This window comes from Bariatricus sp. HCP28S3_A7 (assembly GCF_052066375.1).
Lineage (GTDB): Bacteria > Bacillota > Clostridia > Lachnospirales > Lachnospiraceae > Allocoprococcus.
The window spans coordinates 57,672-173,014 of sequence record NZ_JBQHSG010000005.1; the positions used below are offsets into that span (position 1 = coordinate 57,672).

A 115,343-nucleotide genomic window follows, 5' to 3' on the forward strand; every position below is an offset into this window, starting at 1 on the left:
TTGACGAATTTACAAATGCATGATAAAGTAGTATAGAATATATACACTTTGGTAACGGTTGATGCTCGTTATCCACAAATCTATAATGGAGGTAGTACCGATGAACAAGGGCACCGTAAAATGGTTTAACAACCAAAAAGGCTATGGATTCATCTCTGACGAAGCCGGTAATGATATTTTCGTTCATTACAGCGGACTGAACATGGAAGGATACAAGAGCCTTGAAGAAGGTCAGGAAGTAGAATTTGAGATTTTCCAGGGCGAAAAGGGACCTCAGGCAGTGAACGTAACAAAGCTGTAATCAAAATTTGGTGTACCTTTTATATATGTAAATCGCAATTTTATTTAAATATTTAAAAGACATACATGAATTTAGATGAGGGAAAAAAGGAATCGTAAAATATACGATTCCTTTTTTATTTCGGGACAAGACAAGTACTCCAATATAGCTTATGTAAAGTCAAAAAGTGAAAGCTGATTGGTTTCCGGAAGATCTCCGAGAAGCCCCATCTCATCCATCAGATCAATGACTGTTTTGCTGACTTTCGTGCGCTGTCTGAAATCGTCTTTTGATAGATATGGGCCATTCTTGGAAGCAATCTCCACAGCTTCTGCAGCTTTATCCCCCATTCCTTCAATGGTGTTTAAAGGAGGCAGGAGCTTTCCGTCCACGATCTTGAATTTTGTTGCTGCTGATTCATAGATATCGATTGGCAAAAATTCGAAACCTCTCGCGTACATTTCCAATACATTTTTCATATCCTTCAGTGTATCCTGATCTTTTTTACTGAGCTGATTTAATTCCGCCCGGCGCTTATACTCTTTCATGTGATATAAAAGCTTATCTTTTCCCTGCCCCATCAGTTCATAAGAGAACGCAGACGCACGGATACCAAAATAAGCCGCATAATAGGCAAGCGGGTAATTCAATTTACAGTAGGCGATTCGGTACGCCATCATGACGTATGCCGCCGCATGTGCCTTCGGGAACATGTATTTGATTTTCTCACAGGACCAGATATACCATTCCGGCACATCATGCTCCAGCATATCTTTTTTAAACTCCGGCCATTCTTTACATTTTCCTTTCGCCACAGTCCCCTTACGCACACGTTCCATGATCGTAAAGGATTCCTCACTGTCCAGTCCTTTATTGATCAGGTAGGTCATAATGTCGTCTCGGGTACAGATTGCCGTAGAAATCGTTGCTTTTCCTTCTTCGATCAGAGTCTGCGCGTTATTCAGCCACACGTCGGTTCCGTGTGAAAGTCCGGAAATACGGATCAGATCGGATAAGGTCTTGGGTTTGGTGTCCACGACCATCTGAATAACGAAATCCGTTCCGAACTCCGGAATTCCAAGGCATCCCACCGGACACCCGTCGATATCCTCCGGTTTGATTCCCAGTGCCTCAGTTCCCGCAAAAAGGGACATAACTCCCGGATCATCAAGCGGGATATCCGTCGCCTTAAAAATACGGTTCACTCCATCATAACCGGTGTCCATGGAATCGGAATTGATCAGCTCCTCCAGGGTCTTGATCATCGTCGGATCATCGTGTCCGAGAATATCTAATTTCAGCAGGTTGTGGTCAATGGAATGGTAATCAAAATGCGTCGTAATAATGTCCGTCGTCATATCATTTGCCGGATGCTGAATCGGGGTAAAAGAGTTGATATCCTCGCCGTGCGGAAGGACAACAATTCCTCCCGGATGCTGCCCGGTACTTCGCCGGATCCCCGTGCATCCCTGTACAATTCGGTCAATCTCACAATTCCGTTTGCGGTCGCCCCGCTCTTCATAATAATTTTTTACATACCCGTACGCCGTCTTATCAGCCAGGGCCGCGATCGTTCCTGCACGGAAGGTCTGACCTTGACCAAAAATAACTTCCGTGTATTTATGCGCTTTACTCTGATAATCCCCGGAGAAGTTCAAGTCGATATCCGGCTCTTTGTTTCCCTTAAATCCGAGGAAAGTCTCAAATGGAATGTCAAATCCGTCTTTGATCAGCTTTTCCCCACAGACCGGGCACAGCTTGTCCGGCATATCGTGCCCGCATCCTCCGGCATATTTTCGCACCTCATCCGAAGTGAAATCACTGTAATGACATTTCTGGCAATAGTAATGCGGGGACAGCGGATTCACCTCCGTAATTCCGGACATGGTCGCCACAAAAGAGGACCCTACGGAACCACGGGAACCAACCAGATATCCGTCTTCGTTTGATTTCCATACCAGTTTCTGTGCAATGATATACATAACGGCAAATCCATTGGAAATAATGGAATGCAGCTCCCTTTTCAATCGTTCTTCTACGATTTCCGGGAGCGGATTGCCATACATGGAGTACGCCTTAGTATAACAGATGTCCGTCAGAAGCTGATCGGAATTCTCAATGACCGGCGGGCATTTGTCCGGCCTCACCGGTGAGATCTTCTCAATCATATTGGCAATTTTATTCGTATTTGCAATTACCACTTCATATGCCTTCTCGGAGCCCAGATAGGCAAATTCTTCCAGCATTTCTTCCGTCGTCCGAAGATAGAGAGGTGCCTGCTGGTCCGCGTCTGAGAAACCTTTTCCCGCCATAATGATACGGCGGTAAACTTCATCGTCCGGATCCATGAAATGCACATCACAGGTTGCCACGACCGGCTTATGGAACTGTTCTCCCAGCCGAACGATCTTCCGGTTCATGTCCTTGACATCCTCCATGGAATTGATCGCACTGACCTTATCGCTATCGATCATAAATGCATTATTTCCCAACGGCTGAATCTCCAAATAATCATAGAAATCCACGATCTTCGCAATGGTCTCATCGGATTTTCCATTCAGGAGTGCCTGATAAAGCTCCCCGGCCTCGCAGGCACTGCCCACGATCAATCCTTCCCGGTATTGGTTTAGTACACTTTTGGGAATTCTCGGCCGTCTTCCGTAATAAGTCAGGTGGGACAGCGAAACAAGCGTGTATAAATTCACTCTTCCAAGATCGTTTTTGGCAAGAATGATGACATGATACGTCGGAAGCTTCCGGATCGCATCCGGATTCAGATTTCCAAAACGGTTCACACCTTTCAGTGTTGTGATGTCACGTTCTTTTAACATTTCAATAAATTTTACAAAGATCTCCGCCGTCGCACCTGCATCATCCACCGCACGATGATGATTTTCCAGAGAAATATCCAGCGCTTTTGCCACCACGTCCAGCTTATATTTGGACAGGGACGGCAAAAGGACACGCGCCAGTGCTACGGTATCGACCGACACAAAATGCGGTTCAATATCCTGATAACGACAGTTCTGTTCGATAAATCCCACATCGAATCCGGCATTATGCGCCACCAGAGGCGCGTCGCCCACGAATTCCAGGAACTGCGGAAGGATCACCTCAATGCCCGGATAATCCATGACCATCTCGTCCGTGATGCTGGTCAGCTCGGTAATCTTAAACGGAATCGGCCTTCCGGGATTGACAAAGGTACTGAATTTGTCCGTGATGACTCCGTGTTCCACCTTCACCGCCCCGATTTCGATAATCCGGTCCGAGATTGCGGAGAAACCGGTCGTCTCAATATCAAACACGACATAGGTATCATCCAGGCTCTGACTTCCGGCTCCTTTGGCAATCTCGGTCAGATCATCCACCAGATATCCCTCCACACCGTAGATGACTTTGAAGGGATCGTCTTTATCCAGCCCCTCGATGAAATGGTTCGCATCCGGAAATGCCTGTACGACTCCGTGATCGGTGATTGCAATGGCCGGGTGTCCCCAGGAATGTGCTCTTTTCACCAGCGCTGTTGCCTCGGATACTCCATCCATATCACTCATTTTGGTATGGCAGTGCAGCTCCACCCGCTTCTCCGGGTATTTATCCTTTCTTCCAACACGGATGTCTGTTGCCTTACGGATTCCTGTTACAGAGCCAATCGTCAGTTCCCCGTCAAATTTATCAATCGTAGTAACCCCTTTTACCTTCAGGAACACACCCGTTTTGATCTCTGCAAGAAGCTCCGGAAGCTGATCGTTCCGGGTGAACATTTTGACCATGATCGTATCGGTAAAATCCGTCACCGCAAACATGATGATCGTCTTTTCATTCCGGATCTCGCGGGTATCAAAACTGATGACCTGTCCGCGAATTGTAATCTCTCCCATTTCCGATACGACCTGTTTTAATTCAATCGGCGTATCATCAAAATCACGCCCGTAGATCACATTCGGATCGTCTGAACGTTTCAGCGGATAATCCCGCTTCTGGAATGTTCCGCCGCCTTTGCTGCCTTTGAATCCACCGGTCTTTCCGGCAAAATCCTGTTTTGGCTCCGGAGATTTTGCCTCGGTCTTTTCCTGCTTCTTCGTATCCTGCTTGCCTGCCTCGTTCTCTTTCTTCTTCCCGGTCTGCTGCTTCTTCTCGGACGAGCCGCCTCCGGATGCGTCTCCTGCATGTTCCTCCTTGCCGGCTGCGTGCTGTGCCTGAAGGGTGTGGTTCCGTTCCAGGATCGCATCCACTTCCTGCTGAAGCTGCATCTCATTGAACTTGCGGTATTTGCTCTCTTTGACTTTCTCATAATCCACCCGGATTTCCACCGGAACGTGAAATCTTTCTTCAAAAAGAGCTTTTAGATAAGCGGAGAGTGCATCTGTCCTTCCCTCGGCCACGATCGTATCCGCCAGCGTAAGGAGAATCACATTCTCACCTTCATATCCTATTTTCGCTTTCTGAAACATGTTTTTTTCCAGAACACTCCGCTGTTCCAGTTCAAAGAGAATGCTGTCCCGATACGCTTCCATCAGATTCTCCGGCGTATAAAGTCCCGACAGGCGATACTCTTCCAGAATCGTCACCGGAATCCCCATTCCCGAGAAGAGCTGCATCTCAATCTGACGCTCGATGTCATACACCGTTTTCTTCGGAATCAGATGCGTACTGAAAATATGTACCTTAATATGGTCTTTCGCAGAAGTAGAGGTGATTTTCGTCACCTCTACCTCCCGAAACAGCGCCTGGCTGTCACTATCCAGTTTTAATGTTGGAAATACATCAAAAAATAATTTCGTCATTCTCTATTCGCCCCAATGTACCAATTCGTCTCTAAGTGCATCCAGAAGCTCTTCTTCTTTCACCTTTCTGATGATCTCGCCTTTTTTGATCAGAAGACCTTCTCCGATCCCCCCTGCAATTCCGATATCTGCTTCTTTTGCCTCACCCGGGCCATTTACTACACAGCCCATAACCGCAACCTTGATATCCAGCGGAAATTCCGCCACCATCGTCTCTACCTGATTCGCCAGAGAGATCAGATCAATCCGGGTCCTTCCGCAGGTCGGGCAAGACACCACTTCGATCCCGCCAGTACGAAGACCGAGTGTCTTAAGGATCAGCTTCGCACTCTTGATCTCTTCCAGCGGATCTCCGGTCAGAGATACCCGGATCGTGTCCCCGATTCCCTCATGGAGAATAATTCCAAGTCCGACTGAGGATTTGATATTGCCGGACATCAGCGTTCCGGATTCGGTAATCCCCACATGCAGCGGGTACGGACATTCCTTCGCAATCAGTTCATGTGCTTTCACACACATCATGACATCAGAAGATTTGATGCTGACCACCAGATTCTCATATCCCATCCGCTCAATCATATGAACTTTGTCCAATGCGCTTTCCACGATTCCTTCCGCAGTCACGCCTCCGTATTTTTCAACCAGCTCTTTTTCCAGAGAGCCGCTGTTTACGCCCACACGAATCGGCACATTGTATTCTTTGGCCTTTTCAACTACGGCTCTTACCCGGTCCTCGCTTCCAATATTTCCCGGATTGATCCGGATCTTATCTGCACCGTTCTCGATCGCCGCGATTGCAAGTCTGTAATCAAAATGAATATCCGCAACCAGCGGGATATGGATCTGTTTCTTGATCTCTTTTAAAGCCTCTGCCGCCTCCATTGTCGGAACCGCACAGCGTATAATATCACATCCTGCCCGTTCCAGTGCCAGAATCTGGCTCACTGTGGCATCCACATCCTCCGTCTTTGTATTCGTCATAGACTGAATCGCAACCGGATTCCCGCCTCCGATCCGGCAGTTGCCGATCCGGATTACTTTTGTATCGTTTCTCGTCATCTTCCGTCTTCCTTTCTCAAATCTATATACTCAAATCTTACGTTCAAACGTTCCAGATGCCGGTTATTTTCCTTTTGTAAAGAACATCTGATCCCCATAATCCCATTCTGTCAATGTCAGTTCCCTTCCGTCCACACTGTAATGGAATTTGGTCTGCATGGAACTGACGGCAGATTCAATGTCCTCGGCCGAGGCACCGCCATCCAGCTTCTTCGCAGCCGCTTCCAGAGCGTCCTGATGGATCTGGAAGGTGATCTCTTTGTTAGATTTATCCAGTGAATACTCCATATCCACAGTCAGTGTCTGATTCTCGATCAGATTATCCCATACAAGATTTGCCTGATTCTTTCCCCTGATTTCCAGAATCATATCACTGTCCTCCTGATTCCAGGTTCCTTCCAGCGGATTGCCAAAGAATCCTTTATATAAGAAAAACACTGCCACGATGAGTATCAGTATCGTCGCTCCCCTCATGGCATAATTCCATAATCTGTTTCTCTTTTCTTCGTCATTTCCTGCAATAAGCATAGAATTATCATCCTCCTGTATATGACTTTCTTTGTTATCAATTATACGGGGTTTCAACTTTCATGTCAACGGTGCCGAAAAATCAAAAAAAGGTCCAGTGGACCTTTTTATAAATTATTCCGAAATATCACGAAAAAGTTCTTTGACTGCCGGATAAATTTTGCGGAATTTCTGATATTGTACTTCATATTTTCTGACCAGTTCTCTTTCCGGTTCAATAATCTTTTTCACTTTCACCAATTTCTTTGCGGCCGTCTCCACATCCGGATATTCGCCGCAGCCAACCGCGGCAAGGATCGCTCCTCCAAGTGCAGGACCTTCTTCGCTTTCGATCACTTCCACCGTCAGGTTCATAATATTGGCAATCATCGCTCTCCACAGCGGACTTTTGGCTCCCCCACCGCAGATTCTGGTGCATTCCGGGCGGATGCCGAGACTTCTCGCCACTTCGAGGGAATCTCTGAGTGCAAATGCCACGCCCTCCAGAACGGCCTGTGTCATATCCGATCTGGAGGTATCCATCGTCATTCCGATGAAGGTCGCTCTTGCAAACGGATCGTTATGCGGAGAACGCTCTCCCATCAGATACGGAAGATAATATACATGATTCTCTCCCAGCTTCGTGATCTGTTTCTGTTCCGCCGCATAATCCGTCGTCCCCAGGATCTCTTCGGACCACCATTTATTGCAGGACGCAGCGCTGAGCATACATCCCATCAGATGATAGTGTCCGTCTGCATGAGCAAAGGAATGCAATGCATTGTGTTTGTCTACGCCGAATCTTCCGCTGGAAATGAAGATCGTTCCGGAAGTCCCGAGGGAAATATTACATTTCTCATTGCCTACGGTTCCCGTTCCGACTGCCGCCGCCGCATTGTCTCCGGCTCCTGCGATCACCTTCACCTGCTCGTGCAGTCCCAGTTCCCGGGCTGCTTCTGGTGTCAGATTTCCAACCACTTCATAACTCTCATAAAGCTTCGGGAGCTGTTCTTCTGTAATACCACAGATCTTCAACATTTCCTTAGACCAGCACTTGTTCTTCACATCCATGAGAAGCATTCCGGACGCATCGGAATAATCCGTGCAGAAGCTTCCGGAAAGCCGGTAAGCGAGATAATCCTTCGGAAGCATGATCTTCTTTATTCTTGCGAAATTCTCCGGCTCCTTTTCTTTTACCCAGAGTATCTTCGGGGCAGTGAATCCGGTAAATGCAATATTGGCCGTGTATTCCGATAACTTGTCTTTTCCGATTACCTGGTTCAGATAATCTGTCTCTTTTGTCGTTCTTCCGTCATTCCACAAAATGGCAGGGCGGATGACCTCATCGTTCTCGTCCAGAATGACGAGACCATGCATCTGACCTCCAAAGCTGATGCCTGCAACCTGCTCTTTATCGAACCCGTCCACAAGTTCCCGGATTCCTTCCGCAGATCTCTCATACCAGTCCTCAGGATGCTGCTCAGACCATCCCGGATGCGGAAATTCCAGAGGATATTCCTTCGATACAATTCTTTTTATCTTACCTTTTTCGTCCATGAGCAGCAGCTTCACCGCTGACGTTCCCAAATCTACTCCAATATACAGCATGTTTTTTCCTCCATTTACCTGCAGATCCGAATAATTCTTACGCCCATGGATTCTCAGTAGGGTATCTTACACCCTTCGGCTGATTATAACCGATTTCCTCGACCGGCACACCGATGTATTTGAACACTTCGAACAGTGCTTTTCCATAATGTCCGAACGCAACCGCTCCATGGTGCGGGAAATTCTTCTCGATCAGTACATGACGGTAGAAACGTCCCATCTCCGGGATCGCGAAGATGCCGATGGAACCAAAGGAACGGGTCGCTACCGGAAGTACTTCGCCCTGTGCAATGTATGCGCGAAGAATGTTGTCGGCAGTGCTCTGCAGTCTGAAGAATGTAATGTCACCAGGCACGATATCGCCTTCCAGCGTTCCCTGTGTCACTTCTTCCGGAAGTGCTCTTGCCATGATCATCTGGTATTTCATTTCGCAGAAAGAAAGCTTGGAAGATGCGGTGTTGCCGCAGTGGAATCCCATAAATGTATCTTTCTGTGTATAGTCGTATTTTCCTTTGATATCTTCTTCATAAAGATCAGCCGGTACGGAATTGTTGATATCAAGCAGGGTAACCGCATCCTGACTGATGACCGTTCCGATAAATTCGCTGAGCGCTCCGTAAATATCCACTTCACAGGATACCGGAATTCCCTGCGCCGTCAGACGGCTGTTCACATAGCATGGAACAAATCCGAACTGCGTCTGGAAAGCAGGCCAGCATTTTCCTGCGATCGCAACGTATTTTCTGTATCCTCTGTGTGCTTCCACCCAGTCCTTCAATGTCAGTTCATACTGTGCAAGTTTCTGCAGGATTTCCGGTTTTTTATTGCCGGTGCCGAGTTCTTCTTCCATCTCTTTCACAACAGCAGGGATCCTCTCATCACCTGCATGCTTGTTATATGCTTCAAATAAATCCAGTTCGGAGTTCTCTTCAATCTCAACTCCGATATTATAAAGCTGCTTGATCGGAGCATTGCAGGCCAGGAAATTAAGCGGTCTCGGTCCGAAGCTGATGATCTTCAGATCATTCAGGCCGATGATTGCACGTGCGATCGGTACAAACTCATGGATCATATCCGCACATTCCCCGGCAGTTCCCACCGGATATTCCGGGATATATGCCTTGATGTTACGGAGCTTCAGGTTGTAGCTTGCATTCAGCATACCGCAGTATGCGTCCCCGCGTCCCTGAATCAGATTATTACCTGTCTCTTCTGCCGCTGCCACGAACATCTTCGGTCCGTCAAAATGTTTTGCAAGGAGCGTCTCTGAGATCTCCGGTCCGAAATTTCCAAGATAAACGACCAGCGCATTACATCCGGCCTTTTTGATGTCTTCCAGCGCCTGTACCATGTGAATCTCACTCTCTACGATACAGACCGGACATTCGTAAATATCGTTATCCCCGTATTTTGCTTTGTATGCATTTACAAGGGCTTCTCTTCTTGTTACGGAAAGGCTCTCCGGAAAACAGTCACGGCTGACTGCAACGATTCCGATTTTCACTTCTGGCATGTTGTTCATGATTCATTCCTCCTGTTCATTCATTCAAATCAGTTCCCAATCACGTGTCTTTACTTCCTATTTGGAAAGATCAATATTCTCTCCGGTAAGTCCGATAAATCCTCCTTCGATTCCGGCCTCTTCATGAGCCAGAAGCCATTTATTCTTTGCGAAAAGGAGCTTGTCATCATAGGACTTGGTGTGGCAGATCATAAGATCTGTGTTAGTTCCTTCCGGCAGTACAACGACGCATTTGAACCCATTCTCGTCCGTGCTGCACGGTGCATAGTGGAGCGTTGTCGCATAAAGTTCCACTCCGGTTCCTGCCGGCACAAAGAACGCTTCCACATTTGCTGTGTCATATGTAACCATATTCTGAATATCCTGCTGTCTTCCCAAAAGCAGGATCATATCAGTGACCGCGATATCGACTTCTGAACTTCTGTGATACTCCAACGCATTCAATTTGGTATTCTTACCGATGCAGTACCCGATCTGAATCGGGAGTTCACCGAACATGCGCATTCTGAGGTTAATGGCCGTCCTTCCGGTTTCAAGCTGTTCCACAGAAGGCACATAGACTACATCGTCCGGAACCGGATACTGTTCCATCATTTCCATAATTCCTCCGAATTCATAGTAGTCATTGAGAATACGTCCATACTGTGCAAATTCTTTGTCTGTTACATTTTTAATTTTCATAATCCTCTCTCCTTTTGTCTGAATACCTGTAAAACAAAGGTTTCACATTCCATTTTTTATCCCCGAATAGTTTACAGATTGACGCTGTCCAGAATTCTTATCGTTAGGTATAATATAGCATTTCCAGCGTTTTCTCCGCTACCGAAAACTTGTCCATTTAACTGCATTTTTTTGTCTTTTTATAATCACTTGGCAGCATTCCGTATTTCGTTTTAAAAGCTCTTGTAAATGCTCTTGCGTCCGTAAATCCATGGTGCTCTGCTATTTCTCCTATGCTGTTTGAAGTATTCATCAGCTCTCTGTATGCGTACTCCAGCCGGACGCTCTGCAGATAGGATTTATAATTCATATGTGCATATTTCCGGAACATCCGGGACAGATACGTCGGTGAATATCCAAACACCTCCGAAAGCTTTTCCAGTGAAATCTCAGAGGTATAATTCTCCTTAATATAACTGATGATCTCTGACAGACGCCCCAGATTTCTGCGGGATCTGACGATCTCCTCACTCACCTCAAGTTTACGGTAACGGGTGACCATAAGATAGATCAGCATATAATATAAGCTCTGCACTTTCAGTTCATAGCCCGTCTTTTTTTCCTGATATGTAACGAACATATCGCGGACAAGCTGCATGACAAATGCATCCTGGCCCCGGTCACTATGTGTAAAACAGATAAACTGCTCATCCGTATAATAGGCTTCGAATGTGCCAAGCGGCATCTGCAGTACCACAGTCTGATTCGGCTCTCTGGCCACGATAGAATGAATCTCATTGGAATTCACGATCACAAATTCTCCGGCGGCAAGAACCGTCTTTTTTTCATCAATATAGAATTCCAGATTTCCGTCAAACACCGCAAAGATCTCAACCGACCGGTGCCAGTGTTTATCCCGGAAATAATTCCCGTTTTTGCCCTCAAATAAAAACATTTTAAAGGGCAGGTCCTCATTCGGCACGATCAGTTCATGTGTCACTTCCATTTCTTCACCCCACACATTCTTCCAGCAGCTTCATCGCCGCATGGTATTTATCCACCGGCACACCTGCACAATTCATCATGATCGTACATTTTGACTCCCTGTTATCAGCAGGCACCGGTGAAAGAAGCAGCCCTTTCTCCTTCGCCTTTTCCGCAATTTCCCCGGCGGGTAATTTCGTATCAAGCTCCACATAGACATGGAAACCCGAGTCGCCGATCCTGACTTTTGCCTTCCTTCCGAGAACCTGTTCCACCGTAGCTGCCAGTTGTCCTGCCTTTGCCATATGTATTTTCCGGGATTTCCGGATCTGCCCGGCAAGATGCCCGTCGCGGATAAACTGTGTCAGTGCGATCTGTTCTGCCTTGGATGCCGTCTGGTTATAACGGTCCTTTCGTGCATCATAGCTTTCCAGAAGTTCCGGCGGAAGCACCATGAAACTCATTCGAATGGACGGAAGCAGCATTTTGGAAAAGGTCCCCAGATACACCACACCTCTTCCGCCTGCCAGTCCCTGAAGGGACGGAGTCGGCCTCTGGAAATAGCGGAACTCACTGTTATAATCATCTTCTATGATCAGCAGATCCCTCTCCTCAGCTTCCCCGATCAGCGCAAGTCGTTCGGAAACCGTCATCATACCTCCCCACTTCGTCATCTGTGACGGCGAAAGATAATATACTTTGCAGCCCTCTTCCTTGTAGTTTTCTGCAAATGTAAATCCGTAATCTTCAAAGATCGCGCGTCCCTGCACAAACTCCGGATTATAAAATGCAGCCGTCTTCCGCTCCCAGATCATCGGACAGAGAATATGCAAAAGGCTCTGCACACCTGCCCCGATCACAATCTGTTCCGGCGAACAGATCACTCCCCGCACCTTGTGAAGGTAAGAACTGAGCACTTCCCGGAATTCCTGCTCTCCCTGCGGTTCGCCATAAGTCAGAAGTTTTGTATCCTGACGCAGCGCGCTCTTCATATAACGTCTCCAGAGTTCAAACCGGAAACTCTCCCGATCCACGTTCGAGGTCACGAAATCGTACTGTATTTCCTGTTTCTTCCTGCTTTTTCGCACCTCTCCGATGTCCGACGGCTTTTTCTTCTGCACCGCAATGTCTGTGACATAATACCCACTCTGCGGTTTGGAGAGAATGTATCCCTCGGCGGCAAGGAGCAGATAAGCGTTCTCCAGCGTCGTGCGGCTGATCTGAAGCTGGATCGCCCCCTTCCGGATCGACGGAAGCTTCGTATCCGGTGCCAGCTTTCCGCTCAGGATCAGTTCTTTATAATAATGATACACGCGCAGATACCGCGGAATATCCTGGTTTTCCAGTGCTGTAGACATCTCTGCCACCTCCCGTGCTTTTATCAGAAATATATATAGCTGAAACAAAGAGGACTGCACCTGCAATCCTCTTTTTATCATACCATATCCTGACCAGGCGCTCAACGCCCGATTTAATACCGTTTAATTTTCTTAGAAGGCGTTTTCTCAAACTCCCGCTCTCTGACCTTCAGTTTGTACACTCTTTTATACGCCGGTGCTTCCTGATTATAAGCATCGATCACTTTCTGAAGTTCTTCTTCCACATTTTTGATCCGTTTCTTTTTCACATAATCCAGATCCGGGAATATCTCCGTCTCGATCACGCCTTCTTTTTCACGAACCAGATTTTCCTGTACAAGGCGGGCCTCACCAATCTTGTTCTCCAGTTCTTCCGGAGACACATTCTCTCCGTTTTTCGTAATGATCAGATTCTTCTTCCGACCGGTCAGATAGACAAAGCCGTCTTCATCTACATATCCCAGATCTCCGGTTCTGAGCCAGCCGTCCACCAGCGTCTCCTTTGTTTCTTCCGGCATATGATAGTATCCCTGCATCACACTGCTGCCGCGGACCCAGAGTTCTTTGTCTACCACCTTCGCCTCACAGTTCGGCAGAAGCTTTCCAACCGAATTTTTCCGGATATCCCAGCTCACATTCGTGCTGATGACCGGTGCACACTCCGTCATACCATATCCCTGCAGGATCGTGATCCCATAGGATTCAAACAGATCGATCATATCCGGCTGGAACAGACGGATATTCTTTGCCACACGAAGCAGCGAGTCATTGATACAAATGATACTGCCCAGTGAAATACCTTTGAGAATGTCCATACTGAGGCAATACGCATGATGAATCGGCAGAACAGAAAGGATCGTTATACGGGGCGGGATCTTCATATCCAGGCAAGTCGCATTCTCCGCCAGATTCCGGTGGGTCAGCATGACACCTTTACTTTTTCCGGTCGTACCGGAGGTAAACATAATCGTACAAAGCTGATCCGGTTCCGGTTCATACGAATATCCAGCCTCCTGCTTTTCAAGAAGCTGCCAGAACGAATATGCCTGTTCATCCTGTTCCGTTTTCTGCATGGAAATCAGGGTTTTCAACTTCGGACATCTATCTTTTACAATTGCCGCCACATCTGCGCGGATCTCATTCCGCCCATGGAAATACCGTGGAGCAGAATTTCCACATCTTCGCCGCAGATTTCGATCACCTTTCTGATCCAGCCCATCGCATCGTGCCGGTCCAGACACCCAAATCCGATCTGTTCCCCTTCACTCATACCATGTGCTCTCTCATCAACCAGAAGCATTGCGAAACCATTTCTCAGATAATAATCCGACAGCCCGACGAAATCGTTCATCCCCTGACTGGTATATCCGTGGAAACAGATGACAATTTTCTTCGCATCCTGATTGGGAAACCAGGTGCCATGAAGTTTCAATCCGTCGTCAGATGTCAGATACAGATCCTGATGCGGATTCGCAACAAGTTTCTCTTTCCTGTCCTGAATGATATCCATGTACTGATTCCAGTCCGTGCCTGCCATCTTCATGGTTCTCTTCATGTCTGCATTATTTCTTATCATTGTTCTTCTGTAGAAATAGGCCGTTCCTCCTGCTTCTGCCAAAGTAAGTGTTCCTGTCAGAAGCGCAGCTGCTTTCCAAAATCTCATACTGTTCTTCTCCTTATTCAAATCCCAGAGCTTCCTTCTATTTTCTGCTGTCAATCAGCTGTTTGAAACAAAGCGCCTTGTCAATATTTCCTTCTACCTTCATTTTCTGAAGCGTCACGGCCATGATCGGATCCATCTTTCCGTCTGCAATCTTCATCAAAGTCTCTCCGCTGCAGGTAAACATGGCATCTCTGTCATAATATTCATATGGTTCTACAGACAGTTTCCCCTCTTTCACTTCCACATAAAATATACCGGATCCTTCACCAATGATATTAAACTGATAAGCCAGATGTTCCTGAATATCACTCACATCCGCTTCCATAAATCTTCTTTTTAATTCTGAAAAAATATCTGCATAAGTCATTTCCATATTCTCCCTCTGGGTTGATTTTCGACCATGAGTCGATTTATTTTTCATTCATCATACTATGCTTTCGACCATGGGTCAATTCATGAATTGTCACAAAAAATCTGTCCTTCTTCCCGATTTCTGTGTGTTTTTTCGGTTGTAACCGGGACTTTATAATGTTATACTGAATAAAATTACTGTTCGCTATCGACAAAAAATCACAATTTTCGGAGGGAAACATGCGTAATTCCACAAAATATGACAAAATATTAGATGCTCTGCAGTCCCTTCTAGAGCACAAAACACTTCAGAACATATCTGTTAGTGAAATTGCACAGACGGCCGGAATCGGAAAAGGAAGCATCTACTATTATTTTCCATCCAAAGATGCCATACTGGACGCCCTCGTAAAACGCAATTACGAATCACCGATCCAGACTGCAAAGACACTCTCGCGCCAGACCGATATTTCTTCATTCACGCGTATGGCCATGATCTTCCAGGCATGCAGGAATTCTTCCTCAGCATTTCGCTACCATCCGTCCGGCACATTGGAGACGGATGCGAAGGGAGAATCCTTTCTCCATCAGAAATATATGAAACACCTGATTTCCGAACTCAAACCGGAACTGACCGAGATCATCCGGCAGGGAATCGAAAACGGTGATATTCACTTTGACCAGCCGGCAGCTCTTGCAGAGATCGCCCTCATTGTTCTCACCGTCAAGTTGGATAATACGCTGATCCCGTCCACTGAGGAGGAAATCGAGGATACCATCCGCGGGCTCATTTCCCTTCTTGAAAAAGGGACGGAGAACCCGCCCGGTTCCCTGAATTTTCTTACTGTTTTCTAGAGATACTGTTTCAGGAAGGAATGTTTGAGATATGGTTAAAAAAGTGGCAGTCATCCAGGATCTGTCCGGTCTTGGTAAATGTTCTCTGACCGCGGCGATTCCGGTCATCTCGGTGATGGGCGTACAGGCATGCCCGGTACCCACCGCTGTTCTGACGAATCAGACCGGATACGAAAGCTATTATTATGATGACTTTACGGACAAAATTGATTTTTTCACAGAAGAATGGCAGAAACGGGGCCTCACACTGGACGGAATTTATACCGGTTTTCTCGGAAGTGAAGCTCAGGTTGAGAAGATCCTGCATTTCAACGAAGTATTCCGCAAAGAGAATACCTTGCTTTTTGTGGACCCCGTCATGGGAGATATGGGAAAGGTTTTTGATATGTACACACCTGCACTCCGTGAACAGATGCGCAGGCTGGCACTCCATGCTGATGTCATTACTCCGAATCTGACTGAATGCTGTCTTCTTGCCGATGCCGATTATGATGCAATTTTCTCTCATACAGGGGAACCTGATTACCTGAGACGCATCGAAATGATGGCAAAACCGCTTTTAAAATCCCGGATAAGCACTGTAATCATCACTGGGATCATTCACAAAGCAGCAGAAGATTCTGCTCCGAAATACTACAACTTGATTGTCTCCTCCGACGGCTGCCAAAGTGTCTCCTCTGAGATTCACGGCGGAAGCTACTCTGGAACCGGCGATCTCCTTGCCTCCGTCGTCTGCGCCGATATGGTGCGCGGAAGCAGCGCATACTGCGGGGTATCACGGGCCGTTCGTTTTCTGGAGGAAGCACTGACCGAGACGGCTGCGGAAGGCGTTCCGCGAAATGACGGAATCAATTTCGAACCATTTCTTCCGCTTTTGCTGGATCAATAGAACTTAAAAAGATGGCAGAGTCCCATTAACTTCAGGCTCTGCCATCTTATTTAATTATATTATATTCTATTCCATTTCTGTCAGAAATTCCGCGATCAGTTCGATGCATCCTTCTACATCTTTTTCATCCGCTACTTCCGCCGGTGTATGCATGTAACGCAGCGGGATCGATACAAGGACCATCGGCACGCCCTCATTTGAGAAATGAATCTTGTCCCCGTCTGTACAGGTAAGACGGCTCGCTGCTTCTCTCTGAACCGGAATCCCCGCCTTTTGGGCACACGCTTCCATTTTCTGATTCAGTTTTTTCACAACAATCGGGCTGTTGCAGAGTACCGGTCCTTTTCCCAGTTCCACTGTCCCCGTCTCGGCCGGATTCATTCCACTGTAATCACTGCAGTAAGTCACATCCACCACAATGGCCAAATGCGGCTTGATACGTGCGCTTGTCCAATATGCGCCGCTTTTCGTCGTTTCCTCTCCGACCGTCGATGCCGCATAGACACCTGCTTTGCACCCTTTTTCTTTCGCCCGTTTCAATGCTTCCATAATAATGAACACCCCAAGGCGGTCATCCAGCGCACGCGCCGTGAATCTTCCATTCATCATGGAACGGATATGGGTATCCGGCACGACCGGTGCGCCGAGCGCAACCTTCTTAAGCGCCTCCTCCTTTGAATCGGCCCCGATATCAATCAGAAAATCTGTCGCTTTCAGATCACTGTTTCTGAAAAGCTCTCTTCGTCCCTCCACAACTCCGTATACATCTTGGTCCGGCATATGGACCTTGATCTGCTGCCCCGGATAGGTTCCGGCGATGATTCCCCCACGGTCAACCACCTGCAGCCGTCCATTCTCTGTGATATTGGAAACCATCACGCCGATTTCGTCCGCATGGGCAGAAAGCATGATCCGTCTCTCACTTTCCGGATTCAGAATACAGATCAGATTCCCCATTTCATCCTCACGGATCTCGTCTGCCGTATGTTCCATATAGGTTTTCACAACCTCCTGCACCGGTTCCTCATAGCCGGATACAGAAACCTGGTTCAGTATCTCATTTAAAAATTGCTCATTCATTTTCCTTTGCTCCTAACTAGTTTGTGTATATAACCGATTCCATGCCAGAACGTTCTTACTTTTCTGAATCAGGCTCTCATTCTCTGCAGCCTGAAACGTCAGTTTCATAGAATAATCATTCAGCCGGGTTTTATTTGCATAAGTCTGTTCCTCTCCGCAGGAATTGCTGCCCACGCCCGAGTGTTTCGCATCCAGATGTACAATGATCTCATCGCAGCGCCGGATTTCTCGGACATGCCTTGCTTTTTCAAGCGCCTCAATGGTATAATCGTGGACATCCATTCCCACCTCATTTCGGGAACTGATCAGAAGACTTTTCCTCTCATTTCCGACCGCAAGCCATCTCACACGTTCCCGATGGCCGTTCTCCTGGGGCATCGCATATTCGACATGCATCTCATCCACTGTGCTTCTGTATACACCCATTATAGACGCAGCTTTCATGTCACTGTAATTTTCATCCGGCCCCAGCCCATACCATTCCACTCTCTTCATTTCCTGTGGCATCTTCATCTCAATTCCAATCCGCGGAATAAAATTCGGAACAAATTTGCTGTATTTGAACCCTTTGATGTCCAGTTCCAGTTCCATTTTTCCGTCGGCATAGATCCGGTAAATATAGTGTCCCTTAAAGCCAAACGCCATACTAAGCGGTGAGAAATGCGTACGTACCCGCACTTCCACATAATCTGACTTTTTATGGATTTCAAATTCTTCCAGCTGTTCCTGCTGTTTGTGCAGAAAATACTTATTTTGCCAGTCTTCAACTTTATACATATCATTATCGATCGTTGCACGATTAAGATTCAGAGACGGACCTTCCGTAATCCAGCATTTTCCGTCCATTTCATAGGTTAGAAGCCTGCCGTTTACCTTATCAAATACAACTCTGACATGCCTTCCCGAAATCTCTGCCCTCACATCATTTTCCAGTACCTGCAGTTCTTTCGTCTCCGCGTCTATTTGAGCCACCATTCCATAAGTCTTGTAAATCGGAAGCCGGAACTGCGCCTTTGCCACTTCGTCCCCTTCTTTTCCAAAAAGCGTATCCTGATTATAGAGAAACGAGATATTCAGATAGTAATCCGTCTCCGGAATCATATTATCAACATGAACCGGAATTTCATAAATCTCAGATTTCTGCGCTTCTACCTCAATCTTATGAACGATCCCCGTCTGAATCACCTGATCATCACAGGCAAGTTCATACTTCATGGACAGATGCTCCAGCGTGCGGAAATAATATAGATTGGAAATCCGTATTCTTCCCTTTTCAAGATCCACTTCCTCCGCTTTTACCGGGGCAATCACCTGTTTATAATGAATCAGTCCCGTGGAAGGTACTCTGTCCGGTCTTAACAGACCGTCCATACAGAAATTCGAGTTGTTCGGTTCATCGCCGAAATCGCCTCCATAGTAATACGTCATATTTCCTTCATCGTCTTTATGCTCGATTCCATGATCGTACCACTCCCAGATAAATCCACCCTGAAGCCGCTTGTATGTATGGAATAATTCCTGATATTCTTCCAGATTCCCCGGCCCATTTCCCATTGCGTGTCCATATTCGCAAAGAATATGCGGTTTTCCATGTCCGTCATTGTTCTCACCGATCCGCTTCATTCCATCCAGTCTGGTATACATGGTCGAATAAACATCTGTAATGTCCGCCTCGTAATCCCCCTCATAATGAATCAGCCTCGAACAGTCCAATTCCCGGATCGCCTCTGCTACAGCAGTAAAATTATCTCCTGTCGATGATTCATTTCCCAAAGACCACATGATAATGCAGGGATGATTACGGTGTTCTTTCACCATCCTCACACTGCGGTCACAATAAGCATCTTTCCAGCTCGGCAGATTATTCAGCCATTCATATCTCTGAATCCACTCAAATCCATGGGTCTCCATATCTGCTTCATCAATCACATAAAATCCGTACCGGTCACACAAATCATAGAAATACGGCATTTTAGGATAATGCGAGCAGCGGATCGCATTGATATTATGCTGTTTCATCATTCTGAGATCCTGTTCCACGATATCCGGATCCACGGTAGCTCCGCCGGAAGGGCTGAAATCATGCAGGTTGACACCGTTTAGAAGAATCGGCTGTCCATTTACGGTAAAATTCTCACCCTTCACTTCTATTCTTCTGAACCCTGTCTGCACAGTAATCTCATCCATCATTTCGCCCTGCTTCCACAGTTTCATAATGACCGTATAAAGCTCCGGCAATTCCGCACTCCATGGATTCACCTTTCCGATTTCCGTTTTTGCCGTAGCACTGCCATTTTCTAACCGGATTTTTCCGGAAGAAACCTGATTTCCACACGAATCCCGAAGTTCCCATTCCACCTGATCCGCATCAGCAGATGCCTGGATCGTCTGGATCAGAATCCCATTTCTGTACGAATCATCCAACGTTGCTTCCACAACATAATCCAGCACGGAACACTCCGGTTCATTCCTTAATGAGACACTGCGGAATATTCCACTGAACCACCACATATCCTGACATTCCAGATACGTTCCGTCCGACCACTGATATACGCGTACCGTAATCTGATTTTCTCCCAACTGAAGACATCCGGTGACATCAAATTCCGACGCCAGATGACTGACTTTACTGTATCCAACATGAGTTCCGTTTATCCATACATCGAACGCACTTCCGACTCCTTCAAAACGAAGGATCTTTCTCCCACTTTTCCATTCATCCGGTATTTCAATCGTCTTTCTATAAATACCTGTTGGATTTTCGGACGCTACAAACGGAGGGTTGATCGGAAAGAGATACCATACATCTGTATAATGAGGCTGCCCGAACCCTTGCATCTGCCAGCATGAAGGAACTGGTATGTCCTCCCATGCCGCGTCGTCAAAGTATTTATCGCAGAACCCTTCCGGGGAATACTCCGGCGCTTTCAGATAAAGAAATTTCCATTCACCGTCTAAAGAGAATCTGGGGGAAATCCGGTCGCTCCTGTGAAAATCCGAATGGCTCTCCCGTCTTCCAATATGAAGAAGTTCCTCATTCTCCCAACGTTTCTTTTTCCTTGACACTTTTCTTTTCCTCCTGTTAACTGTTATAAGTTCAGATTACCATTTTACCAGGCACTTATCAATATTCTTCTGAGAATCTGGCCCACTGGATCAGTTTCTCATATGCATGGCTACATAAAAGGAGACAGTCCTTACGGATTGTCTCCCTTCACTAACTTCTATTCTTCCTTACCCAAATATTCCGCCAATCACCACATAGGACAGAAAATACATGATCACAGTCGCCATGCACACTCCGATCACCACAGCCAGAAATGCTTTCTTCCAGTCGATTCCCAAAAGCGAAGCAATCAGAGATCCCGTCCACGCTCCGGTTCCCGGAAGCGGAATTCCCACAAAGAGCACAAGCCCCCAGAATTCATACTTTTCGATCTGACTGCTTTTACTCATCGCTTTTGCTTCCAGCTTCTCGACCAACGGCCGAAACAGTTTTGTCCGGCGCAGCCACGCAAAGATCGGCCTGATCAAAAGCAGGATAAAAGGTATCGGTATCAGATTTCCAATGATACAGATCGGAATCGCCCTCCAGGTCGGGATATCCAGAAATGCCGGTCCCGCTGCCAGAAGACCACCCCTGAGTTCCAGAATCGGCACCATGGAAATAATAAATACAATCAGTTCCTTTGCCGCCTTGCCCCCCAGCTTCGTCACAAACCACTGTACTAAAGATTCTACCATATATTCTCTCCTAACACTTCTTCATATATTTTTTCAGGAAAGCGAATAATGCCTCCATCTCTTCCCTTGTTCCTATCGTTACACGCAGATACTGTTCAATCCTTTCGCTTCCCCAGTAACGCACATAAATATCATTTGCCTTGAGCGCCTCAAAAAGTTCCTTTGCATCATAATCCGGATGAGAAACAAAAATAAAGTTTGCAGCCGGTTCCGGGAACACGAATCCCAATTTACGAAACTCCTCTGCCGCCCATGTTCTTGTCGCCACGATTTTCTGTATCGTCTCTTCAAAATACACTTTGTCTTTGACAGCCTCCACGCCATATACAAGCGATGTTTTATTCATCGTATAGGAATTAAAGGAGTACTTCGCATCGTTCAGATATTTGATCAGAAGCGGACTTCCGATGGCATATCCGATTCGCATGCCCGCCATGGAGCGCGCCTTGGAAAATGTCTGTACAATGAGCAGATTCTCATATTTATCAAGCAGCTTCAGCGCGGACTCTCCTGCAAAATCAATATATGCTTCATCCACAATCACAATGACATCCTGATTGTGTTTGAGGATATCTTCCACAAAATCCAGATTCTCGTAGAGCGAGGTCGGCGCATTCGGATTCGGGAAGATCACACCGCCGTTCTCTTCGTAATAATCTTCTTTCACAATCCGGAACGCTTCATCGAGCGGCTTGCATTCATACGGAATCCGGTACAGATCCGCCCATACTTTATAGAAAGAGTATGTAATATCCGGGAAAAAGATCGGTTTCTCCGAATTGAAAAATGTCAGAAAACACATGGCAAGTACATCATCCGATCCGACTCCCACAAAAACCTGATCTTTTCCCACATGATAATAATCAGCCAGTGCGCTTACCAAGAGATCCGCTGTCGGATCCGGGTAAAGGCGAAGCGTCTCCATATTCTGTTCCAGTTCCTTCATCGCCGCAAGCACTCCCGGCGAAGGCGGATATGGATTCTCATTGGTATTTAATTTGATCACCTTTCTCTGCGGCTGCTCACCGGGCACATAAGGTTCTACTTTTCTGATATTTTTTTCAAATGCTTTCATCATTCATGCCTTTCTGTATTTTGTTCGTTCGCAAGTGTCACATATCCTTTTTCTACCAGAAAGACCGGCTTATAAGAAAGCTTTGCCTTTCTGAGTCCCTCAAGACCGACATCATCTTCCCTGTTGACATATCGATATTTCCCCAACAGCTCGTGCTCCACAAACTGCTGATTGATCATCGTGTACGAACCTTCCACTTCTGCATATGCCTTCTCGATGTGAACAACAAAGGTATCATCATTCACTGCTTCTCCGATCGTAAAAGCAACGATCTCACCGTCCACTCTTAATACTCCGCCTGTCAGGCCAAGTTCTTCAAACAACCTGAGGGAGTTGAGCGTCACGCACATCTCTGCATTCTTCTCTTCATCTTCTTCACAGCCATTCTCATTTCGCCATCTGAGAGCCATCTGGAAACACTCCTCCAGATTTTTTCCGGACAGTGTCTCATAACTCCAGTTGCCCGCATGGACTTGACGGAATTTATTGATATGATTCCTCTTACTGTGAAGCTTCTTTCCGGAAAGAGTCGCCAGTTTTTCCGTCTCATAGACGTAATCCGCTTCGTCCCGGTTGTATTCACATACAAATTCTTTCGGAAACCACATTTCCAGCTTTTCCATATGTTCTTTTGTAATACCGTAAAGACAGAATCTTTCTCCATCCTCTTTTGCCTGGTTTACCAGCTCCGGTATCACATTTCTCACATCTTCATCCACGCCTGCCGGAAAAGCGAATCCATACCCCGCACTGTTGTCCCTGAACAAAAGGGTGCGCTTATACTCTGCAAACTCCACATTATAATGTTTTGCCCACAAAAACACATTTGCAAACGTCCGGTCACAACTTCTGCTCGGATACTGACGAAAATACCAGGAAATCAACTCCTGATCCCTTAATTCCGGTCTTCTGAATTCTGCTTCTATCATAAAATCACTTCAAATACTCCTTTTTTTTCAATAACTCCGTACCAGTATAACACAAAATCTGTCTTTTTTTGACATGAAATTGCAATTTAAAATAAATAAAACCGTTACTGTATCGTTTATCTATTTTAACCGGATCACAAATACCGGCAGAGGCGGATCATTTTTCCGGTTATAATAACTGTTCACAAGTACGAGCCACTTTTTCGAATCCAGTTCTTTCAAATACGAAAGCAGCGCTTCCTTTTCCTCATACCCGGTGTCTCCCCCGCTGTAAATACAGAGGCTCATCACACCGCCTTTTTTCAAAAGCCCAAGTCCCTGCTCCACTGCGATCAGACTGGTCTCCGGTCTCGTTGCCACCTTGTGATCTCCTCCTGGAAGATACCCGAAATTAAACACCACCGCAGAGGCCTCTTCCTGAACATACTTCGCCATGTTCTCGTGACCATCCAGTATCAGACTCGCACGCGCGGTCAATCCGGCGTTCTCAAGACGCAGCCGGGTCTGGCGGATAGCCTCTTCCTGCACGTCGAATGCATAGACCTTTCCGCCTTCCCCGACCATCCGGCATAAAAACTCGGTATCATTCCCATTTCCCGCTGTCGCATCGATACAACAGTCATTTTCCCTCACATATTCTTCCAGAAAATGATGGCAATATTCTGTAATCTGAAATCTGCCCGGCATCGTTTCACCTTCTCTTATCCTGTCAGCCTTGTTCTGACATATTTTCTGTCATAGTTTTCCCATGTTAACTCTGAAAATGCATATGATACAAGGATTCATATACACCCTTCTTTGCCAGAAGTTCCTCATGCGTTCCCTGTTCTGCGATTCCGTTCTCCGTAAGCACCAGAATCCTCTGGGCATTGCGGATCGTCGTAAGTCTGTGCGCGATCACAAACGTGGTCCGGTTCTTCGCAAGCTCTTCGAGGGATTGCTGAACCACTTTCTCACTCTCATTATCCAGTGCCGATGTCGCCTCATCGAAGATCAGAATCGGCGGGTTCTTTAAGAAAACTCTGGCGATGGATAATCTCTGCTTCTGCCCTCCGGAAAGCTTCACTCCCCGCTGTCCGATATCCGTATCATATCCGTCCGGGAATGCCATGATAAATTCATGCGCATTTGCACGCTTCGCCGCAAGTATGACCTCTGCGTCCGTCGCCCCCGGTTTTCCATAACGGATATTGTCCATGATCGTACCCGCAAACAGGTAGACATCCTGCTGAACAATACCGATATTATTTCTCAGATTGGCAAGCTTCATATCTCGAACGTCCATACCATCAATCTGAATAGCTCCCTCCGACACTTCATAGAATCGTGGAATCAGACTGCAAAGTGTTGTCTTACCCACACCGGAAGGGCCGACAAGCGCCATATACTCTCCGGCATGCACCTTCAGATTAATATGGTTCAGCACCTTCTCCTTATTATCCTCATAATGGAACGAAACATTCTTGAATTCGATGTCGCCCTGCAAATTCCCCACCTCGACTGCGTCCGGCTTATCTGTAATATCCGGCGCGATTGAAAGGATCTCCAGAAAACGCTCAAACCCGGTATATCCATTCTGGAACTGTTCCGCTGAATTCACCAGCTTCTTCACCGGCTCCGTAAAATTACTGATATAGAGAAGAAACGTAATCAGATCCGTCACCTCTACCGTACCGGTCGTCAGGAAGCTTCCTCCTGCCACCAGAACACCGACCGTCACCAGTGTCGTCATCGCATTCAGACCGGAATGGTAAATCCCCATATACTTGTAGCTTGTCCGCTTTGATTCCACAAATCGGTCATTTCCCACATTGAATTTTTTCAACTCTTCGCCTTCATTTGCGAACGATTTTACCACACGGATTCCCGACAGACTGTCCTCGATCTGACTGTTGATATCCGCAATCCTCGCCCTGTTCTGAGAAAATGCCCGCTTCATTTTCTTATTATAATGTACAGCAAACACCACCATAAACGGAAGAAACGCAAACGCAACCAGTGTCAGCTTCGCATTGATTTGCAGCAGGATTACAAAAGAACCTACGATCTTGATCACCGAAATCAGCACATCCTCAGGCCCATGATGCAAAAGCTCACTGATATCGAACAAGTCACTTGTAATTCTCGAAAGCAGATGTCCCACCTTCTGATTATCATAAAACGCAAATGTCAGCTTCTGATAATGACCAAAAATATCACTTCTCATATCCGCTTCCATCCGGGCCCCCATCATATGTCCCAGGAATGCTATATAATAATTGCAGCCATACTCGATCAGCACCAGAATCACCAGGAAAATCCCCAGCCGCAGAATCGCACTATTTGCTTCATTCGGGCTGAAATATACAACCTCACTTGTAATGTATCGCACGATGAGCGGAATTGCGAGCGTTACCATGGCCCCTACTACCGCAAAAAACAAATCACTGAACAGCAAAAATTTGTACGGTCCATAGTAGGCTAATAACTTTTTTATTTTTTCCCACATAGTTCAAAACCCCCATTTCACAGACTCTTTCCAAATTATACTACACCTTCGGAAGGCTTTCAATCGTTTATGATCATGTTTGTTTTTATTAATCCTGATGGGGAACCCTTTTCCCCCGGCTTCCATACTATAATATTGTAAATACTATGGAAGGAGCTTACTACTCATGCAGAATTATCGGAATGATACAAACGATTATATGAGGCGTGGGAACTGCGGTCACGGCTATCGAATGAACAATGGCATGGCTCCGGGATCTGCACCTTCTCCGTATTCCGGAAACAGAAATATGAATTCCTGCTGCGACCGGGATGACGCACTGGAAGGAATGCCACTCGCGATGGCTTATGTTCCGTGGCAGAACTGGAGAAAAATCTATGAACCTGAGAAAGCATTCTGCCGTGGTACGATTTTCGAAGAACTGGATAAACCATTTCATGGAACAGGAGGATGCCAGTCATGAATGAAATGAATCAGGGAAAACCTTGCCGCCGGGAACTGCTTTGCACGATCAACCAGGCGAGCTTTATGGTGGATGATGTCAAATTATATCTGGACACCCACCCATGTGACAACGCCGCACTGCAGTTATTTCACGAATACAGTAAAATGCGGAATCAGGCATTGAAAGAATACGCGAAATATTATGGTCCGCTTACCATCGATACAACGGTTGCTTCGTGCACCGACAGATGGAACTGGATCCATGAGCCATGGCCATGGCAGGAAGGATGGTGTTAGAGTATGTGGAATTATGAAAAACGTTTACAGTATCCGGTCAAAATCAGCCAGACCAATCCGAAAATAGCTCAGGTTATCATTAGTCAATTTGGCGGCCCGGACGGGGAGCTTGCTGCTTCAATGCGATATCTCTCCCAACGATATACCATGCCGTACAAAGAAGTAACCGGTATACTGACTGACATCGGCACAGAGGAACTTGCTCACCTTGAGATCGTCTGCGCAATCATTTACCAGCTCACCAGAGACCTTTCCCTTGATGAAATAAAGGCCTCCGGCTTCGACAAATATTTTGTAGACCACACCCTCGCTCTCTGGCCCCAGTCAGCCGGAGGTACACCATGGACTGCAACATATTTTCAATCGAAAGGGGATCCGATCACAGATCTTCATGAAGATATGGCAGCAGAGCAAAAAGCCCGCACAACATACGACAACATTCTCCGCCTTGTGAAAGATCCGGAAGTATGCGATCCGATCCGTTTTCTCCGGAAAAGAGAAATTGTTCATTACCAAAGATTCGGCGAAAGTCTGCGAATCGTTCAGGAGAATCTGGATAGCCGAAACTTCTATGCCATCAACCCGGAATTCGACAAGAAAGAAATGTGCGGGTGCAAGCAGAAATGAACCAGGTCCTGAATGATACAATCCGGATCCTTCTGTCCCAGAAACCGGATGCACAGGCAGAAGTTCGCGGCAGCAAAGAATTCTCCGATATTATGGGCGAAGTGATGTTTTATCCTCTCTGGCGCGGAACCCTTGTCGTTGCAAGTATCTCCGGTCTTCCCCAAAGTGCTGAGCATTGCAGGGGCGGCTTTTATGGATTCCACATTCATTCCGGAAACCGCTGTACAGGAAATCAGGAAGATCCTTTTGCTGATACAGGCATGCACTGGAACACAACGCATTGTGATCATCCGGGGCATTCGGGTGATTTTCCTGTGCTGATGGGGAATGACGGTTATGCAATGGAAGCCTTCTATACCGATCGCTTCTATCCGGAAGAAGTCATTGGGAAAACGGTGATCATTCATGAAATGCCGGATGATTACAGGGCACAGCCATCCGGGAACAGTGGACGCAAAATCGCATGTGGGCAGATTATAAGCGGAAAATGAAGAAGAATAAGTATGAAAAAAGCGGACTACAATAATCCGCTTTTTTCATGTACAACTCTAAATCAATATAGGAGGTCTTACGATGCTTTACCCAGTTTTACAGTAACTTCCTGCTCCGTGTATTCACCATTTTTTTCCGGAACCTGAACCTTCACTGAAACTTCCTCACCTACTTTATAATATTCCAGCAAGCCTTTCAGAGTTTCCATATCGTCAACAGAACTTCCGTCAAACTCTGTGATGATCATGCCTTTTGTCAGACCTGCGTCTTTTGCACCGCCGCCATCAATGACTTCCGCAATGAAAACGCCGGTCGGCATATTATACATCTGTGCGCCTTCTTCTGTTACATCATATCCCTTAATACCCAGATATCCACGTTCTGCTTCGCTGACTTTGCTTCTCGTTTCTTTATTCATCAAATTCTCGATAATATCGGTTGTATCGGAAATCGGAATCGCAAATCCCATTCCTTCGACTTCAGATGCATTGATCTTTGCAGAGTTAATACCAATCACTTCTCCATTGATGTTCAGCAGTGCTCCGCCGCTGTTTCCGGGGTTGATTGCTGCATCTGTCTGAATATAGGTTCCGTCATAACCGGAAATCGTACGTTCCGTTGCACTGACAATTCCCATTGTAACAGACTGTCCATAGCCAAGTGCATTTCCGATTGCAATGGCAGGTTCTCCGACCTTGATGCCATCCGAATCACAAAGCGTTGCAAGCTTGATCGCATCCATCGTCTCATCCGGAATCTTCTCCAGTGGAACTGCAACAACTGCCAAATCTCTTGCAGAATCTGTTCCTTTGATCAGCGCCTCCACACTCGTCTCATCAACAAATGTAACTGTAAGTGTCTCGCTTCCCTCTACTACATGATTGTTCGTCACGATCAGCAGCTCTGTATCATTCTGACTGATGATGATGCCGGAACCCGCGCTCTTGCTTTCCTGTTGCCGGATGCCTCCGAAGAAATCCTGTACCTGCTGAACACTCATATTGGTAATCGAAACGATCGATGGGAGCGTTGCATCCACAATATCGGATACATCGGAAGAAACCGCGGTCTTCGAGGTCGTAAGCTGGGTATTGGCAACCGTCTTCGTACTTTTTGTCTCTTCTTTCGTGCTCGTCGTTCCCAAAAGTTTACCCGTTATATAGTTCGTTCCCTGGAAGGTCAGTCCCCCGATCACGCCAAACATAACCGCAAATCCCGCAACCGCTATTGCCTTTTTCGGAAATTTCTTCTTCGGCTTCGGTGCCTTTCTGCTTTCCTGAAATGATCTGTCTGTATTATTATCGTCATCTGGTCTATAATAATTGTACTGGTTTTCCATAACCAAAATCCCCTTTCCTTATCTTTATGACTTAGAGTTTAATCGATAATTGTGATAAAAGTGTGATAAAACGATTAAAAAATAAGGAAAACCAATATATATCACAATTGCTTAACTTTATGATTATTCAACAGTAACCGATTTTGCCAGATTTCTCGGTTTATCCACATCGCATCCTCTGCCGATCGAAACATAATATCCAAATAACTGAAGCGGAATGATCGCCAGCGAATTTGTAAAATACTTATTCGTTTTTGGGATATAGATCACATAATCAGCAGCTTTTTCAACTTCCGTATTACCGGTATTGGTCACCGCCATGACAAATGCTCCTCTGGTCTTCACTTCAACCATATTACTAATCATCTTCTTGTACAGATCCGGCTGAGTCAAAACCGCAGATACCAGCGTCCCTTCTTCAATCAGCGAGATAGTTCCATGTTTCAGCTCACCGGCGGCATATGCCTCTGAATGAATATAGGAAATCTCTTTCAATTTCAAAGAACCTTCCAATGAGATTGCATAATCAATACCACGGCCGATAAAGAAAATATCCTTTGCAGCAAGATATCTGTTTGCAAATTTCTGAATCTTCTGCTTATTATTTAAAAGCATCTCTACCTGTTCCGGAAGACGACGAAGATCTTCCAGCATTTCCGCCAGCTCCGGATCATTCAGCTTTCCGCGTACATAAGCAAATTTCATAGCAAGTAAATACTGTGCTACAAGCTGGGCCGAGTACGCTTTCGTTGTTGCAACCGCAATTTCCGGTCCTGCCCATGTGTACATTACATTGTCCGCTTCTCTGGCAATGGAACTTCCCACCACATTTACAATACCAAGTACGCGTGCCCCTCTTTTCTTTGCTTCCCGCAGTGCAGCAAGAGAATCCGCCGTCTCTCCGGACTGGCTGATCACGATGACCATGGTACCATCTTCGATAATCGGATCACGGTACCGGAATTCCGATGCAAGATCCACCTCAACAGGAATCCTTGCAAGTCCCTCAAAAATATATTTACTGGTAACTCCAGTGTGATATGCGGAGCCACATGCTACAATCATAATCTTTTTGATTCCACGGATTTCTTCATCTGTCATCCCGAGTTCTTCAATTACAATTTTTCCGTCTTTAATCCTAGGTGAAAATGTATCGGTAATCGCTTTCGGCTGTTCATACATTTCTTTCAGCATAAAATGCTCATATCCGCCTTTTTCTGCTGCATTAACATCCCATTCAATATGAGTTGCTTCTTTCTGCAGCGGCTCCTCATCAACTGAGAAAAATTCCATGGAATTTTTCGTCATGCGGACAATTTCTTCATTTTCAATAAAAAAGACATCTCTTGTATATTTCAGAACTGCCGGCACATCAGAAGCGATAATATTTCCGTCTTCGGTATGACCGACGATCAGCGGACTATCTTTTCTGACAGCATACAATTCATCCGGATGATCTTTAAATATAATGCCAAGCGCATAAGACCCTTCCATACGATGCATTATTTTGGTGACAGTCTGAAGCGGATTCCCTGTATAATAATAATCCAGCAAATGCGCGATAACCTCAGTATCCGTTTCTGAAATGAACTGATATCCTTTACTCTGAAGTTTCTTTTTTAATTTCAGATAGTTTTCTATAATTCCATTATGAACTACCACAATGCTCTCATCTTTATTAAAATGAGGATGCGCATTCGTATCGGATGGTTCTCCATGTGTTGCCCACCTGGTATGTCCGATCCCAAGTGTTCCCGGCATTTTCGTTCCATCGTGAGTCATTTCACTAAGGACTTTAAGCCGCCCTTTTGATTTAACCACATCAATCTCCGTTCCATTAAATACAGCAATACCTGCCGAATCATATCCTCTGTATTCCAATTTAGAAAGTCCATCCAATAAAATCGGCGCTGCCTGTTGATCTCCTATATATCCAACAATTCCACACATAATTATGTCCTCCGTTTTTGTACGATAGTGTATTTTTTTTGCACTTTTCCATGTATTGTAACAAACTTGTAACAATTTGTAAATAGAAAAAGGGATATTGTTTCCAATATCCCTTTTACGCAATCTAATCTAAATCAATAAAGTCCATTTCAAAAGTATCACCTTTTGTTGTTGTTCCGTCCTCTTCCTCATGTGACTCATCTTCGTAATCCTCGTCATAATCATCGTCCACATAATCATCCTCGTCATAATACTCGTCTAAATTACTTTTTTTTGGTGCTACCGTCATAAAGTCTTCTCTTAATTCAGCAAGATCATCGTCGGATTCTTCATCATCATAATAATACTCTTCATCATCATAATAATCATCAAAATCATCATCTTCTTCAAGAGGTTTTTTGAACAAATTCTTCTTGGGCTGAACCTTGGGCATATCGTCTTCTTCATCTATACCATACTCATCATACAGCTCATCCAGCTCAACATTCCTGTTCCGGAGTTTGACGGCTGTCACAATTAACAGAATTACCAGAATAAAGATCAAGCAGCCCACACCTACTAATACCCATACCAAATAATCTGTTATAACTTCCAGAACCTTGTCAAGCGTACTTTCTTCTTTAGGTGTCACAGTTGTCCCCGTCTTCGGTGTCTCCATTCTCTGATAGGTATGTTCCACAGAATCATACAGGTAAAGTGATTTCTCACCATCATTATTGACCGCATAAATAATCAGAAATCCTTCCCGCTCAGGCTCTGCCCATGCCGGAAAGCTCACTCCATTGATATCCAGTGTTGCTTCTGCATATTTTTCCGGCATCTTCACTTCATTGGTTCCGTCAAGTACTATTATAGAGTATGTATCCGAAATCATAATCTCTTCAAATGGATAGAAAGAACCATCTTCCGCATAATATAACCAGAAGTTTCCTGCCTGTTCATTATCGATCAGATATGCAGCAACAAGTCCGCTACTGTGCTGAACTGCACCTTTAAAAGTCTCCCCATCAAATTCAAATTCACCAGCAGTAAAGCCCGTTGGAAGCTCACTCTCCGTGAATGCTTCTGAAAGCGTATACTCTACCCCTTCTACTGTGACAGTTTTTGTCTTTCCTACCGGAAGAATTTTGCTTGGATCTCCTTCCCCGATTTCAACATCTGCAAATCCACTCTCACAGTCCACACTCTCACCGGATCTGTTCGTTACATTAGCACTTCCCTGCTGAAGCCTAGTACTTCCTTCCTGGAGTGCCTGGAATGTCATATCGAATTCCAGACGGTCACTGTTCCCGTCACCGGATCCGGTAAACACCAGTTTCCCGCTGCCGTCTGCATTGACGCCTTCCCCTTCCATGAAACGTATGTAATTTGTATCATACGTCATCTCCACAGTTGCATCGCCCAACACACTGTTCCGGGCAACCACCGTCCCGGTTATGGTAAATGTATCCCCAACTTTTGTTTCCAGATCGGTAAAGAATATAATTCCGTCTGCTGCCTGAGAGATCGTTGCAAAGCATGGCACCAGCAGACATATTGCTAATAACATTGTTGCGATTCGCTTTATTATCTTCATGTGCTTTCCTCTTTCTATATTTTTTCTGTTTGCATACTCAATAAATATTATACAATTTTTAAAAAACGATGTCTATATATAGTTTTCAATTTTCTAGTACACAGAAGGGTCTGTTGGATCCCAGTTTTGATTATACGGTATTTTGGGTAAACTTGGTCTACCTAACGGGCTTGAGGACTCACCATCATATATCGTAATCTGTGTACTCCCCGTACTGCAATTGTCATATATCCACTTCGCATCTCCTGTGCATAACCTTACACATCCAGCGGATGCATTTGTTCCAAGTCTGTTAAATTGTCCCGGCATCAGAGAATGATTATCCCCCAACGTATAATATGGTACAGAATGGAACAATACATGTCCCGTAATTCTGCTGCAATACTGTCCTGCCGCTCCATACAATTGATGCCATCTATACTGAGTAGACATCGTAAAGGTTCCTAGCGGGGTTTTCGTTCCTCCTGTAGAACACAAAAAAGCCTTAATCGGAATAATGTACCCATTATCACCATCTTTTGCATAAACTGTTACACAGTTCTGTTTTCTATTTACCATAATATAATACGGACCGGATACCATTCCTCGCAAATCATCGCACATACTTCCATTAGAATTAAAATAATACTTATACCCCGAAATGTACTCCCAGCCAATTGCCATTTTTCCAGAATTCTTGAGGTAATACCAATGATCTCCCTGATTCAGCCACCCTGTTGACATAGCACCTGAATCCTTTAAATAGTACCAGTTCCCATCAACAAATTGCCATCCTGTTGCCATATTTCCTGAATCCTTGAAATAATACCAGGTGCTTCCAGATTTTTCCCAACCGATTGCCATGCTGCCATCACTCCGTAGATAGTACCATTTATTTCCAGATTGATACCATCCGGTTTGCATTTTACCCGAATCGGCGAAAAGATACCATTGTTCTTTTATTTTCTCCCAGCCAATTGCCATTGCCCCTGATTCTTTCAGATAATACCAGTGATTTCCAACCTTTTGCCACCCTATTGACATTTTCCCGCTATTTTGAAGGTAGTACCACTTATTTCCAGTAGAAATCCATCCAGTTTGCATTTTTCCCGAACCGGAAAAATAGTACCATCCCTCGTCAATATATTGCCAGCCGGTCAGCATTTGACCATCTTCATCTAAATAATACCAATATCCATTATCTTTGATCCATCCGGATACTCTTTCGCCAGAAGCACTAAATAAGTACCACGAAGACTCCAGTAATATCCATCCAACTGCCCGATAGCCTTCTTCATCAAAATAATAGTATTTCCCATCAATTTCTACCATTTCGTTACTGTAGAAACATCCTTCCCCATACTGATACTTCCATCCGCCTTCCGTTTCATACCACCCAGTCACCCCTTCCGGTGTATCCTCATCCACTTCATTTGAATCCATATTCGGCGTATCATTATAGGAAATCCCCTGTCCCTCTATATGATTATCTATTTTTTCACCCGCGAAAACTGTTATACTGTTTGCAGCTAACATAATCGCCATCAATACACAAACATATTTCTTCTTTCTCATTTTTTTAAACTCCTGTCTTGATTAAATAATATCTAATTTGTGGTGTTCCTGCTTTAATATTGGAAATAATATTGGTTTCAACCTGATGCCAGAAAACATCAGAAGATGGTGTGTCCCCCCAAAAGAAACCTATATGACAATCCGCCCCTCTTTTGCTCCAATCCGGTTCACAGTATATAATATCTCTTTTTTCTGCTTTTCCACTTGCAAGTAGCGAAGAAATCGACTCAAATTTATAATATACTGTATCCGTTTTCTTTGCATAGTCAAGCCAACTGGTTGCATTTACATACCCTCCAGTACGTCCCATCTTATCAATTTTGCTCAAATCACCACCACATTTTTGTACGACAAATGCAACAAACCCCGTACAATTCAAACCTGTATAGCCATTATTGCCCGGAGAACCATTAGGATGCATACACGGATCTTTAGCCCCGGTTGCCATACTCAATCCTGCATACCTTGTTCCCAGATAATACGAGTCGTATTGATGTGCTTCCAACTCTGCAACAATCTTCTCTCTGCACGTTCCTATAAAAACATCATCTGCTATTTTACCCTCAATCCATTTTCCAGAGGCATCAAAATAGTACCATTTTCCGTTGATAATAGTCCAATTCACTGCCATGCTTCCATCACTTTTCAGGAAATACCAGTTCTCATTCTCTTTCAGCCATCCTGTCTGCATTGCCCCTGATTCTTTAAGGTAATACCACGCTCCGTTTATTTTCTGCCATCCAGTTTGCATTTCACCATATGTATTAAAATGATACCATACTCCTCCTATATAATTCCATCCGAGCAGCATCTTTCCAGATGTATCCAGATAATACCAGTGATCGTTAAGATATATCCACCCAGTCGCCATGATACCGTTTTCTTGTAAATAATACCACTTACCGTTTACATTTGTCCAACCAGTAGCCATAGCACCTGATGTTTCTAAATAATACCACTTTCCGTTGTATTTCTTCCAACCGGTCACCATTCTTCCTGAAGATTCCAGATAATACCAATCCCCATTCAGTAACTGCCATCCCGTCTGCCTAACACCTTCTTCATTTAAAAAATACCAGCATTTCTTTACTTTAATCCATCCACTTGCTCTTGCACCTGATGTATCAAAATAAATCCATTTACCATCTATATACTGCCAACCAGTCATCATATATCCTTGATCATCAAACAAATAGTATTTTTCACCTATTTTTATCAATGTATCCCTAACATATAATGTATCAGCTAGTTTATATTTCCATCGTTTTCCAAATTTTATCCAACTTCCCTTTGCATCATATGTTTTGAAATGTTTTTCCTGGCTCTTTGCACTTCCTTTATTATTAAAAGCCCTAAAATATACAGTATAGTTTCCGGATTTTTCTATTTTCCATCGATAATCTCGGGAGACTTGTTTGATATCCTCAACAATGATCCCCGTATCACTTTCAACGATAATAATTTCATATTCATTTGCCCGCTCCGCACAAAACCGTAACAGAACTTCATCGCCTGCCATGTATGTTTTACTGTCAAAAATCATATTCAGATTAATCGGATCCGAGTTAGACACCGGACTTTTTTGTTCATTATTCTCAACTAAATCCGGCTGTGTCTGGGAATCCGCATTTTTCACTTTCTCTTCTTCGGCCGTTTCTTCAATAATGCCTGTATCCGTGCTTTCTTCTTCTACTCCCTCTTGCTCTCCTACCGGAACAGCGTTCTGTATCCCAGAACTTGCATAGGCAGCATCTCCCCAAAGCATGCACAGGCACATAACCCCAGACAATACACTTCGGATCATTCGTCTTGTTCCCATTTATATTCACTCCTTCGGTTCATTCAAAATTTATTTTTGAATAAACACCCTCAGATTACACTAACACTTTTGTATAATATTGTCAAATATTCCCTCAATGTTATTTCTATAACGCAAAGAACAAGTTGGTATTTTCATCTTATCCCAACTTGTTCTTTTATACATGGCAAATTATATACCATGAATGAATTGCAAAACTTATATACTTTCTTTTAAGTAACGAACCACTTCATCAGCTGTTTTTTTCTGCATTCCTTTCGTATCCTTGAAAGTTCCACTCATTTGCCAGGAAAATTTTGCTCCATTCAGATATTGTGCTGCATTTACCTGTTGCCTGTTTTCTTTTCCGAATGCTTCCCACCATTCGGGATATTGATTTTTCATAAATTCTTCTGCCAATCTGGCGGCTTCAGAACTCTCTGTCCCTGATACAGTCCCACTCATCTGCACACCGCCATTGGGCGTACTGTGAAGGATTAATACACTTCCATCTTTACACTGACCCAGACAGAGAAAACAATGCCCATTTATACTCACCACATCACCAGGATAGAATTTACTCTTCGGAGTACAGGAAATGGAATTTCCATAACCATGTTCACTCAATGTTTCCGCCATTTTCGATGATTTTACGACATATCCACCAGCATCTCTTCCCCCATATATAGAATTATAAATAGTCCAGCCCAGGTATCCAGAGCAATCCAGCCCTAAAAACCGCCCCTCTCTGTTACCATTGTTCCACGATGTTTTTCCCGGTAAATAGGAGTAGTTGTCCTTGTTATCCTGGAAATACTTCTCCCATTGCGGCCAGATTCCATCATGAACTGCCGTCTCTCCTGCAGCAGTATCTGATTCATCCCATCCACCGCCCCATACATAAAGTGTCTTTCCCAACGGTTTTATTGCATTCTTCAGGACATCCGATAATTCAATTTCGGCCAATGCACCACAGGTATTAAAACTATACCGTTTTCCGCCTATTGTCTGTATGCCCGTGAGCATCTTTCCGGAATCATTCAGATAATACCAGATTTCATTAACCTTTTTCCAGCCCGTGGCCATGCTTCCATCTTCATTCAAATAATACCAGTCGCTTCCTGCCTTTTCCCATCCTAACGCCATCTTCCCATCGTCACAAAAATAATACCAATTATTTTTCCAGAGAAGCCAGCCGGTTTGCATAGCCCCCGAGTCTGAGAAATAATACCAACGGCCGCCAATTTTTTCCCACCCTAAGGCCATCGCGCCGGATTCTTTAAGATAGTACCATTTACTTCCAATTTTTTCCCATCCGATTGCCATTCTGCCGCTTTTCTTCAAATAATACCATTTATTTCCCGAAAGCAGCCAATCAGTCTGCATGGCTCCTGAATTTGACAGATAATACCAACAGCTATCAATATTCTGCCAGCCCGTCTGCATTTTTCCATTTGAATCAAGATAATACCAATAACCATTTACTTGTATCCATCCAATGGCCATCTTACCCGAATCAGTAAAATAATACCAGTCATTATCAGATCTTTTCCATCCTGCTTTTGTCTCAATTGGGCTTGCCTCGTTCGTTCTATTACTTGCAAATACTGTAAAATTACTTGTTATCAAAATAATAGATACAATCATAGAAATGATTTTCTTTTTATTCATTTATAATCTCCTATCATTATTTTTCAACATTTATCACTTTACTTTATTTGGTACCCATACTCCATTCTCATCCACAAAATAGCGGGTACCATCTACCCATTCATTTACAGCCATGCTTCCATCGGCTTTCAGATAATAATTTCCTACCCAACTGTTCCGTACTTTATTTCCATTATAATTAAAATAATACCAGATATTGTCTATTTGCTCCCATCCAATTGCCATTACCCCACTGGATGACAAATAATATGTATCGCTAAGCCATTGATCCGCATACATAATTCCTGTTTCAGGATCCATATAATACCATTTATTACCAACTTTCACCCAGCCACTTGCACGTGTTCCTGATGAGTTCAAATAATACCATTTATTCTCTATAGACATCCAGCCCGTCTGCATAGTCCCACTGGATGACATATAGTAGGATTTACCCCCCACCTTGATCCAGCCCGTCTGCATGATCCCCGTTTCCGGATCCATATAATACCATTTATTTCCTATATTGATCCATCCGTTTTCACGCGCTCCTGATGAATTGAAATAATACCATTCATCATTGATGGTCTCCCAGCCCGTCTTCATAACTCCACTGGATGACATATAATAGATTTTACCGCCTACCTTAATCCAGCCCGTCTGCATAATTCCCGTTTTCGGATCTAAGTAATACCATTTTTCACTGATTTTTTTCCAGCCTGTTACACGGTAACCCTGAGCATCAAAATAGTACCATTTTTCCTCAATTTTGCTCCAACCATTACTCGGATAACTTCCATCTGGATTTCGATACCACCATCCCTTGGAATTCTGTATCCACTGACCAGAGGGCAATTCAGATTCTTCAGTCACGGTTACATCACATGTTGCAATTCTTCCCGCAGCTTTTGCCGTAATAACAGCTGTTCCCGGTGCGATCGCAGTTACATTTCCCTTTTGGTCAATACTGACTTTATTATTGTCACTACTGCTCCACAGAATCGTCTCACCTGCGCCTGTTCCATCAGGCAGTATTGTAAGCTTCAGTTTCACACTTTGCTTTGGTGACAATTCCAAATTGAACTGATCCAGTTTAATCTTTGTTACAGAATAATCATTACCAGATAAAGGATAAACATCCAAGGTACTGTCCATCTCGCTGTCAATTTCATGATCCGAAAAATTATTTTTCCCTTTAAGGAAGTATCTATATTCACTCTGTCCTGCATCCCATGTAGCATCAAGGAAATAATATTTTACCCCAATATTTGTCATATTCCATCCATGTGCGCCACCATTACCGATACCATAAATCATTCGCGTATCTACTCCGACATCCTCAAGCATCCTGTACATTAATGCTGAATACCCCTGGCATACCGCTTTTTTATTTATCAGCGCTGCATAAGCTGTAAACTTCAAAAAATAGGAATCATCATTTAAATTTTCGTAATCATAAGAAATATTCGTACATATAAAATCATATACTTTCCTGACTTTTTCGTAATCAGAAATATCCGGATCATTCAAACCGAGCCCTATAATCTGTTCCTCTATGGCTGTATCCAATTCCTTTTCCTGTTTTGCTGTAGTGTAATACTGAACATTCATTTCAAAATTATAATAGTAAATCCCGTCATACTGGGTATATTCTCCATTAATCTGGTACCGTCCATAATTCCACCTGAGATAATCCCCCTCATGTGGATCCTCTGTCTCTTCTAAAGCAAGTTCAACCCATTTATTAACCCAGCTGCTATCATACGCTATTTCCGAAGCATAATACAATTTGATGGTATTCTGCCGATTTTTCATTCCCTGTCTGATCTGGTTCACAATATTCTCGTCTTTTGTTTCATATTCCGGTTCAGAAAAAAGTGAAATACCATTTGAAGGGGTGTAAAACGGATCATCATCAGGAAAGACATCCTCATAAACGGGGTTAACGTAAACCTCGGTAAATATAGTCCCAGTTTCGGTATCCTGTTCTGCCGCACACACAACAGACTCAGAAGAAAACATTTGGCTATTACCCGTCAAAAAAATACTTCCTGCTATCAGCAGCATCAATAATCCTTTTTTCATCCTCTTTCCTCCTTAAAATCATGCCGAATCACGTAATGCATCTTTTCTGTTATCTAATTAAATTATATCATAAATACACACGTAATCCAATCAAGATTTTCATCAGACCAAACCTGATTTTATTTGCAGGCTATTTATTTTCCTTCATAAACCGCGAAGCATCCTTCATAAAGCTCACAGTGATCAAAACAATGACTGCCCCAATCGGGAATGCTGCGATAATGCTGACCGATTGGAGATTGCTCATTGAGCTCTCGGAAAACACCAGTGCAATCGGGAGTAAAATCAACAGCACGCACCACATCAATTGAACCAGTTTATGTGGTGACTCGTTTTCTTCCAGGCGATGATAGCTGTAGCAAGAGGCAATTAACGCAATCGAATCAAAAGATGTTGCATAAAATGCCACCATGGTAAGCAGGAGAAGTAATAATACAAACGGTGCGCACGGCAATGTCTTTATAATCGAGATAATCACCTGATATAAATCTCCTGTCTCCTGGTATAGTCCAATATAATCAACTGTTCCCGACATCTGCTTTCCCAGAGAATAATTTCCCAGTATTATAAAACTGATTATTGTTGATCCCACACCAAATCCATATCCTCCCAGAATGGTCTGCCGCACAGTTCTTCCCCTGGAAATGTTACCTATAAAAAATGGTGCTGCCACACACCAGACCATCCAGTATGCCCAATAAAAAATCGTCCAATTCTGCGGAAATGAAGTTGTTCGCTGAGGATCCGTAAACGTTGCAAGTTCAAAGAAATTCTGTATCATTCTTCCTAAAGCAGAAAAGCCGGTTTCAATAATATATCTGGCTTCTCCCCCGAACAGAAGAACAAATGCCAGCAAAGCAAAAAACATATAAATACATGATTTTGCCAGTAAACTTATTCCCTTAAATCCATGCAGCAGTGAATAGGTATAAATAATACAGGTCACGATTAAAATAATGATCGTGATTGCATTTCTGTTTAACTCTACATGAAACAGTTCATTAATCACACTTGCCATAAGCGGTGTCGCCAAACTGAATGTCGTGGCTGTTCCAGCCAGCAAAGCAAAAACAGCAAGTAAGTCTATGATTCTTCCACAAATTCCATCTGTATATTTTCCCAAAACAGGGCGGCAGGCTTCAGAATACTTCTGACGGTCCCTTTTGCGGACGTGAAGCATAAACCCGAACGCCACCGCAAGAACCAGATAAAATCCCCATGGAATCAGACTCCAGTGAAAAATAGGATAAACACTTGACCATTCCTCTACGCTTCCCAATTCCGCAATATGCGGATCAGTCGCATACAGTATCCATTCTGAAAACGAATAGAACAGAATATCTGCCGCCAGACCAGCAGTAAACATCATGGAACCCCATTCAAAAAATGAATACTTCGGTTTTTCACTCTGATCTCCAAGAACAATGTCCCCATATTTTGACAAAGCAATATACATTGACAGCAGGAAAACTCCCAAACCAATTACTAGATAATATGTACCAAATGTATCTCCAAGCACATACCTGATTTGACTTAACACAACATTAGACTGCTCCGGCAAAAAGAAAAACAAAATACTTAATGCAACAATAATCCCCATCGGCAGCAATGTAATCATCCAGTCAATTTTTTTATTTTCATCTTTGATAAATACTTTATTCTTCATTTAATTACCTCCCTCTGTTATTCCAAGGCCCTCGCAAAATAGATAGCTATATTTCTGATATTGATAAGAAAACTCAAATCCAGATACTTCTCCCTCTTTTTTGATAGGGCGAATTTCCACAATCTCATTTTCCTGACAATTCAGTTTTTCACATATTTCCTCCAAAACCTTATTTCCGGAATGCAGTACATACGTCTGGTCGAAATCTCTCAACTCTTCTATGCTGTCGAATTCCTCAATGATTCCCGCGGAATATTTATGAATATACATTTTCATCTCAGCCAGATGTTCCATAAAAATCTCTTCCCAGTATAGATCACTCTTTTCTTCATTCGAATACGCCTCTGAAAGATAAGGTATTATTTTTCTGGAAAATTCTTCATTAAAATATACGTGACCTTTCATAACCCAAGAATCTTTTCCACCTATTTGAACTTGTGTAATTCTTCCATCCGTATCCACATCCAGACACCATTCATCCGTAGTGCCCGCTTCAAAGACTGATGCATAGTACGCTTCTGTGGTTTCTTCCAAAAAAACATTTTCAGTAAAATAATTGTCTCCACTGCAAATAAAAGTATTCTTTAAATATTTCCTTGCAACATACAGCGTAGAATGGTTGTTCTTGGTTCTGAACAAACTATTCTCAACTAAAATCACACCGTATTTCTCTTCTAAATACTGAAACTTCTCTTTTAAATATCCCACCACAACTACAATTTCCCGGATACCGGCTTCATGTAGCTGCTCTATCTGCCTTTCAATGAGGATCTCTCCTTTCACTCGTAAAAGCGCCTTGGGAGTTTCCATTGATAGTGGGACAAACCTCGTTGACATCCCCGCAGCCATGATGATCGCATTTCTATTCATTCTCTATTCTCTCTTTCACAATTTTATAATATTCTTTTGCATAACGATATTGCCTCAACGAGTATTCTCCAAATTCAACTCCGCAAATCCTCTTATATTCACACCAGTTACTCCACAAAAAGCCACACACAGCAATATAACAGTAGATTTTTGTCCTCACCTGCTCCGGACAATTATATTCAAAGTAGGCATCAATTAATTCTTCAACTTTCTCTCTGTCATACATTGCATATATTGCAAACATTGCGATATCCACATGAGGATCCTGCATACCTGCATATTCCCAGTCAATCAGATACACCCGATCATGAACAAGCAGGAAATTATCCGGTACTGCATCAATATGTGTTAAAGTCCAATCCTTCCCTTGTACATCAATGTACTGTTTCAGTTCATACATCTTCTTCTTGGTTTCCTCATAATCACGATAAATCGATGCCTCACCCATCCGATATGATTCATACAGCTCGATCTGTTTAAAGATATCAAAGGTATGGTCAACCTCTATTTTCTCACAATGCATTTTTCGCAGATATGCCATACATTTTTTGACATCATCCGGGCTTTCCGGGTCACATACTCTTGCATCCTCCAAAAACTCTGTTATTTTATATCCATTCTCCGGATTCATATAGCAGATTGGCTCGCAAATCCCTTTTTCCCCTACTACACGATATACGTCATACTCCTGTCTGCGATTGATCATCTTACCGGTTCCTTCCCCCGGAATTCTCATAATGTATCTCTTATCCTTACATCGAAATCGGAAAGAACGGTTGGTCATTCCTTTTTTCAGGGCTTCAATTTCCACGATATCTTTCAATTCACATTGCAGAGTATCCGCCACAATATCCAGCAATTCCGAATTTAACTGATTCGAGTTCCCATCCAAATCTCTCAGTTCTTCCAATGTATTAATCTCAGCTACAGTTCCTGAAGGTACAACTTTAGGAAGCAAAATCATTTTATTATCCTGTACAGCCGCCTCTTCCCAAAATGAATGCTGATATTTACGGCTTTCCAGCATTTCCTGGATCCGCTTCTTCAAATGCACCGCTTCCTCACCACAGACATAAGCAATACCGATCATCCGGTTTCCATTTTCTTCTTCACTTACACATTTCAGTTCCCGTTTCCGATTTACCTTTACAGTACTTTCTACGTCCTCCTGCTCACTCACCATATACCACGAATACAACTCGTTATTATGAAACGGATTCGTTTTACACCAGATATCACATGGAACAATATACGCGTTATCAAGTGAACTGCTTACTTTTGCCAGCGAATATAAATTGTTCTTGTCTGCATAATGCTTATTATATACCAGTTCAACTCCATATTTATCAATCAAATACTCATATTGTTCCTTCATAAATCCAACTACTACTTTTATTTCTGTAATCTGAACTTCTTGAAGCTGTTTTATGATTCTTTCGATTAGTGGTTCTCCCTTCACTTCCAGGATTCCCTTTGGCACTTGTACATTAATCGGTATCATACGCATCCCCATCCCTGCAGCAAGGATAATTGCCCGTTTCGGTTTTCCTTCAGCAAACAAATGCTCTGCTTTCTCTGTAAGTTTTAAGCCTTTATCCAAAAAACCTTCTTCACACAATTCTTTAATGGAAGAGTTCACCTTCCCTAATGAATATCCTGTCTCACTGGCCAGTATTCTCTGATTACTATAACTATTCTCTTTCAGCGCGTTCATCAAATCAAATCCTTGTATGTTCATGTAATTCTCCTTTTTTTATTTTATGAACTTTTTATGGTTATATTAACACTTTACTTCCTGTATTTCAAGAGTTTTTTTTAAAAGTAATGATGGAAAAATCGTTTGTAATATCAAATTAGAAAATACAAAAAGGAGCCTCGCTCCACAACTGACCTATCAGTCATTTTCGAGACTCCTCCTTGCATTAGAACTGAAAAGCATCTTTTCACAAAACCCGTTTCACATACGCGAGTTTATTCACTTTCTCAATTCTGTTATATTCATCAACAGTCGTAATATATGTTCCTTTTTTGGGATTTAATGCATGCATCATAAGTCCGTCACCCAAATACAAAGCTGCATGCCCCACTTTTCCATTTCTCTCATAGAATATCAAATCACCCGGACGCCAGCTGCTCCTATCCAAAATATCCACACTGCTGCCACACGTAGCCTGATCTGCTGAGCATCGTGGAAGTGAAACTCCTAACTGCTTCATCGCATATTGTACAAAGCCACTACAATCCCAGCCAGAGGTTGAAGACCCCCCATATACATATGGAACGTATGTATATGTTTTAATCTCTTCAAACTTCTCCTGCATCTCCGGTAACCATCTGCCACTTTTTGACAAGAGATACCATTTTCCATTTATAAATTGCATTCCAGTCTGCATTGCACCACTATCGCTCAGATAATACCATTCACCGTCAACAAATATCCAGCCAATCTGCATAATGCCTTCTGCATCCATATAATACCATTTGTCAGAAATCTTTATCCATCCCTGCTGTGCTGCTCCGGATACTCCAAAGTAATACCAGTTATTATCCAGACAGATCCAACCATAAGCCATTTTCCCATTGGAATCCAGATAATATTTCTTGTTTCCAATACACTGCATTCCTGTCTGCATAACCCCTTCATGGTCAAAATAATACCAGGCACCATTGATCAATTCCCATCCGAGGCAAGCACTCCCTGATTTGCTGAAATGATACCAGCCGTCGTCGACCCATTCCCATCCAAGAGCCATGGCACCACCACTCTTTAAATAGTATTTATTCCCTTGTATTGTCAGGATACCCGTCTGCATAACTCCGTCTTCATCCATATAATACCATTTATTATTCCAACGAAGCCATTCTCTATGTGCAGTATGATCCATGTCAAAATAGTACCAGTCATTATCCAGAAATGTCCATCCCGTTTCGGTATACAGCGAACCATCTTCCATGAAATAATAGATATTCCCTTGAATCTGCAACATTCCAGTCTGCATTTCGTTGTCGAGATAAAAATATAGTTGTTCCTCTATTTCCACAAATCCATTTTTCTCAACTTCAGTCTCTTTGTCAATGTTCTCTCCAATTTGCAAACCTTCTTTATTTTCAGATTCTCCACCATTCTCCGATTGCATTAATTCTACATTCATATTATCAGTACTTTCTGCATATACAGTATCTTCTTTCAGAAACGTCAATACTGTCATAATTATACACAATATGAATACTTTGATATTTCTTTTCATCCCATTTTCCTCTACTGAATCTAATCTGACAAACTGTCAAATATTCTATTCTTCATTTGCCACGAGGAAAATTATAGCATAAAAACTATCGGGAATCTATCATTTCTTAATTCTTTATTACATTTTTTTATATTTTATTTCTTTTTTATTAACAAATTATTTATGTGGTTTCATATCTTTGACCCAAAGTCCATCGTTATCAACATAATAATTTCCTACCCAAGTATTCGTCAACATGGCTCCACTGGAACCGAGATAATAATTTTCAATCCAGGTATTGGATTGCATCGCTCCGCTTCCAGAGAAATAATACCATTCTCCCCCGATCTTTTTCCATCCGGTCACCATCTTTCCAGATGTATCAAACCAGTACCATACTCCATTCACTTGTTCCCAGCCTGTTGCCATTGCTCCGGAAGGTTTCAGATAATACCAGTCTTTGTTATATTGTTTCCACCCTGTTAACATATCCCCTTTTTCATTCAGGTAATACCATTTTCCGTCAATCATCTCCCATCCAATGGCTCTGGCACCTGTGTCTCGATAATAATACCATTTATGATTCACATATTTCCATCCAGTCTCCATATACCCCTGTTCATCAAAACTATAGTATTTCCCATCAATCTTTAATATGGTATCCGCAGCGTAGTTATTTCTCGGAAGTTCATACTTCCATTTTCTTTCAAACTGTACCCATGTTCCTCTGGTTTCAACTACATGCATATAATACTTCTGGCTTTCTGCCGTCCCAAATTCATTACTTGCACGGAAAAAGATGGTGAACCTTCCTTCCTGCTCCAGCTCCCACGGATATACTCCCCCTTTATCAGTTCCGAAAACATATACGTTCTCTGTAGTTTCTGTATCGCAGACAACAATTTCATAATTCAATGCATTTTCCGCAACGATCCCTATTTGAAGTACATCACCCACTAACAATGTTTTACTCTCAATAGAAAGCTCCAGCCCACTCGGAAATCCTTTCTCAATGGATTCCTCCGTACGGACTTCTGAAGTATGATCGAATAATTCTCCATTTTCTGCGCCATAAACAGAACTGACATTCATGATATCCACACACAGGCAACAGAGCAGAAACAAACCCATTTTCTTTTCCACTTTACCTTTCATTCCCATCATCCTTCCTATCCAAAACAGGCAGCGCCCTATGGCCTTCCGCCATAGAGCGCCTCTTTTACTAAAAATAATTTTTTAAAGCATTAACTGATTATGGTTATTTAACCCACTCACCCCAATTTGTAAACCAGTATGTTTTACCGTTGATCGTTCTTTCTCCGGTATATACGCGGCCAGTGGAACCAGCGTAATACCAGATTCCGTCTACTTTTGCCCAGGCATTCTTTACCAATACTCCATTCGCATCAAATAAATAGTGTGCACCATAATCCATTGACGTAACTCCAGTAGCCATCTCTCCATCACCGTAAAGGAAATAGTTCTTTCCGCCAATGACTTTTAAGCCCTTTACAGGATCACCATTTTCAAAATAATACCATACTTTTTTATTTGCATAATTAACAGTATCGTACCAACCGGTTGTCACATTCCTCAATACACCATCGCTGCCTGCAAATCTGAATTTATCCTGTTCATTCACCCAGAAACATCCAGTAGCCATTTCACCATTGCTATAGAAGTAATACTGCTTTCCTCCAATCGTCTGTAAACCAGTAATCGATTTACTATCCTTATAATAATACCATCTGTCATTGATTTTCTTCCATCCATTCGCGATGCTTTCTCTTTTTCCAGAAGTGTTAATGTAGAAGTACTCCCCTTTTTCGTCATCATAATACATGGTGTCTGCTACCATTTCACCATCATACCAGAAATAATAGGTAACTCCATTAATTACTTTTTTCCGTTCCTGGTTTAAGGAACCATCTTCATTGAAATAATACCATGTTCCATGACTGGTTTTCTTCCATTCTTTCTTTCCAGTCACTGCGCCAAGATAAGTGCCGTCATATTTGATATCGTATAACACACCTTCCTCAACAACAGGATAGGTGGCCATGGTATTATCTAAACGTTCATCAAAATAGTACCACTTTCCTTCGACTTTGAGCCATCCTTCTGCCAGATTTCCCTTAGCATCTGCGTAAATCCAATCACCCCAAGATGTCTTATCCCAGCCTTTTATTACTTTACCTTTATAGTTCATGTAAGAATAATGCTTCCCATCCTGACTTTGAACACGTTGATTTGTTACCATAACTCCTTTGTTCAGATAATATGTACCATTCAGCCAGCCATTATACAGTTGGCCTTTCTCATCCCAATAACACCATGCTCCGTCAACAAGCTGCCAGCCGGATTTTTTCCCAAGTTTTTCAAGAAGTACTCCATTATCTGAGAAAGAATAAAGAAGCCCATCGATATTCTGTAGGCCAACTACCATACATCCGGAAGCATCAAAGTAATATTTATTCAGAAGCCATTGATTAATTAGTATTTTGCCATCCTTATCCGTATAATACCAGTTAAGACCAGCCTGAACCCAGTTATTCTTTACCACTGCACCATTGGAATCTGTTCCGTAATATTCAAATTCTTTATCTTCATTTTCATACCAGACTTTACCTGTCTGCAAAGTACCCTCATAGTCAAAAATATAGGTTTTGTTATTAATATCATATTTTCCGTCTGTATACAGCTTTCCGTTTGCCTGTACATAAACCCATTTACTTCCCAATTTATGCCAGCTATTATCTTTATACACTACACCAGATGAGTCAGCAAGATAAAATACCGTTTTATCCTCATCATAATCCCAGGCTGAAAAGCGTCCTGTCTGCATTACACCGTCATAATCGAAATAATAGGTTTTTCCATTGATTGGGTATAACTGATCGCAAATCACATGATACTCCTTGTCCAGATAATACCATGCACCATCCTGTTCAACCCACATGTTCTCTCGATACACAACGCCGGATGCCTTTGCTAAATAAGAATTCTCAATCCATTCTTCTTTTTCTTCATCATAATAGCCTACCCTGAAAACACCGGTCTGCATTACACCATCATAATCGAAATAATAGGTTTTTCCATTGATTGGGTAAAACTGATCGCAAATCACATGATAATCCTTATCCAGATAATACCATGCACCATCCTGTTCAACCCACATATTATTCTGATATACCGCCCCGGATTTATCTGCTAAATAGTAACCCTCAATCCATTCTTCTTTTTCTTCATCATAATAGCCTACCCTGAAAACACCGGTCTGCATTACACCATCATAATCGAAATAATAGGTTTTTCCTCCGATTTCCTTAAAGCATCCCTGGACAGGTTTTCCATCCTCATAGTAGTACCAATTGCCACTCATTTTCTCCCATCCCTGAAGCCTTGCGTCAGAGATAGTTAATACACCCTCTGCATCAGCTACATAAAGAACACCATCTACATACACTCTGTCATTTGTAACAAGTTTCCCTTCTCTATCAAAATAATACATTACATCTTCTTCAGACAAGATTTTATCTTCATAACGTAAGAAGTTGTCCCCATAATAATACTTTTCTTCCTGATCAGAGTACCATCCACAAATCAGTTTTCCTTCACTGTCAGCTTTTAAATATCCATACTGTTCAGTATCCTCTATATCTACGTAACGTCCATCATCCACCAGAAGGATGCCATCCCAGTCAAAATAGTACCAAACATTCTCGATTTGATAAACTCTGTTTTCAAGCTTTTCGCCATTCACATAATAATAGCGATATCCCGACTCATCCTCATACCATCCATTTTCTGGAATATCCTGAGAAGACTGCACGGTTTTCTGCTCTTCATTCTCTTCAATAACTACTTCTTCATCAGATGTTTCTTCAGAAATTTCTTTCTCCTCTGCCTGCTCTTCCTGAGTGTTCTCCTCGGGTACCGTCACCTCCTCTTTCTTGTCTTCCGGAACAACTTCTTCTACGTTCTCTTCTAGTTGTTCTTCCGACTCATTCTGTTCAGGAATTTCCTCCTCAGCCACTGTGACAACATCTGTGTTTTCAGCTGCCAATACCGGCATTGCAGATGTTGTGCACAATGCCATAATACTCAAAATTGCAATAAGCCGTTTTTTCATTTTCATACCTCCTCATTTTATACTGCAATTGCGTATTAATGTTTTCTTAAGAAAATTATAGCATTGAATTATATATTTGTAAAACATTTATTCTGATATTTCTATCTGAAGTAAACAAAAGGATATCCATCTAAATGGATACCCTTTTACTTTTAGTTTTTATTTATTTTTCAAAAACCATATGACTGTTCTGTGGAGCTGCCGCATCTGCCGACCATACATTTTCATATTGATATTTTTCAAGGAATTGTTCCATCTTTTCATCAAAAAATCCTTTTTGGATCACGATCACTTTCGGCTGCTCTTCCTCTATTTCATTATAATAGGATTCCATAATATCCGGGAGTGCCACACCAATTGGAAATTGATATGAATATCTGGTTGCATGTTCTCTCTCACTAATAATATAGACCAGATCCCAGTTGCCGTATACCGAGATCTTATCCTCCTCCGACGTATGCTTCTGCACCTCCTGACTTATCGCCCTGATTTCTTCCGAAAAATGATCCGTTTTCCGGTCATCATAAATGCGAATAATTCCAGATGCGTTATTTTCCCACTGTCCGACAATCACATTACACAGTAAGAACGCCATAAAACCAAATGACACCAGTTCTCCTGAATTCTCATTACAATACTCAAAAATTTCTGCAACCGGAAATACAACCAACGGAATGAGCACCATCCCATAATGATTATAAACCAATCCCGACATTGCAATCAATCCAAGATTTAACAACAGATTGCAAAGATAAACTCCATGAAAAAATCTATTTCTTTTGACTCCCAAATATATCGTACAAATGAAAGCAAATGTATATACCCACGAATTACCAAACGCAAAAAATGTATTCCACTTTTCGGCAAACAGTGCTTTTCCCCCTTCTGTCGAAACATATATACTATTGAATTTTATATAATCAAACAGAAACTCACTGAACGCCCCACGGACTGCCAACCATATCATAATCGGCAAAAAAAGTAACGCAAATCCAATTGTAAACCAAATTACGAATTGACAAATTCTAATAAAGTTCTTCGTTGCAATACACATTATAAAAACAGCGATACAAAAAACAATCCATACTCCTATCATATTCGCCCGTAACAGGCTGACTCCTGCCAGACAAAAACCACATAGCATAAGACGCATTTTGTTGATTTTCTGGTTTATAAAATAATCCAGGAAAATATAGATACCTATCGAAATGAACGGCAATGCAAACTCCTCTGTTAAATTTCCTCCTTCAAAATAATGGAATAACAGTGAAATCCCTGTAAACTCAGCAATCAGTGCCTGCGCATCGCTGATTTTTGCAATTTTCGCAACCTCGTACAATACCCCAAATGTAATACATAATGATACGAACTCGACAAACCATATTCCGTTGTACGCACTGATATTCTGTCCCAAATAATTCAGAATATATAATAAAGGGCCTTTATGATCAAAGGAATCCCTATATGGCATATATCCCTTCCGCATCATCAAGGCAATCGTCTGAAATACACTGGAATCTGTATTGGCATCTGATTGTATCCACGGATGCAATGGACTATTCAATAGAAAAACAAATGCCATCACTGCTAAAAACAAAGCAATCGTTACTTTCTGAATCCGTGCTTTTTTTTGCCGCCTATTCTCCATACCCTATCCTTCATTTCTTGAAAATCACCATTTTACTTGCCAGATAATTAAAGACAATTACCAGAGCATTTGCACCTAATTTCACTACAACATCGTTAAATGCAAGTTTTTCTACCAGTATAAACATGCACAGCCAATCCATCACTCCCGTTGCAATCCTGCATATAAAAAAAGACAAACACTCTTGGATTATTTCTTTAGTCTCAACTGCCGTACTATGAAAGACCCATTTTCGATTCGTCACATATGCAAAAAGAACTGCAAGCACCCAAGCAATGCCTGTACTGGGCATCACCTGCATCCTGAGCAGATGGGCTACACCCCAATATGCGATCACATTCACTAAAGTTGTACATACACCAAAAAATAGATAAAAAATAACATCTTTATTCTTTTCACATATTCGCTTTATATTCACCCTACTTCATTCCTTTCTTAAGCTCCTTAAAATCCCCAAGAGCTTTCCATCCGATTCTGATAATCTTTGGAATGTCTATAGAATTTGTTCCGCCTTGCCTAGGTTTAAAAGAGATATTCTTAAATAATGATCTTTCCTTGTAATATACGAAATATGTGGTCATCATAATATTGGGGAGATTGTAGTCATACGGCATTCTATATAAATATTTTTTTACTGTATCTGACCTCATGAGCCTGAACGGTGCATTTGCATCCGGAATCCTAACCCCAAAATACAATCTGAGCAACATACAGACCACCATTTCAACTCCCGCACGGATCTTTCCATCTCCCCTGGCATTACGCAGTCCAAAAATGCCGTCATATTCATTACGTAATTCCCAAAAAACGGGGAATTCCTCTGGATTTGTCTGCCCATCAGAATCTGTTTGAAAAATATAGGTTGCTCCTTGTTTTACTGCATAATCATAAAGTGCAATCACTTTAGGCCCGTGCTGTTTCTCCGTATTTGACAGAACCTCCAGTTTTGGGAATTCTGCCATTAGTTGTATCAGCTTATCATGAGTCTTATCGACACTTCCACTGTCTGCAATTACCAGTCTGGAATTCTCGTCCTTCTCTTGCAATAATGGATACCAATGTCTTACCACATTTTCTATATTTTCTTCCTCGTTATACGCTGGCATAACGATAAATAAAGTATCCAAAACAACTATCTCCTTTCACCCTCGCCTAAATTCCTTTTCCAGTTCTTTAAACGTCTTTATCCGCAATCCCTCTATTCAAAAAAGCACTTGGCAGATTGGAACTTGCATCCGGAAAATCTTTTTTCCATGACTCTTGTATCTTCCTATCTCTAATAATATCTGCCTCTCGCAAATGATAAGTCGGAATAATCTTCTTTACAATACGCTTCATATGATCTGTTTCCGCATATGCTGCTTTATATAAGTTTTCCAGATCTTTTAAAAATTCATCTTCATCAAATTCAATTGGTTTACCTATATGAATCAATTCATTTTCTGTGCTTTCCAGGCCTTCTTCGGCCATCAGAAGTTCTTCGTATAACTTTTCTCCCGGGCGAAGACCCGTATATTTTATCTCAATATCTACATCTTCTTTATATCCAGACAAACGGATCAGATTCCTTGCCAAATCTGCTATCTTAACCGGCTGTCCCATATCAAGCACAAAGATTTCTCCCCCTTTTGCACTGGATCCCGCTTGAAGCACCAAAGACACAGCCTCTGGTATCGTCATAAAATAACGAATGATATCCGGGTGTGTTACTGTTACCGGTCCACCCGCTTCTATCTGTTTTTTAAAAAGTGGAATTACACTGCCATTACTTCCCAGTACATTCCCGAACCGTACCGCAACATATTCTGTTTTGGAGCGATTATTAAAGACCTGAATGATCATCTCACACATACGCTTTGATGCACCCATGATATTAGTCGGGTTTACTGCTTTATCAGTCGAAATCAATACAAACTTACTAACACCATATTTATCCGCTGCCAGAGCAACCTTATAGGTTCCGAAAACATTATTCTTTATAGCTTCATTCGGACTGTCCTCCATCAACGGCACATGCTTATGTGCTGCTGCATGATAAACAATATCCGGACGGTACTGTGCAAAAACACTATCTACTTTTCTTCCATTTCGTACCGATCCAATCAATACCACCAAATCAAGATTCGGATACTTTTGTTTTAATTCCTGTTGAATATCATAAGCATTATTCTCATATATATCAAAAATAATTAACTGACGCACTCCGTTTGCTGCAATCTGTCTGCAAAGCTCACTTCCTATACTTCCTCCTCCGCCAGTTACAAGAACAACCTTATCCGAAACATAACGACCAATTTTTTCTGTAGTGATTTTAATCGGATCTCTTCCAAGAAGATCCTCGATTTCAACATTGCGAAGTTTCGATACACTAACTTCCCCATTCACAAGCTGGTAAACTCCCGGTAGAATTTTCAGATCACATTTTGGAACCTGTTGACAGATATCCAGTATTCTTCTTTGTTCTTTTTTTGTCGCACTTGGAATGGCAACAATAATCTCATTAATCGAATACTTTTTTGCATATTCAAGAATTTTATCTCTTCCGCCGACCACTTTCACACCATGAATATAGGTACCATGTTTTCTGGCATCATCATCAATAATACACCAGATTCTGGCATCCAGTTCCGAACTAAATTCTAATTCCTTCATCACCACATTGCAGGCTTCGCCAGCACCAATAATCATGGTATTTCGCATATGTCTGCCATGCACATTGCCCTGATAAAGCAGTCTGATTAAGCGATAAGAAAAACGACTAATGCAGGTAAGCAGAAACAAACTCGTCCCATAAAGAAGGAAATAACTTCTGCAAATAGGTTTATAGGTAAAAAAATATAAAAATACGTTTACAAGAACTGACCCCGCAACTGCTTCTATTATATATATTAGTTCTTTAATACTTGCAAATCTCCACAATGTCTTATAAAGTCTGCAGGCCATAAAAATTGCAATTGTCAAAGCTGTGTTAACAAGTGCCAGACTGGTGACAGATCTCCAGATCGACACCTCTATTTCTTCAAATTTTAAATTAAACCTGATCCATACTGCAAGGAACGAACTCATATTGATAATAATTATATCCAATATTAACAACACTGCTTTTCTAAATTTATACCAATTGCACTTCTTTTTTTCTTCCATATCTTTATCCATCCTTACTCTTTCTAAGTTGTACATTACTTTACCAGATTAATAAGTTCTGTTTCCAACTCTTCTGCACATCTTTTCAAATCGAATCCAGCATCCCTGATTTCTGACATAGTATCTCTTCGCCCGAGCTCTAATTGCTTTTCCATAGCAGCTGACAGTTCTTCCTCTCTTTTGCTGATATCAAAAAACTGACAAAGATTCGTTATTTTTACTTTTTCGGATGCTCTTGCAGTGATTATACACGGTAAACCAGCTGCCTGTGCTTCCATTGCAACAAAAGGAAGACCTTCTAGTAAGGACGGCAATACAAATAAGTCTGCTGCCTGCATCAAATCTGCCACATCATTTCTCTGTCCCAAGAACATAACACTATTTTCAATCCCTAAACTTCTTGTCCTCTCTTTTGCCTGTTCCATCAATTCGCCCTGCCCGGCAAACATGAGTATACTGTCTGGATGCAGTTTATGAAAATGTGCAAAAGCCCCAATTAAATACCCTTGGTTCTTTACGGCTGAAAAAGCTCCTGCATGGAAAATGCATGACCCTTCAATCTTCATTTTTTCCCGGATTTTATTTCTTTTCTCTTCATCATACCGGAATAATTGTGCATCTATTCCATTAGGAATCACTTTTCCAAATTTTTTAAATTGCTTGCCGAACAGCCATTCGCCCGCCTCTTCAGAGCATGCATACATTTTATCCGCGATTTTACCGACCAATGGTCTACTCATATAATGTAGAAAGTAATATCCTGCTTTTACATATGGATTCTTACAATCTTTACCGATTGAATGTGAATGAATTACCACATACTTAAATCCAGCCATTTTTACAAGAACAAACTCAAATGGATTCAGAGTTGTCTTATTCAAGTATATTATCTCATATTCATCAGCAAGCCTTCTCAGTGTTTTAAGTCTGGCAAAAAATTTTCTCGTTGGAGGTATGAGATGTATCGGCCCTATTTTTTTTACTAAGTTCTCATATTTAATTGTTACATTGGAAGACAAAAACCCTACTTGAATCGTATCAAAATGTTTGGAAAAATCTAACTGAAATTTTTGTCCACCTCTTAATTCTGTTGCCAAATATCCCATCAGCACTTTCATAATATACTTGCCCTAATCCTTCTTCCTGAATTTAGAGAATAACTCCTTCAATATTGACATTGTTTTCTCTTAAAATTTTCAAATTTAATTCAAAATCCTTATATTTGCTCCGTCCACATGTCTCCACAAGAATAACTGCATCACATTTTTTGGCCCATTCCATCCCAACTGCAAAACGATTTGCCGGCATTAAATCCAGGATCACAACCTCTGCTTCTTTCACTGAAATTTCTTCTACAGTAATTTCTTCTTCGCTTAAGAATTCTACATTAACTCCATTGGAACGGAAAAACTCAGTCAGCGTCTGCGCACAATGTTGCTTTTTTTCTTTATCATCACCGCTGGTCATTATTCCGATACTCTTCCATTTATGATCTTTCCATGCATTATAAACACTATAAAGGGTTCTCTTTTTTTCTTCATCTGCAATCTGTTTCTTAGTAAGGTAATATTTCCCCATGATTACTCCTCCTACATCTTTCCAAACACTCGTAAGCCATATTCTTCGAAATCACTTTTTCTATTAATTACCGGGCAAAACAGCACCCAGAAAAAGACTATAATACAACTCAGAACGAATCCACCTGCTGCTCCAATGATTCCCAATTTTATTTTATTATATCCTTCTTGTTCATAAACATACCCCTGTTGAACTCCTCCTAAGTGTACGACACGTATATTGCCCATCTCCGTTGCGAAATGAGATACATAAGAATCATATGCATTAATAACTGCATTTGCGAACTCCTGACTCGATGCATTAAGATAAATATTAACTGAATTACCGTCAACTAAAACGGAATGCTTGACTAATGCTGGAATCGTCTCATAAGAGATTTCTTCATCGTCAGCCATTGCAAGTGCTTTTTTAATATTTTCTTCTCCATAATTGTCAATTACATCATCTGTAATAAATTTCATACAAAAATCTGCCCCCAACACAGTATTAAGTGTTGTTGCTGCATTTTTTTCTTCACGATTCTCCTTATCCTCCTCTTGGAACTCCACAAAATATGTTGCCGAGGACAGATATTTGTCTTCCGAAACCTCCAGACTATAATTCATAACAGATGCAAAACATACTCCCAACACAGCACATAATACTGTTGCAACCAGAATCTTAATCTTTTGTCTCCACAATCCTGCAATTGCATCTAAAAACCCAAAATGTTCAAACATATTTTTTCTCCTTTCGCACTAATTCTCGCACATCTTTCTTGCGTGTTCTTTAGATTTAATCGTATATTCATCAGATTTGAGTGAACTAAACGAATAATGCCTTGTTAAAAGTCCCGCCACAAAATAACAGAATATCACAGGCATCCAGAATTTCGGTCGTATTAAGACCTCTAAAAATTCTGTTGCGCCACCCCTCGGCGTAAAATAAAGATTAATCAGACTCATCAGTGCAATCACACTAAGCAGATTTCTCTTCTTCACGATATCAATCAACGCAATCAACAGTATGCCAAGCAAAACACTATACACTATAACTCCTATCCACCCAAAATCCACATATGTTTCCAGAAGATACGAACTTCCCCATCCATTACCATCCAAATATTCCTGACCTCTCGTTACATAAGACATGCAATGAGCAAAAACATGACCTTGTGTTGCTTTGATAACATTATTTCCTGTTCCAAGTGACACAGCGCCAAATAATTTTTGAGCTATCGTTCCATGCAATATATAATCAACGAAATTTCCTATAGAATAAAACGAAAATGCTCTATCAGGCAAGTTAGGAATCGCGGCATGGGCAATATTCAATACATTGAACGAAACACCTTGCTTAAAAAAGAAATCAACAATAAGGGCACCCAGCCCAAGTGTTACTTCTTTTCCAGACCGTGTATAATTCATTGCCCCCAAAAGGAGAATACAAAGTGGTATACATATAACAAGAAGCATTTTTTCTATTTTGCCAATCCACTTTTCTTTATCTCCACTAAAATCCCTGATAAAATAGTACATTAATATAAAAATTGTATTCAGCATCAACTGACTTCTTTTTCCAAATGCAATCAGTGGTATTTCCGAAATCAGGAACAAAGCCAATACGCAAAAAGTAGGTTTCTTTTTTGGCATGGTTGACAAATAAATTGCCATCGCACACGGCATATAACTTGAAAGAAGATACACAATATAATTCATATTCGACTCATAAGTCGTATAAAAGTCAACATAATCCTTTCCTCGCATAAACAAGACCTTGTCCATCTGTATCATCATATAGGATACAAAACTGACCAGATAAAGCACAAGAGATACATTACGCAGTATAATTATATATCTTTCTTTAAACACATTTGGATTTTTCTTTTTTGTCAAACCATTTTTTCTTACCGTTTTTTCTCTGTGTTCTTCCCAGCAAATCGCACCAAACATCATAAACAGCAAACTGATCCCAATGGAACCCAATGAAAAAATCATTTGTCCATCATCAGAATACTGCCAGTTATTTCCTCTCAAAAATCCTATCGTTGGCCTTGAAAGCAAAAACAAAAACATAGTTCCCTGAAAAGCCAAAAACAGGATGCGGCTTTTTATTCTCTCAAAAGAAAAAATGATGTTCTGTATTAAAAGGAAAAGATCACAAAACAGAATCCAATTATAATCATGCATCGTAATTCCAGTTATCAGGCAGAATATAGATAACATGAACGTCGAATATCGAATACATTTCAGCATATTCTATTACCTTTGAATTTTTCCTTTCAAGCTTTCTAACATTTTTAAGATATATTCTTTGAATATAATTAGAGTAATAATAGCTGCAACGACAAATGCCAGAATATTAGCCAAAATATTACCCAAATTGTAAATTGTCCACACAATAATAAACATAATCACTAAGGCCCCCAGGAACTTCCATTCCACACTGAATCCCAAATATTTCTGTAGCATTTTGATTCGGACGACACAGTTTATTGCAAATCCGCAAAACAATGCCGCACTCGCTCCTTCTACTCCCATAACAGGCAGTAAAAGATGAACCATAATCACATTAACAACACTACCTACCACAGTTGTATAAAACAACAGATCATTTTTCTTAATCGCGGTAAAAATATTTCCCAGGAAACTACTTATGGCCGATGCTACTGTTGCAATTAGATATAGCGGAACCATGCTTTTTCCACCGGCATAAGACTCATTTACCATGATCGGATAAATAATATAGACTGCTGGTATTATCATAATCAATCCCATTCCCAAAAACTGAATATAAGAATTAATTGCCTTTGTGTAAAAAGCACTCTGATCTTCCATTCCGCCAGCTTCTTTCGAATAAGAGATTTCCTGCCATGCCATTGTAAAACATGATGTAAAGAGCGTAATAAACGATCCGAAGCGACTCGCAATAGCATACATTCCATTTGCAGCATTACCAAGTACATTCGTAATCGCAACTCGGTTATAGCTAGATAAAAACCAGTATGCAACTGAATTCACACACAGCGGAAGCGAGAAACAGAACATCTGCTTAAAAAGTTTATACTCAAATGCTTTCAGAGATATTAAACGCGGAATCTTAGCACCAATTGAAACAATTCCAATATTTGCAATATATCCTACACAGCTCGAAATAAACAACGCACTGTAGTCCATCTTAAAACCAACTAAAAGCAGAATATTAACGAGAATCGTAGTTAATGAACCAGCGATCCCACCAACTGCATACAATACATTCTTACCTTGAGTTCTAGCAATATAACCACAAAAATATTGCGTATTCGCCAACAAGCCATACAAATAAATTAAAAACATGTAATCAACCCGAAAAATCGCATACACGACAATCATGATCACTGTATACAAAGTAGAAGATAATACAAATATTACCGTTCCACTCGTAATCGGCTTTTTCTGTTCATCACCTACATACTCATAAGTGAAACGCATCACAGCGCTCCATATATCCAAATACACTACAGAACACAAAAAAGTAACATATGCCGTCGCAACATCATAGATTCCCATTCCTTCCGGATCAATATAGGCGGTATAAAGCGGCAACAACAAAAACGTAATCAATTTCGTAAGAACTGTTCCTGCAAAATAAACACCCGATGTTTTAATAAATCTCCATAGCTCTTTCATAATCTATCATTCCTTCCACCAGGATTTACTTAAATGCTTAACAACCCGTTTCTCCTCAGGCGGCAACTGCATATAATCTCCATACATGTTTCTCAAATAACTGTCATAAGCTTTCGGTGCAAAGAACTTATGCCCTTCAAATTCCAACTCAATTAGTTCTTCAGTAATTTCCCGATCTACCATCTGTTCTTTTTTGTACCCTGCCCCAAGTGAGCCTACCATTTTGGATCCCTCAACTGGAAAAGTTCTTGCATTCTTGTCTATCATTTTGACAATATTCTTGCATCCGATTATTCTTCGCAGCTTCCATGTCAGCCATCCAAACAAACTTGCATTTCTAATCTTTTTTGATTCGTCCCACGTATAAAGTGCAGCAATCCGTTGACTCTGTAAAAACATACATTTATCAAGAAACCTATTATATTTTCTTGTTCCTGGATCTGGAAGGCCATCATATGGAAAAACATCAATAAAAAGCCCCATCTCAATCTGTATATCAAAGCTTTCTTCAATACGGGTCCTTTGATCCACCAATTTACCAAAAGAATATGTAAACCCTTTTACATTTTGCGGATTCTGAAATGAATATGGTGAATCATCATAATTCACATACTCCGCAAGTTTGTCATAATCTTTCCTTGGCATCCAGACATCAATATCGTCATCCCATGGAATAAATCCCTTATGACGCACTGCCCCAAGTAGAGTTCCATCTACCATAAAATATTTCAAATTATTCTCCCTGCAAACCTTATCCAGATAAACAAGAATATCTAATAAGATTTGCTGTAATTCTTTTAAATCCTTAATCTCTCTCATCTGCTGCTCCATACATACTTTTATACATCTTATAACTATGATCCGGATCAATCAAAACTGCATCATGACAGGTTACCTGCTTTTCCTTCGGTGGAATCTGCATATAATCTCCAAATGCTATTTTAAGATATGTATCATATCCCATCGGGATAGGCATCTGATATCCTTCAAATTCTTTGTAAACAGCCGAATCAAAGGCTTCTCTTGGATACTCATTTGTCATATATCCCCATCGCACACAAAGTTCTGTAACCTTATCACATTTTTCGATCGGGTATTTTGACATTTGCTTTTCCGCAAATTTCCAGACTTTGGTTCTTGCTTTCCATGATGGGAACAATGCAAGTGCAATTTTACCAATATACTCAAACGCTTTACCTTTGCTTGTTGGTGGTTGCTGAAGACAAAAAACCTGATAGATTAGTCCCCACATAAGCTGTAGGGCTCGTTTCCATCTTGAATCCGGACAGCCGTCCAAAGGTAGGATTTCCAGCCTTATTCCATGTGGAATATCCAGATCTCTCTGATTTTCTTTAATAAAAGTTGTGTCATTATCGACAATTGCCGTTAATTGGGAACGGACAAAATGGTTCTCATCCACACGGCAAAAAGTGTATTTTCCTTCTGGTACTTCTCGTTCCCAAAGAACTTTTAACAACTCATAATCTTTCCTCGGCATAAAAACATCCACATCATCATCCCATGGTATAAATCCCTTATGCCGAAGTGTCCCAATGCAGCATCCTCCACAAAAATAAAACATCAGATTATGCTCGTCACAGAATTTTTTAAAAAACAACAAGATATCTAATGATTTCATCTGTACTTTTCGAAGATCCACCTCAGTATTCTTCTCTTTTTCCATTTCAAGCTCCTATCTGCAACTGTACATTTACATATTCCATTTAAATACCGTCTTAAATGGTGTATTTAAGTCTGTCTGAAACACGCGGTGAATATCATCTATAGAAGATACTTCTTTATCTTCGTAAATAATTTGTTGAAGGCGCTGATTGAATAACGGAGATCTCATCAATTCCATCGCGTTTTCAAAATCTTCCCGCCCCGAACGACTGCTACCAACAAATGTAAGTCCTTTTTCCAGAATATTCCGCGTATTAATTGCCACTTTGTTTTCAGTAACTCCCATAAGAACCACAGTTCCCTGTGGGCTGATATAACGAATAATGTCGTCAATAGCATAGCTGCTGCCATCACCACCGCAACATTCAAAAGCATGATCAACAGACAAATTCTTTGGCAGACTATCTGCCAGATAGGTCGCGTCAGCAAAGGAAAAATATACCAATTTTCTAATATTCTTTCCGATGATCACCAATCTGCTATCTGGGAAGATTTTCTTAACAACATTTGCCACGACAAAGGCAAGACTTCCGTCCCCCCATATTCCTATGCATTCCCGCCCACAGTGTGCAATCACATTCATCCTTGAAGCTGCATGCATCGCAACACTGACAAACTCAGTTACAGCTGCATCTTTTAGTGGAACCCCTTTTGCTGACACCACACGGTCAGCAGGCACGTCCACATATTCCCGTAAGAATCCATCAACTCCACTCGAAAGAAAGCCGGATCCTTTCGCATAATTCTCATAAATATGCTCTTCATGCGGAGCCGGCACATTTGGAATCATAACAACCGGATCCCCCATATTCCATGTCCCCGTCGGGTCATAAACAACCCTGCCAGAGCACTCATGAATTAAAGCCATCGGAAGCTTGCGCTGGAGTACGGCATGATCCCTCTGCCCGAGATAGTATCTCTGATCCGCATGGCAGATTGCCATATACTCAGGCTTAACAATTACCTTATTCTCAAACTTAATATTTTCATACTTTACAGAAAACACCTGTGGACTCACCAATTGATAAACATAATTAATCAATGAGATTTCCTCCTATCATTGCCTGTGCGATTTTATAATCCGGAACTGTGGTAATTTTCAGATTTGATACTTCTCCTCTGACAAGATGCACATCCCCGCCTCTTACAACACCGATTTTACAAGCATCTGTCAGAATACATTTCTCTTCCTCTGTCAATTCACTGTACCATTTCTTTAAGAGGTTGATTTGAAAACTCTGCGGTGTCTGTCCCTGATACATCCATGCACGATTTGGAATCTCCGATATTTTTTCCCCATCCAAAGATGTTACGATAGTATCTGTCGCAGGAATTACAGTATCACATGCTCTATATTTTAGGACATTATCAATATTTTCATTGATAATCCTTGCGGATACAAATGGTCTTACAGAATCATGTGTAATGATATAATGCTCCTCTGATTCCCCATAATCCTTCTCTATCTCATGAATAATATTCATAATCGTAGAATTTCGATCTGATCCGCCTTCCACAACATGAATTCTCTCTTTATTCACTTTGATGTGCTTATAAATCAGATCTCCCATATGTCCGATCCAGTTTGGATGAACTCCTACATAAATCTCATCAAACCGCTCACACATAATAAACTTTTCAAGAGTATGGATGATAATAGGCTTGTCACCGAGTGGCAAAAACTGCTTCGGCATATCCGAAATATTCATTCTGGATCCCACACCACCTGCTAAAATTGCACCAAAAATCATAATTTTTCCTCCTGTTTACCTTTCAAAAAATATTTTCCTCTATACTCTTCATACCCTTTATCCAAATCCATAAATAAAGCTTCATGATGTCCGATCCGTTTTTCAGCTGGAGGTAACTGCATATAATCCCCAAAAGCAATTTTCAGATACGCATCATAGCCTGCCGGTATTGGCATCTCTGTATCTTCAAATGGTTTAAAAACCGCTTTGTCAAAAGCTTCCCTCGGATACCAGTTTTTCATGTATCCCGGTCCGGAACACAGCTCTGTAATTCCCTTGCAGTTTTCAATGCTATACTTTGTCATCTGTTTTTCAGCAAATCGCCATATACAATACCGGATTCTTCTAGAAGGAACAATTGCCAAAGCAATTTTCCCAACCAGTGCAATCTTTTTACCATGATTCTCAGGTACAAGTTGGGCGCAATACAAGGAATAAACCAGTGCCCAGAAACACTGGAATTTTCTTTTTATTTTGCTGTCAGGATAACCATCCAGTGGAATAATGTCCAGTGCCACCCCGTGTGTAATATCCAATTCTTTTTGATACGGTTTAATCAGGGTTGTATTCTTATCCCTGATTGTAATAAACAGATTATGATCCGTATGCGTACTGTCTGACCTTTCTAATACATATTGCAAACATGGGGGATTCTTTTTCCAGATTCTCCACATCCGTTCATAGTCCTTCCTGGGCATAAAAAAATCCAAGTCATCATCCCATGGGATCATTCCCTTATGTCTTACTGTTCCAATGCACCCACCGCCACACAAATAGCATGTCAGTTGATGTTCCTTACAGAATTTCACGAAACATTCTGCCATCTCTATACTTATTTTCTGAAGTTTCTTCAATTCGTCATCATTTAAATTTTTCATATTAATTCTCAATCTTTTCTATGTGTTTTTTATAATGCCAAAACGGAAGTCTAATTAATCCAGCTATACTACCAGTTCCATAGCTGACATGAAGCAGGAAGAATAAAACAGGAAGCACTAATTGCTGAATACATTTTTTTTGTCCTTTAACAGACAAGATTGCCATAATTACTGCCAGACTCCAATAAAGGATCCACATCACTACTGCTAATAACGGGTAATGAAACACTGCCAGCCCGGTAGTCAAAGCAATCCCCATCACAAAAGCTAATGGGACAAAATGAAAAACTGACAAACATTGTGGACATGCTTTTAATGTTAAAACAACCCATTTTCCGTTTCCAAATTTTTGTTTTAACATTTTCTTTAATGTACTTCGCGTAAATTGATAGGATTGAATAGCCGGGTCAAAACAAAGTTTATATCCATTTTTTCTAATTCGATAATGCATCTCATTATCTTCTGTCCTTCCCAATTGTTCATCAAATAATCCTGATTTTACAAACACTTCTCGTCTGTATGCCGCATGAAACATAGAATCAACATATGTTTTTTCTGCTTTACGACGATATTTTGCAATACTGCTTCCAAACATAGAAGATTCTGCCAACAATAATACATTTTGCCAATTTGTAGGTGTTTCTGCAATGTTTGGTCTTGGACCTCCAGAAACATATTCTCCTGTTTTTAGACATTCAATATTCTTTCTAACAAAATCAGCCGGGATGCTTGCGTGCGCATCGACACGAATTATAACCTCCTCCTGCGAATTTCTGATTGCAACATTCCATCCTGCCGCTTGATTCTTTTTCACATTTTCAGTCACAACAACTCGTTTATACCGCAAATTATCTTTTTGAAATTGTTCCATAATCCTTCTTGTTCTGTCCTCTGACATGCTGTCGACCAGAACTATTTCCATTTGTTCAGCAGGATAATCCTGTTGAACAATATCTTTCAGCAATCTTGGCAACGCTTCCTCTTCATTATATGCGATCACGCATAACGAAACAGTCATATGCTTCCTCCCTCTATTTTAAAACAGCTATAACAGTACAAATCAATGTATTTAAATCTCTAAACAAACTGAATTTCTCAATTTCCTGCAAATTATATACCATTTTAGCCGGCATAATCTCCTCAATATAGATCTTGTTAGCATCTTCTGCATTTTCGAGTAGACGTTCCTCATCTTTGTATTCAATGCTTGTCCTTGATGTCACTCCAGCCGGCATAAGCCATGTTGCTTTCATTGCATCGGTATAATGACAAGTATACTTGGGAACTTCCGGCCTTGTTCCAACGAAAGTCATATCTCCTGTCAGTATATTAAACAACTGAGGTAATTCGTCCAATCTGCACTTTCGAAGCAGTCGTCCGGTTCTGGTAATACGTGCATCCCCTTTTGTAGTAACCTGCGTCCCAATCTTATCCGCATTATTGACCATGGTTCTGAATTTCAATATTTTAAATTTCCGACCATATTGAGTGACTCTTACCTGTTTAAAAAGAACCGGTCCTTCCGAATCTATTTTAATCAAAGCACTGATACAAACCAAAATCGGGAACAACACAAGAATCAGTATAATTGACATAACAATATCAAATATTCGCTTCACTCCTAAACTAAATCTTTTTTTTCTTAAAATATTATAGTAATGCCTGACCTTCTCATTTTGCATGCCTATAGGCAATTCTTCCCACTTTCTCATGAATCCAAGTCCTTATATACATTTTTTAAAATTCTCGATTATATATTCAACTTCTTTATTTGTTAATTTTGTATGCAACGGTAGAGTTATCTCATTTTCAAACATTGCATATGCATTTGGATAATCTTCAATCTTAAATCCAAGATTTTTATATGCAGTCAACATTGGGAGTGGTTTATAATGAACGTTTGTCGCTATTCCTGCTTTAGCCATCTTTTCTATAATAAGATTTGTCTCTTCTCTATTTTTACCTTTCACTCTTACTAAATACAAATGGCCACTTGATGAAAAATCCTCTCCATAATGCTTTAATACCGAAACCGGGAGATCACTAAACCCTTTATCATACATTCCAATTATTTCTTTTCTTCGCTGAAGAAGGCCATTATATCTCCTTAATTGTGCCAATCCTAATGCCGCCATTATATCTGTCATATTGCATTTATATAAAGGTGCAACAATATCATACTCCCATGCTCCTAATTTCGTCTTAGCAAGTGCATCTTTTGATTGCCCATGCAGAGAATACAACATCATCTGCCGATATATTTCTTCATCCTCAATACCTTCAATCGGTCTCCACACTAATGCTCCACCTTCTGCTGTTGTTAAATTTTTTACAGCATGAAAGGAGAAGCTGGTAAAATCAGCTTCACTGCCACATCTTTTCCCTTTCCTAGATGCGCCGACTGCATGGGCACTATCTGCTACAATAGCAATCCTTCCTATCTTTTCCTGTACGTTATTTTTAGGAACAAAAATATCTCTCTTTTCTTCAATCACTCTTCGGATCTTTTCATAATTACACATAACTCCTGCAAGATCAACCGGAATAATTGCTTTTGTTTTATCTGTAATCAATTTCGATACCTGTTCATAATCCATTTCATACGAATCCGGCGAAACATCTGCCAAAACAATTTTTGCGCCCACATGCGCAATCACACTGGCCGATGCTGTATAAGTGTACGCCGATGTAATTACCTCATCTCCCGGTCCCACTCCAAGATAACGAAGTGCCATCTCCAAACACGCAGTTGCTGAATTCAAACATACTGCTCTACGTACTCCACAAAAATCCGCAAACTCTTTTTCAAACTGCTTTGTCTTCGGTCCTGTTGTTATCCATCCACTTTTCAGTGTATCCACAACCTCATTAATCTCTTCTTCTGTAATATCTGGTGGTGAAAAAGCTATATGCATGTTTTTCATATTGATTCCTCCCTTGCAGATCTTTTTTTCTAAAACAACCTTTTTCAAATACACTTCTATCTTTAAACTGATTATACTACGTCTTTCTAATTATACACTATACATTCAAAAAAGCAAGCCTTTCATTTTTTTCCGTCCCTCTTACTAATTAATACCGCCTTTTTCGGGAACAAGCCAAACTGTAAAGTTTTTTATCAAAGCCACACAAAATGTACGCAAACAAAACAGCAGATAAAAGCACTAAAATAAAGTAAATTGCGTCATTTTCAACAAAAACAATATTGCTTCTATAAAACCCAATAAAAAGCCCATGAACAATATATAGTTCAAACGATACTTTTCCCAAAAAATCAAATATAGTTGATTGAACTTTTTTCCATGACACTATAAATACCATTAAGATTGCAAAGAGGGCAGATGTTATTAATGATCCCCCTATGTTACCCAAATTAGTTTCCAGCATTCCACATACTTTTTGGGAACAGGCGAATGCAAAAAACAGAACCGACATAGTCAAAATAGGAAATCTGTTCATTATCTGTATTTTCTTTTCTTGTTTTTTGAATACAATTCCAATCCAAAAAGCCAAACAAGAATTGTATCTCCAAACACCATACCCAGCCTTATAGCAAAATAAAATGTAACAAATTGTTCCAAAAAATGTAAAGATAATTTGTTCACGATCTTCTTTAAAAATGTAGAAACAGCCCCAGAATAATATATAAAAATAAAGAATTGTCACAAGATACCACCCATTAATAATTATGGAGTTTGTTGAAAGAATCGCTTCCTTTGAAATTTGTATAGCATATGATAGTCCACTATTCCAACAATAATATAAAAAATATATAATACTTGCTGTAATAGTAGGTATTAGAATTTTCATTACCCTCTTTTGTAGAAATTTTGTAAGATAACCTTCTCCATGTACAATATACTGGCTTGTTAATCCATATCCCGAAACAAAAAAGAATACAGCAACCGCCAGATATCCCATGTTTTGAAACAAGGTCAATATTGATGGTTCCACAATTTTTTGTGATAAGTGATGAAAAATAATGATTAAAGCAAGTATACCTTTTAAGGAATTAGAAGTCTGAAATGGCAACACGCTATCAGAAGCATTCTCTCCTTTTAATGACACAATAGCTATTAGAAACAAAAACAGTATACTGTAATTTATAAAATACATAAAACACACCTTTCTTATAACATCATTTTAATACTTTAAACCATTTTATACTTTATCATTTTACATGTCAGAAATCAATAATAGATAATTTATGATCAATTAATTTCATTATAGCAAACTGCTTTTTAAGGAAGTAACTCTTAATAAATTTCTATCCTCAAAAAGCAGTTTCTGCTGTACTTATTCTATTTCATTTAATATAGCTATCAGATACAGAATCTTCTGCCCATATTTTTCTTGCACTGCCCATCCTAAACCACTGGGATTTTCTTTTTGTCCAAGCCACTCAACAAATGGTGCAGAATTTCTATTTACATATTTAAACCTGACATCAACACATTCATTATTCAACTCTTTTTTTGATGCATACGCTTTTAAATGTTGTACTTGAGCTCTTAAACCAGTTCGTACATCCTCAAATGATTCTCCGCAGACACCATTTCCTGTGGCGCCTAATCCTGCAAAATTGTACTGTTCTATCTTCACATCACCGCCAAATTGAAGCCATCCTGTTTCATGCATGCACTGAGCAAAGACAACTTCCGCTTTAATCCCCTCCATTGTCGCTTCTTCTATCAAGATCTCACAAAAGCTTTCAATAGTTTTCGCTCCACCTTTTGTCATAATTTCTGACGGATATTGAACCTCTTTAGAATTAAAAAGTTGTACCATTTGCGAAACAGTAACCCCAGTTTCTCCTTCTATCCAATACAATTCCGGGGGAAACTCTTTACCATCAATCAGCTTTCCTGAATCATCAAAAAAGTTCCATTCTGTACTAATATAATACCAGCCAATGACCATAGCGCCGTCCGTTTTCAAATAATATTTTTTATTATTCTGAATCAGCCATCCGGTTTGCATCTCGCCTGATTGATTAAGGTAATACCATTCTTCTCCTACGGTTATCCATCCGGTTTCCATAACTCCCGATTCTTTCAGATGATACCATTTTCCATCCATTGATACCCAACCGGTCTCCATGACTCCTGATGATCTTAAATAGTATTTTTTCCCATTTACCACTATCCAACCAGTCTGCATTTCTCCTGAATCATTCAAATAATACCATTTTCCCTCAATTAATATCCAACCAGTCTGTTTTTCACCATCCTCTCCATAATAATACCACTTGCCTTCTTCCAAACTCCATCCCTGAGCATGAATTTCTCTAAGTTCCCCAGTTTTTTCATCAAAATAGTAATCCTCACCATCTATTGTTTGCCAACCAGTTAACATTTTTCCCTGACAGTCAAAATAAAACTGTTTTCCATCGATCTCCTGCCAATCGGTTACCGCTTCTCCTGATAAACTTAAATAGTATCGATTCTCATTCCATTCCAACCAACCAGTCTGCATTTCTCCAGATAAATTGAAATAATACCATTTATCTTCTATCAAAACCCAATTAATCTCCATTACCCCAGATTGATTAAAATAGTACCACTTTTCCTCTAAGGATAACCAACCTATCTCCATGACTCCCGATGGACGCAAATAATACCACTTCCCGTTTTCTAATAACCAACCAGTCTTTTTCTCTCCATCTGCACCATAGTAGTACCATTTTCCATTTTCAAGGCTCCATCCTTGCGCATGAACATCCATAAGTTCACCAGTTTTTTCATCAAAGAAGTATTGTTCGCCATCTATCGTTTGCCAACCCGTGAGCATCTTCGCCTGCAAATCAAAATAGTATTTTTTCCCATCAATAGTTTGCCAGCCTGTTACTGCTGCCCCAGATGAACTCAAATAGTATTTTCCCTTTTTCCATTCCAACCAGCCAGTCTGCATCTGCCCTGATTGATTGAAATAATACCACTTTTCTTCTATCAAAACCCAGTCAATTTGCATTCGCCCTGATTGGCTAAAATAATACCATTTTCCCCCCAATGACAACCAGCCTATCTCCATGACTCCAGAAGACCTAAGATAATACCATTTTCCGTCCAAGGATAACCAACCTATTTCCATGACTCCCGAAGGCCTAAGATAATACCATTTTCCATCCAAGGATAACCAACCAGTTTGCATTTCTCCTGACTCATTCAGATAATACCATTTTCCCGAATCCAACAGCCAACCTATTTCCATACTCCCGTTTTCATCAAAATAATACCAATTATTGTTTATTTTCTGCCACCCAATACGCATGGCACCATCTGTTCCAAGATAATACTTTTTACCATTTAGTTCAAGCCACTCCGTTCGCATTATTGTATCAGTTCCAAAATAATACCATTTTTCATTAATCTTCTTCCATCCTATTGCATATCCATCTTTATTCTTCCATCTCCACTTTCCATTTTCATATATCCATTCACCTTTAGTCAATCCCAGATATTTTGCAATACCGGTTGCATCCGCAACACCAAGCTTTTTCAATCCAGTTTCTGTTTTCAGATAGTTATTCGCATCACTGCTGTTAGACACAAATGCATGTTCCACGATAATTCCCGGAATTCCATTTTTCTTATTATATAACTGTACAGAAAAATAGTCCTCCAGAGAACCATCCGGGTATGTCGCTCCGTCGTTTGCATTTTTACTATAAATTCCTCTATTCATAAGTCCCAGACTCAGTAATTCATTCAAAATCGACTGTGCAAGCTCATTACCGCTTGCCCCCACCTCAGGCTGCCAGTTATTATTCGGAATGATAATTTCAGCACCTTTTGCACTTGAAGGAACTGACGAATTCAAATGAAAACTGACAAAAATCCTGGCTCCCGCCGCTGCCGCTGCGTTAGCTCTCAGCTTAATATCCTCGCCTGAGCTTTTGCTTTTCGGATATGGGCACGCTGCTCCTGTTCTCGTCATAAATACCTTCACGCCATCATATGTTTCCAGTTCTTCTTTGCAATAATTGGCAATTTTTAAAGTTAACTCTTCTTCTTTTAATCCATTTCCCCGAGCACCTGCATGCGTAGAATCATGTCCCGGATCAAGTGCAACAACAATGTCCGAAGTTTCTTCTGATAAAACTTCAGCACTTGCCACACTCCGGGCACTGAATGTTGAAATGGACTGATTTTCTGCTCGCACCGCATTCAGCGCATCTTCTATGCTATTCTGAGATTCAATCTCTCCATTTTCATCAATGGTTATTATTGCTGTTTCAATCTCGCTTTCTTCTTCCTGAGCAGCATTTAATGGCTTCAATTCATCGATGCCGTCATATTCCTGATTAACTCCATACAATGCCTCGATTCCGAATTCGGCTAAGACAAACTCTTTACTTTCTGCTACATTTTCTATGATGACACTCTCTATTTCATATGTACCGGTTTGATCCGTACTTAAATAGTCTTTCTCAAACAGATAAAGATGATCCATAGTTGTCGAAGTATCCCAGATTTCTTCCGTTCCATCTGCATTTCTCACCTGCAGTGAAACACGTTCAATCTCTTCCGAACCGTCTCCCCAGGAAACTACAATTCGCTGAGTCTCCGGTGTTTCAAGATATGGACTCTCAACATAAACATAATTTATTCTTTGCTCTATCGTCTGAATATTTTCCTCTTTTGTTATACTATCATTTAAATCTTCCTTCTCCGACTGAAAGGTTTGTTCCATTTCCTCCCCTTCATTCTGAGACGATTCCTTCGTTCCCTCTTCATCCGTTATAATATTCTCTTCTTTGCTATTATCTGCATATAAATCTTCTTCTCCTGTCCCCTCCAATGAGACTATATTTTCATTAAAAGTACTATTGTCGGCAGCAAAAACCGGAATCGAACTCCCCAATACTGCTACAGTAGTAATTAAAACCAAATATTTCTTCAATCTGTCTTTCATAATTAACCTCTTTCGTTCCTTAATTTCTGCTGATATAATCATCCAATATCGTATGGCCTGTTTCCAAAGCCTCACCATTTTCCGTTATCTTGATTTTATCACAACTATAACTCTCTAAATAAGACTGAACGATACATCCCAATATTTCTTCTTCTCCCGCTGTTCCCATACTACGCAAATAATCTCCGAAACTTTTATTAACATCCAAATCGATTTTTCCATTTTCTTCGTCAAGTTCGAAACTGTTTATTTCGCACTGTTCTGTCAATAAACCTTTTGTCTTCAACTCATTCCAGATAATATCCGCTTCTCTTTTGATGACTTCAACGGTTTCATACTCCCGCTCCCCAGTATCCATATTTACATAATATATCGTTATGGTTTCTTTCTCTTTCTTTTCACTCACCTCGGGAGACTCATCCGATATATCCGCATTATCCACATTACTATCATTCATATCATCTGTTTCAGTCGGTTTATCTTCCACAGTATTATCCACCATTTCCGATCCGCATCCCGCCAAACACATTACCAACGTTGCCATTATAAACCATTTAATTAGTTTTTTCATACATCTTTCTCCCCTATTCATACTTTATCTGCCTCAATTAATTCTTTACTTTAAAAGCCGCTCTGTATGCCTCTTTAAAATTTTTTTCCAAATCTTTTCGAATAACAAAACCACTTTATCAAAACCCGACTCAATCACATCGTATATTGAATAGTCCATTATAATCTCACCATTTGATCCGGCCGGCTTTAACTGTTTAATTTCTCCGCCAAATGGGCTTTTTATCCCGTCCGCCTCAATATCCAAAGCTGCTTCATTCATCATTTATCCTCCTATACGTTGCCTCTCCATATTTCCCCCAATTATACCATATTATAATTTTCTTTACAATAAATTGTGTCCTTCTGCCATTTTCTTCCTATAGCTCATTTCTCACACACCGGAGAGCCTCAGCAACCACATTATGCATATCAAAATATTTATACATTCCCAGTCTGCCGCCAAAGATTACCTTTTCTTCTTTTGAAGCAAGTTCTTTATATTTTGTATACAACGCATTATTTTTTTCATCATTCATCGGATAATACGGCTCATCACCTTTCTTCCATGTTGCAGGGTATTCACGCGTAATGATCGTTTTGGGATTATATTCCCCGTTCTGGCATCCGAATTCAAAATGCTTATGTTCAATGATTCTTGTATATGGCACCTCGTATTCTGTATAATTAACTACAGCATTTCCCTGATAATTCTCCATATCTAATTCCTCTGTCTCAAATCTGAGACTCCGATACTCAAGTTCCCCATAACAGTAATCAAAATACTCATCAATCATGCCGGTAAATACAATCTTTTCTGCCTGCCTCTGCAGTTCTTCCTTACTTGCAAAGAAATCTGTATGCAGTCTTACTTCTATTCCTTCCAGCATCTTTTCGACAATCTGCGTATATCCACCAACCGGAATTCCCTGATATTTATCATTAAAATAATTATTGTCATATACGAATCTTACCGGGAGCCGTTTAATGATAAACGTGGGAAGCTCTGTCGCACGTCTTCCCCACTGCTTTTCGGTATATCCTTTGACCAGCTTCTCATAAATATCGCGTCCTACCAGTGAAATCGCCTGTTCTTCCAGATTGCGGGGCTCTGTAATTCCTGCCTCTTTGATCTGTTCCTCTATTTTCTTTCTTGCCTCCTGCGGAGTCGTGATTCCCCACATCCTGCTGAATGTATTCATATTAAACGGCATATTGTATAGTTCATCTTTATACTTTGCAACCGGAGAATTAGTATATCGGTTAAATTCCGCAAATTGCCGAATGTAATCCCATACTTCTTTGTTACTGGTATGGAAAATATGTGCTCCATATTCATGTACTTGAATTCCATCTATCTCTTTGGTATAAATATTGCCTGCTACATGATCTCTCTTATCAATAACAAGAACTTTTTCACCTGCCTTTTTTGCCTCATGTGCGAATACTGCACCAAACAATCCCGCACCAACAACTAAATAATCATACATGCTTCTGACCTCTCTTTCGTAATCAAAACTTTTTTGTATAGGTCGAGTGAACTAAAACTTTATCTATTCTGCATATCTTAAAAAAGTACATACATTTTCATTATAATCTTTATTATTTTACATTACAAGACAATTATCTGCTGTTAGCTATTACTTTTTTCAACATAATAGTGTATGATAGAATGTAATACGATGTAAGGAGAAGGAGAACCATGGACAAGATCAGCACCACAGTACACGCATTGGGCATCAATGCAACCTATTTAGGCTTCCGCTATCTTGTTGATGCGGTCAGACTAGTTACCGAAGATGAGGATTTACTTCTGTCCATATGTACAAAACTTTATCCTGCAGTTGCAAAACTTCATCATACCACCCCGGATAATGTAGAACGCAACATCCGAACAGTTATCAACACTTGCTGGGAACGGGGCAACTGTTCTTTAATGGAGGATATATTCCCCTACCCCCTGGCAATCAGGCCGAGTTCAGGCGAACTGATTGACGCACTTGCTGAGTATTGCAAACAAGATCATTAACAAATATGTTCCTGATGAAACAGAAGAATCCCGAAAGAAAGCTTTCATATAAGCTTTCTTCCGGGATTTTTTATCTTTTATTCTTTTCTGTCACTTTCCTTATGTTCTTTCATATATGCAACTATTCCTTCAATCAGTTGTGTGTTTGTTGGGCGTTTTTTCTCTTTCAAATCAGGAAAATATTCTGCAAGCCACTCAAGATTCATGTTCTTCCAACACCGCTCAATCATGCTTCGGATATCGGATTCCACCATCCATACAGACACCTGGTACCGACCGGCTATCACCGGATAAACATCTTTGGTAATGTGTTCCAGACTCCCCTCTTTTTCCAACCCGATGTGGACAGCCTCCACAAGATATTTGTATCCGGTGTATTTCGGAATCATTCCGAGATCATGAAGTACTTTGCATACCGCAAGCTTCATTATTCTCCCAACCCACTTTCCACAATATCGATCATCGCACGGAGCGCTTCTTTCTCATCTTCTCCCTCACATAGGATCTCAATCTCATCGCCCGTTTTTATACATGCACCAAGAACACTTAATACACTTTTTGCATTACTTTCCGAATTATTATGGCGAAATGTAATCTTACATTTAAATTCCAGAGCGGTCTGACAAAACAGTCCTGCCGGCCGCAAATGCAGGCCTGTAGGATTTGTAATGATCACTTTTTTGCTAACCATCATTTCCTCCATCATTCTTCTCTAATGTTATCTGAACTTCGACATCCCGAACCAGTTCTATTCCTTCCGGAAGCGTTACCTGAACCGGAACCGTATACGTTCCCGCTTCTTTAATATCTACCAGATTAACAGAAACACTGCCCTGCTCCAGAGAAAAATCAGCAAGCTTTTCTGTATCGTCACTGGTTATCACAATTTCAATGCTTCCTTCCGACTCATACTTCACAGAATAATTCTTCGGTACATTCAGAAGGGAAATCGATCCAACCGGATATTCCAGTGTTTTTGTCCCGGCTTGTGTAATCGATATTTTCACAAGAACAGATATTCCCGCACTTTCATCCTTTGCCTTTGCCCATTCCGGGAGATATTCTGTAATGTCAACCGTCTTCTCTACGGATTTGGTCAGCCCGCTCATCGCCAGCGCTTCCGCCGGGATTTCAATCTTCGTCATATTCTTAAGCTGCTGCTCAGTTCCTACAATATCAACATTTTCCGGCTGAACAGAAACCCCGTCCAGTACGTACCCGCTTGCCGGAATAATGCCGGACTCATCGAATTCAACCGGAACCGACTTCGTATGAAGCACTTTCACCCTCACACTTAACCCTTCCTCACCAAGGTTCGTCTCCACCAGGGTCGAATCAATTACGATACCTGCCGCATTATAGAGAACAAGATCCGCTTCCTTAACCTCGTCTTTGGAAATACCTGATGTATTCACCTGAGCCACAACTTTATCAATCGAATTCACAACAGACTCCGGTCCGCTGATCTTCACCTGCTGCGGATCCGCCTCAAGACTGCCGATCTGATATCCATCTCTCGGATCTCCGGAAGACCTCGGTATAATCGGGAATGTTTTGGATGTTGCCAGTTCGATGGAAATCACCAGATTCGGTTCACTCGTCACGGCTTCCACATACTGTCCCTGATAAGCAGGGATTGAAACCTCGTAAGGGATCAGTGCACGTGTCTCGGTATTCAGCTTCTTCACATCAGCCGTAACTTTGATATCCGTTGTTTTGATTTCCTTGAGAACATCTTTCCTTGCACGAACCGTTACATTTACCTTCTTATAATCCTCTGCCACCTGATAAGTATTCCCCTGATTTGTGATGAGTTCCGTATGAAGAAGAGTTACCGGAACTCCCACATATGTCTTTGATGTAACAGGTCTTTCATTATTCATAACGATGACCCAGAGCAGAATGGAGAAGGCTACTGCCAATACCTTAAGCCCCAGGTTCTTAGTCAGCGTCTTTTTCATGCTTTCTCCATCCTTTCCATATTTTCTTTACTTTTCCTGTATCTGTATGTTTGTTCCGGACAGCCTCCATCCTCTCTTTCAGATATTCCGGCGTCACGTTGCGAACCAGCTGGCCGCCCAGCGCAACAGAAACATAACCTGTCTCTTCCGAAACAGCAATCACAAGAGCATCACTGACTTCGCTCATTCCGATCGCCGCCCTGTGACGGGTACCGAGATCCTTGCTGATCCCCATGTTGTCCGAGAGAGGAAGGTAGCAGGTTGCCGATACGATTCTGTCCCCACGCACAATAACCGCGCCGTCATGAAGCGGAGTATTGTGTTCAAAAATATTAATCAGAACCTGACGCGAAATCAAACAGTCCAGTTCTATTCCGGTTCTCTCATACTCTGTCAGTTTTGTTGCCTGTTCTACAACAATCAATGCCCCTGTCTTAACGGCACCCATTTCAAAGGATGCCTTTATGATCTCTTCGATCGTCTGTTCACTGAAGCGTGCACTCTCACGACCTTTCTTGTCAAACGGAACCATCGAAGCAAGAAACTGTTTCTCTCCCAGACGTTCCAGAGCACGCCGGAGTTCCGGCTGAAAAATAATAACGACCGCGGTAGCCATCACCGGAAGCAGTGTGTCCGCAATCCACAAGATCACATACATTCGGAAAATTGCAGCCACAAGAATGAAACCAAAAAGCACCATGATACCTTTCAGCAACATCCATGCTTTCGTATTTTTAATCCAGAGTATAATCTGATAGATCAAAAACGCTATTATGATGATTTCAATAATATCCACAAAACGAATCTCCGGTAAATAAAACCCTTCCGGGAGATTACTTCCAAAAAAGCGGGTAATAGCCTCTCTCACTCCTGTACCTCCTTTCCCACATAGTATTCCAACTTATCATCAAAATTAACGATCTTCCAATTCTCTTTTTACAATATCCTGAATATCCAATTCATCCTGCAGACTTTTTGCAAGCAGCAGTTCATCTGTATTTGCCGGAACACGAGTATTTCCCGGAGTTCCGGAGTTTTTCTTTGTCTCTTTATCTGCCTGACGCTTTTTCACATTTTTACGCTCATCTGTACGCTTCGATGGTCTGCGCCTGATCTCTTCAGATTCCCTCTCATCCGGATCGCGACGCTCATTAATACGTTTCACCGTTTTCTCCGGAGCCGCGACCGACATCTTCGGAACTGCCTTTACGTAATAATAATATTCATCATCTTCATACTGTATATGCTCCGTTCTTGAGTAATCCACAGAAAACAGGAAAAATTCAAGCACGAGTCCGATCGCAATCGCCAAAACATTCCCTCCGATCAATATACCGTAAGAAGTATGTATATCAAACACGATATCTCCGATCACAATAACCAGAATATTCGCGACCGCACCGGCTGCAACTGCAACTTTCCAGGCATGATCAATGGACAGCCTGCGAACAACGTATACGGTAAATATGCAGATTGTGAAGGCAATCACAGTAATCCATAGTTCTTTATTCTGAAATACCGTCCTGACAAAAAATGAAATCTGACCGGTGATTCCTTCTGTCGCAGAAATTGCCGCCGCAGAATTCTTCACACAAAGAATCATGTAATAGATCATTGTACCAAACGCAATCGGAACCACTGTAACCGGAGTCATGGCAAGCCCGCATACCACCGGAACCACATACGGAACATGAAGCATAAATGCGATCGGAGTAACAAGAAGCACCAGCGCCCTTTTCGGAGTGAACCGGCAGTAAAAGATAAACATCATTACAAAGATCATGGCACTCACTGCCATAACACCCATGGAAAGCTTAAACAGATGCGCAAGGATCAGCGCAGCCGACACCAATGCTACCGTTACAGGCGGGAGAAACGTACAGATCACCGCAAGTGCAATCATAACGACCGGAGTCGTAAGCGACTTCATCATACCTATATTCTGGTTGATCAAATAAAAGGAAACAAGCCCCAGAATAAACTGAACCGCCTTATCCACATAGATGGAATAACCGGCATATATTTTCTGTATTCTCTCTCTTAAAACCAACAACTCGCTCATTACTTCTTCTCCCTTTCATACATTCTGTTCAATCTGGTCAAATCATGATTGAATTTCTTCACTCTCTGACGGGCATCATTATGCTTCTTCTGATAAAACCGTGATGCGACAATGCCGTAAAAAACAACCAGAACAATGTACCCGGTCAAAACACAGAGCCCTATCATGATAATAAAAGCAAAATTAAGGTTTTCCAGAATAACATCCATAAATGCAATCGCACCGACTCCCACTGCAATCATGTATCCGATCGTAACCCAGATAATCGTAACAATGGTGTGAAAGCTCGAATAATCTTTTCTGTAATATGAGCTGATCTTAAAATCTTCTGTACCTTCCTTGCTTTCGTACATTGCCATTCTTGTCATCAGCTTCACTTTGTCTTCATTTAACATATAGTCACCTCGATACGTTATTTCCTCGTATTTGCGCTATTTTCAGTATAACAAATATCAGTATCCTTGTCCAATACTTATGGTCAAAAAATAGACTTTTTCTGCCCCTGCTTTCAGCAATACCCGTGCCGCCTCATCCAGTGTACTTCCTGTCGTGTATATATCATCAATCAAAACAATCGTTTTAGCCCAGACATTTTTCTTCACAGAAAAAGCTCCCCGGATGTTTCTTCTGCGTTCCTTATCATTCAGCTGTTTTAGCGGCTTCGTATTCTTAATTCTGACGAGCACATCCTCCTCAACCGGTATTTCCGTAACCCTGCCAAGCGCTTCGGCAAGAAGTTGAGCCTGATTATATCCACGTGCACGCAGTTTCTTCCGGTGCAGCGGAATCGGCACGATCAGGTTCACCTTTTTCTCTCTTAGATACCAACCGTACTGTTCTCCCATCTCTTCCCCGAATGCTTTTGCATAAATTCTTCTGTTTTGATATTTTAATGCATATATCGCCAGACTGACGGGTTCTTTATGGATCCAGATACTTCTTCCTTCGGTGAATTCGTGTCTGATCACTGTGCAGTCGTAGCAGTACTCTTTCTGCGTATCCCGGATGGGTTTCCCACATTTCTTGCATCTTGGCTCCTGTACAGGACGGATCTTTTTGCGGCATTCACTGCAAATCCGCTGTTTTTCTATTTTTCCGCAGAATGGACATTTCTGTGGATACAGGGCATCAAGGCACCACTCTTTTATTTTTTTATGATTCCATACTGTTTTTTCTATTTTTCTCAATCCAGATCGGATCCGGTTTCAATCAGCTCTCTTCCGAAACACCATAGATTTCCCTGATACGTTCATCCAGACTGGTGTTCCGGTTCTGTTCATCTGTATTCTGTATCATCTCGTGGAAAGTTGCATCGCTTCCCACAATCGTAACACATTTTTTCGCCCGCGTAATCGCGGTGTACAGCAGATTCCTGTGAAATAGCTGCCGCGGGCCGGTCAATAGCGGAATCAGAACAGCCGGGTATTCACTTCCCTGGGATTTGTGGATCGTGATCGCATAGGCAAGTTCCAGCTCTTCCATCAATTCAAACGGATATTGAACCTTCCTTTTTTCATCGTATTCTACTTCAAGAGTTTCGGCGTACGTATTAATCTCGGTTATCACACCCATATCACCGTTAAAAATACCGGTACCTTTATCAACAGTCAGACCATATTTCGTCGTGATCTCCCACTCAAGCTGATAATTATTCTTGATTTGCATAACCTTATCACCGACGCGGAATTTTTTATCACCATATTCTTTTTCTGCTTTATTTTTTGCGGGTGGATTCAAATACTGTTGCAGAATTCCATTCAGCCGTTCTACGCCAAGCAGTCCCTTACGCATCGGCGTCAGCACCTGGATATCAAACGGATTCGCATTTACATATTTCGGGAGTTTTTTCATAATCAAAGTCAGAAGCACACTGATGATCACATTCGCATCATTTCGCTTCAGGAAAAAGAAATCTCGACTCTTATTGTCCAGGGAAACCCTCTCCCCTCGGTTGATCTTATGAGCATTCACGACAATATCGCTTTCCTGAGCCTGTCGGAAAATCTTGGTGAGCATCACCACCTGAAATTGTTTTGACACGATCAGGTCTCTTAAAACACTTCCTGGTCCTACCGATGGCAGCTGATTGCAGTCTCCTACCAGAATCAGCCTTGTTCCGGGTACAACAGCGGCAAGCAGCGCATGCATCAGCGGAAGATCCACCATAGACATTTCATCGATGATAATTACATCTGTCTCCAAAGGATTTTCCTCATTCCGCGCAAATCCGTTCCGGATATTCTCATCCTCCGGATTTCCGTTTACTTCCAGCAAACGATGGATCGTCTGTGCCTCATATCCGGTTGCCTCAGTCATCCGCTTCGCAGCCCTGCCCGTCGGTGCTGCCAGGCGCAATTCCAGTTCTTCATTCCGGAAATAATGTATCATCGCTTTAATCGTAGTCGTTTTTCCTGTTCCGGGGCCTCCCGTCAGAATCGTGATACCATGCCGCACTGCCGCAATTACTGCCATCTGCTGCTTTTCATCCAGCTCCATTCCGGTTTCTTTTTCAATTTGATGCAGCCTCTTTGTAACTACAACGTCAGTTTCATCGTATTCCACATTCAGATCATGCAGCATTTTCGCCGCATTAAGCTCCAGATAATAAAAATGAGCCGGATATACTCTGAGACCGTCCTCACCTTCTTTCAGAATCACCTTTCTCTCCATAGCCAGATCCATCAGATGCTTTTCCATATTCTGAATTTCTACTTCCAGAAGCGCAGAGGCTCTTTGCATCAACACTTCACGAATCAGATAGACATGGCCATCCGCTACACTTTGTTGCAGCGTATAGAAAATTCCGCTTCTTATTCTGTAATCAGAATCCGTATGAATCCCAATGTGCATCGCAATCTCATCCGCCGTCTTAAACCCGATCCCCTGTATATGATCTGCCATTTGATAAGGATTCTCTTCCAATACACGAAATGTATTCTGACCATAATATTTATATATTTTCGCCGCAAGGGTCGTAGAGACTCCGTATTTCTGCAGATAAATCATTGCTTTCCGCATATCTTTTTTTTCTTCTACCTGAAGTGCAATGTCACGAGCCATTCGCTCACTGATTCCTCGCACTTCCGCCAGTCTTTCCGGCTCTTCTTCCATGATTCGGAATGTATCTTCCCTGAACTTTTTCACAATTCGTCCCGCAAGAGATGCTCCTACCCCTTTGATTGCACCGGAACCGAGATAACGTTCAATAGAAATAAGATCTTCCGGCGCTTTTATTTCATACTCGCTTACTTTGAGCTGTGTTCCGTACATACTGTGTACAGTATACTCACCCTTGACCTCTACAAGTTCTCCCTCAGCTATATAGTTAAAATTTCCGACACAAGTCAAATCTCCATCATCATTGTTTAAGTGAAACACCGTATACCCATTATCTTCATTCCGGAATACGATATGTTCCACATAACCTTGAATTACTTCCATATCTTCTCCTTATAGAAATAATAAGTATACCCGAACTTTCGTATAGAGTAAAAAGGCTGTCTCATCACGAAACAGCCTGACTTTTATTATACACGCACAATTATCGATCCTTTATAAATCTTTTCTTCCATTCATAAATTCTACAAACTGTCCTGTACCGATCGCAACAACCTTCATCGGATCTTCCGCTGTCATGGTGTTGATTCCTGTCTTCTCTTCGATCAATTCCTCCAGTCCACGAAGCATCGCCCCACCTCCGGTCAATACGATCCCACGATCCAGGATGTCGGCTGAAAGTTCCGGTGGTGTGCGCTCCAGCACTGCAATGACCGCCTCAACAATCTGACTTGTCGTTTCACGAAGTGCTTCCTCTGTTTCAGAAGATGTAACAGTCACGATCTTTGGAAGTCCTGTGACAAGGTTCCTTCCGCGCACCTCCATCGTCTCTTCCTCAACCAACGGATAGGTTGTCCCTATTTTAATCTTAATATCCTCTGCGGTACGCTCTCCAATCAAAAGATTATGCTTCTTACGCATAAAACGCACAATTGCCTCATCAAAATCATCACCGGCAATCTTGAGTGATGTATTTACTACCGTTCCTCCAAGAGAAATAACAGCAATATCAGATGTACCTCCACCGATATCCACGATCATATTGCCACACGGCTTAGCAATATCAATTCCGGCCCCAATCGCCGCAGCTACAGGTTCCTCAATCAGATGCACTTCCCTGGCTCCGGCTGCAAATGCAGCTTCCTCAACCGCTTTCTTCTCAACTTCGGTAACACCGCTCGGAACACAAATACTGATATTCGGTTTCTTAAATGTACGCTTTCCAAGTGCTTTTTGCACAAAATACTTAATCATCTTTTCGGTTACTATATAATCGGAAATAACACCCTGCCGAAGCGGTCTTACTGCTACAATATTGCCCGGAGTTCTCCCCAGCATCAGACGTGCTTCTTCTCCGATTGCTTTGATTACATTTGTATCTCTGTCAAAAGCCACCACAGATGGTTCCTTTAAAACAACCCCTTTTCCTTTTACATAAACGAGAATGCTCGCTGTTCCCAAATCAATTCCCAAATCTACTGACATGCTGATTCCCCTTTCATTCTTCTATCTATTTCCACTATCTTTCGTTATATCATTACAAACTTGTATGAGACACATATATATTCTATTATAATAAAAATTCTAATAAATGGAAAGAGTTTTTTCATTTTTTAGATTTTCTTAAGGTTTATCATTTTTTCAGCATCATGTCAATATACTTGCCGGTATATGAATTCAGATTTGCAGCAATTTCTTCCGGCGTGCCGTGAGCTACGATCGTTCCTCCCTTATCACCGCCTTCCGGACCGATATCAATGATGTAGTCCGCCGTCTTGATCACATCCAGATTATGCTCGATTACAATCACCGTATTTCCATCTTCTGTCAGTCTTTTCAGAATTTCTGTCAACTTGTGTACATCTGCAAAATGAAGTCCTGTGGTCGGTTCATCCAGAATATATACCGTCTTCCCGGTACTACGCCGGCTGAGTTCCGTTGCCAGCTTGATTCGCTGTGCTTCTCCTCCCGAAAGCGTCGTGGACGGCTGTCCCAGTCGGATGTAAGACAATCCCACATCGTACAATGTCTCCATTTTTCTACGGATGCTCGGCACATTTTCAAAGAAATGCAGAGCCTCTTCCACTGTCATATCCAGCACATCGTAAATACTCTTCCCTTTATATTTCACCTCAAGAGTCTCCCGGTTATACCGCTTCCCGCCGCAGACTTCGCAAGGGACATAGACATCCGGAAGAAAATGCATTTCAATTTTGATAATCCCGTCACCGCTGCAAGCCTCACATCGTCCGCCTTTTACATTGAAACTAAATCTCCCCTTTTTATAGCCTTTTGCCTTCGCATCCGATGTAGACGCAAAAAGATCACGAATCAGATCAAAGACTCCCGTATAAGTAGCCGGATTCGACCGGGGGGTCCTGCCGATCGGGGACTGGTCAATCGCAATCACTTTATCCAGTTGTTCCAATCCCTCAATCCTGGTATGTTTGCCGGGTATCACTCTTGCATGGTTCAGTTTCCGCGCCATACTCTTATAAAGGATTTCATTTACCAGAGAGCTTTTGCCTGATCCGGATACCCCCGTCACACAGGTCATCACTCCCAGTGGGAATTCCACGTCAATATTTTTCAGATTATTCTCGGCGGCACCGACCACTTTGATCCATCCGTTTGGTTCTGCACGTTTTTCCGGGACAGGTATCTTCACTCTTCCGCTCAGATAAGCCCCTGTAATCGATTCCTCCACCTTCATGATCTCCTCCGCCGTTCCCTGAGCCACCAGCTTCCCGCCGTGCTCACCGGCTCCCGGCCCGATATCAATGATATGATCCGCCGCAAACATAGTATCTTCATCATGCTCCACCACAATCAACGTATTTCCCAGATCGCGGAGGTGCTTCAACGTAGCAAGAAGTTTGTCATTATCCCTCTGATGAAGTCCGATACTCGGTTCATCCAGTATATACGCCACTCCAACGAGCCCGGACCCGATCTGTGTTGCAAGTCGGATACGCTGTGCTTCTCCACCTGAAAGGCTTGCCGTTGCTCTCGATAAGGTCAGATATTCCAATCCCACATCCATCAGAAACTGAATTCTTGCGCGGATCTCCTTCAGGATCTGTCCTCCGATCATCTGCTGGGTTTTTGTCAGTTCAAGCGCTTCTAAAAATTGCTGAAGGTTCTCAATAGACATAGCTGTCACTTCATGAATATTTCTACCACCAACCGTCACAGCAAGTGCCGATTTCTTCAACCGCTGTCCTTTACACTCCCGACAAGGTGTGATCTGCATAAAGCTCTCATACTCTGCCTTCATCGTCTCCGAACCTGTTTCCCGATAACGGCGTTCTACATTCTTAATAATCCCTTCAAAAGCCACATCATAAATTCCCTCTCCGCGCTGACCTTTATAATGAACCTTTACCTCTTTGCCTTTTGTTCCGTAAATCAGCAAATCATGGATCTCCTTAGGATACTCTTCGAATGGCGTCTCCAGACTGAAATGATATTCTTTCTGAAGTGCATCCAGAATCGCATAAGTAAAGCTTGATTTATCCGTACAAGACTGCCATCCCGTCACGGCGATCGCTCCCTGACTGATACTGAGGGATTTATCCGGTATGATCAGATCTTCATCAAATTCCATCTTGTAGCCGAGTCCGAAACACTCCGGGCATGCACCAAACGGATTGTTGAACGAAAAGCTTCTCGGTTCGATCTCATCAATACTGATTCCGCAGTCCGGGCAAGAAAAACTCTGGCTGAAATTCATGGGTTCTCCTCCAATCACATCAACCAGAAGGAGGCCCTCCGCCAAATTCAGAACACTTTCCACGGAATCCGCCAGTCTCTTTTCGATCCCCGGCCTCACAACGAGACGGTCTACAATAATTTCAATATTATGCTTAATGTTCTTATCCAAAGCAATCTCTTCGGAAAGTTCATACATGTTCCCATCAATCCGCACGCGCACATATCCACTCTTTTTTGCACGTTCAAGAAGCTTCGCGTGCGTTCCCTTTCTTCCGCGCACCACCGGCGCCATGAGCTGAATCTTACTTCCCTCCGGCAGTGCCATGATCTGATCCGTCATCTGATCCACCGTCTGCTTCTTAATCTCTCTCCCACATTTCGGGCAATGCGGAATTCCGATTCTCGCATACAGCAGACGGAAATAATCATAAATTTCTGTCACAGTTCCCACGGTAGAACGGGGATTCCGGTTTGTCGATTTCTGATCAATGGAGATTGCCGGAGATAATCCTTCAATGCTTTCCACATCTGGTTTCTCCATCTGTCCCAAAAACTGTCTTGCATAAGAAGACAAGGATTCCATATATCTTCTTTGCCCTTCCGCATAAATGGTATCAAAAGCCAGAGATGATTTCCCCGATCCACTAAGGCCAGTCAGGACCACCAGTTCATTTCTCGGGATATCCACATCAATATTCTTTAAATTATGCTCATTTGCTCCTCTGATCTTAATAAATTGCTTCTTTTCTTCTGCCATCTTAGTCTACCTCTGTCTTATCTCAATCTATTCAAGTTCATTTAAATTTCTCTTCAACTCAACCAGCTTATCACGCAATTCCGCCGCGGCTTCGAAATTCAGTTCCGCCGCAGCCTTCTTCATCTGCTTTGTCAGACTGCCGATCAGCTTTTCAAGCTCTCCTTTACTCATGGATTCCGGATCTTTTTCAAGACGCATCTCTTCGGCCGCCACTTTCTTGGAAATACTGATCAGGTCACGCACGGATTTTCGGATCGTCTGTGGAGTAATTCCGTGTTCTTCGTTATAAGCCATCTGAATTGCACGCCGACGTTTCGTCTCATCAATCGCTACGCGCATAGAGTCCGTGATATGATCCGCATACATAATGACATGACCGTCCGCATTTCGCGCCGCACGTCCTATCGTCTGTATCAAGGAAGTCTCCGAACGCAGGAAGCCTTCTTTGTCAGCATCCAGAATAGCGACAAGCGTAATCTCCGGAATATCCAGTCCCTCTCTCAGAAGATTGATACCCACAAGTACATCAAACACGTCCAGACGCATATCACGAATGATCTCCGTCCGTTCCAGTGTATCAATATCGGAATGCAGATATTTCACCCTTATTCCCAGTTCTCTCATATAGTCTGTCAGATCTTCTGCCATGCGTTTCGTCAGAGTAGTGATAAGGACTTTATTCTTCCTTGCTGTCTCTTTATTCACCTCGGCTACCAGATCATCAATCTGTCCCTCAATCGGACGCACTTCCACCTCCGGATCCAGAAGCCCGGTCGGACGGATCACCTGCTCAGCCCGCAGCAGTTCATGCTGCTCTTCATATTCACCCGGAGTCGCGGAGACGAACATGACCTGGTCGATCTTGCTTTCAAATTCCTCAAAACTAAGCGGCCTGTTGTCCTTAGCCGACGGGAGACGGAACCCATAATCCACCAGCGTTGTTTTTCTCGACTGATCCCCATGATACATCGCTCCGATTTGCGGAACCGTCTTATGGGACTCATCGATGATCATCAGAAAATCATCCGGGAAATAGTCGATCAAAGTCTGCGGCGGCTGTCCCGGTGCAAGTCCTGTCAAATGTCGGGAATAGTTCTCAATACCCGAACAGAATCCTGTTTCACGCATCATTTCAATATCAAAATTAGTTCGTTCGGAAATGCGCTGCGCCTCCAGAAGCTTGTCTTCTCCCTTAAAAAACCGGATCTGTCCCTCCAGTTCCTTTTCAATCTCCGCAATCGCCGCCTCCATTTTATCTTTGGAAACTACATAATGAGATGCCGGGAAAATTGCGACATGTCCGATCACATTCAGGATTTCTCCCGTAAGCGTATCAATCTCCGTGATCCGGTCAATCTCATCTCCGAAGAATTCCACTCTATATGCTATTTTCTCCGAATACGCCGGAAATATTTCCACAACGTCTCCCCGAACCCGGAATGTGCCCCGTTTGAAATCCATATCATTTCTGTCATACTGAATCTCGATCAGCTTCTTCAGCATCTCATCTCTGTCCTTTATCATTCCGGGGCGCAGAGAGATTACCATTTCTTTATAATCGATCGGAGAACCCAGTCCGTAAATGCAGGATACGCTGGCCACAATGATCACGTCATTGCGCTCGGACAGCGCTGCTGTCGCAGAATGACGGAGTTTATCAATCTCATCGTTGATTGCGGAATCCTTGGCAATGTAAGTGTCTGATGACGGGACATATGCTTCGGGCTGGTAGTAGTCGTAGTAGGACACAAAATACTCGACTGCGTTCTCAGGGAAGAACTCCTTGAACTCCCCGTAGAGCTGTGCTGCAAGGGTTTTATTGTGAGCGATTATGAGTGTTGGTTTATTTAATTGTTCAATAACGTTTGCCATGGTAAAAGTCTTACCGGATCCGGTGACACCAAGAAGGGTCTGGCATTGATTGCCTTCTTTAAATCCTTTGACTAACTGTTCGATTGCCTGCGGCTGGTCGCCGGTAGGTTTGTATTCAGAATGTAGTTTAAAACATTTTTGTGCATCTTGCATAAAAACACCTCCAAATCTCATAGTAAAAAAGTTTGTCCATCAGCCAGAAATTCGTGTAATTTTAAAAATCCCAAATGACTGATGCTACAATTTTTACCTTTACACAAATTTAGGTCACAAATTTTTAATCATAGTACGTACAAAGTATTCAGGTGGATATTCAGGAGACAGTGTCTCTCGAATTATATTTTACTATTTGACATTCATATCGATATGCTACGCAATTTCGGTATGAATGTTGAATGCTTCATTTTTATTTTCCTGGAAAATATCTCTGAGATTTCTGCTGACATCTCTGACATCAATTTGAGGAACAAACATCCGAATATCAATCTCACGACTACACTATACCAAATTGGCTACACACGTGTAGCCAATTGAAATATGCCAAATAATATCTGCTTATTCTCGCTCAAAACCCTTTTAATCCTGATTATATATCAATTGATTTCTTTCTAATTCTCTTTGCAACTCTTCGACAGTAGGTAAGACAGTCATATATTTAGAAGCAAAAATCTGTTGATTTTCATGCAGAACAGAATATTTAACCATCGTTTCATCTTTGTCCGTACAAAAAATAATACCAATAGCGGGATTATCATCTTCCCTACGTTTCAAATCATCAAACATACGCACATACATATCCATTTGCCCAATATCTTGATGAGTTAACTTTGTTGTTTTTAAGTCAATAAGTACAAAACACTTCAAAATATAATTGTAAAAAACTAAATCAATATAAAAATCTGTTGTTTCCGTGCAAATTCTCATCTGTCTACCAACAAATGAAAATCCTTTTCCCATTTCTAATAAGAATTTTTGAAGATTGCTAATAATAGCCTTTTCAATATCACTTTCTAAATGTCCATCATTTTGCTTTACTCCCATAAATTCCAACACAAACGGATCCTTAACAAATTCTAATGTTTTATTCTCCGTATCTGGCAACTGTGTGGACAGCATTCTCTTATAATATCCACTTTTAATATTACGTTCCAACACTCTTACAGTCCAATTTTCATTAGCCACTTCGTCCAAATAGAAATTGCGTTCTTCTTCGTCTGAAATACGCATAATATTTCTCAAATGAGACCATGGTACCTTTTTCATCATCACATAGCCATATGAATCTTGTGGAAATGCCAAATAAAATTGTCTGCAATTTTTTAAACTCGCCACAGAAAATCCTGTCCCGAATTCATCTGATAACTCTTTAGATAAGTTTTTTATCAAGTAAGAACCATATTTAGCTCTTTCTTTCCCCAATAATTCCTGCTCAACAATTCTTTTTCCTATATTCCAATATGCTTGAGTCATGATACTACTCGCATTCTTGTAAGCTAATTCTCTCGCTTGAAGCAATATTTCTCTAACATCTTCATAAAATTGTTGTTCTTCTACTGGAATAACAGATAATTCCTCATTTTTAATAATTTCAGTATTATTACACATATTCCCTCCATTTGAATTGGCTACACATGTGTAGCCAATTCATCATCATTAATCAATTCCTTTTATACTTTCCAGGAATTTATATAATTTATTATTGCTAACTATATCTTCCCGTCCTAATTCTCCAACCTTATTAATGGCCTCTGTAATCCATTCTTTTTTATTTTTATGAGGTATTCCATAAGAAATCAGTAAAGTCTCTAATTCTCCCGATTCCAAAATATGCAGATGATTACAACTCAACACTTCTAAAGTATTACTTATTTTCCCCTGTAGGTCTACATCAAAAAAGGAAAGGCCCTGTTTATGATACACTTCGTCTCTCTTTTTCTTCTGTATTTCGTTTAATTCCTCTTCTGATAAACCTTCCTTTTCGACGCTATCATTGACTATCTCTCTCATTTTTTCTGCATATGCCTTATACCTTTGTCTTTCTTTTTCCTTCAATGGCATTATTTTCAGAAACTTATAAAATTCTGTTGAGTCTCTAAGGACATCAAAATCTACAATTATTTCATATTCAATTCCTATTTCGTGATACAATTCAGCAATGTCAGCTAATGTTTGCTTATTTTGCCCATGGGCAAAATATAATCCCGATTGAGGAAATATTTTTTCTATTAATTCTTGATAAATCAATTCATCTGCTTCCGCTTCTGTAATAACTACCTTTTTGCAAAACAATCCTTCTAAGATTCTTGAAACTCTTAAAAGTGGAGTTTGTATAATATTTTTCAATATCCCTTTATCAAGAATATTAATTTGATTCTTATATGTTTCGGGTTGAGTAATTCTTATCACATTAACATCTGAACTTTTTGATAAAATACCTTTTAAAACTTCCACACTATGTGTAGAGACAAAAATTTGTTTCTCATCACCAAAATCTCCGATTAACTCACCCACTTGTCTTGCTAAAGGTGGATGTAAAAATGCCTCTGGTTCATCTATTAACAAAACGTCACTGCCTTTTAAATTAAGAGAAAGAAAAGTAGATACGTAACTTTTCAAACCATCACCTTGATCATCCAACTTTTTCTCATTAAACAACCTACTAATATCACCCTGTTCATTTCCAAACAATCCATTAATATATTCAAAATCATCTCCTACTCTGAAGACAATCCTGTCTCCTAACGTTTGCGTATCCAATATAATATTTTTATGAAAAATTCGTTTAACATTTTGACACAGCTCTTTTAACAGCATTGTTTCAAATTTAAATGACGACAAATAATTAGTATTATTACTATCCAACCCATGATCTAATTGTTCTTTACATATGGTCAATCTTTCCTCTGTCCCTAAATATTGGAAAAACAAAGGGCCTAAATATTCAAAAAAGCCACTCTCTTCTCGATTGCCAATAATATTCTTAAAATGATCTTTCCAGTCACCACCAAAAGAATGTAAACTTTTAGTATATAAACTATCAAAACTTGCATGCACATTCCATGCATTATTTGTTTTATTTGAAAAAGCTCTCAAGACCCAATTACCATTTAAATCTTTTACCATTTTGCCACTTAAATGATAACTTTCATCTAATTTTTCAAAATCTTCCGGGTAATCAAATTTCATTTCTTTTATAATACTTAATTCCCGCATATCTCCGCTAAGATAATCTCGTAACTCTTTCAAGAAGCGACTTTTACCAGAATTGTTAGGACCAATAAATACGTTTACTTTTTTAGGTTTCAGTGGTATTTCTCCTTGAATACTGTTCAACATTAATTCGTTTATTTTAAATCTGTACATTTTTACTCCTTTATATATTCATTACACGAATTTAGGTCACAAATCCGTTTCATGTTATTCCGTCCATCCCGTGCTATTTCATCCAAACCATACGGATTATTTGGACTAAATGGACAATTTAACACGAAAAAAGGCGCAAAGCCATACTAGGACACAAAATACTCGACTGCGTTGTTAGGGAAGAATTCCTTGAATTCACCGTAAAGCTGCGCTGCAAGAGTCTTGTTGTGCGCTATAATCAGCGTTGGTTTATTTAATTGTTGGATGACATTCGCCATCGTAAAGGTCTTACCGGAACCGGTGACACCAAGAAGTGTCTGGCACTGGTTACCTTCCTTAAAGCCTTTTACTAACTGTTCAATCGCCTGCGGCTGGTCACCGGTCGGGGCATATTCTGATACTAACTCAAAATGATCCATGTAGTCCTCCTATGTTTGAACCCTCGAGGAAAACTCGATAGTTGGAATAAACTTTTTCATCAATTTTCATATTTTTATAACATCTGGAACTCTACTTCTTGCACATTTCCAGTACCCATTCTATGTACAGTACAGTATAGCATCAAAGGCCAAAAAAGTACAGAACAAAATGAACATTTGTTCTGTACTTTTTATCATGCCTTTTAACACTTTCTGTGTATCATCTAAGTTACCATTTAAGCATAAAAATCTACTCAAATTAAATCGTCACATTAAACGCCTTTTCCGGTTCAGTCGCATTCTGAATCGCCTCCGAGATCTGCTCCAGCGGGAATTCCTGAGTGATAATAGATTCCAGATCCCATTTTCCACTTGTCATAATTGCCATCACGTCTTTCCTTAATAATTGTTTCAGAATTGTTAAAGCCCTCCTGTCTTTCTGCTGATTTTAGTTAAGCAATTCATTCGCTTTTTCACATACAGAATAGAGTTCATCTTGTTAATTCATAATCATCCAGAAAGTTATACTCAATATCATCTTTGCAGTATCCGATCACCTTTCGTAAATTGATTTTCCTAACACTGTTAAATATATTTGTATCAATGACATCACTTGTTTTTCTGAACTGTGCAATCAATTCCTTCATTTCATCTCTTTTCGATCCTCTTCCTCCACCGCAGCTCACACAATTTTCCGTAAACCGGCAGGCACATTGGATAAAATGAAGTCCATTAGAGTCCCTCCAAGCTTTGATTGCCTCTTCTTTTACCAGATACAGCGGCCGTATCAACTCCATTCCTTCAAAATTCTGACTGTGAAGCTTCGGCATCATCGTTTCCACTTTACCGCTGTATAACATGCCCATGAGAATGGTTTCGATGACATCATCAAAATGATGCCCTAACGCAATCTTATTACATCCCAGTTCCTTTGCCTTGGAATACAGATATCCCCGTCGCATTCTCGCACAGAGATAGCAGGGATTCTTATCAATTGCCGCCACGGTATCAAAAATATCAGTCTCAAATACAGTAAGCGGTATACCAAGGAGATTGGCATTATCCTGAATAATTTTTCAGTTATCTTCATTGTATCCTGGATTCATAATCAGAAATACTACCTCAAAATGAACCTTACCATGCTTCTTCAATTCCTGTATTAATTTTGCAAGAAGCATGGAATCCTTTCCCCCGGATATGCACACTGCCACACGGTCTCCTTCCTGGATCAGCTGATATTCATTCAGTGCTTTGGTAAATGGCCGCCAGATCGCTCTGCGGTATTTCTTAATGATGCTTCGCTCGATCTCTTCTTTTTTCTCCTCTTTTTCTTTTTGACAATCCCCCTGCATAAACCTCGACAAAGACAAACGTAAGTAAGCTCGATAGCCACCCTCCACATTGACTGCATCGTACCCTTCATCTTCCAGTTCTTCCACATATTCCTGGCTTCTGTCTCCGGTATGACAGAGCATATAGATGGTTTTTGCCTCATCCAGTTCTTTCCTGCGTTCTTCCAGTTCAGCCATCGGAATATTCACCGCTCCCGGGAAGGTTCCCCGCTGATACTGATCATTGGGGCGGATATCCACCACCATACTTTGATTCCATTCTATTTTTTCCAATTCTTCTACTGTAATCGTCTTCATTTCTGCTCCTATATCAAACGCAATAATAATATGTTACATATCATTCCCAACATAATAGAAATCAGCACCACTGCCAATCCTGCCAGAAATGTCTTCCTTTATCCTCTATGAATACTACCATCATAAACCTATTTAGTCAATGGGTTATATATGTTTAACAAGTAACAAAAGCGACCAACTTTTTACGGTTGATCGCCTTTGGCTTATTCACTCTTATTCATTTACGCTATCATTTTATTCGTTAATCTAAATGATATACAACATCAATTGGGACTTCCTGTATTGAATTTAAATACGAAACTATAATTCCAATCCGTTTTGATTTTCCTTCTAAACTATCGTGCCATCGCAAGCTAAATTCTTCTTCTGTCAGATATGTGTAACTACCGGCAGTAGATGGATCCATAAAATAATAAATATATGTATCTTTTTCCGTATCCTTCTTATATCCAATTAACACAACATAGTGACCGTCGTCTTCTGTTATTCTGTTATATTCACATAGTTCGTCCCATTTTCCGGAGTTGCTGCAAGTTCCCAAAGTAATCGATCTTCTCTGGTGTCAAAATCATACCCTGCATAGCGTAAAACAGATGCGACGCAAGCCACTCCACAGGTAAAATTATGGCTTTGTCTATATAACGGTAATTTTAAAAATTTATATTTTCCTGTTTCATCCGTTTCAGGCAACGACATTTTTGAAATATTATAATTATAAAATGTATTTCCTTCCGGTTCAGTGTCGTTCAAGTAATAATCCTTCATTTGATTGGCAAGATCTTCAGCTTCGGGTATTTCATTTGCCGTATAGGCAGCATTGCTCCCGCCATTGCAAAGCAGAGGATAAGAGACATTGTCCCTTTTGCGTGTAATTTCTTCTGTTTAATCCCGATGAAGAGCAGCGCACCGCCCGACAAAATCATCAAACCAACAAAAAAACCTGTATGGGAATTATCTCCCGTCTGCCGACTGGTTGTATCAGTTGTAGGCTCGGTTGCCTTTACAATTTTGATAAGCTCGCAAGTCTTGCTTTCGGTACTGTTCAGTTCAAAAGCTTCCTGTGTTAAGCTGCCGTCTTTCAGCGTGACACCGTCAGGCAGAGTTATCTCTGTCTGAATATCTTTAACGGCATACGAATTGTTTTTTACGGTAAGCGTTACATTGACATCTTCATTTGCCGCATATTCCGACTTGTCGAAAGTAAGCGTAGCCACTAAACCGTTCTGTTCTGCTTCGGCTGCAAAAACTGTAATTGTCATAAATGTAGATACAACAAATACAAAACTTAAAAGCACCGGCATAAGCTTCTTGATTTTTTTCATCTCGAAATACCTCCGATCAATTATTATCTCGTACCGCTCCTTTACGGTAGTTTTATGTTGATTAGTAAATCAAACGTTCGTTTTCATTATACTATTTTCCCTTTACTATTCCAATAGGGTAATTCAAGTACGCCGAGGCGTACTTGCTGCGAGGTGCGCGTCATGCTCTGCATGACACAATACATCTGCGCACCTCTGCAATCCGCCGGAGGCTTTATCTTGGAAGAAGATAAAAAACCACATAGCCGTATCGCATACAGTCTATGTGGTCTCTCGTTATTTCACGTTCACGTTTTAATATATAGGATTTGCTCTATACTTAATTCTCATTCATCTTCGTCAGCTTCGCTGCCTGGTCAGCCGCAATCAGACTGTCAATGATTTCATCCAGATCTCCGTTCATAATCGTATCAAGTTTATGCAACGTGAGCTTAATTCTGTGATCCGTCACGCGTCCCTGCGGGAAGTTATAGGTACGGATCTTCTCGGAACGGTCACCGGTTCCGATCTGGCTTCTTCTTGCCTCGGCTTCTGCCGACTGCTGCTTCTCCAGTTCCAGCTCATACAGTTTAGAACGCAGAAGACGGAAAGCCTTTTCCTTATTCTGAAGCTGTGATTTCTCGGTCTGGCTGTAAATGACAATTCCTGTCGGGTAGTGGGTCAGACGAACCGCAGAGTCCGTTGTGTTGACACACTGTCCACCATTTCCGGAAGCACGCATAACGTCAATACGGATATCTTTCTCATCGATCACAACATCCACTTCTTCCGCTTCCGGCATAACTGCTACCGTGATCGTTGATGTATGGATACGTCCGCCGCTTTCCGTCTCCGGTACACGCTGTACTCGATGTACACCGCTTTCGTATTTCATACGGGAATATGCTCCCTGCCCGGTTAACATGAACACAACTTCCTTAAAACCGCCGATCCCATTTTCACTTAAGGAAATGATCTCACTTTTCCAGCGTCGGTTGTCCGCGTAATGGATATACATGCGGTAGATCTCTGCAGCGAAAAGTGCTGCTTCATCTCCGCCCGCTCCTGCACGAATCTCCACGATAACGTTTTTGTCATCGTTCGGATCTTTCGGTAACAGCAGGATTTTCAGTTCCTGCTCTAATTCTTCGATTCTCTTTTTGGAGTCATTCAGCTCTTCTTTTGCCAGTTCCTTCATCTCTTCGTCGCTTTCTTCTTCCAGCATAAGAAGGCTGTCCTCTATATTCTGCTTACAACTCTTATATTCCTTATATGCCTCAACAATCGGGGTCAGATCATTCTGTTCCTTCATGAGCTTGCGGAAACGATTCTGGTCATTCACCACATCCGGTTCCTGCAGTTCGCCCATAATCTCTTCATAGCGGATCAGCAAATCCTCTAATTTGTCAAACATATTATTCTCCTCCTGCTATCAGCTTAGTCTCAGCCTTTATGATTCTATTTTACTATTCTCTCCTGAAATATTGTACACGCCGGAAACGACCCGGTCAAGACCTGCCAAATCCTTTTGTGTATGTATTTTCTCAAATCCGGCCTCACGAAGCAGCTCTTCGACCGCTTCCTTCTGATCATGGCCGATCTCCAGATACAAATACCCGCCATCTTTCAGATACTTTCTGCTCTCTTCCGCCAGAATCCGATAGAAATAAAGTCCGTCTTCCCGTCCGTCCAACGCGATAAACGGATCATATTTCTGCACTTCTTCTTCCAATCCCCCGATTACTGCGGTCGGTATATAAGGCGGATTAGAAACGATGATGTCGAATTGCCCCTGTATTTCGGAAAACATATCGCTCTTAATAAATTCCACATCAGCTCCCAGTCTGCGGGCATTTTCTCTTGCAACTGCAAGCGCCTCTTCCGAGACATCCACTGCAGTGCAGACCAGTTCCGGATTTCTTTTCTTCATACTGATAATAATACAGCCGGATCCTGTGCACATATCCAGCACTTCTATATTCCCCGGAATCTCTCTTCGAATCAGCTCTTCTGGAAATTCTTCTCTCGCCTCATCGCCAAATTCCTCGCCTCTGATCCGCGGAGAGTTCTCCGCCTCTTCCACCAGGATCTCGGTATCCTGCCTGGGAATCAGCACATGCTCATTGACCATAAATGCCATTCCCATAAATTCCTGAATCCCGGTCAGATGCTGAACCGGTATTCTCTGAAGCCGTTTCCCGATCAATTCAAAATACTGCTTTTCATCTTCAGGATCCATTTCATCGAATCCGTCCACATAATATCGGGTGCGGTTCATTCCCGTCACATGTTCCATCAGGATCCAGGCATCACTCTCTGCATCTGAAATCTGATTTTCATTTAGATTCCGTACTGCTTTTTTATATGCTTCCTGATACGTCACTTGTCTCTTCTCCATCCTGCCATCCGAAATTCTTACGCAGATACTCTTTCCAGTCAAATACCGCTTCAACGGAAGCGATTCCCACCTGAATCATCTCATCATTCGGCTCCTTAGTTGTCAGATGCTGCAGCATGAGTCCCGGTTTACTCAAGATACAGACAATCGGGTTATTACTGTTCCCGGCCCATTTGATCAGCTCATACGAAATACCGGCAATGATCGGAAGCAGCGCAATTCTCACGATCACCCGCATGACAACAGAATCAACCCTTACAAAAAACAGTAGTACGATTCCGACAATCATGACAAACAGCATGAAACTGGTTCCACATCTTTTATGTTCCTTGGAACTCTTGCGGACATTTTCCACGGTAAGCGGAAGCCCATGCTCAATACAATTGATACATTTGTGTTCTGCGCCATGATACTGATACAGTCTCCGGATATCCTTCATCAAAGAAATGGCTGCTACATACCCGACAAAAATTGCAATTCGGACCACACCTTCCAGAATCAGCCGTACCGTATAAGATGGCACCCATTTTTTCAGAAAATCAGATATAAAATAAGGGAGCACCATGAAGATGCCGATCGCCAGAACAAACGATACCACCATTGTCAAAGCCATCAGAAGATCCTCCTGCTTTTTGGCCTTCTTCTCCTCCGCTTCTGTCCGTTCCCGCGCTTCTTCTTCCTCTTCATAGAATCCTGCGGACCAGTTCAGCGTGCTCATTCCGAGTACCATGGAATCCACAAAATTAAACACACCGCGTATGAACGGAATCTTCGTAAGTGCCGACCATTTACCGGTGACACTTCTGTAGTTGTCTTTTTTGATCTCTATTTCTCCGTCAGGCTTCCTTACCGCAACTGCGTAAGTATCACGATTCTTCATCATGACACCTTCCAGAACTGCCTGCCCTCCAATATTGGATGATTTCATCTTATTTCCTTTCCATCATACAAATCCATGTAAACCTTATAGAGAAAACAGGCTGAGATTCTGAAAACCTCAGCCTGCTGATATCTTACAGTATGAAAGCTTCGATAAGCTTTCTTCCTATTCCGGATATTATTTAATTCCGTATTTCTTATTGAACTTATCAACACGGCCACGAGCCTGAGTTGCTTTCTGCTGTCCTGTGTAGAACGGATGACACTTAGAGCAGATTTCTACGTGGATATCTTTGCTTGTAGATCCTGTTACAAATGTATTTCCGCAGTTGCAGGTTACAGTTGCCTGATGATATGCTGGATGGATTCCTTCTTTCATGATTTTCACCTCTTCTTAGTTTATTCGTTTTACGCGTTCAACGCGGCTAATTGTCTATAAACAGCTTTCTTATTGTAGCACACTTCATGTGCAAATGCAAGTTTTTTCATCTAAAATTATTAACCAAATTCTTAAATGCATTTCATTTTCTTGACCATCTGAACAAACTCGGCATTGTTCTTTGTCCGGTCAAACAGATTCAGGATATTGTCCACAGCTTCATCCGGCTTCATGCCGTTCAGTGCGCGGCGCATAATATCAACCGCCTCCTGCTCTTCTGTGCTGAGGAGCAGGTCATCTCTTCTGGTTCCGGATTTCGGAATGTCGATTGCCGGGAAGATTCTCTTCTCAGACAGCTTTCTGTCGAGAACAAGCTCCATATTACCGGTTCCTTTGAATTCCTCGTAAATCACATCATCCATCTTACTTCCGGTATCAACGAGCGCTGTGGCAAGAATTGTAAGGCTTCCGCCTTCCCTCATATTTCTGGCCGCACCGAAGAAACGCTTCGGCATATGGAGTGCAGCCGGATCCAAACCACCGGACAGTGTTCGCCCGCTTGGCGGAACAACCAGATTGTACGCTCGAGCCAGTCTTGTAATACTGTCCAGAAGGATCATAACATCTTTCTTATGCTCTACCAGTCTCTTCGCACGCTCGATTACCATCTCTGAGACTCTCTTGTGATGTTCCGGCAATTCATCAAATGTAGAATAGATCACCTCCACATTATCGCCTTCAATCGCTTCCTTAATATCGGTTACTTCTTCCGGTCTCTCATCGATCAGAAGAATCAGAAGATGAACCTCCGGATTGTTCTTTCTGACAGACAGTGCAACCTGTTTCAGAAGCGTTGTCTTACCGGCTTTCGGCGGCGACACGATCATACCTCTCTGTCCTTTTCCAATCGGGGACAGCAGATCCATAACACGCATGGAGGTGCTTGTCCGCCCTGTCTCAAGGCTCAGCCTCTTATTCGGGAAAATCGGTGTCATATCCTCAAAATTTCTCCGTTTTGCAGCTTCTGCCGGAGAAACGCCGTTGATCTGTGTCAGATACAGGAGTGCACTGAACTTTTCCTGCATTGTCTTCACTCTGGTGTTACCGGTCAGGATATCGCCCGTCTTAAGTCCGAACCTGCGGATCTGAGACGGAGACACATAAACATCATCCTCACCGGGAAGATAATTCTTGGAACGTATAAAGCCATACCCGTCCGGCATTACTTCCAGAATTCCATTTACGGTGCGTCCGCTGTCAAGTTGTTCAATATCCACGTTACTGCCCTGCTTCTCATTCTTGATCTCTTCCTTGACCTCTTTTGCATTTTCTTTATCATCTTCATTCAGCATCGCTTCGATGAGCTCCGCCTTCTTTAATGTAGAAATTCCTTTTAAACCTCTTGCCTTGGCAAGCTCTTTTAACGTAGCAAGCGGCAAAGATTCATACTTTTCTCGCGTCATGTTCTATATTACCTCCTCTAAAAATATTTATCATTCATATATCAAAATTATTAAGTAACCTATTCTTCTCTCAAGGGAAAATCTGTGGATATGACTTCAAATCGTTCACTGAATCAGCTATTACACGGTATATAGCCAAAAGGATGATTGAATATAGTATACCTTATTTTTTACAAATTGAAAAGCATTATTTTCAATTGCTTTACTCTCTCAAGAATGTTATCATAAGAAGTAAGTTTCAAAAACAAATATCTGAGCAGAATTTTACTGCCCAGTCGAGGAGGATAATGACATGTCAATAAGTGAAAAAGCATTGGAAATGCATGAAAAATGGAACGGTAAGATTGAAACAACTGCTAAATCACACGTGAATTCGCGCGAAGATCTGGCAATCGCCTACACTCCGGGTGTAGCTGAACCTTGTAAAGTGATCGCCAAAGATAAGGAAGCAGCTTACAAATATACGATAAAGGCAAATACGATCGCCGTAGTTTCTGACGGAAGTGCTGTCCTCGGTCTCGGAAATATCGGAGCCCATGCCGCTATGCCGGTTATGGAAGGAAAAGCGGTTCTCTTCAAAGAATTCGGCGGTGTCAACGCAGTTCCGATCTGTCTGGATACCCAGGACACCGAAGAGATCATTAAAACAGTGGTAAATATTGCGCCTGCATTTGGCGGTATCAATCTGGAAGATATCTCTGCACCGCGTTGTTTTGAGATTGAAAGCCGACTGAAAGAACTTCTTGATATCCCGGTCTTCCATGATGACCAGCACGGTACAGCCATCGTTGTGCTCGCCGGAATCATCAACGCACTCAAAGTAACCGGCAAGAAGATGGAAGAATGCAAGGTTGTGGTAAACGGTGCCGGCAGCGCCGGTGTGGCGATCACAAAGCTCCTTCTCACCTATGGTTTCCCGGATATCACCATGTGCGACATCAACGGAATCATTTCCGAGAATTCTCCGAATCTGAACTGGATGCAGCAGGAAATGGCGAAGCTCACCAACCTTTCCGGTGCAGCCGGAACACTTGCAGATGCCCTCAAAGGCGCCGATATCTTCGTCGGAGTTTCCGCACCGAACATTGTCACAAAAGAAATGGTTGCATCCATGAATCCGGATGCCATTCTTTTCGCAATGGCCAATCCGGTTCCGGAAATCATGCCGGATCTTGCCAAGGAAGCCGGTGCAAAGGTAGTCGGAACAGGACGTTCTGATTTCCCGAATCAGGTGAATAACGTCATCGCATTCCCAGGCATTTTCAAAGGTGCTCTGGAAGGACGTGCCACACAGATCACGGAAGAAATGAAGCTTGCAACTGCAAAAGCAATCGCCGGTCTTGTTTCAGACGAAGAACTGAACGAGAATAATATTCTTCCGGAAGCATTTGACCCGCGGGTGGCAGATGTTGTCAGCAATGCGGTCAAGGCACTGATCTAATCGATGACGGAGCGGAGATTCTGGGGAGAAAAACGATATTTCTCCCTGGATTACTATCTGAAGACAACCTATGGCGAGAAGCTCTATAAGGTTTCATTAAACGGCGGCTGTACCTGTCCGAACCGTGACGGGACCTGCGGTGAACGGGGCTGCATCTTCTGCAGTGAAGGGGGTTCCGGAGATTTTGCCGCCTCGCCTGCCCTGACGATTCGGGAACAGCTCGAAGAAGGGAAAGCACTTATTCGGCGCAAACAGACCGGTAACGGATACATCGCCTATTTCCAGGCATACACGAACACCTATGCTCCGCTGGAACATCTCCGAAAGATCTTTTACGAGGCGATTCTGGAACCGGACGTAAGGATCCTTTCCATCGCCACCAGACCAGATTGTTTAAGCGACGAGATTCTTGCACTTCTCGATGAACTGAATCGGATCAAACCGGTATGGATCGAGCTTGGGCTGCAGACCATCCATCCCGAGAGCGCGCGTTTCATACGTCGTGGTTACGATCTGAAAGTATTTGAAAATGCCGCAGAGGCATTGATACGACTTAACATTTCGGTTATCGTACATGTGATCCTGTTTCTTCCCGGAGAATCTCCTGCGCAGATGCTGGATACCATCCGATACCTGAACCGGATCCCCATTCAGGGTATTAAACTGCAGCTCCTTCACATATTAAAACATACGGATCTGGCAGATTATTATCAGGAACATCCCTTCTCCGTTCCTTCCATGGAAGAATACTTTGACGTTCTTGGTATGTGCATCTCCAATCTTCGTCCGGATATTGTAATACACCGGCTCACCGGAGACGGCCCCAAATCACTTCTGATCGAGCCGCTCTGGACCGGGAATAAAAGGCTGGTTCTGAACTCCATGCAGAAATACCTGAAAGACAACGATATCTGGCAGGGAAAAGAGTATATTGATTTATAAGGAGGACGACATCATGTCTGAAACTTTCACACTATATAAACTGATCATTCTGTATATGCTGGACAAGGTGGATTTTCCGCTTACCAACGCACAGATTTCAGAATTCATACTGAACAAAGGATATACGACCTATTTCAAGCTTCAGCAGGCACTTTCCGAACTTACGGAAGCGGAACTGATCCGGGAAGAGACTTCCCACAACCGTACCCTTTATCATCTGACAGAAGACGGTGCCCAGTCCATCCAGTATTTCAAAAACAATATCTCCCGCTCTATACGAGAAGATATCGACAATTATTTACGCGAGAAAAAATATGATCTCAAAAATGAGGTTGCTGTAAAGGCCGATTATTACCGAAACACATCCCGGGAATTCTCAGTCAGATGCCAGGTTCTGGAAGACGAACTTCCTCTGATCGACCTGACGCTCTCTGTTCCAAGCGAAGCCGAAGCCGAAGCCATCGTCACAAACTGGCAGAAAAAGAATCAGGAAATCTATGCCTGGCTCATGGCAAATCTGCTGTAAGCCAATATAATACACAAAAAAACGGTGCCCGAATCCGGAGGTTTTGATCCATTGTCCTCCTTTTCGGACACCGCTTTTTTTATTCATTTACACGACTACACGAAAACAGATATAATTCCGTTCATCGATAAAATCCGTACTCACCGTAATCTCACCGCCGTACCGCTCACTGAGCAGCTTTGCATTATAAAGACCAAGTCCCCGCTTCCCGTCTTCACTTTTTGTAGAAAACCCTTTTTCAAAGAAACGTCCGATATTCTCCAGCTTGACATTCCTCATACGGTTTTTGATAGTGAAGACAACCCGGTCATTTTCGGAATCCAGTTCCATGATAACCCGGTTCAGTTCCTCCGTGCATGCTTCATAAGCATTATCAACCAGCGTTCCGATGATCTCGATCAGATGATGTTCGGATATCCCGGAGAGGATTTCCAGATTCTTCACCACGATTTCCGTCTTCACATGAGATGGTGCCCGCACGATCTTGCTGTATAAGAAGCCTGCAAGCACTTTATCACTGATCTTGAGGAGCGGAAGATACATCCGGTTCTCATCATCCTTCACTGCTTCCATGATATATTGTGACTGTCGTTCCACAAGCTCATCATAATTGTCCACCGTAAGATGCATATTTAAAATGGCATTGATCTGGTTGTCGAATTCGTGCTGTCTCGCACGGATCTCTTTCACCAGTTCCTCAAGCGGCTGAATATAGAGCTGATACAGACGCAGTTCCTGCTCTTTCTGCTGCATAAGCAGATAATTTTTTCTCCAGTCAACGATTCCCCATATGATGACCACCACCATCAGGACAAACATGACGAATACCCGATAGTCAAAGGTTCCGCTGTACAGGAAATCCACAACCAGATAGACCGATACCAGCAATGCGATCACACAGAAAATACGATACAAAAACTTCCTTACCCAATCAATCATTTATCATTCTCCCCATTTCCGCTTTATATGTCACACCGATCTCAACCTGATCACTGCTGTTTCTCAATTTGATCACCCGGTTCACGGTATCGATATACTCGATTTCCTGCCGGTTCACGGCAAACATCCGGTGCGACTGCACAAACATTTCTTTCGGCAGCTTCTGCATCATCTGTTTCAGCGTAACATATGGCACTTTCCAGTCTTCTCCTCTCATATGAATGCAGATTCCGCGAGGAACTGCTTCGATATAGCGAATATCCTGACATTTCACCTGATAGTTGATTCCGTCCTTTTTTATGATGACCGTCCGTGGCTCCTCCTGTTTCTTATTTACAAGTACTTTTTTTATAACTTCATCTACCTGCGAGCGGTCAAAAGGCTTCATAATATACTGATAGCAATGCAGTTCTCTGTACGCCTGCATTTCCATTGCTCCCACGGAAGTCACCATCACGATCGGCGTAAACATATACTGGAATTTTTCTCTGACCTCTCTGGCGAAAAGAATTCCCCCAATATCCTCTTTCCGGCTTCCGCTTAAGTTTACATCCAGAAGAAAAAGACCATATCGGATATTTTCTTCCAACAGGTCTTTCGCTTCCTTATATGAGGAGGCTGCATGGACCTGAATCTCGGCCGAATACTCATTCAGAATACGGACGAGCGCTTCCATCGAAGCGTGTTCATCTTCCAGAATCAGCACATGTATCATATCCAGCACCTCCCAATCTTCTCTATTCAACTGTCTGCTCTATTCGGAAATAATTTCCTTCGCGCTCTTAACCAGACCTGCAAGTCCCTGGATCTCTGACGGAATGATGATTTTGGTCGCTTTTCCGTCCGCTGCCTTCTCGAAAGCCTCCAGACTCTTGATCCGAAGAACTGCCTCATCGGCCCCCGCTTCACGGAGGAAACGAATACCGTCTGCATTTGCCTGCTGCACTTTGAGGATTGCTTCTGCTTCACCTTCGGCTTCCTTGATCCTCTTTTCCTTCTCTGCTTCCGCTTGAAGGATCGCCGCCTGCTTCTCAGCCTCCGCTTTCAGAATTACAGATTCCTTCTCACCTTCTGCAACAAGGACGGTAGATTTCTTCTCTCCTTCTGCTCTCAGGATTGCTTCACGACGTTCACGTTCCGCCTTCATCTGCTTCTCCATCGCATCCTGGATCGCTGCCGGTGGAATAATGTTCTTCAGCTCCACGCGATTAACCTTGATTCCCCACGGATCCGTTGCCACATCAAGAGATGCTCGCATCTTTGTATTGATCGTCTCTCGGGATGTCAGTGTCTGGTCCAGTTCCAGTTCACCGATGATATTTCGAAGTGTTGTTGCCGTCAGATTCTCAATTGCCATAATTGGATTTGCCACACCATAGCAGTACAGCTTCGGATCTGTAACCTGATAGAATACAACGGTATCAATTCGCATCGTTACATTATCTTTCGTGATAACCGGCTGTGGATCAAAATCAACGACCTGTTCCTTCAGATCTACTCTTCTTGCAACGCGGTCGATCAGCGGAAGTTTAAAATGCAGCCCGACACTCCAGGTCGCCTGATATGCACCGAGCCGTTCTACGACCAGTGCCTTTGCCTGCGGAACGATCTTCACACAAGAGATCAATACCAGTAAAATAATCACAAAAATCGCTGCTAAAATAATGAATCCCATATTAAACCTCCTTGTATCGTCTGACTATTAATTTAACTCCGGAAATATCAACCACTTTTGCAATGGTTCCGGCTTCCAGGATCTCTTCATCCTTCTCCGATCGCACCGTCCATTCCTGCCCATTGACCACCGCCATTCCGGTCTGGCTTATGTTGTCCACTCTTTCGGCAATCCGGATCGTCTTGCCGATGATTCCTTCATAGTTGGTCTTCTCTCTCCTGCTGTTGATGCATTTCACCGCGAACGGTCTCGTGAAAAACAACAACAGAAACGTGACTGCAAAAAACGCGACGGCCTGAACAAGAAACGGAAATTTCAGAATGTTCAGAATCAGCGCCACAAGCGCGCCTCCGGCAGCCCAGATACTGGTCAGTCCCACCGTAATGATCTCGACTACCAGAAGGATGATCAGAAGAACCAGCCATGCAATGGTAATATAACTGTCTTCCAGTACCATCTCATCACTTCCTTCCTGTTGCATACATCGTATCAGAGTTTCCCCCGATGTTCAACTGATATTGCGTGAATCGGGCGATTTCCTGTTTCAATGAAGTGTCCTGGCTATTTTTCATGAAGCCAGCGCATATGTTCCTTGATCTTTGCTTCATAACCGTTATCTCCGGGTTCATAGAATACCTCTCCTTTGATCTCATCCGGAAGATACTGCTGTTCTACATAGTGCTTCGGATAATCATGCGCATATCGATATCCCACACCATGTCCCAGATTTTGGGAACCCTTATAATGTGCATCCTGCAGATGAGGCGGAACAGTCGTTTTCACTCGTTTTACATTATCCATGGCGGCAGAAATGGCATTGCATGCCGAATTACTCTTTGGTGCAGTCGCCACATACAGCACCGCCTGTGACAAGATAATCTGTGCCTCCGGCATTCCGATCCGCTCTACAGCCTGAGCCGCAGAAACGGCAACCGTAAGAGCCATGGGGTCTGCATTTCCCACATCTTCCGACGCACAGATCATGATCCGGCGGGCAATAAACTTGATATCTTCTCCCGCATACAGCATTTTGGCCAGATAATAAACTGCCGCATCCGGATCAGACCCTCGCATGCTTTTGATAAATGCCGAGATCGTGTCATAGTGGTTATCGCCGGTCTTGTCATACCGCACAACCCGCTTCTGAATACACTCCGAAACCACATCCAGCGTAAGATGAATCCATCCGTCATCGCTCCGGCTTGTAGTCAGAATCCCCAGTTCCACTGCATTTAATGCAAGTCTCGCATCTCCTCCCGACAAATCGGCCAGAAAATGCAGCGCGTCTTCGTCGATCTTTGCATGGTAGCTGCCCATTCCCTTCCTGGTGTCATTCACCGCTCTCATGATCAGCATCTCAACATCCTCTTTGGAAAGTGGCTTTAATTCGAAGATGCTGGAACGGGAGATCAGCGCACTGTTGACTTCAAAATATGGATTTTCGGTCGTGGCACCGATCAGAATCAGCGTTCCGTCTTCTACAAAAGGAAGCAGATAATCCTGCTGGCTTTTGTTAAACCGGTGGATCTCATCCACAAACAGAATCGTCTTTCTCTGATACATGCCGTAGATCTGTTTCGCTTTATTTACAACTTCTTCCATATCCTTTTTCCCGGCCACTGTGGCATTGATCTGCGTAAATTCGGCGCTTGTCGTATTTGCAATCACTTTCGCGAGCGTCGTTTTCCCCGTTCCGGGCGGGCCGTAGAAAATCACCGAGCTCAGTTTGTCCGCCTTGATCGCACGGTATAACAGTTTGTCCTTCCCGATAATATGCTGCTGTCCAACCACTTCTTCCAGCGTCGTCGGCCGCAGTCTGGATGCGAGCGGAGATTCTTTCTCTTTATTTGTCTCTCTCATATATTCAAACAGATCCATTTTCCATCTCTCCTTTGTATTCTACACAAGTCCTGCCAACTCACGTATTACTTCCCCTGCAATCAGAAGCCCTGCCACCGGAGGGGTAAAGGAAATGCTCCCCGGTATGCTTCTTCGTACTCCGGCATCTTCCCCTGTATCCCTACCCGAAGTATCAATCGGCTTCTCTTTCGAGTATACCACTTTTAAATGGCCGATACCACGATTCTTCAGTTCCTTTCTCATCACTTTACAGAGCGGACAGACACTGGTCTTTGTGATATCCGTTATCTCAAACATCTCCGGATGAAGTTTATTCCCGGTCCCCATACTGCTGATGATCGGTATTCCACGCTTTCTTGCCTCACATACCAGTGTCAGTTTTGCCGTCACTGTATCGATCGCATCTATGATATAATCCGGTCGTTCATCCAATATGTCCCCCAGATTATCGGTCAATACAAATCGCTCATAGGTTCTGACCCGAATCTCCGGGCAAATATCCGCGATTTTCTCTTTCATGACCTCTGTTTTATATCGACCTTCCGTGCTGTGCAGTGCAATCGACTGGCGATTGATATTCGTAAGCGATACAGTGTCATTATCGATCAAAATCAATGTTCCGACCCCGGATCTCGCCAGCGCCTCCACACAGTGTGAACCGACGCCTCCGATTCCGAATACCATAACCGAAGCCTTTTTCAATCGTTCCATGCCATCCGTCCCCAACAAAAGTTCTGTTCTTGAAAATTCATTTATCATACTCTTTCATCTTTCCTAATTTAATATCAGTTCATCCACCGTCACAAATTCATAGCCTTCCTTCCGGAGCAGGTCTATGATCCGAAGCGCGGCATGTACCGAAGATTTGTAACAGTCATGTAAGAGAATCATATCATTTTCCCGCACATCCGTCACTACTTTATTTACAATTTCATCCTCATTCTCAGTCGTCCAGTCCAGAGGATCTACAGTCCACAGAACAGGAATAACGTTCATCTCCAGTTCCAGATCCTTCTGCCAGGCGCCAAAAGGCGGACGCATGTATTCCGTGGGATGGCCGGTAATTCTCTCCACGGCCCGACTCGTCTTCTCGATCTCTTCTTTTGCTTTTTCACTGTCGATCCTTGTGATCTCCACATGATTGTAGGTATGATTCCCGACAATATGACCTTCTTCATACTCCCTTTTCACCAGTTCCGGATAGCGTTCTACATTGAGGCCGATCACGAAAAAAGTTACTTTTACCCCTCTTTCTTTCAGACCGTCCAGCAAAAGCGGCGTACACGACGGGTGGGGTCCGTCATCAAATGTCAGTGCGATTTTCATTTTTTCTTCTTTCATTTCCTGTACTGCATCTTCCCTGCTGCCGGTTTCCTGCGATCTGCCCTCCCAGATTCCCAGTGCCGTAAACAGCAAAATCATATAACAAATGGTGCAAACAGACTTCCATAACCGGTATTTCAAGCTCCCACCCCGTTTTCCATATTCTCTCTAATATATGAAAATCTCTGATTTCCTATACCTCGGGCATTTCTCTTATTGCAATATACATATTCAATGTTATAATATCAGATAGGTTATCGATACAAAGGAGGAAAATCATGTCAGATTCGACAAGAAAAGAGAATAAAATGGGGGTCATGCCCATACCGAAACTACTGTTCACAATGTCACTTCCTATCATACTTTCCATGCTGGTACAGGCACTTTACAATATTGTTGACAGCATGTTTGTTGCCCGGCTGAATGAAAATGCACTTACCGCCGTTTCACTCACATTTCCCATACAGAACCTGATAATCGCGGTCGCATCGGGTACCGGCGTCGGGATCAACTCACTTCTCTCCAGGAATCTGGGCGAGAAGAACTACGAGGCGGCTGACCGTGCTGCATCCAACGGCTTATTTCTTGGATTTATGAGTTCCCTGGCGTTTGCTGTTCTTGGCGGCCTTTGCTCAGGTGTTTTTTTTCATATTCAGACAACCGATCTGCAGATCGTCCGCTACGGCACACAGTATATGCGAATCATTACGATCTGTTCCATCGGCATTTTCCTGCAGGTTACTTGTGAGAGGCTGCTTCAAGCCACCGGGAAAACGTTCTATGCTATGATCACTCAGGGAACCGGTGCCATTATCAACATCATTTTAGATCCGATTCTGATCTTCGGGTTGTTCGGTTTTCCAAGACTTGAGGTGGCAGGTGCCGCAGTTGCCACGATTATTGGTCAGATGATTGCAGCGGCAATGGCTCTGCTTTTTAACATTACGAAAAACAAAGATATTCATATTCATTTGAAAGGCTTTCGTCCAAACCGTACTGTCATTCTAAATATTTATACAGTCGGGATACCTTCGATTATTATGATGTCCATCGGTTCTGTCATGACGTTTGGCATGAATAAGATTTTATTGATGTTCTCTTCAACAGCAGCCGCTGTATTCGGAGTTTATTTTAAGCTTCAAAGCTTTATCTTCATGCCGATCTTCGGTCTGAATAACGGAATGATACCGATCATCGCGTTTAATTACGGTGCGCGTCAGAAAAAAAGAATTCTGCACACGATATGGCTCAGTATCTGCACTGCTGTTACGATTATGCTCTTTGGGCTGGTACTCTTTCAGTGCTTTCCGGATGTCATGCTCCGCATGTTCGATGCTTCTGACCGGATGCTTGAAATCGGCATCCCTGCTCTGCGGATCATCAGCCTCAGTTTTATTTTCGCCGGATTCTGTATCGTATCAGGTTCGGTATTTCAGGCCCTCGGGAACGGCATGTACAGTCTGATCGTCTCTGTTGCAAGGCAGTTATGTGTTATACTGCCTGTTGCCTATTTATTTGCCCGGCTTTTCGGGTTAAATCAGGTGTGGTGGGCAATTCCGATCGCTGAACTTGTGTCGGTCGTACTTTCCGCCTGGTTCCTGAGGCGCATTTATCTCCAAAAAGTCAACCCGCTGTAGTACGATATATAAAAAAATGATATTCCAAAAACAACTTGGTTTCTGGGATATCATTTTTTATACTCCTAAAGTGCTTTGTGGTACAGCATCTCAATATCTTTCTGTGTAGATTGTCTCGGATTTGCCAGAATATTTCCGCTCTTCATTGCATCTGCTGCCATCTGCGGGATCTTGTCTTCTGTCACCCCTACATCGGAAAGTCTGGAAGGAATACCAAGATCCTTCAGAAGCTCGCGCGCTTCGTCAACCAGCATCTCCGGCACAAAATCGACAACCGGTTCGCTTTCCTTGCTGATGTAATTGTAGATCTTCTCATAACGTCCGTGATCTGCAAGTGCGTTGTATTCTACAATCGTCGGAAGCAGGATGGAATTTGCTACTCCGTGCGGCACATGGAAAAATGCGCTGACCGGATGACTCATCGCATGTACATTACCCAGACGTGCCCATGCAAATGCAATTCCTGCGAACATACTTCCTGACATCATTGCGCAGGCTGCTTCTTCATCCTGTCTGTTTGCGACAAAACGGCGGATATTTGCTCCAATCAGTTCCATCGCTTTTTCTGCCATTGCATCGGAAAATGGAGATGCATCGCGGGATGTATATGCTTCCCATGCGTGGATCAGTGCATCCACACCACAGGACGCCGCGATGGATGCCGGCGCTGTCATAATAAGTTCCGGATCGAGAAGTGCATAACTCGGAATCAGTTCATAACTGAATACCGTCAGTTTGTAGTTCCTTGATGTATCTGTGATAACAGAGAAAGCGGTCACTTCACTTCCCGTTCCTGCTGTAGTCGGGATCGCAATGATCGGCACAATCTTGCCCGGTACCTTGTGCGCTCCTTCATATTCTGTGATCTGTCCGCCGAATTTTGCAAGTACACCGACTGCTTTTGCAACGTCCATCGGGCTTCCTCCGCCAAGTGCCACAATACTTGTCGCTTCCGCTTCCTGATATGCTTTTACTGCCGCATTCACGGTATCCACGGAAGGATTCGGCTCTACATCCAGAAATTCTGCCACCTCAATTCCGGATGCCGTAACAATACTTCGCACCTTTTCAACCACTCCCAGCTTCTCAAGTCCCCTGTCAGAAACCAGCAGCATTTTAGCCGATCCGTTTTTTTTCAGCAATTCCGGAAGTCTCTTTAAACTTCCCATTCCAAAAATAATATCCTGTGGTACTGTAAACGTAAAATTCTTCATTTTTTCCGCTCCTTTTCTAAAAAAAGGGCGAAACTGCTCCTTCACAGTCTCGCCCTTGAGATTTACTCAAACAGCATATACCCTGACGCCTTTCTTTGTCAAGCTATTTCCTTTTATTCTCTTTCTTTTTCTTCTTGATCTTTTTTCTCACACTATAGCCAAAAGTTCCCAGTAGTCTTCCAAGACTGAAATACTGCCCGTGGACGTAAACCAGCGGCTTTGTCTTCTCAAGCGCGAACCGGTTCGACTCGTCCATGTAGGCATCATCCACATGAACCGCAAGGACCTCTGCCAAAAACATATGATGTGAACCAAGTTCTTCTTTTTTTACCACTCTGCATTCAATATTGACCGGACTTTCCTTGATCAACGGTGCTTTTACATACTGCGCTTCATCCGGAGTCAAATGCATTTCTTTAAATTTGTCCACATCTCTTCCGGAACGCACACCGCAATAATCGCTGGCCTTTGCAAGATCCTCATTCGTCAGATTGATAACAAATTCTCCTGTCTCATCTATCATATGATAAGAATACCGTTCCGGACGCACGGAAATCGATACCATCGGAGGGTTCGTACAAATCGTTCCTGCCCATGCAACCGTAATGATATTATTCTTCCCGTCCTTGTCCGATACACTGGCCATGACCGCCGGTAACGGATACAGCATATTTCCTGCCTTCCAAGTCTGCTTCGCCATAATTTTCTCCCCTGCTGTCCTATTTCTGCTGCAGATAACCTACCAATGTCGGAATAAACTGTTTCTTGCGGGACACAACATCCTTAAGAAGTACCCGTTCGGTATCCTCCGGCATCTCCCAGGCCTCCAGGATCCTTGCTTTTGCCCCTTCGCCACAGCACATCAGTTCCGTTGATTCCTCGAGAATATTTGTCAGCATCAAGAATACCATATCCAGATGCTGATCGACTCTGGCTACTTCCAGATAATCGGTAAGACGTTCTCTTACATCATCCAGCTCTTCCTGATTCATCGAAGTGATCTGGCCGACACCAAATGATACTCCGTTGGCATTGAATACTTTGAAATCCTGGAAACAGATCTCTTCTTCTGTCTTCTCACGCAGATTGCTGCCTGCATTGAACATCGCCTTTGCATGCTCTTCCATATTAATTCCCGCAATCTGTGCCAGAGCAGCAGCCGCCGCCTGATCCACCATCGTACATGTCGGAGAACGGAACAGTAATGTATCCGATAAGATCGCCGAACAAAGCAGTGCTGCGATCGTCTTATCTACCGTAACACCATTCTCCTGATACATCTGATAAACAATGGTCGCCGTACATCCCACCGGCTGATTGCGGAAGAATACCGGCCCGATCGTCTCCATACTTCCCAGTCTGTGGTGATCAATGATCTCCAGGATATCCGCCTCTTCAATTCCGTCCACCGCCTGAGATTTTTCATTGTGATCCACCAGAATCACCTGTTTCTTTCTGGAACTCATCAACCGACGTCTGGAAAGGAAACCGCGAAAATGTCCCTGGTTATCAAGAATCGGAAAATCACGGTATTTCTTCTTCGCCATAACTTCCTTGACATCGTCTACATAATCCGACATGTGAAATGTCTCCAGATTATCCTTACTCATGAAATACTTAACCGGAATACTCTGGTTGATCAGCCTTGCCGCTGTAAATGTATCGTGCGGTGTCTGAATCACCACAATATCTCTCTCCATTGCCATCTTCTTAATTGTTCTCGATATTTCCGCTCCCTGACAGATGACCAGACAGCTGGCATCCATCTCGATCGCGCAGAGCTGGGATTCATAACGATTTCCGAGAATGACCAGATCGTCTTTCTCAATAATATTTTCCATCATATCCGGACTGGACGCTGCAATAATCACTTTCCCCTTCAGAAAATAACCGTGTTCATTCCCTGTCACAATCGTTCCGTCCAGCGTATTCACGATATTGCGATACTGCGTTCTCGCGGTCGACAGAATATGACTGTCATACACCTCCATGTAGGATGTCGCAATATCTCCGATCGTAATCAATCCTTCCAGCCGGTCATTTCTGGTAACCGGAAGGGTGCGGATATTCTCCTGCTTCATCCGCGTCCACGCCTCACGGATCGATGCATTGGACCGGACACCTTCAATCTGACGGATATCCATATCCTTAACCTGCAAATGCACATCTCCAAGATATCCCGGGACTTCTACGCCAAATCGATCGAGTACGTAAGCCGTTTCCCCGTTCAGCTCACCGGCACGTTTTGCCACATACTCCTCCCCGGTCATTTCTCTTTTTAAATTCGCATATGCAATCGCAGAACAGATGGAATCCGTGTCCGGATTCTTATGTCCGATAACATACGTTTTTTTCACTTTTCTATTTTCCATTTCTACCACTTCCTTGTTTTCATACTACTTACTATTGTCAGAATGCCATTTTTTGCTCATTTCGTCAACCATATTTTCCAAAATAATACATTCTCATAAAACGTTCTTCCATATTTTGATAATTTTTTGTTCCGATTCTACCAAAAACATGGTATACTAAAACATAAAGCGACCTTTTGTACAACAAAAGAGTAAACGAACTGAGGTAGAGGTGGAATTATGGATAACGAACAGTTAATGGAAAACACAGAGAGCATGGCAGATTATGAGGAACATTTCGATGATGCAAATCCATGGAACATCGTAAAGGATTATCTCGAGAAGGGTACAGTACTCCATGTAACAATTGAAGGAATCGTAAACGGCGGAGCGATCGCTATGGTAGAAGGCATCCGCGGATTCATCCCGGCTTCCAGACTTTCTCTTTCTTATATTGAAGATTTGGAATCCTATCTGTTAAAAGAAGTTGATGTCAAAGTCATCGAAGCTGACCAGGCACAGGGACGTCTGATCCTGTCAGCCCGCGAGATTCTGAGAGAACAGGAAAAGAAAGCCAAAGAAGAACTGCTTGCTTCTGTAAAAGTCGGAAGCGTTCTGAAAGGTAAAGTAGAATCTCTTCAGACTTACGGAGCATTCATCCGTCTTGAAAACGGTCTCTCCGGTCTGGTACACATCTCACAAATCAGTACCCAGAGAATCAAATCTCCTGACCAGGTACTCAAAGTTGACGATGAAGTAGACGTAAAAGTAATCGGTATCAAGGAAGGCAAGATCAGCCTGAGCATCAAAGCTCTTATGGAAGAAAAGGAATCTGAAGAAGAGCCGGAAGAAAAGATCGAACTTCCGAAATCTGAAGCAATCGGAACCAGCCTCGGAGACTTATTTAAAAATCTGAAACTTTAATAATTTTAAAGAAGTTGTTACTTTGCAAAACATTTTTCGACAAAGACCAACAAATGAAACGAGTATCCCATGAGGAATCTGTACTGTAAAAGTACTGATTTTCATGGGATACTCGTATTTATAATACTCTGTTAATCTTCCCCTTGATTCCAAGCAATTTTCCATCTATCTGATATAAAAAATCAAGAAAACGTATTTGAAAGCTTCCTGGTCCGTGGCTGTCTTCTGCCGCCAATTCTCCCGCAATCCCCATTACCGCAGCTCCCAAGAGAACCGCGTGGATCATCTTAATTTCGCAGGTATTCTGCGCCGTGCTTACGTGAACTCCACCCAGATAAGTGCTGCACACTGCTCCCAGCATACAGCCGGTACCGGTAATCTCCGACATCATCGCATCTCCATTTTCCACCGCATATACTTCCGCTGCATCTACGATCAGATCAGTCTTACCACTTGCAAGGATAACCGCTCCGGTTCTTTTAGCCATACTTTGAAAACACTCTATTACCTTTTCCAGATTCTCCGGTGTCAGTGTATCCTGTATTCCTGCATCGATACCGATACTGTGAGACTCTTCCCCCGCCATTTCCAGTATCTCAGACATATTTCCTTTCAAAACAGAAATGGTTCCCGTTTGCAACAGCTCGCTTGCATATTCTCTGCGCAGATCACTGCAGGCAACCCCGACCAGATCGAGGAGCACGGGAATCCCTTTCTTATTAGCTGCTGCGAGTGATCTCTTCATGGATTCCATTCTTACATCTGTGATATTTCCCAAATTCAGCATCAGCGCCTGTGCTGTCTCTGTAATCTGCTCCACTTCCCGCGGATGTTCTGCCATGATCGGTCTTCCGCCTGCGGCAAGAA

Annotated in this window: 96 protein-coding genes and 4 pseudogenes (1 of these 100 only partly in view); 13 read left to right on the forward strand and 87 right to left on the reverse strand. The window is 42.2% G+C overall.

Annotated features, from left to right (window positions below):
- Positions 1-100: 100 nt before the first annotated feature.
- Entirely contained in the window at positions 101-301 is a 201-nt protein-coding gene (locus ACTNA4_RS05130) for a cold-shock protein (protein WP_427805649.1), read from the forward strand.
- Between the two features lie 149 nt (positions 302-450).
- On the opposite strand, the gene ACTNA4_RS05135 is transcribed toward ACTNA4_RS05130, so the two are convergent.
- The 11 genes and pseudogenes from ACTNA4_RS05135 to ACTNA4_RS05185 all read right to left on the reverse strand — a co-directional run bounded on the left by ACTNA4_RS05135 (position 451) and on the right by ACTNA4_RS05185 (position 14,798).
- A complete protein-coding gene (locus ACTNA4_RS05135) occupies positions 451-5,070 on the reverse strand; it encodes a PolC-type DNA polymerase III (RefSeq protein ID WP_427819694.1) in 4,620 nt (1,539 codons plus the stop codon).
- A gap of 3 nt (positions 5,071-5,073) precedes the next feature.
- Positions 5,074-6,129, reverse strand: a complete 1,056-nt coding sequence (ispG, locus tag ACTNA4_RS05140; protein ID WP_441028880.1) for a flavodoxin-dependent (E)-4-hydroxy-3-methylbut-2-enyl-diphosphate synthase — start codon at positions 6,127-6,129, stop codon at positions 5,074-5,076.
- A gap of 63 nt (positions 6,130-6,192) precedes the next feature.
- Positions 6,193-6,657 carry a hypothetical protein gene (locus tag ACTNA4_RS05145; RefSeq protein ID WP_427819696.1) on the reverse strand — a complete coding sequence of 155 codons (465 nt, stop codon included), beginning with the start codon at positions 6,655-6,657 and terminating at the stop codon, positions 6,193-6,195.
- Between the two features lie 114 nt (positions 6,658-6,771).
- A complete protein-coding gene (xylB, locus tag ACTNA4_RS05150) occupies positions 6,772-8,244 on the reverse strand; it encodes a xylulokinase (protein ID WP_441028882.1) in 1,473 nt (490 codons plus the stop codon).
- Between the two features lie 37 nt (positions 8,245-8,281).
- On the reverse strand, positions 8,282-9,766 hold the full coding sequence (locus ACTNA4_RS05155) for an L-fucose/L-arabinose isomerase family protein (protein WP_441028884.1): 1,485 nt from the start codon (positions 9,764-9,766) through the stop codon (positions 8,282-8,284).
- A 57-nt stretch (positions 9,767-9,823) separates the two neighbouring features.
- Entirely contained in the window at positions 9,824-10,447 is a 624-nt protein-coding gene (locus ACTNA4_RS05160) for a DUF4867 family protein (protein WP_441028886.1), read from the reverse strand.
- Positions 10,448-10,604: 157 nt separating this feature from the next.
- Positions 10,605-11,432 carry an AraC family transcriptional regulator gene (locus ACTNA4_RS05165; protein WP_441028888.1) on the reverse strand — a complete coding sequence of 276 codons (828 nt, stop codon included), beginning with the start codon at positions 11,430-11,432 and terminating at the stop codon, positions 10,605-10,607.
- 4 nt (positions 11,433-11,436) lie between these two features.
- Positions 11,437-12,768, reverse strand: a complete 1,332-nt coding sequence (pdxR, locus tag ACTNA4_RS05170; RefSeq protein WP_441016054.1) for a MocR-like pyridoxine biosynthesis transcription factor PdxR — start codon at positions 12,766-12,768, stop codon at positions 11,437-11,439.
- Between the two features lie 113 nt (positions 12,769-12,881).
- Positions 12,882-13,910, reverse strand: a pseudogene (locus tag ACTNA4_RS05175) (AMP-binding protein); the annotation flags it as partial.
- Entirely contained in the window at positions 13,877-14,431 is a 555-nt protein-coding gene (locus ACTNA4_RS05180) for an alpha/beta hydrolase (RefSeq protein ID WP_441028890.1), read from the reverse strand. The gene ACTNA4_RS05180 and the pseudogene ACTNA4_RS05175, both read right to left, overlap by 34 nt.
- Positions 14,432-14,468: 37 nt before the next feature.
- Complete coding sequence (locus ACTNA4_RS05185; protein ID WP_441026247.1) at positions 14,469-14,798, reverse strand: SCP2 sterol-binding domain-containing protein; 330 nt, start codon at positions 14,796-14,798, stop codon at positions 14,469-14,471.
- 224 nt (positions 14,799-15,022) lie between these two features.
- Here ACTNA4_RS05185 and ACTNA4_RS05190 point away from each other — a divergent pair, with 224 nt between their 5' ends.
- Positions 15,023-15,637 (forward strand): TetR/AcrR family transcriptional regulator, encoded by a 615-nt coding sequence (locus tag ACTNA4_RS05190; RefSeq protein ID WP_441016062.1) that lies wholly within the window; start codon positions 15,023-15,025, stop codon positions 15,635-15,637.
- A 31-nt stretch (positions 15,638-15,668) separates the two neighbouring features.
- Entirely contained in the window at positions 15,669-16,526 is an 858-nt protein-coding gene (locus ACTNA4_RS05195; protein ID WP_441028892.1) for a pyridoxamine kinase, read from the forward strand.
- Positions 16,527-16,592: 66 nt separating this feature from the next.
- On the opposite strand, the gene ACTNA4_RS05200 is transcribed toward ACTNA4_RS05195, so the two are convergent.
- The 7 genes from ACTNA4_RS05200 to ACTNA4_RS05230 form a co-directional block, all read right to left on the reverse strand.
- Positions 16,593-17,606: a M20/M25/M40 family metallo-hydrolase gene (locus ACTNA4_RS05200; protein ID WP_441028894.1), complete on the reverse strand. Its 1,014-nt coding sequence runs from the start codon at positions 17,604-17,606 to the stop codon at positions 16,593-16,595.
- 12 nt (positions 17,607-17,618) lie between these two features.
- Positions 17,619-20,672: a glycoside hydrolase family 2 TIM barrel-domain containing protein gene (locus ACTNA4_RS05205; protein WP_441028895.1), complete on the reverse strand. Its 3,054-nt coding sequence runs from the start codon at positions 20,670-20,672 to the stop codon at positions 17,619-17,621.
- A gap of 168 nt (positions 20,673-20,840) precedes the next feature.
- Complete coding sequence (locus ACTNA4_RS05210) at positions 20,841-21,350, reverse strand: COG2426 family protein (protein WP_441016089.1); 510 nt, start codon at positions 21,348-21,350, stop codon at positions 20,841-20,843.
- Between the two features lie 10 nt (positions 21,351-21,360).
- A complete protein-coding gene (gene hisC, locus ACTNA4_RS05215; RefSeq protein WP_441029034.1) occupies positions 21,361-22,425 on the reverse strand; it encodes a histidinol-phosphate transaminase in 1,065 nt (354 codons plus the stop codon).
- Positions 22,425-23,354 (reverse strand): DUF2156 domain-containing protein, encoded by a 930-nt coding sequence (locus tag ACTNA4_RS05220; protein ID WP_427805634.1) that lies wholly within the window; start codon positions 23,352-23,354, stop codon positions 22,425-22,427. The genes hisC and ACTNA4_RS05220 overlap by 1 nt, the downstream gene beginning before the upstream one ends.
- A gap of 120 nt (positions 23,355-23,474) precedes the next feature.
- Positions 23,475-24,041: a tRNA (mnm(5)s(2)U34)-methyltransferase gene (locus ACTNA4_RS05225; RefSeq protein ID WP_427805633.1), complete on the reverse strand. Its 567-nt coding sequence runs from the start codon at positions 24,039-24,041 to the stop codon at positions 23,475-23,477.
- 64 nt (positions 24,042-24,105) lie between these two features.
- Positions 24,106-25,842, reverse strand: a complete 1,737-nt coding sequence (locus ACTNA4_RS05230; protein ID WP_427805632.1) for an ABC transporter ATP-binding protein — start codon at positions 25,840-25,842, stop codon at positions 24,106-24,108.
- A 244-nt stretch (positions 25,843-26,086) separates the two neighbouring features.
- Between ACTNA4_RS05230 and ACTNA4_RS05235 the strand changes: the two genes are divergently transcribed.
- From ACTNA4_RS05235 to ACTNA4_RS05250, 4 genes are read left to right on the forward strand one after another with little or no spacing between them, the layout of a single operon-like run.
- On the forward strand, positions 26,087-26,305 hold the full coding sequence (locus ACTNA4_RS05235) for a spore coat associated protein CotJA (protein WP_427805681.1): 219 nt from the start codon (positions 26,087-26,089) through the stop codon (positions 26,303-26,305).
- 5 nt (positions 26,306-26,310) lie between these two features.
- Positions 26,311-26,583 carry a spore coat protein CotJB gene (locus ACTNA4_RS05240; protein ID WP_427805680.1) on the forward strand — a complete coding sequence of 91 codons (273 nt, stop codon included), beginning with the start codon at positions 26,311-26,313 and terminating at the stop codon, positions 26,581-26,583.
- A gap of 3 nt (positions 26,584-26,586) precedes the next feature.
- Entirely contained in the window at positions 26,587-27,210 is a 624-nt protein-coding gene (locus ACTNA4_RS05245) for a manganese catalase family protein (protein ID WP_441028897.1), read from the forward strand.
- Entirely contained in the window at positions 27,195-27,701 is a 507-nt protein-coding gene (locus ACTNA4_RS05250) for a superoxide dismutase family protein (protein WP_441028899.1), read from the forward strand. Before ACTNA4_RS05245 ends, ACTNA4_RS05250 begins: the two co-directional genes overlap by 16 nt.
- A gap of 77 nt (positions 27,702-27,778) precedes the next feature.
- Here ACTNA4_RS05250 and ACTNA4_RS05255 read toward each other — a convergent pair whose 3' ends face one another.
- The 35 genes and pseudogenes from ACTNA4_RS05255 to glf form a co-directional block, all read right to left on the reverse strand.
- Positions 27,779-29,041: a S1C family serine protease gene (locus ACTNA4_RS05255; RefSeq protein WP_427805629.1), complete on the reverse strand. Its 1,263-nt coding sequence runs from the start codon at positions 29,039-29,041 to the stop codon at positions 27,779-27,781.
- Between the two features lie 123 nt (positions 29,042-29,164).
- Entirely contained in the window at positions 29,165-30,991 is a 1,827-nt protein-coding gene (glmS, locus tag ACTNA4_RS05260) for a glutamine--fructose-6-phosphate transaminase (isomerizing) (protein ID WP_441028901.1), read from the reverse strand.
- 124 nt (positions 30,992-31,115) lie between these two features.
- Positions 31,116-32,567 carry a hypothetical protein gene (locus ACTNA4_RS05265; protein WP_441028903.1) on the reverse strand — a complete coding sequence of 484 codons (1,452 nt, stop codon included), beginning with the start codon at positions 32,565-32,567 and terminating at the stop codon, positions 31,116-31,118.
- A gap of 93 nt (positions 32,568-32,660) precedes the next feature.
- Positions 32,661-34,121: a L,D-transpeptidase family protein gene (locus ACTNA4_RS05270; RefSeq protein WP_441028905.1), complete on the reverse strand. Its 1,461-nt coding sequence runs from the start codon at positions 34,119-34,121 to the stop codon at positions 32,661-32,663.
- Positions 34,122-34,125: 4 nt separating this feature from the next.
- Entirely contained in the window at positions 34,126-35,940 is a 1,815-nt protein-coding gene (locus ACTNA4_RS05275; RefSeq protein WP_441028907.1) for a hypothetical protein, read from the reverse strand.
- A gap of 198 nt (positions 35,941-36,138) precedes the next feature.
- A complete protein-coding gene (locus ACTNA4_RS05280; protein ID WP_441028909.1) occupies positions 36,139-37,590 on the reverse strand; it encodes a hypothetical protein in 1,452 nt (483 codons plus the stop codon).
- Positions 37,591-37,623: 33 nt separating this feature from the next.
- Positions 37,624-39,654, reverse strand: a complete 2,031-nt coding sequence (locus ACTNA4_RS05285; protein WP_441028911.1) for a transglutaminase domain-containing protein — start codon at positions 39,652-39,654, stop codon at positions 37,624-37,626.
- Positions 39,655-39,784: 130 nt separating this feature from the next.
- Positions 39,785-41,320 carry a BCCT family transporter gene (locus ACTNA4_RS05290; protein WP_441028913.1) on the reverse strand — a complete coding sequence of 512 codons (1,536 nt, stop codon included), beginning with the start codon at positions 41,318-41,320 and terminating at the stop codon, positions 39,785-39,787.
- Positions 41,321-42,190, reverse strand: coding sequence for an NTP transferase domain-containing protein (locus ACTNA4_RS05295; RefSeq protein ID WP_441028915.1), 870 nt, complete (start codon positions 42,188-42,190; stop codon positions 41,321-41,323). It lies immediately after the preceding gene.
- Entirely contained in the window at positions 42,183-43,928 is a 1,746-nt protein-coding gene (locus tag ACTNA4_RS05300) for a phosphotransferase (protein WP_441028917.1), read from the reverse strand. The genes ACTNA4_RS05295 and ACTNA4_RS05300 overlap by 8 nt, the downstream gene beginning before the upstream one ends.
- A gap of 205 nt (positions 43,929-44,133) precedes the next feature.
- A complete protein-coding gene (locus tag ACTNA4_RS05305) occupies positions 44,134-45,438 on the reverse strand; it encodes a C40 family peptidase (protein WP_441028919.1) in 1,305 nt (434 codons plus the stop codon).
- 156 nt (positions 45,439-45,594) lie between these two features.
- On the reverse strand, positions 45,595-46,572 hold the full coding sequence (locus ACTNA4_RS05310; protein WP_441028921.1) for a hypothetical protein: 978 nt from the start codon (positions 46,570-46,572) through the stop codon (positions 45,595-45,597).
- A 103-nt stretch (positions 46,573-46,675) separates the two neighbouring features.
- The gene (locus tag ACTNA4_RS05315; protein WP_441028923.1) at positions 46,676-49,549 is read right to left on the reverse strand and encodes an N-acetylmuramoyl-L-alanine amidase family protein; all 2,874 of its coding nucleotides are present in this window, start codon (positions 49,547-49,549) and stop codon (positions 46,676-46,678) included.
- A gap of 163 nt (positions 49,550-49,712) precedes the next feature.
- Positions 49,713-51,197 (reverse strand): hypothetical protein, encoded by a 1,485-nt coding sequence (locus tag ACTNA4_RS05320; protein WP_441028925.1) that lies wholly within the window; start codon positions 51,195-51,197, stop codon positions 49,713-49,715.
- 10 nt (positions 51,198-51,207) lie between these two features.
- Positions 51,208-51,615 (reverse strand): GtrA family protein, encoded by a 408-nt coding sequence (locus ACTNA4_RS05325; RefSeq protein WP_441028927.1) that lies wholly within the window; start codon positions 51,613-51,615, stop codon positions 51,208-51,210.
- Between the two features lies 1 nt (position 51,616).
- Positions 51,617-52,324, reverse strand: coding sequence for a glycosyltransferase family 2 protein (locus ACTNA4_RS05330; protein WP_441028929.1), 708 nt, complete (start codon positions 52,322-52,324; stop codon positions 51,617-51,619).
- 46 nt (positions 52,325-52,370) lie between these two features.
- Positions 52,371-54,341 (reverse strand): polysaccharide biosynthesis protein, encoded by a 1,971-nt coding sequence (locus ACTNA4_RS05335; protein ID WP_441028931.1) that lies wholly within the window; start codon positions 54,339-54,341, stop codon positions 52,371-52,373.
- Positions 54,342-54,376: 35 nt separating this feature from the next.
- Complete coding sequence (locus ACTNA4_RS05340; protein ID WP_441028933.1) at positions 54,377-55,438, reverse strand: glycosyltransferase; 1,062 nt, start codon at positions 55,436-55,438, stop codon at positions 54,377-54,379.
- A 52-nt stretch (positions 55,439-55,490) separates the two neighbouring features.
- Positions 55,491-55,919: a hypothetical protein gene (locus ACTNA4_RS05345; RefSeq protein ID WP_441028935.1), complete on the reverse strand. Its 429-nt coding sequence runs from the start codon at positions 55,917-55,919 to the stop codon at positions 55,491-55,493.
- A gap of 11 nt (positions 55,920-55,930) precedes the next feature.
- Positions 55,931-56,638, reverse strand: a complete 708-nt coding sequence (locus ACTNA4_RS05350) for a hypothetical protein (protein ID WP_441028937.1) — start codon at positions 56,636-56,638, stop codon at positions 55,931-55,933.
- A gap of 18 nt (positions 56,639-56,656) precedes the next feature.
- Positions 56,657-58,153, reverse strand: coding sequence for an O-antigen polysaccharide polymerase Wzy family protein (locus ACTNA4_RS05355; RefSeq protein WP_441028939.1), 1,497 nt, complete (start codon positions 58,151-58,153; stop codon positions 56,657-56,659).
- A gap of 6 nt (positions 58,154-58,159) precedes the next feature.
- On the reverse strand, positions 58,160-59,566 hold the full coding sequence (locus tag ACTNA4_RS05360; protein ID WP_441028941.1) for a lipopolysaccharide biosynthesis protein: 1,407 nt from the start codon (positions 59,564-59,566) through the stop codon (positions 58,160-58,162).
- A gap of 6 nt (positions 59,567-59,572) precedes the next feature.
- Complete coding sequence (locus ACTNA4_RS05365) at positions 59,573-60,385, reverse strand: LicD family protein (RefSeq protein ID WP_441028943.1); 813 nt, start codon at positions 60,383-60,385, stop codon at positions 59,573-59,575.
- Positions 60,372-61,250, reverse strand: coding sequence for a LicD family protein (locus ACTNA4_RS05370; protein ID WP_441028945.1), 879 nt, complete (start codon positions 61,248-61,250; stop codon positions 60,372-60,374). The genes ACTNA4_RS05365 and ACTNA4_RS05370 overlap by 14 nt, the downstream gene beginning before the upstream one ends.
- A gap of 27 nt (positions 61,251-61,277) precedes the next feature.
- A complete protein-coding gene (locus tag ACTNA4_RS05375) occupies positions 61,278-62,291 on the reverse strand; it encodes an alcohol dehydrogenase catalytic domain-containing protein (protein ID WP_441028947.1) in 1,014 nt (337 codons plus the stop codon).
- Positions 62,284-63,000 carry an IspD/TarI family cytidylyltransferase gene (locus ACTNA4_RS05380; protein WP_441028949.1) on the reverse strand — a complete coding sequence of 239 codons (717 nt, stop codon included), beginning with the start codon at positions 62,998-63,000 and terminating at the stop codon, positions 62,284-62,286. The genes ACTNA4_RS05375 and ACTNA4_RS05380 overlap by 8 nt, the downstream gene beginning before the upstream one ends.
- Positions 62,997-63,878 carry a LicD family protein gene (locus tag ACTNA4_RS05385; RefSeq protein ID WP_441028951.1) on the reverse strand — a complete coding sequence of 294 codons (882 nt, stop codon included), beginning with the start codon at positions 63,876-63,878 and terminating at the stop codon, positions 62,997-62,999. Before ACTNA4_RS05385 ends, ACTNA4_RS05380 begins: the two co-directional genes overlap by 4 nt.
- Before the next feature lies 1 nt (position 63,879).
- Entirely contained in the window at positions 63,880-64,896 is a 1,017-nt protein-coding gene (locus ACTNA4_RS05390) for a glycosyltransferase family 2 protein (RefSeq protein ID WP_441028953.1), read from the reverse strand.
- A 13-nt stretch (positions 64,897-64,909) separates the two neighbouring features.
- On the reverse strand, positions 64,910-65,590 hold the full coding sequence (locus ACTNA4_RS05395) for a sugar transferase (protein ID WP_441028955.1): 681 nt from the start codon (positions 65,588-65,590) through the stop codon (positions 64,910-64,912).
- Positions 65,591-65,602: 12 nt separating this feature from the next.
- Positions 65,603-66,793, reverse strand: coding sequence for a DegT/DnrJ/EryC1/StrS family aminotransferase (locus ACTNA4_RS05400; RefSeq protein ID WP_441029036.1), 1,191 nt, complete (start codon positions 66,791-66,793; stop codon positions 65,603-65,605).
- A gap of 157 nt (positions 66,794-66,950) precedes the next feature.
- Complete coding sequence (locus tag ACTNA4_RS05405; RefSeq protein ID WP_441028957.1) at positions 66,951-67,994, reverse strand: acyltransferase family protein; 1,044 nt, start codon at positions 67,992-67,994, stop codon at positions 66,951-66,953.
- A 180-nt stretch (positions 67,995-68,174) separates the two neighbouring features.
- Positions 68,175-71,792 carry an N-acetylmuramoyl-L-alanine amidase gene (locus ACTNA4_RS05410; RefSeq protein WP_441028959.1) on the reverse strand — a complete coding sequence of 1,206 codons (3,618 nt, stop codon included), beginning with the start codon at positions 71,790-71,792 and terminating at the stop codon, positions 68,175-68,177.
- A gap of 19 nt (positions 71,793-71,811) precedes the next feature.
- Positions 71,812-72,363 carry a GerMN domain-containing protein gene (locus ACTNA4_RS05415; protein WP_441028961.1) on the reverse strand — a complete coding sequence of 184 codons (552 nt, stop codon included), beginning with the start codon at positions 72,361-72,363 and terminating at the stop codon, positions 71,812-71,814.
- Between the two features lie 70 nt (positions 72,364-72,433).
- A pseudogene (locus ACTNA4_RS05420) lies at positions 72,434-72,624 on the reverse strand (nucleotidyltransferase); the annotation flags it as partial.
- 97 nt (positions 72,625-72,721) lie between these two features.
- Complete coding sequence (gene glf / locus ACTNA4_RS05425; protein WP_441028963.1) at positions 72,722-73,831, reverse strand: UDP-galactopyranose mutase; 1,110 nt, start codon at positions 73,829-73,831, stop codon at positions 72,722-72,724.
- A gap of 212 nt (positions 73,832-74,043) precedes the next feature.
- On the opposite strand from glf, the gene ACTNA4_RS05430 reads away from it, so the two are divergent.
- The gene (locus ACTNA4_RS05430) at positions 74,044-74,370 is read left to right on the forward strand and encodes a sporulation initiation factor Spo0A C-terminal domain-containing protein (protein WP_441028965.1); all 327 of its coding nucleotides are present in this window, start codon (positions 74,044-74,046) and stop codon (positions 74,368-74,370) included.
- 77 nt (positions 74,371-74,447) lie between these two features.
- Here ACTNA4_RS05430 and ACTNA4_RS05435 read toward each other — a convergent pair whose 3' ends face one another.
- The 23 genes and pseudogenes from ACTNA4_RS05435 to rho form a co-directional block, all read right to left on the reverse strand.
- On the reverse strand, positions 74,448-74,798 hold the full coding sequence (locus ACTNA4_RS05435; protein ID WP_441028967.1) for a sporulation initiation factor Spo0A C-terminal domain-containing protein: 351 nt from the start codon (positions 74,796-74,798) through the stop codon (positions 74,448-74,450).
- The gene (locus ACTNA4_RS05440; protein ID WP_441028969.1) at positions 74,798-75,061 is read right to left on the reverse strand and encodes an HPr family phosphocarrier protein; all 264 of its coding nucleotides are present in this window, start codon (positions 75,059-75,061) and stop codon (positions 74,798-74,800) included. Before ACTNA4_RS05440 ends, ACTNA4_RS05435 begins: the two co-directional genes overlap by 1 nt.
- Entirely contained in the window at positions 75,054-76,331 is a 1,278-nt protein-coding gene (locus ACTNA4_RS05445; protein ID WP_441028971.1) for a CdaR family protein, read from the reverse strand. Before ACTNA4_RS05445 ends, ACTNA4_RS05440 begins: the two co-directional genes overlap by 8 nt.
- Positions 76,312-77,199, reverse strand: a complete 888-nt coding sequence (cdaA, locus tag ACTNA4_RS05450) for a diadenylate cyclase CdaA (RefSeq protein WP_441028973.1) — start codon at positions 77,197-77,199, stop codon at positions 76,312-76,314. The genes ACTNA4_RS05445 and cdaA overlap by 20 nt, the downstream gene beginning before the upstream one ends.
- A 45-nt stretch (positions 77,200-77,244) precedes the next feature.
- Entirely contained in the window at positions 77,245-78,393 is a 1,149-nt protein-coding gene (locus ACTNA4_RS05455) for a hypothetical protein (protein ID WP_441028975.1), read from the reverse strand.
- A complete protein-coding gene (locus tag ACTNA4_RS05460) occupies positions 78,393-78,788 on the reverse strand; it encodes a hypothetical protein (RefSeq protein ID WP_441028977.1) in 396 nt (131 codons plus the stop codon). The genes ACTNA4_RS05455 and ACTNA4_RS05460 overlap by 1 nt, the downstream gene beginning before the upstream one ends.
- Positions 78,789-78,845: 57 nt before the next feature.
- A complete protein-coding gene (locus tag ACTNA4_RS05465) occupies positions 78,846-79,580 on the reverse strand; it encodes a double zinc ribbon domain-containing protein (protein WP_441028979.1) in 735 nt (244 codons plus the stop codon).
- A 22-nt stretch (positions 79,581-79,602) separates the two neighbouring features.
- On the reverse strand, positions 79,603-81,834 hold the full coding sequence (gene recD2 / locus ACTNA4_RS05470) for an SF1B family DNA helicase RecD2 (protein WP_441028981.1): 2,232 nt from the start codon (positions 81,832-81,834) through the stop codon (positions 79,603-79,605).
- 111 nt (positions 81,835-81,945) lie between these two features.
- On the reverse strand, positions 81,946-82,935 hold the full coding sequence (locus ACTNA4_RS05475) for a rod shape-determining protein (protein ID WP_427805597.1): 990 nt from the start codon (positions 82,933-82,935) through the stop codon (positions 81,946-81,948).
- A gap of 148 nt (positions 82,936-83,083) precedes the next feature.
- Positions 83,084-85,921: an excinuclease ABC subunit UvrA gene (gene uvrA / locus ACTNA4_RS05480; RefSeq protein ID WP_441028983.1), complete on the reverse strand. Its 2,838-nt coding sequence runs from the start codon at positions 85,919-85,921 to the stop codon at positions 83,084-83,086.
- A gap of 27 nt (positions 85,922-85,948) precedes the next feature.
- The gene (gene uvrB / locus ACTNA4_RS05485; protein ID WP_441028985.1) at positions 85,949-87,946 is read right to left on the reverse strand and encodes an excinuclease ABC subunit UvrB; all 1,998 of its coding nucleotides are present in this window, start codon (positions 87,944-87,946) and stop codon (positions 85,949-85,951) included.
- A gap of 423 nt (positions 87,947-88,369) precedes the next feature.
- The gene (locus tag ACTNA4_RS05490) at positions 88,370-89,398 is read right to left on the reverse strand and encodes a PDDEXK nuclease domain-containing protein (protein ID WP_441028987.1); all 1,029 of its coding nucleotides are present in this window, start codon (positions 89,396-89,398) and stop codon (positions 88,370-88,372) included.
- A gap of 48 nt (positions 89,399-89,446) precedes the next feature.
- Entirely contained in the window at positions 89,447-91,156 is a 1,710-nt protein-coding gene (locus tag ACTNA4_RS05495) for an ATP-dependent nuclease (RefSeq protein WP_441028989.1), read from the reverse strand.
- A gap of 149 nt (positions 91,157-91,305) precedes the next feature.
- A pseudogene (locus ACTNA4_RS05500) lies at positions 91,306-91,575 on the reverse strand (DEAD/DEAH box helicase family protein); the annotation flags it as partial.
- Between the two features lie 259 nt (positions 91,576-91,834).
- Entirely contained in the window at positions 91,835-91,963 is a 129-nt protein-coding gene (locus tag ACTNA4_RS05505) for a hypothetical protein (protein WP_427805594.1), read from the reverse strand.
- Positions 91,964-92,066: 103 nt separating this feature from the next.
- Positions 92,067-93,224 (reverse strand): annotated as a pseudogene (locus ACTNA4_RS05510) (ATP-binding protein).
- 483 nt (positions 93,225-93,707) lie between these two features.
- Positions 93,708-93,974, reverse strand: coding sequence for a cysteine peptidase family C39 domain-containing protein (locus ACTNA4_RS05515; protein WP_441028991.1), 267 nt, complete (start codon positions 93,972-93,974; stop codon positions 93,708-93,710).
- 11 nt (positions 93,975-93,985) lie between these two features.
- A complete protein-coding gene (locus ACTNA4_RS05520; RefSeq protein ID WP_441028993.1) occupies positions 93,986-94,546 on the reverse strand; it encodes an LPXTG cell wall anchor domain-containing protein in 561 nt (186 codons plus the stop codon).
- 319 nt (positions 94,547-94,865) lie between these two features.
- A complete protein-coding gene (gene prfA, locus ACTNA4_RS05525) occupies positions 94,866-95,939 on the reverse strand; it encodes a peptide chain release factor 1 (RefSeq protein WP_441016172.1) in 1,074 nt (357 codons plus the stop codon).
- 36 nt (positions 95,940-95,975) lie between these two features.
- Positions 95,976-96,923, reverse strand: a complete 948-nt coding sequence (prmC, locus tag ACTNA4_RS05530; protein WP_427805590.1) for a peptide chain release factor N(5)-glutamine methyltransferase — start codon at positions 96,921-96,923, stop codon at positions 95,976-95,978.
- Complete coding sequence (locus ACTNA4_RS05535; RefSeq protein WP_427805589.1) at positions 96,886-97,851, reverse strand: DUF1385 domain-containing protein; 966 nt, start codon at positions 97,849-97,851, stop codon at positions 96,886-96,888. The genes prmC and ACTNA4_RS05535 overlap by 38 nt, the downstream gene beginning before the upstream one ends.
- A 129-nt stretch (positions 97,852-97,980) precedes the next feature.
- Positions 97,981-98,181: a 50S ribosomal protein L31 gene (gene rpmE, locus ACTNA4_RS05540; protein WP_427805588.1), complete on the reverse strand. Its 201-nt coding sequence runs from the start codon at positions 98,179-98,181 to the stop codon at positions 97,981-97,983.
- A gap of 131 nt (positions 98,182-98,312) precedes the next feature.
- Positions 98,313-99,644, reverse strand: coding sequence for a transcription termination factor Rho (rho, locus tag ACTNA4_RS05545; protein WP_427805587.1), 1,332 nt, complete (start codon positions 99,642-99,644; stop codon positions 98,313-98,315).
- A 292-nt stretch (positions 99,645-99,936) separates the two neighbouring features.
- On the opposite strand from rho, the gene ACTNA4_RS05550 reads away from it, so the two are divergent.
- From ACTNA4_RS05550 to ACTNA4_RS05560, 3 genes are read left to right on the forward strand one after another with little or no spacing between them, the layout of a single operon-like run.
- Entirely contained in the window at positions 99,937-101,085 is a 1,149-nt protein-coding gene (locus ACTNA4_RS05550) for an NAD(P)-dependent malic enzyme (protein ID WP_441028995.1), read from the forward strand.
- Positions 101,086-101,088: 3 nt separating this feature from the next.
- Positions 101,089-102,027: a TIGR01212 family radical SAM protein gene (locus ACTNA4_RS05555; protein WP_441028997.1), complete on the forward strand. Its 939-nt coding sequence runs from the start codon at positions 101,089-101,091 to the stop codon at positions 102,025-102,027.
- Positions 102,028-102,040: 13 nt separating this feature from the next.
- Positions 102,041-102,553, forward strand: coding sequence for a DUF4364 family protein (locus tag ACTNA4_RS05560; RefSeq protein WP_427820504.1), 513 nt, complete (start codon positions 102,041-102,043; stop codon positions 102,551-102,553).
- An 87-nt stretch (positions 102,554-102,640) separates the two neighbouring features.
- On the opposite strand, the gene ACTNA4_RS05565 is transcribed toward ACTNA4_RS05560, so the two are convergent.
- From ACTNA4_RS05565 to ACTNA4_RS05595, 7 genes are all read right to left on the reverse strand, one after another.
- A complete protein-coding gene (locus ACTNA4_RS05565) occupies positions 102,641-103,492 on the reverse strand; it encodes a sensor histidine kinase (protein ID WP_441028999.1) in 852 nt (283 codons plus the stop codon).
- Positions 103,485-104,207, reverse strand: a complete 723-nt coding sequence (locus ACTNA4_RS05570) for a LytR/AlgR family response regulator transcription factor (RefSeq protein ID WP_441029001.1) — start codon at positions 104,205-104,207, stop codon at positions 103,485-103,487. The genes ACTNA4_RS05565 and ACTNA4_RS05570 overlap by 8 nt, the downstream gene beginning before the upstream one ends.
- A 39-nt stretch (positions 104,208-104,246) precedes the next feature.
- Complete coding sequence (locus ACTNA4_RS05575) at positions 104,247-105,167, reverse strand: SPFH domain-containing protein (RefSeq protein ID WP_441029004.1); 921 nt, start codon at positions 105,165-105,167, stop codon at positions 104,247-104,249.
- Between the two features lies 1 nt (position 105,168).
- Entirely contained in the window at positions 105,169-105,648 is a 480-nt protein-coding gene (locus ACTNA4_RS05580; protein WP_441029006.1) for an NfeD family protein, read from the reverse strand.
- An 80-nt stretch (positions 105,649-105,728) separates the two neighbouring features.
- Complete coding sequence (locus ACTNA4_RS05585) at positions 105,729-107,045, reverse strand: replication-associated recombination protein A (RefSeq protein WP_441029008.1); 1,317 nt, start codon at positions 107,043-107,045, stop codon at positions 105,729-105,731.
- A gap of 21 nt (positions 107,046-107,066) precedes the next feature.
- Entirely contained in the window at positions 107,067-107,786 is a 720-nt protein-coding gene (locus ACTNA4_RS05590) for a tRNA threonylcarbamoyladenosine dehydratase (protein WP_427805578.1), read from the reverse strand.
- Positions 107,787-107,801: 15 nt separating this feature from the next.
- The gene (locus ACTNA4_RS05595) at positions 107,802-108,449 is read right to left on the reverse strand and encodes a polysaccharide deacetylase family protein (protein WP_441029038.1); all 648 of its coding nucleotides are present in this window, start codon (positions 108,447-108,449) and stop codon (positions 107,802-107,804) included.
- A 179-nt stretch (positions 108,450-108,628) separates the two neighbouring features.
- Here ACTNA4_RS05595 and ACTNA4_RS05600 point away from each other — a divergent pair, with 179 nt between their 5' ends.
- Positions 108,629-109,987 (forward strand): MATE family efflux transporter, encoded by a 1,359-nt coding sequence (locus ACTNA4_RS05600; protein WP_441029010.1) that lies wholly within the window; start codon positions 108,629-108,631, stop codon positions 109,985-109,987.
- A 65-nt stretch (positions 109,988-110,052) separates the two neighbouring features.
- Here the strand turns inward: ACTNA4_RS05600 and ACTNA4_RS05605 are convergent, their stop codons facing one another.
- The 3 genes from ACTNA4_RS05605 to ACTNA4_RS05615 all read right to left on the reverse strand — a co-directional run bounded on the left by ACTNA4_RS05605 (position 110,053) and on the right by ACTNA4_RS05615 (position 113,573).
- Positions 110,053-111,201 carry an iron-containing alcohol dehydrogenase gene (locus ACTNA4_RS05605; RefSeq protein WP_441016180.1) on the reverse strand — a complete coding sequence of 383 codons (1,149 nt, stop codon included), beginning with the start codon at positions 111,199-111,201 and terminating at the stop codon, positions 110,053-110,055.
- 103 nt (positions 111,202-111,304) lie between these two features.
- Positions 111,305-111,901, reverse strand: coding sequence for a flavin reductase family protein (locus tag ACTNA4_RS05610; RefSeq protein WP_441029012.1), 597 nt, complete (start codon positions 111,899-111,901; stop codon positions 111,305-111,307).
- A 19-nt stretch (positions 111,902-111,920) separates the two neighbouring features.
- Positions 111,921-113,573, reverse strand: a complete 1,653-nt coding sequence (locus ACTNA4_RS05615; RefSeq protein ID WP_427805573.1) for a putative manganese-dependent inorganic diphosphatase — start codon at positions 113,571-113,573, stop codon at positions 111,921-111,923.
- A gap of 219 nt (positions 113,574-113,792) precedes the next feature.
- Between ACTNA4_RS05615 and ACTNA4_RS05620 the strand changes: the two genes are divergently transcribed.
- Complete coding sequence (locus ACTNA4_RS05620) at positions 113,793-114,476, forward strand: S1 RNA-binding domain-containing protein (RefSeq protein ID WP_427805572.1); 684 nt, start codon at positions 113,793-113,795, stop codon at positions 114,474-114,476.
- A 118-nt stretch (positions 114,477-114,594) separates the two neighbouring features.
- Here ACTNA4_RS05620 and thiM read toward each other — a convergent pair whose 3' ends face one another.
- Positions 114,595-115,343: the 3' portion of a hydroxyethylthiazole kinase gene (gene thiM / locus ACTNA4_RS05625; RefSeq protein WP_427805571.1), read on the reverse strand. It continues 121 nt past the right edge of the window; only the last 749 of its 870 coding nucleotides appear in the window; the start codon falls outside the window, past its right edge; it ends in the stop codon at positions 114,595-114,597.

What these genes read in the sequence shown, in the direction of transcription:
- ACTNA4_RS05580 (WP_441029006.1), bottom strand. Translation starts at nt 105,648, where the DNA reads ATGCAACAGGAAGGAAGTGATGAGATGGTACTGGAAGACAGTTATATT.
- ACTNA4_RS05195 (WP_441028892.1), top strand. Translation starts at nt 15,669, where the DNA reads ATGGTTAAAAAAGTGGCAGTCATCCAGGATCTGTCCGGTCTTGGTAAA.
- ACTNA4_RS05255 (WP_427805629.1), bottom strand. Translation starts at nt 29,041, where the DNA reads ATGGAAAACCAGTACAATTATTATAGACCAGATGACGATAATAATACA.
- ACTNA4_RS05190 (WP_441016062.1), top strand. Translation starts at nt 15,023, where the DNA reads ATGCGTAATTCCACAAAATATGACAAAATATTAGATGCTCTGCAGTCC.
- ACTNA4_RS05160 (WP_441028886.1), bottom strand. Translation starts at nt 10,447, where the DNA reads ATGAAAATTAAAAATGTAACAGACAAAGAATTTGCACAGTATGGACGT.
- prfA (WP_441016172.1), bottom strand. Translation starts at nt 95,939, where the DNA reads ATGTTTGACAAATTAGAGGATTTGCTGATCCGCTATGAAGAGATTATG.
- ACTNA4_RS05200 (WP_441028894.1), bottom strand. Translation starts at nt 17,606, where the DNA reads ATGAATGAGCAATTTTTAAATGAGATACTGAACCAGGTTTCTGTATCC.
- ACTNA4_RS05610 (WP_441029012.1), bottom strand. Translation starts at nt 111,901, where the DNA reads ATGGCGAAGCAGACTTGGAAGGCAGGAAATATGCTGTATCCGTTACCG.
- prmC (WP_427805590.1), bottom strand. Translation starts at nt 96,923, where the DNA reads ATGGAGAAGAGACAAGTGACGTATCAGGAAGCATATAAAAAAGCAGTA.
- ACTNA4_RS05575 (WP_441029004.1), bottom strand. Translation starts at nt 105,167, where the DNA reads ATGGGATTCATTATTTTAGCAGCGATTTTTGTGATTATTTTACTGGTA.
- ACTNA4_RS05430 (WP_441028965.1), top strand. Translation starts at nt 74,044, where the DNA reads ATGGACAAGATCAGCACCACAGTACACGCATTGGGCATCAATGCAACC.
- ACTNA4_RS05460 (WP_441028977.1), bottom strand. Translation starts at nt 78,788, where the DNA reads ATGTTAAATGAAGACAAAGTGAAGCTGATGACAAGAATGGCAATGTAC.
- ACTNA4_RS05380 (WP_441028949.1), bottom strand. Translation starts at nt 63,000, where the DNA reads ATGATTTTTGGTGCAATTTTAGCAGGTGGTGTGGGATCCAGAATGAAT.
- ACTNA4_RS05435 (WP_441028967.1), bottom strand. Translation starts at nt 74,798, where the DNA reads ATGAAGCTTGCGGTATGCAAAGTACTTCATGATCTCGGAATGATTCCG.
- ACTNA4_RS05145 (WP_427819696.1), bottom strand. Translation starts at nt 6,657, where the DNA reads ATGCTTATTGCAGGAAATGACGAAGAAAAGAGAAACAGATTATGGAAT.
- ACTNA4_RS05620 (WP_427805572.1), top strand. Translation starts at nt 113,793, where the DNA reads ATGGATAACGAACAGTTAATGGAAAACACAGAGAGCATGGCAGATTAT.
- ACTNA4_RS05275 (WP_441028907.1), bottom strand. Translation starts at nt 35,940, where the DNA reads ATGGGAACAAGACGAATGATCCGAAGTGTATTGTCTGGGGTTATGTGC.
- ACTNA4_RS05455 (WP_441028975.1), bottom strand. Translation starts at nt 78,393, where the DNA reads ATGAGCGAGTTGTTGGTTTTAAGAGAGAGAATACAGAAAATATATGCC.
- glmS (WP_441028901.1), bottom strand. Translation starts at nt 30,991, where the DNA reads ATGTGTGGAATTGTTGGATATATAGGAGATCAACAGGCAGCGCCGATT.
- ACTNA4_RS05585 (WP_441029008.1), bottom strand. Translation starts at nt 107,045, where the DNA reads ATGGATCTGTTTGAATATATGAGAGAGACAAATAAAGAGAAAGAATCT.
- ACTNA4_RS05490 (WP_441028987.1), bottom strand. Translation starts at nt 89,398, where the DNA reads ATGTGTAATAATACTGAAATTATTAAAAATGAGGAATTATCTGTTATT.
- ACTNA4_RS05390 (WP_441028953.1), bottom strand. Translation starts at nt 64,896, where the DNA reads ATGACTGTTTCGTTATGCGTGATCGCATATAATGAAGAGGAAGCGTTG.
- ACTNA4_RS05605 (WP_441016180.1), bottom strand. Translation starts at nt 111,201, where the DNA reads ATGAAGAATTTTACGTTTACAGTACCACAGGATATTATTTTTGGAATG.
- ACTNA4_RS05445 (WP_441028971.1), bottom strand. Translation starts at nt 76,331, where the DNA reads ATGAAAAAGACGCTGACTAAGAACCTGGGGCTTAAGGTATTGGCAGTA.
- glf (WP_441028963.1), bottom strand. Translation starts at nt 73,831, where the DNA reads ATGTATGATTATTTAGTTGTTGGTGCGGGATTGTTTGGTGCAGTATTC.
- ACTNA4_RS05595 (WP_441029038.1), bottom strand. Translation starts at nt 108,449, where the DNA reads ATGATTTTGCTGTTTACGGCACTGGGAATCTGGGAGGGCAGATCGCAG.
- ACTNA4_RS05505 (WP_427805594.1), bottom strand. Translation starts at nt 91,963, where the DNA reads ATGGCAATTATGACAAGTGGAAAATGGGATCTGGAATCTATTATCACT.
- ACTNA4_RS05440 (WP_441028969.1), bottom strand. Translation starts at nt 75,061, where the DNA reads ATGGTTAGCAAAAAAGTGATCATTACAAATCCTACAGGCCTGCATTTG.
- ACTNA4_RS05300 (WP_441028917.1), bottom strand. Translation starts at nt 43,928, where the DNA reads ATGAACATACAAGGATTTGATTTGATGAACGCGCTGAAAGAGAATAGT.
- ACTNA4_RS05565 (WP_441028999.1), bottom strand. Translation starts at nt 103,492, where the DNA reads ATGATTGATTGGGTAAGGAAGTTTTTGTATCGTATTTTCTGTGTGATC.
- ACTNA4_RS05370 (WP_441028945.1), bottom strand. Translation starts at nt 61,250, where the DNA reads ATGGAAAAAGAGAAGAATACTGAGGTGGATCTTCGAAAAGTACAGATG.
- ACTNA4_RS05405 (WP_441028957.1), bottom strand. Translation starts at nt 67,994, where the DNA reads ATGTATTTTATAAATTACAGTATACTGTTTTTGTTTCTAATAGCTATT.
- ACTNA4_RS05305 (WP_441028919.1), bottom strand. Translation starts at nt 45,438, where the DNA reads ATGAAAAGAAATATCAAAGTATTCATATTGTGTATAATTATGACAGTA.
- ACTNA4_RS05345 (WP_441028935.1), bottom strand. Translation starts at nt 55,919, where the DNA reads ATGGGGAAATATTACCTTACTAAGAAACAGATTGCAGATGAAGAAAAA.
- ACTNA4_RS05590 (WP_427805578.1), bottom strand. Translation starts at nt 107,786, where the DNA reads ATGATAAATGAATTTTCAAGAACAGAACTTTTGTTGGGGACGGATGGC.
- ACTNA4_RS05220 (WP_427805634.1), bottom strand. Translation starts at nt 23,354, where the DNA reads ATGATAGAAGCAGAATTCAGAAGACCGGAATTAAGGGATCAGGAGTTG.
- ACTNA4_RS05235 (WP_427805681.1), top strand. Translation starts at nt 26,087, where the DNA reads ATGGCTCCGGGATCTGCACCTTCTCCGTATTCCGGAAACAGAAATATG.
- ACTNA4_RS05310 (WP_441028921.1), bottom strand. Translation starts at nt 46,572, where the DNA reads ATGAAAGGTAAAGTGGAAAAGAAAATGGGTTTGTTTCTGCTCTGTTGC.
- rho (WP_427805587.1), bottom strand. Translation starts at nt 99,644, where the DNA reads ATGACGCGAGAAAAGTATGAATCTTTGCCGCTTGCTACGTTAAAAGAG.
- uvrB (WP_441028985.1), bottom strand. Translation starts at nt 87,946, where the DNA reads ATGCAAGATGCACAAAAATGTTTTAAACTACATTCTGAATACAAACCT.
- ACTNA4_RS05410 (WP_441028959.1), bottom strand. Translation starts at nt 71,792, where the DNA reads ATGAAAGACAGATTGAAGAAATATTTGGTTTTAATTACTACTGTAGCA.
- ACTNA4_RS05335 (WP_441028931.1), bottom strand. Translation starts at nt 54,341, where the DNA reads ATGGAAGAAAAAAAGAAGTGCAATTGGTATAAATTTAGAAAAGCAGTG.
- ACTNA4_RS05360 (WP_441028941.1), bottom strand. Translation starts at nt 59,566, where the DNA reads ATGAAAGAGCTATGGAGATTTATTAAAACATCGGGTGTTTATTTTGCA.
- ACTNA4_RS05265 (WP_441028903.1), bottom strand. Translation starts at nt 32,567, where the DNA reads ATGAAGATAATAAAGCGAATCGCAACAATGTTATTAGCAATATGTCTG.
- ACTNA4_RS05550 (WP_441028995.1), top strand. Translation starts at nt 99,937, where the DNA reads ATGTCAATAAGTGAAAAAGCATTGGAAATGCATGAAAAATGGAACGGT.
- ACTNA4_RS05615 (WP_427805573.1), bottom strand. Translation starts at nt 113,573, where the DNA reads ATGGAAAATAGAAAAGTGAAAAAAACGTATGTTATCGGACATAAGAAT.
- ACTNA4_RS05560 (WP_427820504.1), top strand. Translation starts at nt 102,041, where the DNA reads ATGTCTGAAACTTTCACACTATATAAACTGATCATTCTGTATATGCTG.
- ACTNA4_RS05290 (WP_441028913.1), bottom strand. Translation starts at nt 41,320, where the DNA reads ATGAAGAATAAAGTATTTATCAAAGATGAAAATAAAAAAATTGACTGG.
- ACTNA4_RS05295 (WP_441028915.1), bottom strand. Translation starts at nt 42,190, where the DNA reads ATGAATAGAAATGCGATCATCATGGCTGCGGGGATGTCAACGAGGTTT.
- ACTNA4_RS05365 (WP_441028943.1), bottom strand. Translation starts at nt 60,385, where the DNA reads ATGAGAGAGATTAAGGATTTAAAAGAATTACAGCAAATCTTATTAGAT.
- pdxR (WP_441016054.1), bottom strand. Translation starts at nt 12,768, where the DNA reads ATGTCTACAGCACTGGAAAACCAGGATATTCCGCGGTATCTGCGCGTG.
- ACTNA4_RS05400 (WP_441029036.1), bottom strand. Translation starts at nt 66,793, where the DNA reads ATGCATATAGCTTTTTCACCACCAGATATTACAGAAGAAGAGATTAAT.
- ACTNA4_RS05280 (WP_441028909.1), bottom strand. Translation starts at nt 37,590, where the DNA reads ATGAATAAAAAGAAAATCATTTCTATGATTGTATCTATTATTTTGATA.
- ACTNA4_RS05520 (WP_441028993.1), bottom strand. Translation starts at nt 94,546, where the DNA reads ATGAAAAAAATCAAGAAGCTTATGCCGGTGCTTTTAAGTTTTGTATTT.
- ACTNA4_RS05285 (WP_441028911.1), bottom strand. Translation starts at nt 39,654, where the DNA reads ATGAAAAAAGGATTATTGATGCTGCTGATAGCAGGAAGTATTTTTTTG.
- uvrA (WP_441028983.1), bottom strand. Translation starts at nt 85,921, where the DNA reads ATGGCAGAAGAAAAGAAGCAATTTATTAAGATCAGAGGAGCAAATGAG.
- ACTNA4_RS05180 (WP_441028890.1), bottom strand. Translation starts at nt 14,431, where the DNA reads ATGAGATTTTGGAAAGCAGCTGCGCTTCTGACAGGAACACTTACTTTG.
- ACTNA4_RS05320 (WP_441028925.1), bottom strand. Translation starts at nt 51,197, where the DNA reads ATGGAGAATAGGCGGCAAAAAAAAGCACGGATTCAGAAAGTAACGATT.
- ACTNA4_RS05165 (WP_441028888.1), bottom strand. Translation starts at nt 11,432, where the DNA reads ATGGAAGTGACACATGAACTGATCGTGCCGAATGAGGACCTGCCCTTT.
- ACTNA4_RS05350 (WP_441028937.1), bottom strand. Translation starts at nt 56,638, where the DNA reads ATGTTTGAACATTTTGGGTTTTTAGATGCAATTGCAGGATTGTGGAGA.
- ACTNA4_RS05535 (WP_427805589.1), bottom strand. Translation starts at nt 97,851, where the DNA reads ATGAAATCATCCAATATTGGAGGGCAGGCAGTTCTGGAAGGTGTCATG.
- ACTNA4_RS05270 (WP_441028905.1), bottom strand. Translation starts at nt 34,121, where the DNA reads ATGAGAAAGAAGAAATATGTTTGTGTATTGATGGCGATTATGTTAGCT.
- recD2 (WP_441028981.1), bottom strand. Translation starts at nt 81,834, where the DNA reads ATGGAAGTAATTCAAGGTTATGTGGAACATATCGTATTCCGGAATGAA.
- ACTNA4_RS05385 (WP_441028951.1), bottom strand. Translation starts at nt 63,878, where the DNA reads ATGAAAAATTTAAATGATGACGAATTGAAGAAACTTCAGAAAATAAGT.
- ACTNA4_RS05355 (WP_441028939.1), bottom strand. Translation starts at nt 58,153, where the DNA reads ATGCTGAAATGTATTCGATATTCGACGTTCATGTTATCTATATTCTGC.
- rpmE (WP_427805588.1), bottom strand. Translation starts at nt 98,181, where the DNA reads ATGAAAGAAGGAATCCATCCAGCATATCATCAGGCAACTGTAACCTGC.
- ACTNA4_RS05395 (WP_441028955.1), bottom strand. Translation starts at nt 65,590, where the DNA reads ATGAGAAAGTGGGAAGAATTGCCTATAGGCATGCAAAATGAGAAGGTC.
- xylB (WP_441028882.1), bottom strand. Translation starts at nt 8,244, where the DNA reads ATGCTGTATATTGGAGTAGATTTGGGAACGTCAGCGGTGAAGCTGCTG.
- ACTNA4_RS05230 (WP_427805632.1), bottom strand. Translation starts at nt 25,842, where the DNA reads ATGTGGGAAAAAATAAAAAAGTTATTAGCCTACTATGGACCGTACAAA.
- ACTNA4_RS05245 (WP_441028897.1), top strand. Translation starts at nt 26,587, where the DNA reads ATGTGGAATTATGAAAAACGTTTACAGTATCCGGTCAAAATCAGCCAG.
- ispG (WP_441028880.1), bottom strand. Translation starts at nt 6,129, where the DNA reads ATGACGAGAAACGATACAAAAGTAATCCGGATCGGCAACTGCCGGATC.
- ACTNA4_RS05495 (WP_441028989.1), bottom strand. Translation starts at nt 91,156, where the DNA reads ATGTACAGATTTAAAATAAACGAATTAATGTTGAACAGTATTCAAGGA.
- ACTNA4_RS05185 (WP_441026247.1), bottom strand. Translation starts at nt 14,798, where the DNA reads ATGACTTATGCAGATATTTTTTCAGAATTAAAAAGAAGATTTATGGAA.
- ACTNA4_RS05210 (WP_441016089.1), bottom strand. Translation starts at nt 21,350, where the DNA reads ATGGTAGAATCTTTAGTACAGTGGTTTGTGACGAAGCTGGGGGGCAAG.
- ACTNA4_RS05225 (WP_427805633.1), bottom strand. Translation starts at nt 24,041, where the DNA reads ATGCCGGGCAGATTTCAGATTACAGAATATTGCCATCATTTTCTGGAA.
- ACTNA4_RS05135 (WP_427819694.1), bottom strand. Translation starts at nt 5,070, where the DNA reads ATGACGAAATTATTTTTTGATGTATTTCCAACATTAAAACTGGATAGT.
- ACTNA4_RS05475 (WP_427805597.1), bottom strand. Translation starts at nt 82,935, where the DNA reads ATGTCAGTAGATTTGGGAATTGATTTGGGAACAGCGAGCATTCTCGTT.
- ACTNA4_RS05315 (WP_441028923.1), bottom strand. Translation starts at nt 49,549, where the DNA reads ATGAAAAAACGGCTTATTGCAATTTTGAGTATTATGGCATTGTGCACA.
- ACTNA4_RS05570 (WP_441029001.1), bottom strand. Translation starts at nt 104,207, where the DNA reads ATGATACATGTGCTGATTCTGGAAGATGAACACGCTTCGATGGAAGCG.
- ACTNA4_RS05155 (WP_441028884.1), bottom strand. Translation starts at nt 9,766, where the DNA reads ATGAACAACATGCCAGAAGTGAAAATCGGAATCGTTGCAGTCAGCCGT.
- ACTNA4_RS05555 (WP_441028997.1), top strand. Translation starts at nt 101,089, where the DNA reads ATGACGGAGCGGAGATTCTGGGGAGAAAAACGATATTTCTCCCTGGAT.
- ACTNA4_RS05130 (WP_427805649.1), top strand. Translation starts at nt 101, where the DNA reads ATGAACAAGGGCACCGTAAAATGGTTTAACAACCAAAAAGGCTATGGA.
- hisC (WP_441029034.1), bottom strand. Translation starts at nt 22,425, where the DNA reads ATGAAAGCATTTGAAAAAAATATCAGAAAAGTAGAACCTTATGTGCCC.
- ACTNA4_RS05240 (WP_427805680.1), top strand. Translation starts at nt 26,311, where the DNA reads ATGAATCAGGGAAAACCTTGCCGCCGGGAACTGCTTTGCACGATCAAC.
- ACTNA4_RS05600 (WP_441029010.1), top strand. Translation starts at nt 108,629, where the DNA reads ATGTCAGATTCGACAAGAAAAGAGAATAAAATGGGGGTCATGCCCATA.
- ACTNA4_RS05415 (WP_441028961.1), bottom strand. Translation starts at nt 72,363, where the DNA reads ATGAAAAAACTAATTAAATGGTTTATAATGGCAACGTTGGTAATGTGT.